At 68.7% G+C, this 110,926-nt stretch carries 103 protein-coding genes and 3 pseudogenes (2 of these 106 cut by a window edge); 40 read left to right on the top strand and 66 right to left on the bottom strand.

Translation table 11 applies throughout. The features are described from left to right. A protein-coding gene (locus ABIC66_RS23780) for a sialate O-acetylesterase (protein WP_354073760.1) crosses the window boundary here: on the top strand, nt 1–297 show its 3' portion. The gene continues 1,632 nt to the left of window position 1, outside the view; 297 of the gene's 1,929 nt are visible here — the last part of the coding sequence; its start codon lies beyond the left edge, outside the window; it ends in the stop codon at nt 295–297. A gap of 134 nt (nt 298–431) precedes the next feature. Then, a complete protein-coding gene (locus ABIC66_RS23775) occupies nt 432–587 on the top strand; it encodes a hypothetical protein (protein WP_354073758.1) in 156 nt (51 codons plus the stop codon). Here the strand turns inward: ABIC66_RS23775 and ABIC66_RS23770 are convergent. Both ABIC66_RS23770 and ABIC66_RS23765 read right to left on the bottom strand, forming a co-directional pair. Beyond that, nucleotides 568–2,178 (bottom strand): carboxylesterase/lipase family protein, encoded by a 1,611-nt coding sequence (locus ABIC66_RS23770; RefSeq protein WP_354073885.1) that lies wholly within the window; start codon nt 2,176–2,178, stop codon nt 568–570. The two genes, ABIC66_RS23775 and ABIC66_RS23770, sit on opposite strands and share 20 nt — an antisense overlap. Before the next feature lie 116 nt (nt 2,179–2,294). After that, on the bottom strand, nt 2,295–3,224 hold the full coding sequence (locus tag ABIC66_RS23765) for a LysR family transcriptional regulator (RefSeq protein ID WP_354073757.1): 930 nt from the start codon (nt 3,222–3,224) through the stop codon (nt 2,295–2,297). Between the two features lie 16 nt (nt 3,225–3,240). Here ABIC66_RS23765 and ABIC66_RS23760 point away from each other — a divergent pair, with 16 nt between their 5' ends. Continuing rightward, nucleotides 3,241–4,227 carry an NAD(P)H-dependent oxidoreductase gene (locus ABIC66_RS23760; RefSeq protein WP_354073755.1) on the top strand — a complete coding sequence of 329 codons (987 nt, stop codon included), beginning with the start codon at nt 3,241–3,243 and terminating at the stop codon, nt 4,225–4,227. Nucleotides 4,228–4,262: 35 nt separating this feature from the next. Here ABIC66_RS23760 and ABIC66_RS23755 read toward each other — a convergent pair whose 3' ends face one another. The 4 genes from ABIC66_RS23755 to putA all read right to left on the bottom strand — a co-directional run bounded on the left by ABIC66_RS23755 (nt 4,263) and on the right by putA (nt 9,367). Next, complete coding sequence (locus ABIC66_RS23755; protein ID WP_354073754.1) at nt 4,263–5,591, bottom strand: glycoside hydrolase 5 family protein; 1,329 nt, start codon at nt 5,589–5,591, stop codon at nt 4,263–4,265. A gap of 107 nt (nt 5,592–5,698) precedes the next feature. Continuing rightward, nucleotides 5,699–5,980 carry a type II toxin-antitoxin system RelE/ParE family toxin gene (locus tag ABIC66_RS23750; protein ID WP_354073753.1) on the bottom strand — a complete coding sequence of 94 codons (282 nt, stop codon included), beginning with the start codon at nt 5,978–5,980 and terminating at the stop codon, nt 5,699–5,701. Continuing rightward, a complete protein-coding gene (gene relB1, locus ABIC66_RS23745; RefSeq protein ID WP_354073751.1) occupies nt 5,977–6,240 on the bottom strand; it encodes a type II toxin-antitoxin system antitoxin RelB1 in 264 nt (87 codons plus the stop codon). The genes ABIC66_RS23750 and relB1 overlap by 4 nt, the downstream gene beginning before the upstream one ends. A 37-nt stretch (nt 6,241–6,277) precedes the next feature. Then, nucleotides 6,278–9,367 (bottom strand): bifunctional proline dehydrogenase/L-glutamate gamma-semialdehyde dehydrogenase PutA, encoded by a 3,090-nt coding sequence (gene putA / locus ABIC66_RS23740; protein WP_502910409.1) that lies wholly within the window; start codon nt 9,365–9,367, stop codon nt 6,278–6,280. Nucleotides 9,368–9,797: 430 nt separating this feature from the next. Here putA and ABIC66_RS23735 point away from each other — a divergent pair, with 430 nt between their 5' ends. Beyond that, complete coding sequence (locus ABIC66_RS23735) at nt 9,798–10,265, top strand: Lrp/AsnC ligand binding domain-containing protein (protein ID WP_354073747.1); 468 nt, start codon at nt 9,798–9,800, stop codon at nt 10,263–10,265. A gap of 142 nt (nt 10,266–10,407) precedes the next feature. On the opposite strand, the gene ABIC66_RS23730 is transcribed toward ABIC66_RS23735, so the two are convergent. Beyond that, nucleotides 10,408–10,977: a CGNR zinc finger domain-containing protein gene (locus tag ABIC66_RS23730; RefSeq protein ID WP_354073746.1), complete on the bottom strand. Its 570-nt coding sequence runs from the start codon at nt 10,975–10,977 to the stop codon at nt 10,408–10,410. A gap of 101 nt (nt 10,978–11,078) precedes the next feature. On the opposite strand from ABIC66_RS23730, the gene ABIC66_RS23725 reads away from it, so the two are divergent. Then, nucleotides 11,079–11,561, top strand: a complete 483-nt coding sequence (locus ABIC66_RS23725) for a lipocalin-like domain-containing protein (protein WP_354073744.1) — start codon at nt 11,079–11,081, stop codon at nt 11,559–11,561. Nucleotides 11,562–11,688: 127 nt separating this feature from the next. Here ABIC66_RS23725 and ABIC66_RS23720 read toward each other — a convergent pair whose 3' ends face one another. The 3 genes from ABIC66_RS23720 to ABIC66_RS23710 are packed head-to-tail and all read right to left on the bottom strand — an operon-like array spanning nt 11,689 to nt 17,429. Continuing rightward, nucleotides 11,689–13,092: an efflux transporter outer membrane subunit gene (locus ABIC66_RS23720; RefSeq protein ID WP_354073743.1), complete on the bottom strand. Its 1,404-nt coding sequence runs from the start codon at nt 13,090–13,092 to the stop codon at nt 11,689–11,691. 2 nt (nt 13,093–13,094) lie between these two features. Beyond that, complete coding sequence (locus tag ABIC66_RS23715; RefSeq protein WP_354073741.1) at nt 13,095–16,262, bottom strand: efflux RND transporter permease subunit; 3,168 nt, start codon at nt 16,260–16,262, stop codon at nt 13,095–13,097. Between the two features lie 12 nt (nt 16,263–16,274). Continuing rightward, nucleotides 16,275–17,429, bottom strand: coding sequence for an efflux RND transporter periplasmic adaptor subunit (locus ABIC66_RS23710; RefSeq protein WP_354073740.1), 1,155 nt, complete (start codon nt 17,427–17,429; stop codon nt 16,275–16,277). A 185-nt stretch (nt 17,430–17,614) separates the two neighbouring features. Between ABIC66_RS23710 and ABIC66_RS23705 the strand changes: the two genes are divergently transcribed. Continuing rightward, nucleotides 17,615–18,211, top strand: coding sequence for a TetR/AcrR family transcriptional regulator (locus tag ABIC66_RS23705; RefSeq protein ID WP_354073738.1), 597 nt, complete (start codon nt 17,615–17,617; stop codon nt 18,209–18,211). Between the two features lie 187 nt (nt 18,212–18,398). Further along, nucleotides 18,399–19,088: a M23 family metallopeptidase gene (locus ABIC66_RS23700; RefSeq protein WP_354073736.1), complete on the top strand. Its 690-nt coding sequence runs from the start codon at nt 18,399–18,401 to the stop codon at nt 19,086–19,088. Between the two features lie 19 nt (nt 19,089–19,107). On the opposite strand, the gene ABIC66_RS23695 is transcribed toward ABIC66_RS23700, so the two are convergent. Both ABIC66_RS23695 and ABIC66_RS23690 read right to left on the bottom strand, forming a co-directional pair. Continuing rightward, a complete protein-coding gene (locus ABIC66_RS23695) occupies nt 19,108–20,733 on the bottom strand; it encodes a family 43 glycosylhydrolase (protein WP_354073734.1) in 1,626 nt (541 codons plus the stop codon). Nucleotides 20,734–20,953: 220 nt separating this feature from the next. Next, nucleotides 20,954–22,390, bottom strand: a complete 1,437-nt coding sequence (locus ABIC66_RS23690; RefSeq protein ID WP_354073733.1) for a sugar porter family MFS transporter — start codon at nt 22,388–22,390, stop codon at nt 20,954–20,956. Between the two features lie 399 nt (nt 22,391–22,789). On the opposite strand from ABIC66_RS23690, the gene ABIC66_RS23685 reads away from it, so the two are divergent. Together ABIC66_RS23685 and ABIC66_RS23680 are read left to right on the top strand one after the other, a co-directional pair. After that, the gene (locus tag ABIC66_RS23685; protein ID WP_354073731.1) at nt 22,790–24,988 is read left to right on the top strand and encodes a TonB-dependent receptor domain-containing protein; all 2,199 of its coding nucleotides are present in this window, start codon (nt 22,790–22,792) and stop codon (nt 24,986–24,988) included. 45 nt (nt 24,989–25,033) lie between these two features. Beyond that, entirely contained in the window at nt 25,034–25,603 is a 570-nt protein-coding gene (locus ABIC66_RS23680; RefSeq protein ID WP_354073729.1) for a hypothetical protein, read from the top strand. Nucleotides 25,604–25,664: 61 nt separating this feature from the next. Here ABIC66_RS23680 and ABIC66_RS23675 read toward each other — a convergent pair whose 3' ends face one another. Together ABIC66_RS23675 and ABIC66_RS23670 are read right to left on the bottom strand one after the other, a co-directional pair. Further along, nucleotides 25,665–26,249, bottom strand: coding sequence for a GNAT family N-acetyltransferase (locus ABIC66_RS23675; RefSeq protein ID WP_354073727.1), 585 nt, complete (start codon nt 26,247–26,249; stop codon nt 25,665–25,667). Nucleotides 26,250–26,253: 4 nt separating this feature from the next. After that, the gene (locus ABIC66_RS23670; RefSeq protein ID WP_354073726.1) at nt 26,254–26,466 is read right to left on the bottom strand and encodes a hypothetical protein; all 213 of its coding nucleotides are present in this window, start codon (nt 26,464–26,466) and stop codon (nt 26,254–26,256) included. 266 nt (nt 26,467–26,732) lie between these two features. Between ABIC66_RS23670 and ABIC66_RS23665 the strand changes: the two genes are divergently transcribed. Beyond that, nucleotides 26,733–26,918 carry a hypothetical protein gene (locus ABIC66_RS23665; RefSeq protein WP_354073724.1) on the top strand — a complete coding sequence of 62 codons (186 nt, stop codon included), beginning with the start codon at nt 26,733–26,735 and terminating at the stop codon, nt 26,916–26,918. Here the strand turns inward: ABIC66_RS23665 and ABIC66_RS23660 are convergent. The 7 genes from ABIC66_RS23660 to xylR all read right to left on the bottom strand — a co-directional run bounded on the left by ABIC66_RS23660 (nt 26,915) and on the right by xylR (nt 34,802). Next, nucleotides 26,915–27,367, bottom strand: a complete 453-nt coding sequence (locus ABIC66_RS23660) for a hypothetical protein (RefSeq protein ID WP_354073722.1) — start codon at nt 27,365–27,367, stop codon at nt 26,915–26,917. The two genes, ABIC66_RS23665 and ABIC66_RS23660, sit on opposite strands and share 4 nt — an antisense overlap. Before the next feature lie 69 nt (nt 27,368–27,436). Then, nucleotides 27,437–29,212: a xylonate dehydratase XylD gene (gene xylD / locus ABIC66_RS23655; RefSeq protein ID WP_354073720.1), complete on the bottom strand. Its 1,776-nt coding sequence runs from the start codon at nt 29,210–29,212 to the stop codon at nt 27,437–27,439. Then, on the bottom strand, nt 29,205–30,074 hold the full coding sequence (xylC, locus tag ABIC66_RS23650; RefSeq protein ID WP_354073718.1) for a D-xylonolactone lactonase: 870 nt from the start codon (nt 30,072–30,074) through the stop codon (nt 29,205–29,207). The genes xylD and xylC overlap by 8 nt, the downstream gene beginning before the upstream one ends. A 126-nt stretch (nt 30,075–30,200) precedes the next feature. Continuing rightward, entirely contained in the window at nt 30,201–30,950 is a 750-nt protein-coding gene (xylB, locus tag ABIC66_RS23645) for a D-xylose 1-dehydrogenase (protein ID WP_354073716.1), read from the bottom strand. A 5-nt stretch (nt 30,951–30,955) separates the two neighbouring features. Further along, on the bottom strand, nt 30,956–32,392 hold the full coding sequence (locus tag ABIC66_RS23640) for an aldehyde dehydrogenase family protein (protein ID WP_354073714.1): 1,437 nt from the start codon (nt 32,390–32,392) through the stop codon (nt 30,956–30,958). A 17-nt stretch (nt 32,393–32,409) separates the two neighbouring features. After that, nucleotides 32,410–33,564: a fumarylacetoacetate hydrolase family protein gene (locus tag ABIC66_RS23635; protein ID WP_354073712.1), complete on the bottom strand. Its 1,155-nt coding sequence runs from the start codon at nt 33,562–33,564 to the stop codon at nt 32,410–32,412. Between the two features lie 182 nt (nt 33,565–33,746). Continuing rightward, nucleotides 33,747–34,802 (bottom strand): transcriptional regulatory XylR, encoded by a 1,056-nt coding sequence (xylR, locus tag ABIC66_RS23630; RefSeq protein WP_354073710.1) that lies wholly within the window; start codon nt 34,800–34,802, stop codon nt 33,747–33,749. An 87-nt stretch (nt 34,803–34,889) separates the two neighbouring features. Between xylR and mobA the strand changes: the two genes are divergently transcribed. Beyond that, nucleotides 34,890–35,411 carry a molybdenum cofactor guanylyltransferase gene (gene mobA, locus ABIC66_RS23625; RefSeq protein ID WP_354073708.1) on the top strand — a complete coding sequence of 174 codons (522 nt, stop codon included), beginning with the start codon at nt 34,890–34,892 and terminating at the stop codon, nt 35,409–35,411. A 95-nt stretch (nt 35,412–35,506) separates the two neighbouring features. On the opposite strand, the gene ABIC66_RS23620 is transcribed toward mobA, so the two are convergent. The 11 genes and pseudogenes from ABIC66_RS23620 to ABIC66_RS23570 all read right to left on the bottom strand — a co-directional run bounded on the left by ABIC66_RS23620 (nt 35,507) and on the right by ABIC66_RS23570 (nt 48,283). Next, nucleotides 35,507–37,003, bottom strand: a complete 1,497-nt coding sequence (locus ABIC66_RS23620) for a sulfite reductase subunit alpha (RefSeq protein ID WP_354073706.1) — start codon at nt 37,001–37,003, stop codon at nt 35,507–35,509. After that, nucleotides 37,000–38,022: an FAD:protein FMN transferase gene (locus ABIC66_RS23615; RefSeq protein ID WP_354073704.1), complete on the bottom strand. Its 1,023-nt coding sequence runs from the start codon at nt 38,020–38,022 to the stop codon at nt 37,000–37,002. Before ABIC66_RS23615 ends, ABIC66_RS23620 begins: the two co-directional genes overlap by 4 nt. A gap of 61 nt (nt 38,023–38,083) precedes the next feature. Continuing rightward, nucleotides 38,084–39,016, bottom strand: a complete 933-nt coding sequence (locus ABIC66_RS23610; protein ID WP_354073702.1) for a DUF4198 domain-containing protein — start codon at nt 39,014–39,016, stop codon at nt 38,084–38,086. An 11-nt stretch (nt 39,017–39,027) separates the two neighbouring features. Beyond that, nucleotides 39,028–39,534: a DUF2271 domain-containing protein gene (locus ABIC66_RS23605; protein ID WP_354073700.1), complete on the bottom strand. Its 507-nt coding sequence runs from the start codon at nt 39,532–39,534 to the stop codon at nt 39,028–39,030. Nucleotides 39,535–39,544: 10 nt separating this feature from the next. Beyond that, complete coding sequence (locus tag ABIC66_RS23600; RefSeq protein ID WP_354073698.1) at nt 39,545–40,174, bottom strand: PepSY-associated TM helix domain-containing protein; 630 nt, start codon at nt 40,172–40,174, stop codon at nt 39,545–39,547. A 104-nt stretch (nt 40,175–40,278) separates the two neighbouring features. After that, nucleotides 40,279–41,280: pseudogene (locus ABIC66_RS23595) on the bottom strand (HWE histidine kinase domain-containing protein); the annotation flags it as partial. A gap of 42 nt (nt 41,281–41,322) precedes the next feature. Continuing rightward, nucleotides 41,323–42,165: pseudogene (locus ABIC66_RS23590) on the bottom strand (PAS domain-containing protein); the annotation flags it as partial. Between the two features lie 183 nt (nt 42,166–42,348). Further along, the gene (locus ABIC66_RS23585) at nt 42,349–43,068 is read right to left on the bottom strand and encodes a 2OG-Fe dioxygenase family protein (RefSeq protein ID WP_354073696.1); all 720 of its coding nucleotides are present in this window, start codon (nt 43,066–43,068) and stop codon (nt 42,349–42,351) included. After that, nucleotides 43,065–43,454 (bottom strand): group III truncated hemoglobin, encoded by a 390-nt coding sequence (locus tag ABIC66_RS23580; protein WP_354073694.1) that lies wholly within the window; start codon nt 43,452–43,454, stop codon nt 43,065–43,067. Before ABIC66_RS23580 ends, ABIC66_RS23585 begins: the two co-directional genes overlap by 4 nt. A 66-nt stretch (nt 43,455–43,520) precedes the next feature. Then, the gene (locus ABIC66_RS23575; RefSeq protein WP_354073692.1) at nt 43,521–46,328 is read right to left on the bottom strand and encodes a glycosyl hydrolase 115 family protein; all 2,808 of its coding nucleotides are present in this window, start codon (nt 46,326–46,328) and stop codon (nt 43,521–43,523) included. A gap of 32 nt (nt 46,329–46,360) precedes the next feature. Beyond that, the gene (locus tag ABIC66_RS23570; protein WP_354073690.1) at nt 46,361–48,283 is read right to left on the bottom strand and encodes a sialate O-acetylesterase; all 1,923 of its coding nucleotides are present in this window, start codon (nt 48,281–48,283) and stop codon (nt 46,361–46,363) included. A gap of 41 nt (nt 48,284–48,324) precedes the next feature. Between ABIC66_RS23570 and ABIC66_RS23565 the strand changes: the two are divergent. Continuing rightward, a pseudogene (locus tag ABIC66_RS23565) lies at nt 48,325–48,452 on the top strand (hypothetical protein); the annotation flags it as partial. On the opposite strand, the gene ABIC66_RS23560 reads toward ABIC66_RS23565, so the two are convergent. Further along, nucleotides 48,449–50,881, bottom strand: a complete 2,433-nt coding sequence (locus tag ABIC66_RS23560; protein ID WP_354073688.1) for a glycoside hydrolase family 3 N-terminal domain-containing protein — start codon at nt 50,879–50,881, stop codon at nt 48,449–48,451. The pseudogene ABIC66_RS23565 and the gene ABIC66_RS23560 sit on opposite strands and share 4 nt — an antisense overlap. 113 nt (nt 50,882–50,994) lie before the next feature. After that, nucleotides 50,995–51,507, bottom strand: a complete 513-nt coding sequence (locus tag ABIC66_RS23555) for a winged helix-turn-helix transcriptional regulator (protein WP_354073686.1) — start codon at nt 51,505–51,507, stop codon at nt 50,995–50,997. 89 nt (nt 51,508–51,596) lie between these two features. Between ABIC66_RS23555 and ABIC66_RS23550 the strand changes: the two genes are divergently transcribed. Further along, entirely contained in the window at nt 51,597–52,208 is a 612-nt protein-coding gene (locus ABIC66_RS23550) for a dihydrofolate reductase family protein (RefSeq protein WP_354073685.1), read from the top strand. 3 nt (nt 52,209–52,211) lie between these two features. Further along, nucleotides 52,212–52,772: an alpha/beta fold hydrolase gene (locus tag ABIC66_RS23545; RefSeq protein ID WP_354073683.1), complete on the top strand. Its 561-nt coding sequence runs from the start codon at nt 52,212–52,214 to the stop codon at nt 52,770–52,772. Here the strand turns inward: ABIC66_RS23545 and ABIC66_RS23540 are convergent. The 3 genes from ABIC66_RS23540 to ABIC66_RS23530 form a co-directional block, all read right to left on the bottom strand. Further along, entirely contained in the window at nt 52,769–54,469 is a 1,701-nt protein-coding gene (locus ABIC66_RS23540) for a M56 family metallopeptidase (protein ID WP_354073681.1), read from the bottom strand. The genes ABIC66_RS23545 and ABIC66_RS23540 overlap by 4 nt on opposite strands. Then, a complete protein-coding gene (locus tag ABIC66_RS23535) occupies nt 54,466–54,840 on the bottom strand; it encodes a BlaI/MecI/CopY family transcriptional regulator (RefSeq protein WP_354073680.1) in 375 nt (124 codons plus the stop codon). The genes ABIC66_RS23540 and ABIC66_RS23535 overlap by 4 nt, the downstream gene beginning before the upstream one ends. Nucleotides 54,841–55,069: 229 nt before the next feature. Then, nucleotides 55,070–57,013 carry a M61 family metallopeptidase gene (locus ABIC66_RS23530; RefSeq protein WP_354073678.1) on the bottom strand — a complete coding sequence of 648 codons (1,944 nt, stop codon included), beginning with the start codon at nt 57,011–57,013 and terminating at the stop codon, nt 55,070–55,072. 229 nt (nt 57,014–57,242) lie between these two features. On the opposite strand from ABIC66_RS23530, the gene ABIC66_RS23525 reads away from it, so the two are divergent. Beyond that, complete coding sequence (locus tag ABIC66_RS23525; protein ID WP_354073676.1) at nt 57,243–57,836, top strand: LysE family translocator; 594 nt, start codon at nt 57,243–57,245, stop codon at nt 57,834–57,836. Between the two features lie 40 nt (nt 57,837–57,876). Here the strand turns inward: ABIC66_RS23525 and ABIC66_RS23520 are convergent, their stop codons facing one another. Continuing rightward, on the bottom strand, nt 57,877–58,779 hold the full coding sequence (locus tag ABIC66_RS23520) for a BON domain-containing protein (RefSeq protein WP_354073674.1): 903 nt from the start codon (nt 58,777–58,779) through the stop codon (nt 57,877–57,879). Nucleotides 58,780–58,987: 208 nt separating this feature from the next. Between ABIC66_RS23520 and dnaG the strand changes: the two genes are divergently transcribed. Together dnaG and rpoD are read left to right on the top strand one after the other, a co-directional pair. Continuing rightward, nucleotides 58,988–60,916, top strand: coding sequence for a DNA primase (gene dnaG / locus ABIC66_RS23515; RefSeq protein WP_354073672.1), 1,929 nt, complete (start codon nt 58,988–58,990; stop codon nt 60,914–60,916). 473 nt (nt 60,917–61,389) lie between these two features. Further along, a complete protein-coding gene (rpoD, locus tag ABIC66_RS23510) occupies nt 61,390–63,342 on the top strand; it encodes an RNA polymerase sigma factor RpoD (protein WP_354073671.1) in 1,953 nt (650 codons plus the stop codon). Nucleotides 63,343–63,466: 124 nt separating this feature from the next. Here rpoD and ABIC66_RS23505 read toward each other — a convergent pair whose 3' ends face one another. From ABIC66_RS23505 to ABIC66_RS23470, 8 genes are all read right to left on the bottom strand, one after another. Next, entirely contained in the window at nt 63,467–63,973 is a 507-nt protein-coding gene (locus ABIC66_RS23505; RefSeq protein WP_354073669.1) for a VOC family protein, read from the bottom strand. Nucleotides 63,974–64,161: 188 nt separating this feature from the next. Beyond that, nucleotides 64,162–64,548: a tautomerase family protein gene (locus tag ABIC66_RS23500; RefSeq protein ID WP_354073668.1), complete on the bottom strand. Its 387-nt coding sequence runs from the start codon at nt 64,546–64,548 to the stop codon at nt 64,162–64,164. A 276-nt stretch (nt 64,549–64,824) separates the two neighbouring features. Next, a complete protein-coding gene (locus tag ABIC66_RS23495) occupies nt 64,825–66,912 on the bottom strand; it encodes an ATP-binding protein (RefSeq protein WP_354073666.1) in 2,088 nt (695 codons plus the stop codon). Nucleotides 66,913–66,921: 9 nt separating this feature from the next. Beyond that, nucleotides 66,922–67,599, bottom strand: a complete 678-nt coding sequence (locus ABIC66_RS23490; protein ID WP_354073664.1) for a class I SAM-dependent methyltransferase — start codon at nt 67,597–67,599, stop codon at nt 66,922–66,924. A gap of 198 nt (nt 67,600–67,797) precedes the next feature. Then, complete coding sequence (locus ABIC66_RS23485; RefSeq protein WP_354073662.1) at nt 67,798–68,865, bottom strand: endo-1,4-beta-xylanase; 1,068 nt, start codon at nt 68,863–68,865, stop codon at nt 67,798–67,800. A 125-nt stretch (nt 68,866–68,990) separates the two neighbouring features. Next, a complete protein-coding gene (locus ABIC66_RS23480; RefSeq protein WP_354073660.1) occupies nt 68,991–69,410 on the bottom strand; it encodes a flagellar export protein FliJ in 420 nt (139 codons plus the stop codon). Further along, nucleotides 69,410–70,744 carry a flagellar protein export ATPase FliI gene (gene fliI, locus ABIC66_RS23475; RefSeq protein WP_354073658.1) on the bottom strand — a complete coding sequence of 445 codons (1,335 nt, stop codon included), beginning with the start codon at nt 70,742–70,744 and terminating at the stop codon, nt 69,410–69,412. The genes ABIC66_RS23480 and fliI overlap by 1 nt, the downstream gene beginning before the upstream one ends. A 57-nt stretch (nt 70,745–70,801) precedes the next feature. Next, complete coding sequence (locus tag ABIC66_RS23470; protein ID WP_354073657.1) at nt 70,802–71,827, bottom strand: alpha/beta hydrolase family protein; 1,026 nt, start codon at nt 71,825–71,827, stop codon at nt 70,802–70,804. A gap of 350 nt (nt 71,828–72,177) precedes the next feature. Here ABIC66_RS23470 and ABIC66_RS23465 point away from each other — a divergent pair, with 350 nt between their 5' ends. From ABIC66_RS23465 to ABIC66_RS23440, 6 genes are all read left to right on the top strand, one after another. Continuing rightward, nucleotides 72,178–72,396 carry a type II toxin-antitoxin system RelE/ParE family toxin gene (locus ABIC66_RS23465; protein ID WP_354073883.1) on the top strand — a complete coding sequence of 73 codons (219 nt, stop codon included), beginning with the start codon at nt 72,178–72,180 and terminating at the stop codon, nt 72,394–72,396. Beyond that, nucleotides 72,396–72,719 (top strand): addiction module antidote protein, encoded by a 324-nt coding sequence (locus ABIC66_RS23460; protein WP_354073655.1) that lies wholly within the window; start codon nt 72,396–72,398, stop codon nt 72,717–72,719. The genes ABIC66_RS23465 and ABIC66_RS23460 overlap by 1 nt, the downstream gene beginning before the upstream one ends. Nucleotides 72,720–72,765: 46 nt before the next feature. Further along, nucleotides 72,766–73,548 (top strand): LytTR family DNA-binding domain-containing protein, encoded by a 783-nt coding sequence (locus tag ABIC66_RS23455; RefSeq protein ID WP_354073653.1) that lies wholly within the window; start codon nt 72,766–72,768, stop codon nt 73,546–73,548. 442 nt (nt 73,549–73,990) lie between these two features. Then, entirely contained in the window at nt 73,991–74,686 is a 696-nt protein-coding gene (gene ctrA, locus ABIC66_RS23450; protein WP_354073651.1) for a response regulator transcription factor CtrA, read from the top strand. Between the two features lie 259 nt (nt 74,687–74,945). Further along, the gene (locus tag ABIC66_RS23445) at nt 74,946–76,316 is read left to right on the top strand and encodes a M23 family metallopeptidase (RefSeq protein ID WP_354073649.1); all 1,371 of its coding nucleotides are present in this window, start codon (nt 74,946–74,948) and stop codon (nt 76,314–76,316) included. Between the two features lie 213 nt (nt 76,317–76,529). Beyond that, the gene (locus ABIC66_RS23440; RefSeq protein ID WP_502910404.1) at nt 76,530–77,507 is read left to right on the top strand and encodes a DMT family transporter; all 978 of its coding nucleotides are present in this window, start codon (nt 76,530–76,532) and stop codon (nt 77,505–77,507) included. 84 nt (nt 77,508–77,591) lie between these two features. On the opposite strand, the gene ABIC66_RS23435 is transcribed toward ABIC66_RS23440, so the two are convergent. The 3 genes from ABIC66_RS23435 to ABIC66_RS23425 form a co-directional block, all read right to left on the bottom strand. Further along, complete coding sequence (locus tag ABIC66_RS23435) at nt 77,592–78,863, bottom strand: M20/M25/M40 family metallo-hydrolase (RefSeq protein WP_354073647.1); 1,272 nt, start codon at nt 78,861–78,863, stop codon at nt 77,592–77,594. A gap of 141 nt (nt 78,864–79,004) precedes the next feature. After that, nucleotides 79,005–81,056 (bottom strand): phosphocholine-specific phospholipase C, encoded by a 2,052-nt coding sequence (locus ABIC66_RS23430; RefSeq protein ID WP_354073645.1) that lies wholly within the window; start codon nt 81,054–81,056, stop codon nt 79,005–79,007. 199 nt (nt 81,057–81,255) lie between these two features. Continuing rightward, a complete protein-coding gene (locus ABIC66_RS23425) occupies nt 81,256–82,362 on the bottom strand; it encodes a Zn-dependent alcohol dehydrogenase (protein WP_354073643.1) in 1,107 nt (368 codons plus the stop codon). Nucleotides 82,363–82,551: 189 nt separating this feature from the next. Between ABIC66_RS23425 and ABIC66_RS23420 the strand changes: the two genes are divergently transcribed. Continuing rightward, entirely contained in the window at nt 82,552–82,800 is a 249-nt protein-coding gene (locus tag ABIC66_RS23420; RefSeq protein WP_354073641.1) for a hypothetical protein, read from the top strand. A gap of 6 nt (nt 82,801–82,806) precedes the next feature. On the opposite strand, the gene ABIC66_RS23415 is transcribed toward ABIC66_RS23420, so the two are convergent. Beyond that, the gene (locus ABIC66_RS23415) at nt 82,807–83,280 is read right to left on the bottom strand and encodes a chemotaxis protein CheW (RefSeq protein WP_354073639.1); all 474 of its coding nucleotides are present in this window, start codon (nt 83,278–83,280) and stop codon (nt 82,807–82,809) included. A 195-nt stretch (nt 83,281–83,475) separates the two neighbouring features. On the opposite strand from ABIC66_RS23415, the gene ABIC66_RS23410 reads away from it, so the two are divergent. Further along, nucleotides 83,476–83,862 (top strand): hypothetical protein, encoded by a 387-nt coding sequence (locus ABIC66_RS23410; RefSeq protein ID WP_354073637.1) that lies wholly within the window; start codon nt 83,476–83,478, stop codon nt 83,860–83,862. 185 nt (nt 83,863–84,047) lie between these two features. Further along, nucleotides 84,048–84,275 carry a hypothetical protein gene (locus tag ABIC66_RS23405; protein WP_354073636.1) on the top strand — a complete coding sequence of 76 codons (228 nt, stop codon included), beginning with the start codon at nt 84,048–84,050 and terminating at the stop codon, nt 84,273–84,275. Nucleotides 84,276–84,325: 50 nt separating this feature from the next. Here the strand turns inward: ABIC66_RS23405 and ABIC66_RS23400 are convergent, their stop codons facing one another. The 3 genes from ABIC66_RS23400 to ABIC66_RS23390 form a co-directional block, all read right to left on the bottom strand. Continuing rightward, nucleotides 84,326–84,631, bottom strand: a complete 306-nt coding sequence (locus tag ABIC66_RS23400) for a hypothetical protein (RefSeq protein ID WP_354073634.1) — start codon at nt 84,629–84,631, stop codon at nt 84,326–84,328. A gap of 145 nt (nt 84,632–84,776) precedes the next feature. After that, nucleotides 84,777–85,325 carry a bactofilin family protein gene (locus ABIC66_RS23395; RefSeq protein WP_354073633.1) on the bottom strand — a complete coding sequence of 183 codons (549 nt, stop codon included), beginning with the start codon at nt 85,323–85,325 and terminating at the stop codon, nt 84,777–84,779. A gap of 73 nt (nt 85,326–85,398) precedes the next feature. Then, nucleotides 85,399–85,644 carry a DUF2188 domain-containing protein gene (locus tag ABIC66_RS23390; RefSeq protein ID WP_354073631.1) on the bottom strand — a complete coding sequence of 82 codons (246 nt, stop codon included), beginning with the start codon at nt 85,642–85,644 and terminating at the stop codon, nt 85,399–85,401. A gap of 210 nt (nt 85,645–85,854) precedes the next feature. Here ABIC66_RS23390 and ABIC66_RS23385 point away from each other — a divergent pair, with 210 nt between their 5' ends. Continuing rightward, nucleotides 85,855–86,001 (top strand): hypothetical protein, encoded by a 147-nt coding sequence (locus ABIC66_RS23385; protein ID WP_354073629.1) that lies wholly within the window; start codon nt 85,855–85,857, stop codon nt 85,999–86,001. A gap of 100 nt (nt 86,002–86,101) precedes the next feature. On the opposite strand, the gene cobS is transcribed toward ABIC66_RS23385, so the two are convergent. Together cobS and ABIC66_RS23375 are read right to left on the bottom strand one after the other, a co-directional pair. Beyond that, on the bottom strand, nt 86,102–87,112 hold the full coding sequence (gene cobS, locus ABIC66_RS23380) for a cobaltochelatase subunit CobS (protein WP_354073627.1): 1,011 nt from the start codon (nt 87,110–87,112) through the stop codon (nt 86,102–86,104). Between the two features lie 158 nt (nt 87,113–87,270). Further along, nucleotides 87,271–87,678 carry an RcnB family protein gene (locus ABIC66_RS23375; RefSeq protein WP_354073625.1) on the bottom strand — a complete coding sequence of 136 codons (408 nt, stop codon included), beginning with the start codon at nt 87,676–87,678 and terminating at the stop codon, nt 87,271–87,273. Between the two features lie 128 nt (nt 87,679–87,806). On the opposite strand from ABIC66_RS23375, the gene ABIC66_RS23370 reads away from it, so the two are divergent. Further along, entirely contained in the window at nt 87,807–88,547 is a 741-nt protein-coding gene (locus ABIC66_RS23370) for a phosphatase PAP2 family protein (protein ID WP_354073623.1), read from the top strand. On the opposite strand, the gene ABIC66_RS23365 is transcribed toward ABIC66_RS23370, so the two are convergent. After that, complete coding sequence (locus ABIC66_RS23365) at nt 88,519–88,962, bottom strand: hypothetical protein (RefSeq protein WP_354073621.1); 444 nt, start codon at nt 88,960–88,962, stop codon at nt 88,519–88,521. The two genes, ABIC66_RS23370 and ABIC66_RS23365, sit on opposite strands and share 29 nt — an antisense overlap. A 184-nt stretch (nt 88,963–89,146) precedes the next feature. On the opposite strand from ABIC66_RS23365, the gene ABIC66_RS23360 reads away from it, so the two are divergent. Continuing rightward, nucleotides 89,147–90,007 (top strand): lipase family protein, encoded by an 861-nt coding sequence (locus ABIC66_RS23360; RefSeq protein WP_354073619.1) that lies wholly within the window; start codon nt 89,147–89,149, stop codon nt 90,005–90,007. Nucleotides 90,008–90,508: 501 nt separating this feature from the next. Next, nucleotides 90,509–91,087, top strand: a complete 579-nt coding sequence (locus ABIC66_RS23355; RefSeq protein ID WP_354073618.1) for a hypothetical protein — start codon at nt 90,509–90,511, stop codon at nt 91,085–91,087. A gap of 313 nt (nt 91,088–91,400) precedes the next feature. On the opposite strand, the gene ABIC66_RS23350 is transcribed toward ABIC66_RS23355, so the two are convergent. After that, entirely contained in the window at nt 91,401–92,051 is a 651-nt protein-coding gene (locus tag ABIC66_RS23350) for a J domain-containing protein (RefSeq protein WP_354073616.1), read from the bottom strand. Between the two features lie 56 nt (nt 92,052–92,107). Here ABIC66_RS23350 and ABIC66_RS23345 point away from each other — a divergent pair, with 56 nt between their 5' ends. Together ABIC66_RS23345 and cdd are read left to right on the top strand one after the other, a co-directional pair. Further along, the gene (locus tag ABIC66_RS23345) at nt 92,108–92,383 is read left to right on the top strand and encodes a BolA family protein (RefSeq protein ID WP_354073879.1); all 276 of its coding nucleotides are present in this window, start codon (nt 92,108–92,110) and stop codon (nt 92,381–92,383) included. A gap of 109 nt (nt 92,384–92,492) precedes the next feature. Beyond that, nucleotides 92,493–92,942 (top strand): cytidine deaminase, encoded by a 450-nt coding sequence (gene cdd, locus ABIC66_RS23340; RefSeq protein WP_354073614.1) that lies wholly within the window; start codon nt 92,493–92,495, stop codon nt 92,940–92,942. A gap of 130 nt (nt 92,943–93,072) precedes the next feature. Here the strand turns inward: cdd and ABIC66_RS23335 are convergent, their stop codons facing one another. From ABIC66_RS23335 to ABIC66_RS23315, 5 genes are all read right to left on the bottom strand, one after another. After that, complete coding sequence (locus ABIC66_RS23335; RefSeq protein ID WP_354073612.1) at nt 93,073–96,339, bottom strand: TonB-dependent receptor domain-containing protein; 3,267 nt, start codon at nt 96,337–96,339, stop codon at nt 93,073–93,075. 419 nt (nt 96,340–96,758) lie between these two features. Next, a complete protein-coding gene (locus tag ABIC66_RS23330) occupies nt 96,759–97,127 on the bottom strand; it encodes a response regulator (RefSeq protein WP_354073610.1) in 369 nt (122 codons plus the stop codon). Nucleotides 97,128–97,130: 3 nt separating this feature from the next. After that, nucleotides 97,131–98,726: an HWE histidine kinase domain-containing protein gene (locus ABIC66_RS23325; RefSeq protein ID WP_354073609.1), complete on the bottom strand. Its 1,596-nt coding sequence runs from the start codon at nt 98,724–98,726 to the stop codon at nt 97,131–97,133. 102 nt (nt 98,727–98,828) lie between these two features. Then, nucleotides 98,829–100,115 (bottom strand): HlyC/CorC family transporter, encoded by a 1,287-nt coding sequence (locus ABIC66_RS23320; protein ID WP_354073607.1) that lies wholly within the window; start codon nt 100,113–100,115, stop codon nt 98,829–98,831. A gap of 40 nt (nt 100,116–100,155) precedes the next feature. After that, nucleotides 100,156–100,551, bottom strand: coding sequence for a MarR family winged helix-turn-helix transcriptional regulator (locus ABIC66_RS23315; protein ID WP_502910408.1), 396 nt, complete (start codon nt 100,549–100,551; stop codon nt 100,156–100,158). Nucleotides 100,552–100,764: 213 nt separating this feature from the next. Between ABIC66_RS23315 and ABIC66_RS23310 the strand changes: the two genes are divergently transcribed. Further along, entirely contained in the window at nt 100,765–101,328 is a 564-nt protein-coding gene (locus ABIC66_RS23310) for a Rossmann-fold NAD(P)-binding domain-containing protein (RefSeq protein ID WP_354073604.1), read from the top strand. Here ABIC66_RS23310 and aroB read toward each other — a convergent pair. Continuing rightward, a complete protein-coding gene (gene aroB / locus ABIC66_RS23305) occupies nt 101,325–102,437 on the bottom strand; it encodes a 3-dehydroquinate synthase (RefSeq protein WP_354073602.1) in 1,113 nt (370 codons plus the stop codon). The genes ABIC66_RS23310 and aroB overlap by 4 nt on opposite strands. Nucleotides 102,438–102,447: 10 nt before the next feature. After that, nucleotides 102,448–103,044 (bottom strand): shikimate kinase, encoded by a 597-nt coding sequence (locus ABIC66_RS23300; RefSeq protein WP_354073600.1) that lies wholly within the window; start codon nt 103,042–103,044, stop codon nt 102,448–102,450. Nucleotides 103,045–103,104: 60 nt separating this feature from the next. On the opposite strand from ABIC66_RS23300, the gene ABIC66_RS23295 reads away from it, so the two are divergent. From ABIC66_RS23295 to ABIC66_RS23285, 3 genes are read left to right on the top strand one after another with little or no spacing between them, the layout of a single operon-like run. After that, a complete protein-coding gene (locus ABIC66_RS23295; RefSeq protein ID WP_354073598.1) occupies nt 103,105–104,598 on the top strand; it encodes a hypothetical protein in 1,494 nt (497 codons plus the stop codon). Further along, nucleotides 104,595–105,509 (top strand): site-specific tyrosine recombinase XerD, encoded by a 915-nt coding sequence (locus tag ABIC66_RS23290; RefSeq protein ID WP_354073596.1) that lies wholly within the window; start codon nt 104,595–104,597, stop codon nt 105,507–105,509. The genes ABIC66_RS23295 and ABIC66_RS23290 overlap by 4 nt, the downstream gene beginning before the upstream one ends. Nucleotides 105,510–105,515: 6 nt before the next feature. After that, nucleotides 105,516–105,737 carry an alkylphosphonate utilization protein gene (locus ABIC66_RS23285; RefSeq protein ID WP_291871567.1) on the top strand — a complete coding sequence of 74 codons (222 nt, stop codon included), beginning with the start codon at nt 105,516–105,518 and terminating at the stop codon, nt 105,735–105,737. 175 nt (nt 105,738–105,912) lie between these two features. Here the strand turns inward: ABIC66_RS23285 and ABIC66_RS23280 are convergent, their stop codons facing one another. Then, a complete protein-coding gene (locus ABIC66_RS23280; protein WP_354073594.1) occupies nt 105,913–106,092 on the bottom strand; it encodes a hypothetical protein in 180 nt (59 codons plus the stop codon). 316 nt (nt 106,093–106,408) lie between these two features. Between ABIC66_RS23280 and ABIC66_RS23275 the strand changes: the two genes are divergently transcribed. Both ABIC66_RS23275 and ABIC66_RS23270 read left to right on the top strand, forming a co-directional pair. Further along, complete coding sequence (locus tag ABIC66_RS23275; protein ID WP_354073592.1) at nt 106,409–107,107, top strand: response regulator; 699 nt, start codon at nt 106,409–106,411, stop codon at nt 107,105–107,107. Beyond that, entirely contained in the window at nt 107,094–109,004 is a 1,911-nt protein-coding gene (locus tag ABIC66_RS23270; RefSeq protein WP_354073590.1) for a sensor histidine kinase, read from the top strand. Before ABIC66_RS23275 ends, ABIC66_RS23270 begins: the two co-directional genes overlap by 14 nt. 3 nt (nt 109,005–109,007) lie before the next feature. Here ABIC66_RS23270 and ABIC66_RS23265 read toward each other — a convergent pair whose 3' ends face one another. Continuing rightward, nucleotides 109,008–109,490 carry a VOC family protein gene (locus ABIC66_RS23265; RefSeq protein ID WP_354073588.1) on the bottom strand — a complete coding sequence of 161 codons (483 nt, stop codon included), beginning with the start codon at nt 109,488–109,490 and terminating at the stop codon, nt 109,008–109,010. A gap of 213 nt (nt 109,491–109,703) precedes the next feature. Here ABIC66_RS23265 and ABIC66_RS23260 point away from each other — a divergent pair, with 213 nt between their 5' ends. Both ABIC66_RS23260 and ABIC66_RS23255 read left to right on the top strand, forming a co-directional pair. Next, nucleotides 109,704–110,705: an aldo/keto reductase gene (locus ABIC66_RS23260; RefSeq protein WP_354073586.1), complete on the top strand. Its 1,002-nt coding sequence runs from the start codon at nt 109,704–109,706 to the stop codon at nt 110,703–110,705. 190 nt (nt 110,706–110,895) lie between these two features. Further along, nucleotides 110,896–110,926: the 5' end (the start) of a sensor histidine kinase gene (locus tag ABIC66_RS23255; RefSeq protein ID WP_354073584.1), read on the top strand. Its footprint extends 1,202 nt past the window's final position; 31 of the gene's 1,233 nt are visible here — the first part of the coding sequence; the start codon lies at nt 110,896–110,898; its stop codon lies off the right edge, out of view.

The following is a 110,926-nucleotide window of genomic DNA, read 5'->3' as shown; positions in this document are numbered from 1 at the left end:
CTGGTGGCCTCGGGCCCAGCGCCCCTGGCCGCGCGGCGCGAAGGCGCAACGGTGGTCGTGACCCTCGACCAGCCGGCCGTGGTCTACGGCGCGGCGCGTCCGGCCGGCTTCGAGCTGTGCGACGCGACTGTCTGCCGCTTTGTCGACGCCACGGTCGAAGGGGCGAGCGTGCGGTTGACGGCGCCCGCCGGCATGACGGCGACGAAGGTCCGCTACGCCTGGGCCGACAGTCCGATCATGAACCTGTTCGGGACGACGGACCTGCCGGCGACGCCGTTCGAGCTCTTGCTAAAATAACCACGTCGTCCCGCGCTTGATGCGCGGGATGACGAGCGGTGGAGAGCTTCACGGCACTATTCGTGGTTACCCGGCCGTTAACCAGCAACCTATTGTTAGCACTCGTATTTTGCTCCTTGGTAAGGAGCGTGTCGGTGACCTACGAAGAGCGTCAGGCGTGGAGCGAGCTGTGGGAGGCTCTGTTCGGCGAGCCACCCTCGATCGAGGCCGACGCGGCGCTGACGGCCCGCATCCTGGTCGACTGCCTGCCACCGGCGCCGCCCTACGAATTTACGTCCCGAACTGAGTGAACGGCACGCGGTTGAAGAATTCCCGTTCGGCCCCGCGCGGGTCGTCTTCCAGGCGCGACGTGTTGTCGAAGACCATCGTCTGGCGGCGGGGCAGGGTGTAGGGCTCCCACCTCGGCAAGGAGCCGCCGTTCGGATCGCCGGCGCGGGCGAAGGCGACGAAGGCGTCGCTCATGGTGTCGGACATGGCGACCGACTCCGGCCCCGTCCCGACGATCGAGCCCTTGGCGTCCAGCGTGCCGAACACCAGGCCGATGTCGATCGTGTGCGGCGCGCCGAAGATCCCGCCGTCCTTGGGCGACTTCCAATTGACCTGGTAGGCGTAGGCCGGAGCCCCGGCCTTGGCCCGCTCCTCGTCCTGGATGACCGCCGCCTTCCACGAGCGGCCGGCCGTCGAGGCGGCGAAATAGACGTCCGACGGCGAATAGTACGGATAGGTCTGGCGATAGAAGGCCACGACCGTCTCGGGATCGATGTCGATCCGGGCGTTGAACTGGCCGGGCAGCTTGGCGACGACCTGGTCCCAGGTCATGTCGAAGGCCTTCGTGTCCCAGCCGATGAAGCCGCGCGTCTCGTCATGGGTGTTGCCGCACATCATCGGCACGGACAGGCCCACCGGCGAGGCGTCGGGGAAGAACGGGTGGCGGGTCAGGCTGCGCTCGTCCAGCACCGGGCCCATATAGACCCCGCCCGAGCCGGCGATCGGATCGACGGCCTTCAGCCCGTCCAGCATCTGTTCGGCGGGCAGGGCGCGCAGGGCGGCCAGGTCCTTCACGCCCAGCTTTTCCAGGAACTGCTTGGCGCGCTTGGTGGCGTTGAACGGGCCGCCGACGGTGACCTGCTGGCCGCTCATGGTGGCGGCGCGGTGGAAGAGGCCCTTGGCGGCCGGCATGGCCATCAGGGTGGCGATCTTGGCGCCGCCGCCCGACTGGCCGAACAGCATCACCCGCTCCGGATCGCCGCCGAACGCCGCGATATTGTCCCGCACCCATTGCAGGGCCAGCACCAGGTCCAGCTGGCCGGCGTTGCCGCTGTCGGCCGCGCTGGGGTCGTTGAACAGGCGGGCCAGATAGAGGTAGCCGAACGCGTTCAGGCGGTGGTTCACCGTCACCACCACCACGTCGCCGCGCTTGGCCAGCTTGGTCCCCTCGTACCAGGGATGGCCGCCCGAGCCGCCGTTGTAGGCGCCGCCGTGGATATAGAACATCACCGGCCGCTTGCCGCCGTCGGCGAGGCCGTCCTTCCGGCTGACCTTGGCCGGGGTCCAGACATTGAGGAACAGGCAGTCCTCGGAGAGGGTCTCGCCGTCCTCGCCCTTGCCCTGCTGCATCGAGGCCGGGCCATAGGCCAGGGCGTCCTTGACGTCGGTCCAGGGCTCGGGCCTGACCGGAGCCATGAAACGCCGCGCCCCGCCGGTGTCGGCCCCGTAGCGCAGGCCCTTGAAGACGCTGACCTCGCCGTCGACATAGCCGCGCACCTTGCCGTTGGTGGTCGTCACGACGGGCGAGCGCTTTTCGGCCGTGAAGCCGGCGGCGGGCAGGGCGGCGTAGGCCGTCAGGGCGGCGACGCCGGTGATCAGGGTGCGGCGGGCCAGCTTATGGGGGTTCTGGGCGGTGTCCACGGCGGTTCCTCCAGCGGTTTTTTGGCGACGGCTTCTGACGAGCTCGCGGGTAGCGGTAGCATGGATGACACCGGTGACAATCCATTTGTTCAGCGGACCGAGGCGGCGGCGATTCCCGGAATGCGCGCGACCTGTTCGGCCAGGAAGTCGGCCAGCAGCCGCACCCGCGCGACGCCCGCGCGCTCGGGCGCGATCAGCATGTTGAGGGGAATGGGCGGCGGCGAATAGTCGGCCAGGATCGGCTCGACCGTCCCGGCCGCGAGCAGGTCGTCGACCAGCCAATGATGTGCTGGCGCGATCCCACGTCCCGCCGCCAGCGCCTCGCGCACGGCCAGCCCGTGATCGACCGTGAAGCGGCCGCCGAACGTGATCGCATGCCGCTCACCGCCCCGCCCCTCCAGCACGAGCAGGTCGCTGCCGGCGATGTTGGACATCCGAAGCCCCTCCTGGCCGACCAGGTCCGCGGGCGTCTTCGGTCGCCCATGGGCGGCGAGATAGGCCGGGGCGGCGACCAGCAGCCGTCGCGACACGCCCAGCGCGCGCAGCTTCATGGCGCTGTCGGTCAGCGGGCCCAGGCGCAGCGCGATGTCGACCCCTTCACGCACCAGGTCGATGCGCTCGTCGTCCAGGCTGAGATCGACGGTGATGTCGGGATGGCGGTCCTGGAAGTCGAAGATCAGCTGGCACACGTGCAGCACGCCGAGGGCGGCGGTGCAGGAGACGCGAACCTTGCCGGACGCGGCGCCCTTCATCGAGCGGGCCTCGTCGCCGGCCTGCTCGACCAGCCACAGGATCCGCAAGCAGTGGGCGTAGTAGCCGCGCCCCTCCTCGGTCAGCGCGACGCGCCGGGTCGAGCGGCTGAGCAGCGGGACGCCGATCGCCGCCTCCAGTTCGTTCAGATGGCGCGTGACGGTCGACTGCCCGACGGCCAGCTCCCGCGCCACCGCCGACAGATTGCCGCGCTCGGCCACCCGGACGAACGTGCGCATGCGGTCGAGACTGACGTCGGAGCTATCCATAATTCGGAAGAATACTATGCCTTCCGTTGATCTTCCGGAAGAGCCGGCCGGCGGTCATCTGGGCGGAACACTCGACGCCCTGGAGGTCGCCATGAAAGTCCTGATCGTCTTCGCCCACCCCGAGCCGCGTTCGCTCAACGGCGCCCTGAAGGACGTCGCGGTCCAGGAACTGGAGGCCCAGGGGCACGAGGTCCGGATCACCGATCTCTACGCCGAGGGCTGGAAGTCGCAGGTCGACCGAGCCGACTTCCCGACCTGGCCGGCGGACGAGCCCCTGGCGGTGGGCGCGGCGTCGAAGGCCGATTTCGCGACCGGGACCCTGACCCCGGACGTCGCGGCCGAGATCGACAAGCTGCTCTGGGCCGACGCCCTAATCCTGCAGTTTCCGCTGTGGTGGTACGCGATGCCCGCGATCCTCAAGGGCTGGGTCGACCGCGTCTATGCCTACGGCTTCGCGTACGGGGTCGGCGAGCACAGCGACCGGCGCTGGGGCGATCGGTTCGGCGAGGGCGTGCTGGCCGGCAAGCGCGCCATGCTGAGCGTCACGATCGGAGGCTGGGCGGAGCACTATGCGCCGCGCGGCGTGAACGGGCCGATCGACGACCTGCTGTTCCCGATCAACCACGGAATCCTCTACTACCCCGGCTACGACGTGCTGCCGCCGTTCGTGACCTATCGCGTGGATCGCTTCGGCCCGGACGATTTCGCGCGCGTGGCGGATCAGCTGCGGGAGCGGATGCGGACGCTGTTCGAGATCGCGCCCATCGCCTATCGGCGGCAGAACGGCGGCGACTACGTCATTCCGGCGATGCAGTTGAAGCCAGGGCTCGAGACGCCGGGGGCGACGGGCTTCGCGCTGCACGTGGCGGGGAGTCAATCGACATTCAACCCCGAAACACCGCTCATCCCCGCGAAAGCGGGGACCCAAGCTGATTTTCAGCGCGTGGCGCCGCTCGAAACTCGTCCGCAGATTCGGCTTGGATCCCCGCTTTCGCGGGAATGAGCGGATGTGGGCGGCGACGTTGAACGCCGATCCCCCTAGAGCGCCCGCACAGCCGCCGCGTGTTCGGCGATCACCGCCAGGGTCGAGGCGTCGGTGTCGAACACGCCGTACAGGCCCTGCTCCTCCTGCGGCGGATCGCCGACGAAGCTCTTGTCGCCGGCCGCGAACCAGGCGTCGGGGTGCTGGGCGCGGCCTTCGCCGTTCCAGGCCCAGAAGTTGGTCCCGGCGATCGGGCCGCCGGCCTTCATGTCGTCCAGGGCCAGGCCGTAGATCGTCTTGTAGAAGCGGTCCTTGTCGGCCGTGGCCGAGGCGGGCGCGAAGGCGCGGGACTCCCGGATCAGGCCGAATTCCTCGATCACCAGCGGCTTGTTCAGCTGCTTGGCCAGGGCGATGTGGCGGCTGACATAGTCGCGGCAGCGGGCCTCGCCGGACGCGTAGGTGGCCGGCTGGTTCTTTGGGTCGATCCAGCCCCAATTGTTGGGCCAGACGTGCAGGGTCAGGTAGTCGATGGTCGCCGGCTTGTGGGCCTCGATCACGCAGGCCTCGCTGCGCAGGCAGCCCATCGAGCCCTCGCTGCCGGTGCAGACCAGGTGCTTGGTGTCGATGGTCTTGATGATGGCCGAGGTCTCGCTGATCCAGTGATAATAGACCGGCAGCAGCGTGTCGGCGTTGGCCTCCATCCCGCCGGGACGGGGCTCGTTGGCCAGCTGCCAGGCCATGATCGTCGGGTCTTCGCGATAGGCCTGGCCGGTGACGGTGTTGACCCGCCCCACCAGGCTCAGCAGGTAGCGACGGAACAGGGCGTTGGCCTTGGCGTCGCCATAGAAGCGGGCCGAATAGTCGGCGAACTCCGGCCACGGATGATTGGGATCGCCCTGCTGGAACCACGGGCCATTGCCGACCCAGTTCAGGTAGGCCGGCATGCCGCCCGACCAGTCCCAGAAATTGTTGACGTAGATCACCGCCTTCATGTCGCGCGCTGCCATCTCGGCCAGCAGCACGTCGAGGCCCTTCAGCAGATCCTGGCTGTAGGTCCCGGGCTCCTCCTGAAAGGTCGGCGAGACGGCCGCCTTGGCCGGCGATCGCTCGCCCGCGCCCAGCACCCGCAGATTGGTGACGCCCATGGCCTTGAGCCTGTCGAGCTCGCGCTTCAGCCGTTCGCGGTCGCCGCTGGGGCCGGGCGAGCCCAGCCAGGCCCCATACCAGAGGTTCGCGCCGGCGAAGCGGTAGGGCTTGCCGTCCAGGACCAGCCGGCCGTTCTTGACCCCCACGAAGCTCTTCTTCGGCGCCGGCGGCTTCTTCGCCGCGCCCAGGGCGGGCAGGGCGGCAAACACGGCCATCAGATGGCGGCGGGAAAGGGTCATGGCGCGTCCTCGGTCTGGAGCTCTACTGGCTCCTTGGAGCACCATGCCGCGCGGTGACAACGCTAACAACCGTCCGTGGCTGGCCAAGGCTAAGTCAAGGCGGTGCTCTACCTGTGCTCCAGGCTGTGCCAGATCCGGGTGACCTGTACGCGAGAGCCGAGGACGCGGTAACGGATCACATAAGCGCTCTGACCAAAGGGAATGCTGATTTCTCGGGCGGTTTGGCCGACCGAGCGGCCTCGCAAGGGCGCCTCGGCCAAACTATCCAAAGCGCTCTCCAGCAGCGGGCCCAGTCTTGCCGCCGCCCGAGTGTCGCGCACGGAAAGCCAGACGACGAGACGGTTGAAGTCCTTCTTGGCTCCAGCCGATACCGAAACCGTAAAGGTCAACCCAGGCCCGCGGTCACGCGGCGCATGTGGGCGCGGAACTCATCGAGTGAGATCGCCGGCTCGTCGCCCCGCTCGATGGCGTCGGCGATGGCTTCGTCGATAGCGGGGTCAGGATCGATCGTTTTGGGAAGCGCGCCGGTCAGGCCAGCGTCGATGAGCGCCACGGCGTACTCGGACACGGACATGCCCAGGCGGTCGGCAACGACCTTCAGCCGGGCAGCCTGCTCATGGTCGATATGAATGTCGAAGCCGTCGGCCATGGACGGAGAATCCCGCCCACGGCCTGGAACGTCAAGGTCACAGATTCAGCAGCGCCGGGTCGCCGCCCTGGGCGGTGATGTTGACGCTGATCGCCCGCTCGACCGCGAAGCGCAGCAGGGCGTGGGGGCCGCCAGCCTTGGGGCCGGTGCCCGACAGCCCTTCGCCGCCGAACGGCTGGACCCCGACCACGGCGCCGGTCATCGAGCGGTTGACGTAACAGTTGCCGGCCGGGACCAGACGCTGGACCTGGGCCGCGAAGCTTTCGATCCGCGAGTGAACGCCCAGGGTCAGGCCGTAGCGGCGCGCGGCCAGGGCGCCGGCGGTTTCGGCCAGGTGCTCGGGCTTGTAGCGGACCACGTGCAGCACGGGGCCGAACACCTCGCGCTCCAGGAAGTCGGCGGCGGGGATCTCGGCCAGGACGGGGGCGAAGAAGGTTCCGCCGGCCGGGGCCGCCAGGGCGTGCAGCACCTTGGCCTCCTTCTTCAGGCGGACATGGTGCTTGTCGAGCGCGTCCTTGGCCTCGGCGTCGATGACCGGGCCGACGTCGGTGACGGCCAGGGCCGGGTCGCCCAGCACCAGGGCGTCCATGGCGCCCTTCAGGCCGTCGATGATGTGGTCGGCGGTGTCTTCCGGCAGGAACAGCAGGCGTAGGGCCGAGCAGCGCTGGCCGGCCGAGCCGAAGGCGCTGACGATGACGTCGTCGATGACCTGCTCACGCTGGGCGGTGGTGTCGACGAACATGCCGTTCAGGCCGCCGGTCTCGGCGATGAACGGCACGATCGGGCCGTGCCGTTGGGCGAGCGTCTGGTTGATCCGCCAGGCGGTGTCGGTGCCGCCGGTGAAGGCGACGCCGTCCAGGCCCTCGTGGCTGGTCAGGGCCGCGCCGACCGTCTCGCCGCGGCCGGGCAGCAAGGCCAGCAGGCGGCTGTCGAGGCCGGCGGCGTGGTACAGCTTCACGGCCTCGAAGGCGATCAGCGGGGTCTGCTCGGCCGGCTTGGCCAGCACGGCGTTGCCGGCGGCCAGGGCCGCGGCGATCTGGCCGGTGAAGATGGCCAGCGGGAAGTTCCACGGGCTGATGCAGACGAACACGCCGCGCCCAGCCAGGCGCAGGGTGTTGGTCTCGCCGACCGGCCCCTTCAGCAGCTGGCCGTCGCCGAACTGATCCTCGGCCAGCACCGCGTAGTAGCGGCAGAAGTCGACGGCCTCGCGGACCTCGGCGATGCCGTCCGACAGGGTCTTGCCGGCTTCGCGGGCCAGGATGGCGATCAGGCGGTCGATGTTGGCCTCGAGCGCGTCGGCCATGGCGCGCAGCACCGTGGCGCGGGCCGGGCCGCCGGCCTGGTCCCAGGCGGGCTGGGCGGCGCGGGCCAGGCGGAAGGCCTCGTCGATCTGCGGGATCTGGGCTTCCGAGACCGCGCCGACCACCCTCGCGTCATCGGCCGGGGCGACCACCGGCAGCGGCGGGGCGCCGGCCGTGACCTTGCCGCCGATCAGCGGGCCGGCCGACAAGGTGACATTGTCCAGGGCCGCGACAGCCGCTTCCAGGCGTTCGCGGTCGGCCTTCACCGACAGGTCGAGACCGGCGCTGTTCTGGCGGCGCGGACCATAGACCGCGATCGGCGTCGGGATCTTGGCGTGGCGGTCGGGACGGGCCTCGACCGTGTCGATCGGGTCGGTGACCACCTTCTCGACCGGCACCCGCTCGTCCAGCAGGGCGTGAACGAAGCTGGTGTTGGCCCCGTTCTCCAGCAGGCGACGGACCAGATAGGGCAGCAGATCCTCGTGGCCGCCGACGGGCGCGTAGGCCCGCAGGGTGATGCCGTCATAGAGGTCGTCGGCGGCCTTGTAGAGCGCCTCGCCCATGCCATGCAGGCGCTGGTGCTCGATCTTGACGCCGGCGTTCTTGGCCATGCGGACCACGGCCGCCAGGGTGTGGGCGTTGTGGGTGGCGAACTGGGCGTAGAGGTGCGGGGCGGCGGCGATCAGCGCCTTGGCGTTGACCAGGTACGACAGGTCGGTGGCCGGCTTGGTCGTATAGACCGGATAGTCCGGCCGGCCGGCGACCTGGGCGCGCTTGATCTCGCTGTCCCAGTAGGCGCCCTTGACCAGGCGGACCATCAGGCGGCGGCCGGTTTCCTTCGACAGGGCCTCCAGGCGGGCGATGACCTCGCCGCAGCGCTTCTGATAGGCCTGGACGGCCAGGCCCAGGCCTCGCCAGTCGCCCAGCTCCGGCTCGCGGCACAGGCGGTCCAGCAGCTTCAGCGACAGGGCCAGGCGATCGGCTTCCTCGGCGTCGATCGTGAAGTTCAGGTTGTGGCGGGCGGCGATCTTCGCCAGCCGCAGGGTGCGGGGATAGAGCTCCGCCCAGACGCGGTCTTCGTGCGTGGCCTCGTAGCGTGGGCACAGGGCCGAGAGCTTGACCGACACGCCGTGGCCGGCTTCCGGGCCGGCGCCGTTCGATAGCTTGCCGACCGTCTCGATCGCGTCGGCATAGGACTTTTCGTAGCGCTCGGCGTCGGCGGCGGTGCGGGCGCCTTCGCCCAGCATGTCGAAGCTGCACATGTCGCCGTCGTTGGCGGCGCGCTTGATGGCCGCCTCGATCGTCCGTCCCAGGACGAACTGCTCGCCCATGATGCGGATAGCCTGGCCGACGGCGGCGCGGATCACCGGCTCGCCCAGGCGGCCGGCCAGTTTCTTGACGAAGCCGGGCAGGTCCTTCTTGGCCTCGTCGTCGGGCTCGACGATCTTGCCGGTCAGCATCAGGCCCCAGGTCGAGGCGTTGACGAACAGGCTGTCGCTGCCGCCCAGGTGGCTGGCCCAGTCGGCCGAGCCGATCTTCTCGGCGATCAGCTTGTCGCGGGTGTCGTCGTCGGGCGTGCGCAGCAGGGCCTCGGCCAGGCACATCAGCGCCAGGCCCTCGCGGGTGCCCAGGCTGAACTCCTGCAGGAAGCTCTCGACCACGCCCTGCTTGCGGACGGACCGACGCGCCCCGCGGACCAGGGCCTCGGCCTCGGCGCGGACGGCGGCGCGGTCCTCGCTGGACAGCGGCTTGGCGGCCAGCAGGTCGGCGATCACGGCGGCTTCGTCGCGATACTTGCCGTCGTCGAGGCTATCCCAGTGGGCCAAGTCGGTCATGGTCGGTCCTGTGGTTGGAATATCGTCGGTCTATCGCGGCTTCAGGCAAAAGTGCTTCGTTTGTTGCGCGGCGGCTCCGTAGCTTCTTCGGCCGAAGCGCTGAAAATGATCGTCCGCTCCAGCGTCGCCAGGCGCGCGCGGATGCGCGCGGGTGAGCATGCTCTGGAAGAGGGGAGGGAGGAAGGGACGCGCTCTTGGGGGGAGACGCGCGCGTCCCTTCCTCTCTTGCGCGACGCCAGGCTGGGGAGCGGGCGTCGCGTGGGTTCCAGCCTTCGACGGCTGGCCGGTTCCGCCGGGCGCCCTTTCGAGGAGGGGCAGGCGCCAAGCGGGGCTGGAACGATCGAGGGTGTAACGCTTGGCTTGCCGAATGTGCTACGTTTGTGAGCGCTACTTTTCGAAGCTTCTTCGGTGAAAACTCGGCATGGCCATTTCCGCTCTAGATGACACCGACCGCCGGTTGTTGCGGGTCCTGCAGGTCGACGGCCGCATCACCAACGCCGAGCTGGCCAAGCGCTGCAACCTGTCGCCGGCGGCGACCTTCGACCGCGTCCGGCGGCTGCGCGAGCGCGGCTACATCACCGGTTATGTCGCCCTGCTGGACCCGGCCAAGGTCGACCGGGCCCTGCTGATCTTCGTCGAGGTGGTGCTGGACCGCACGACCGGCGAAGTGTTCGAGGACTTCGCGGCCGCCGTGCGCCGCGCGCCCGAGATCCTGGAGTGCCACATGGTGGCCGGCGGCTTCGACTATCTGATCAAGGCCCGGGTGCGCGACATGGAGGCCTATCGCGGCTTCCTGGGCGACATCCTCGTGAAGATGCCCGGCGTGCGCGAGACCCGGACCTATGCGGTGCTGGAAGAGGTCAAGAGCACGGTGCAGCTGCCGCTTTGAGACTCAAATAGCCGCTCTCCCCGGCGAAAGCCGGGGTCCAGGTTCATCCGATGAGTTTGGGGATGACGCGTCTGTGGGCGGCGGGAATGCCCAGGCTCTCGGGGTTCGATCTGGGTCCCGGCTTTCGCCGGGAAGAGCGGATTTAGGATTTCTCCCGCCCTCGGAACGCCGCCACCTTGGCCCTATTCCCGCAGGCGCTCATCGAGCACCAGCGGCGGTCGCCCTTGCGCGAGGTGTCCAGGAACAGGATCGCGCAGGTCGGTCCCGCGCACTGGCGGATGCGGCCGGCGTCCGGTCCGCCCAGCAGTTCGATCGCCTCGCGCGCCACCCCGGTCAGCAGCGCCCGCGCGCCGCCGGTCCAGCGCCGCTGGCCCGAGGCGTCCAGCCAAGGCGCGGCGGCCGGCTGGGCGGCGAAGGCGTTGAGGGCCTCGCGCGGCGTCTCGGGCAGGGGACGGCCTTCGGCCCGGGCCATGGCCAGGACGAATAGCGTCTCGCGAAGCGCGCGCGCCGCCGAAAGATCTTCGGCCGTCGCGCCGGTCACGCCGTCGGCCAGCCCGGCCGCGACCAGCCAGCGGTCGAGGTCGCCGGGCGCGGCCAGGGCCTCGCGATGATGGCCGCTGACCCGCCCGGCCAGGGTGGCCGGCAGGTCCAGGGGCAGGCGGCCGCCCCGGAAGCGGAAGCCGTCTCGGGTCTCTTCGATCTTGGATGTCACGAAACGCTCATGGGAAGTCGGGCGGAAACCGCATTGACAGGTTAGCCGCGTTCGTCGAGGTTGCGCCAGTAACCGGTCAAATAAGTTACATAAGGTGCGAGATGCGAAAGACGATGACGGCCTTAGCGACGGCGATACTGAGCGCGGGCGCGGCCCAGGCGGCGGACTTCCCCCTGGCCGGGACCTGGACCCTGACGGCTGCGGACCGGATCACCCCGGCCGGCGTGCGCGAGCACGACTATGGCGCCGCGCCCAAGGGCCGGCTGATCGTCGATGCGACGGGCCGCTACAGCCTGCAGATCTTCAAGAGCGAGCGCGCCGGCTTCGCCTCGGGCGACAAGAAGCGCGGGACGCCGGAGGAATATGCCGACGCCGCACTGGGCTCCTCGACCCACTACGGGACGCTCGCCATCGACGCGGCGGCGCACCAGCTGCTGTTCAAGATCGACGGCGCGTCGTTCAAGAACTGGGAGGGGACCACGCAGAAGCGCGCCTACGAGCTGAAGGGCGACACGCTCAGCTACCGCGTGCCGACCGCGCCGGACGGCAATACGCCGATCTCGGAGTGGAAGCGGGAGCGGTAGCAAAGGGTGGAACGGGCGGCTCCAGGGGTGGGGGGAGGAGCGCGCCCGTTCCGTTCGCGACCATCGGGGGGGATGATGGACAGCGAACCGCCCCGGCTCGCGCCGGGGAGTTCTAGATGGCGAGCGATCAGACCGCCGGGGCGCCGCCGCCGAGCGCCTTGTAGAGCGTCACCAGATTGGTCGCCCGGGCCAGGCGCGCGGTGATCAGGCCTTGTTGGGCCGCGTACAGCGTGCGCTGGGAATCGAGCAAGGTCAGGGCGCTGTCGAGGCCGGCGTCGCGACGCTGCTGCGACAGGCGCTGGCTGTCCGTGGCGGCCGTGACCAGGCGTTCCTGGGCCGCGAGCCGGTCGGCGACCGTGGCGCGCACCGACAGGGCGTCGGAGACCTCGCGGAACGCCGTCTGCACGGTCTTCTCGTAGGTCGCCACGGCGATGTCGCGATTGGCCTTGGAGACCTTCAGGTTCGCCACATTGGCCCCGCCCGCGAAGATCGGCAGGCTGATCTGGGGCGCGAAGCTCCAGGTCCCCGTACCGCTCTTGAACAGGCCGTCCAGGTCGCCGCTGGCCGTTCCGGTCGCGCCGGTCAGGCTGATGCGCGGGAAGAAGGCCGCGCGGGCCGCGCCGATATTGGCGTTGGCGCCTTGCAGCTGGTGCTCGGCGGCCAGGACGTCGGGGCGACGGACCAGGACGTCTGACGGCAGGCCGGCCGGCAGGTCGGCCAGGATCCGGGCCGATTCCAGCTGGCCCGCCGGCAGCAACTCGGCGGGGACGCCGCCGCCGGCCAGCAGGGTCAGGGCGTTGAGGTCCTGGGCGACCTGGGCGGTGTAGACCGCCACGTCGCTGCGGGCCGTCTCGGCCTGGACCTGGGCGTTGCGCAAGGTCGCCACCGAGCCGACGCCACCGTCGACCTGCTGCTGCGTCAGGCGCAGGGTGTCCTCGCGGGTGGCCAGGGTGCTCTTGGCCAGGGCCAGGCGGTCCTGGTCGGCGGCCAGGGTCAGCCAGGCGTTGGCGGTCTCGGCGATCAGGCTGGTGCGGACCGAGCGGCTGGTCTCCTGCGTCGCCAGATAGCTCTGCAGGGCCGCGGCGTTCAGGCTGCGGACGCGGCCGAACAGGTCCAGCTCGTAGGCGGTGAAGCCGACGGTGGCGCTGTAGACCTCGGTATCGAAGGCCTGGCCGGTCTGCGAGGTCGAGGCCGGGGTGCGGCCGCGCTGCTCGGACAGCACGCCGTTGATGGCCGGGAACAGGGCCGAGCGCTGAACGCCGTACTGGGCGCGCGCCTTCTCGATGTTCAACACCGCCACGCGCAGGTCGCGGTTCTGCTTCAGGGCCAGGTCGACCACGCCTTGCAGGCGCGGGTCGATCAGCACCTGGCGCCAGTCGAGGTCGGCGGCCGTGACCGAGCCCGTGGGCTCGGGGCTCGGCGTGGACCAGGTCTGGGCCACCGGCAGGCTTGGACGCTTGTAGTCCGGGGCCAGGGTGCAGGCGCTGACCGCCGTGGAGGCCAGCAGGATCAGGGAGAGGTTACGGAACATGATCAGTGGGCCTCCGTCGACGGGACCTCGCCGCCGTGCTCGGCGACGGCCGCATCGTGGCCTTTGTGCTTGGGTTTGAAGATCCGCTCGACCAGCACGAAGAACAGCGGGACGAAGAAGATCGCCAGGAGGGTGGCCGACAACATGCCGCCGATCACGCCGGTGCCGATGGCGTGCTGGCTGCCCGAGCCCGCGCCGTTGGAGATGGCTAGGGGCAGCACGCCGAACACGAAGGCCAGCGAGGTCATGATGATCGGCCGCAGACGGATGCGGACCGCCTCGACGGTGGCTTCCACCAGGCCCATGCCCTTCTCGTACAGGTCCTTGGCGAACTCGACGATCAGGATGGCGTTCTTGGACGCCAGGCCCATGGTCGTCAGCAGGCCGACCTGGAAGTAGATGTCGTTGCTGAGCCCGCGCAGGGTGGTGGCCAGCAGGGCGCCGACGATGCCCAGCGGAATGACCATGATCACCGACAGCGGGATCGACCAGCTCTCGTACAGGGCCGCCAGCAGCAGGAACACCACCAGGATCGAGATGCCGTACAGGGCCGGAGCCTGGTTGCCGGACTCCCGCTCCTGAGCCGAGAGGCCGGTCCACTCGTAGCCGATGCCGGGCGGCAGCTGGGCGGCGATCTTCTCCATCGCGGCCATGGCCTGGCCCGAGCTCTTACCGGGGGCCGGCGAGCCCTGGATGTTCAGCGACGACAGGCCGTTGTAGCGCTCCAGGCGCGGCGAGCCGTAGATCCAGTGGGTGGTGGCGAACGACGAGAACGGCGCCATCGTGCCGCTGCTGGTGCGGACGTACCAGTTGTTCAGGTCCTCGGGGCGCATGCGATAGGGCGCGTCGGCCTGGACATAGACCTTCTTGACCCGGCCGCGGTCGATGAAGTCGTTGACATAGGTTCCGCCCCACGCGGCGCTGAGCGCGGCGTTGATGTCGGCGGTGGTCAGGCCCATCGCCCCGGCCTTGGCCTGGTCGATGTCGATCTTCAGCTGCGGGGTGTCGTCCTGGCCGTTGGGGCGGACGCCGACCAGGGTCGGGTCCTTGGAGGCCATGCCCAGCACCTGATTGCGCGCGGCGACCAGGGCGTCGTGGCCGACGCCGCCGATGTCCTGAAGCTGGAAGTCGAAGCCCGACGAAGTGCCCAGTTCCGGCACGGCCGGCGGCACGATCGCGAAGACCATGGCGTCACGGATCTGCATGAACTTGCCCATGGCGCGGCCGGCGACGGCCTGCGCCTTGCGGTCGGCGGCCTTGCGCTCGTCGAAGTCCTTCAGGCGAATGAAGGCCAGGCCGGCGTTCTGGCCGGCGCCGGCGAAGCTGAAGCCGGCGACGGTGAAGACGGCCTGCACCGACTCCTTCTCGTCGACCAGGAAGTGGTGACGCACCGTGTCGAGCACGGCCTGGGTGCGCGCTTCCGGCGCGCCCGGCGGCAGCTGGACGAGGGTGAACATCGTCCCCTGGTCTTCCTCGGGCAGGAAGGCGCTGGGCAGGCGGATGAACAGGAAGCCCATGACCAGAATGACCACGCCATAGGCCAGCATCCAGCGCCCGCCGCGGCCGAGCAGGCCGCGGACCGTGCCCTGGTAGCGGCCGCTGACGTCGTCGAAGCTGCGGTTGAACCAACCGAAGAAGCCGGTCTTGTGCTCCCTGTGGCCCTTCTCGACGGGGCGGAGCAGGGTGGCGCAGAGAGCCGGGGTCAGGATCAGGGCGACCAGCACCGACAGGGCCATGGCCGAGACGATGGTGATCGAGAACTGGCGATAGATCACGCCCTGCGAGCCGCCGAAGAAGGCCATCGGCACGAACACCGCGGCCAAGACCAGCGCGATGCCGATCAGGGCGCCGGTGATCTCGTTCATCGACTTGCGGGTGGCCTCGACGGGACTGAGCCCCTCTTCCTCCATCACCCGCTCGACGTTCTCGACCACGACGATGGCGTCGTCGACCAGCAGGCCGATGGCCAGCACCAGGCCGAACATGGTCAGGGTGTTGATCGAGTAGCCGAAGGCCGACAGCACCCCGAAGGTGCCCAGCAGCACCACCGGCACGGCGATGGTCGGGATCAGGGTGGCCCGCCAGTTCTGCAGGAACAGGAACATGACGATGAAGACCAGCACGATGGCTTCGAGCAGGGTCTTGACCACTTCCTCGATCGACAGCTTCACGAACGGCGTCGAGTCGTAGGGGATCACGTAGCGGAAGTTGGGCGGGAAGGTCTTTTCCAGCTGGGCCATCCGCGCCTTGATGGCGTCGGCGGTGTCGAGCGCGTTGGCGCCCGGCGCCAGCCGGATGGCCAGACCTGCGGCGGGCTTGCCGTTGTACTTGGCGGCGAAGCCGTAGCTTTCCGCGCCCAGCTCGACCCGCGCGACGTCGCGCAGGTGGACGATGGCGCCCCCAGGGCTGTTGCGGACGATGATGTCCTGGAACTGGGCCGGGGTGGTCAGGCGCGACTGGGCCGTGATCGTGGCGTTCAGGCCGATGCCGGGCAGGTTGGGCACGCCGCCCAGCTGGCCGGCCGAGACCTGGGCGTTCTGGGCCCGGATGGCGGCGATCACGTCGGCGGGGGTCAGGTTGAAGCTGGTCAGCTGGTTGGGGTTCAGCCAGATGCGCATGGCGTATTGCGCGCCGAACAGCTGCACCTCGCCCACGCCATCGACGCGGCTCAGCGGGTCTTGCAGATTGCTGGCGATGTAGTCGGCCAGGTCGGTGTTGGTGGTCTTCGGATCATCGGAATACATGCCGACGATCAGCAGGAAGTTCCGCGCCGACTTGGCGACGGTCAGGCCCTGCTGCTGCACTTCCTGCGGCAGGAGCGCGGTGGCCGTCTGCAGCTTGTTCTGCACCTGCACCTGGGCGATGTCGATGTTGGTGCCGGCCTTGAAGGTCAGGGTCGTGGTGGCCGCGCCCGAGCTGTCGCTGGTCGACGACATGTAGTCCAGGCCGTCCAGGCCCTTCATCTTCTGCTCGATGACCTGGGTGACGCTGTCCTCGACGGTCTTGGCCGAGGCGCCGGGATAGAAGGCGGTGACCGACACCTGGGGCAGGGCGATGTTGGGATACTGGGCGATCGGCAGCGTGCGGATGGCCAGGGCCCCCGCCAGCATGATCACGATCGCGACGACCCACGCGAAGATGGGCCTGTCGATGAAGAAACGGGAAAGCATGACGGGCCGGCCTTAGCGTTGGGCTTGAGCGGTGATGGCGACGGGCTTGACCGGCGCGCCGGGTCGGACCTTCTGCAGGCCTTCGACGACGACCTTGTCACCAGGGTTGAGGCCGGTGGTGATCAGCCACTTGTCGCCGACCGTCTGGGCGGTGGTGACCGGACGCGGCGCCAGCCCGCCCTTGGCGTCGACCACCTGCACGATGGCGTTGCCCTTGGGATCGCGGCTGACGGCGGCCTGCGGGATCAGGATCCCGCCGTTGGCCACGCCCTTGTCGAGCAAGGCGCGGACGTACATGCCGGGCAGCAGCACGCCATTGGGATTGTCGAAGATGGCGCGCAGCACCACCGAACCGGTGGTCGGATCGACGGTCACGTCCGAGAATTCCAGGCGGCCCGGGATCGGATAGGTCGAGCCGTCTTCCAGCTTCAAGGTCACCCGGGCCGAGCCCGAGCGACCCAGCTTGCCGCTGTTGAACGCCGCCTGCAGCTGCAGCAGCTCGGCCGAGGTCTGGGTCAGGTCGACATAGATCTTCGACAGGTCCTGCACGGTGGCCAGCGGCGTGGCCTGGCTGGCGGTGACCAGGGCGCCAGCCGTCACCGCGCTCTTGCCGATGCGGCCCGAGATCGGGGCGGCGACGCGGGTGTAGTTCAGGTTGATGCGAGCCGTGTCGAGCGCGGCCTTCTGAACGGCCACGGCGGCGGCCGTCTGGGCCGCCGCCGCCTGGGCGTCGTCATTGTCCTGCTTGGACACCGCGCCGCTTTCGACCAGCGTCCTGTAGCGGTCGGCCTTCAGCTTTGCGGCGGTCGCGGAGGCCTGGGCCTGGGCGAGGGCGGCGGCGGCGCTGTTGACGCTGGCCTGATAGGTCGCCGGATCGATCTGGTACAGCGACTGGCCGGCCCGGACCAGCGAGCCTTCCTGGAACAGGCGCGCCTTGATCACGCCGCCCACCTGCGGGCGCACTTCCGAGACCAGATAGGCCGAGGTGCGGCCGGACAGTTCGCTGGTCAGGCCGACGGGCTGGCTTTGGGCGACGATGTAGCCGACCTCGGTAGGCCCGCCCGCGCCCGTGCCGCCGGCCCCGCCTTTCTGGCCGCACGCGGCGAGGGTCAGGGCGATGGCGGCGAGCCCCACGGCCGTCGCCGTGGTGGAGCGTTGGAAGTGCATGTTTGACCCCAGATGCGGTGACTTCGCGGGCTATTGCCCTTGACGAAGCCGGCATGATGAACAATCTGAGAATGAACGTTCATTCTCAAGCGGGCTGGACATAGGAGCGGTACTGTCGCAAGTCAACCTCCACGCCCGCGGCTTTGGCTGACCTAACGGAAATGTAATGCCGATCAGGATTTTCAATGGCTGACGAGACTCATTCGGGCCGACCGTCGCCGGAATCGCGCCGTCAGCAGATTCTGGATGCAGCATGCGAGCGTGTGCGGCAGTCGGGCTTCCACGGGGCCAGCATGGCCGACATCGCCAAGGCCGCCGGCCTGAGCGTCGGCCAGATCTATCGCTACTTCGAGAACAAGGAGGCGATCATCGCCGCCATCGTCGCTCAGGACCTGGCCGAGATGCGCGACAAGTTCGCCGAGCTGGAAAGCCAGCCGGGCACCCTGCTGGACGCGATCGACGACCACCTGCCCGAGGGCGTCGACAAGTGCTTCGACCCGCGCCGGGCGGCCCTGGCCCTCGAGGTGGTGGCCGAGGCGGCCCGCAATCCCAAGGTCGCCGCCATCGTCCGCTCGGCCGACGAGCAGGAGCGGGCCCTGGCCAGGTCGATGATGGAACGCGACCGCAAGCCCGAATGGAGCGAGGCCGAGTTCCTGGCTCGCTGCGAAACCATCGGCCTGTTGTTCGACGGCCTGCTGATGCGCGGCGTCAATCACCCCGACCTGGACCGCGAAGCCCTGACGGCCGTGCTGCGCTCGACGGTGAAGCACCTGCTGACTTAAGAGGCGGCCAACCCTGTCATCCGGGCGTAGCGAAGCGGAGACCCGAGATGACAGATTAGGTTGTGTCAAAAATTCGCCAATGAATTCATAGCTTAAGCGTGGATTTGGCGCGGCGTCCGGTCGCATGGCGAGAGGGCGTTAACCCTTCCATATCTGCCGGCCATCCCGCCAAGGCAGAAAGCTTCCCATGACCCTATCGATCGCGAAGACCGTCAGCCCCGCCGCCGTGCGCTGTGTCCTGGGTCTGGCCGCCGTTTTCGCGCCGATGGTGGGGGCGGCCATGGAGCGTCCGGCCTCGGTGCGTCCGGGGCCCGCGCCGATCATCAAGCTGCTGGCCGACATCACCGCCAAGCCCGCGCCGCCGCGGGTGATGGCGCTGGTCTGGAAGGGCGCCGACATCGACGGCGACGGCGCCAGCGACTTCGCCAATCCGACCGGCGCGGCCCCGCGCGGCCACGACGACTTCGGCGACGGCTGGTTCGGCGCCCGCCGCGACGGCGGCTCGCGCGACCACGAAGGCGTCGACTATGTCGCCAAGGCCGGCCAGGCCGTCCACGCCCCGATGTCGGGCTATGTCACCAAGATCGGCTACGCCTATGCCGGCGACACCGAGCTGAAGTTCGTCGAGATCGCCAATCCGGCCCTGGGCTACGCCGCCCGCGCCTTCTACGTGACCCCCGGCGTCGAGGTCGGCCAGGCCGTCCGCCTGGGTGACACGATCGGCGAGGTCGAGAGCCTGCAGGGCCACTATCCCGGCATCACCAACCACGTGCACCTCGAGATCCTGGCCCCGGGCGGCGACCGCGTGAACGCCGCGCGCCTGATCACGCCGACGATGGTGGCGGTGAACCAGACGGCCGACACCGCCGCCGATTGAGGCCTTGTGTGGCGCTGACCTAGTCCAGCGCCCGGTACGTGAAATTCCGGAACCGCGCCGAGCCCTTGCCGGCCGCGTAGAGGCCTGGCTTCAGCATCAGGAAGCCGCCGCGGACATTGTGGTGGTAGCCCGAGACCTCCATGCCCCGGTCGAACCGCTTCCAGGTCTGGCCGCCGTCTCCGGACGTGTGGAAGCTGACGATGTGGCGGGTGTTGATCAGCTTCATCAGCATCCGCGACCCGTGCGGGTTCGGGGGACGGCCGCGCTCGATGCCGTACTGGTGGGTGACGAAGGTCTTGTCGTCGAAGCCCAGGCCGCAATAGAGCTGGCGGTCGTAGAACAGGATCAGGCCGGCGCGGGTCTCGGGATCGATCTCGATGTCGCACGTGATTTCATAGGCTTGGTCGCCGTTGACGAAGATCAGCGGCGCGCCCGTCGACGGGGCCTCGCCGGCGCCCTTCAGGGTCATGACGCCGCCGGCGCGGCTGATGCGCTCGGCCTCGCCCGGCTTGGGATCGAAGAAGGCCCACTGGACGCCCAGCTTGTCGGTGGTGAAGTCGTCCGACAGCGCCTTGCCGTGCGGGCCCGACTTGCCGCCCTTGGGTTTCGGGATGGGCTTCGACAGGTCGCCGCCGCCCACCTCGAACCAGCCGTCGGCGGTCCAGGTCACGGGGGCCAGCAGGGTCTGGCGGCCCAGGGTGTAAAAGCCGTTCTCGTAGCCGTGATAGACGGTCCACCAGTCGCCTTGTGTCGGGCCTTCGACCAGGGTGGCGTGGCCGCGCGACCACCACTTCTCGCTGTTGTCGACGGTGCGGACGACCGGATTGCGCGGATGGTCCTCCCATGGGCCAGCCAGGGACTTGGCGCGGGCCACGATGACCATGTGGCCGGTCGGCGGACCGGCCGTGCCGCCCACGGCGGTGACCAGGTAGAAATAGTCGCCCCTGCGCATGACCTTGGGACCTTCGGGCGAGAAGCCCTCGACGTCCCAGGTGTCGGGATAGCGCCACGGATTGTAGACGTGCTCGGGCTGGCCGACCGTCGACAGGCCGTCCGGGGCCAGCTGGATGCGGTCGCCGCCCGACAGGAACAGCCAGCGCACGCCGTGCTCGTCGACGACGTGGCCGGGGTCGATGTAGCGGGGCAGCTTCAGGTCGACCGGCTCGGACCACGGGCCCTCGATCCTGTCGGCCCAGATCACGTAGCTGGTATTGTTGTTCGGCTTCTTGGCCGGCAGGTAGATGTAGTAGCGGCCCTGGTGTTTGCAGAGCTCGGGAGCCCAGATCGAGCCGACATTGGTCTTCAGCGTGGTGGTGACCGGCGTCCAGTTCACCAGGTCCTTGCTGCGCCAGATCAGCAGCCCCGGATAGGCGTCGAACGACGAGTGGGTCATGTAGTAGTCGTCGCCGTCCTTCAGGATCGACGGATCGGGGTGGTCGCCGGCCAGGATCGGGTTCAGGAACGTCCCGTCGCCCAGGTCGGCCTTGCGCTGGCCCTCGACGCCCTTGGTCCAGGTCGGGCCCGAGATCGACTTGCCGGGCAGGGTCCCCATCTGGCCAGCCGCTTCGCCCGCGCCGGGCAGGGCGGCGAGGCCTGCGCCGGTCAGCAGCGAGCCCAAGGCGCCGCGGCGATTGATGTCGACCATGGGTGTTCCTCCCGACGATTACGCTTACGTCTGTTGGACCTCACTTAGCGGTAAGTCGGCGTCTATGTCCACCGGTGTCATTGGCGAGTTGGATTGATTTCCATGACGTTTTTCCGGCGCGAAAGCCAAGCCCGAAACAACGTCCCTGGCTTGGAAGATCGCACGAAAAACGCCCGGGAGAGGACCCCCGGGCGTTCTTGTCTTCAGCGGATGGAGAGCTTCAGCCCTGCATCGCCTCCAGCTCCTTGCCACGGGTCTCGTGGATCAGCTTCTGGACCAGGAAGAACGAGACCACCGCGCTCAGGGCGTAGAAGCCGTAGGTCATCGGCAGGCTGCGGGCCGCCATCGACGGGAAGCTGACCGAGATCGCGAAATTGGCGATCCACTGGGCGAAGCCGGCCACGGCCAGGGCCGAGCCGCGCATCTGGTTGGGGAACATCTCACCCAGCATGACCCACATGACGGGGCCCCAACTGAGGTTGAAGAACACCACATAGGCGTTGGCGGCGATCAGGGCGATCGGGCCGACGCTGGCGTCCAGGTGCAGGGCGCCGTTGACCGTGGTGGCGGTCGAGAAGCACCAGGTCATCACGCCCAGGGTCACGGCCATGCCGGCCGAGCCGATCAGCAGCAGCGGCTTGCGGCCGATCTTGTCGATCACGGCGATCGTGGCCAGGCAGGCCAGGATCGACAGCGAACCCGACAGGATGTTGATCTTCAGGCTGTCGTCCTCGGTGAAGCCCACCGACTGCCACAGCACCGAGCCGTAGTAGAAGACGATGTTGATGCCGACCAGCTGCTGGAAGACGGCCAGGACCAGGCCGGCCCACAGGATCGGGCGCAGCTTCTTGGTGACGGGGTCCAGCAGGTCCGAGAACTTCGGCTGGTGGTCGACGGCCAGCGAGGCGCGGATCTCGGCCACCTTGCCGGCGCCCTGGCCCGGGCCGAACAGGCGCGACAGGATGGCTTCGGCCTGGGCGTCCTTGCCCTTGGCGACCAGGAAGCGCGGGCTTTCGGGAATGACCAGCAGGGCGAAGAAGAAGATGGCGGCGGGAATGGTCTGCATCCAGAACATCCAGCGCCAGGCCGGCAGGTCCAGCCAGAAGGGGGCGGTCGAGCTGCCGGCGGTGTGGGCCAGCACGTAGTTGGCCACGAACGCGCCGGTCAGGCCGGTGATGATCATGATCTGCTGCACGGACGACAGGCGGCCGCGGATATTGGCCGGCGTGACTTCCGAGATGTAGACGGGGCACAGCACGCTGGCCGCGCCGACGCCCAGGCCGCCGATCAGGCGGAAGGCGATGAACACCAGCGAGGTGTGCGCCGCGCCGCTGCCCAGGGCGCTGACCAGGAACAGCAGGGCGGCGATGATCATCACCGTGCGGCGGCCCCAGACGTCGGCCAGGCGGCCGGCGGCGAAGGCGCCGAACGCGCAGCCCAGCAGGATGGCGCCGACGTTCAGGCCGGTGCCCAGCTTGCTGAGGCTGAAGGCCTTCTCCAGGCCTTCCTGCGTGCCGTTGATGACGCCGCTGTCGTAGCCGAACATGAAGCCGCCGATCGTGGCGACGGCGACGATCGCGGCGATGAAGGCCATGTTGACCTTCGCGCCGTCGGCGCTCATGCCGGCGCTAGGGCCAGCGTTGGATACTGAAGCCACAGGTTTCCTCCCCATGGGGCCTCTCCGGCCCGTTAATGCCCTATGGTCCTTGTCGGACCTCTGGTTACCGGCGACCTTAGTGTTACCGGTATCAGCGCGCAAGCTTCGGTTCTGGCGACCATCGTCCTCGCGCGCGGACTCACGCCTGCCGTCCTTGGATAGCAGAAGCGGGCACGTTTCCGCGACGTCCGCATCGTAGGACGCGCGATCGGTTCCGAGGCATACCGGCGGGATGCGGGCCGCTGGCGGGTGTGGCCCGAATGTGACCGTTCCCGCGCCATCGCCAACATTGCCGAAAAGAAATTTGTCCCTGTCGCCGGAAGGGTCTTTACGCCTGGAGGTCGAGATCGCGCGGACGTCCGCGGCGGCTTCCTCGACGCTCAAGTTGGGGATGCTTCCTTGCGACTGAAGTTCGCTCTTTTCGCCGCCGCCGCGGCGATCCTGCCGCCGACCGTCGGTCTGGCGCAGACCACCGCTCAAACCGCCCCGGCCGCCCAGACCGCGCCGGCGAAGCCCAAGGACGCGCCGAACGCGGTCGAGGGCGTGACCATCACGTCCGACTCCACCGCGATGCGGACCTCGATCGATCGCCGCAGCTACAGCGTCGCCAACGACCTGTCGGCCAAGACCGGCTCGATCTCGGATGCGCTGCGTAACATCCCGTCGGTCGAGGTCGACGTCCAGGGCAATATCAGCCTGCGCGGCGACCCGAACGTCACCATCATGATCGACGGCAAGCCCTCGGGCATGTTCAACGGCGACAACCGCGCCGACGCCCTGCAGCAGCTGCCGGCCGACAGCATCGACCGCGTCGAGGTGATGACCAATCCGTCGGCCGCCTACCGTCCCGACGGCTCGGCCGGCATCATCAACCTGATCACCAAGAAGACCCAGAAGCCGGGCACGACCGGCACGATCCGCGCCAATGTCGGCCCCGACGGCCGCTACAACGGCGGGATCAGCGCCACGCGCCGCCAGGGCAAGGCCACGCTGTCAGGTGACGCGTCGTATCGCTTCGACCACCAGGAAGCGCGCTCGGACACCGACCGCGCGGTGCTGGACAGCGCCAGCGGCAAGTTCCTGCCCAGCGTCCAGGACGCGTCGGTGATCAACGAGGGCGAGGCGATCAGCCTGCGCGGCGGTCTCGACTACGACCTCGACAAGAAGACCCGGCTGTCGGCCGAGGTGCGCTATCGCGGCATGAACTACGACAGCGACATCGACGAGTCGTACGTGGCTCAGAACGCGGCCGGGACGACCGGCCAATCGTACCTGCGCGACAGCGTCGCGCGGCTCAAGCGCGACAACTCGGCGATCAGCGGCGACTACCGCCGCCAGCTGGGCGGGGCCGAGCATGAGCTGACCTCGCACCTGGAATACGAGCTCACCCAGTTCAAGCGCGCCTCCACCGCCTTCCAAGATGGCGTCGTCGGCGTGGCCGACCAGTATGAGGCGTTCAGCTTCGGCGCGGGCCAGAAGCGCGCCAACTGGAAGATGGACTACAGCAAGCCGCTGCCCGGCCAGGCCAAGTTCAAGTCCGGCCTGGATTTCGAGGCCCAGGACAACGACTACGACAACTACGGCGCCCGGGGCGCGACCCTGAACGGCCAGGTCGTGGATCCGGCGCGGACCAACCGCTTCCTCTATGACCAGGACGTCTTCGCCGGCTACGTGACCTATGAGCGGCCGTTCGGCGACCTGACCGTCCAGGGCGGCCTGCGGGCCGAGCAGGTCAATATCCGCACCGACCAGATCACCTCGGCCCAGAAGGACAAGAACGACTATTTCCGGCTCTATCCGACCCTGCACGCCGGCTATCGGGTCAACGACAACAACACCTTCAACGCCAACTACAGCCGCCGCGTCCAGCGCCCGGGACCGCAGGACCTGAACCCCAACCGGATCTACCAGGACCCGCTGAACTACCGGGCCGGCAATCCCAACCTGAAGCCGCAGATCACCGACTCGTTCGAGCTGGGCTGGCAGTACCGCAAGGGGCCGGCCTACTACCTGGCGACCTTCTATTATCGCGACGCCAAGGACGGCGTCACCGACGTGGTCCGCAGCCTGGGCGGCGGCGTGCTGCTGACCACCCGCGAGAACCTGGCCAAGAGCCGCAACGGCGGTCTGGAGCTGGTGGCCAACGGCCGCCTGACGCCGAAGCTGACCTACAATGTCAGCGCCAACGCCTTCTGGAACGAGATCGACGCCTCCAGCCTGGGCTTTACCGGCAAACGCTCGGGCACGACCCTGTCGGGCCGCGCGAACCTGAACTACCAGGCCACGCCGAAGGACTTCTTCCAGATCAACGCCTTCACCTCGGGCGAGCGCCTAACCCCGCAGGGCCACCGCGAGCCGGTGCAGCTGATCAATGTCGGCTATCGCCGCAAGATCAACGACAAGCTGAACTTCGTCGTCACGGTCAATGACGTGACCAATTCGTTCGAGGACACCGTGGTCACCGAGACCCCGATCCTGCGCGACACCACGCGCCGGACGGCCAAGGTGCGGGCGGCCTTCTTCGGCTTCAGCTACGCCTTCGGCGGCGGCAAGCCGCGGCCGGAGCAGTTCGAATTCGGCACGGGCGGCCCGAACTAAAGATTACACTTGTAAAAGATTGGCTTTCTGACCAGGATCGCGGGCATGAGGTCCGCGATCCTGGAAACCCTGGCCGCCATGGCTGTCGCCGCCCCCCTGGCGCTTTTGGGGGCGGCGCCGGCCGTCGCCGCGTCGACGGCTCCGTCCCATAGGGCCGAGGCCTGCGCCCTGGGCGCCCAGGTCATGGCCGAGCAGGCTAAGGGCGGCGTGAACGCCTTCGATGACCAGGACAGCTTCGCGAGTGAGTTCATCAAGCGTGGCGTCCGCGATGCGCGTCCATACGGCTGGGGTTTGTCCGCCTGGCAAAAGGCGCTGCTGACGAAGCAGCCGCCGGTGAATCTGTTCGTCCGCTGCCCCGAACTGGCGCGTCGGCTGCCAGCGGGCGCGCGGATGGCGACGGCCGAGGATCGGGCGGCGGTCGAACGTCTGGGCCCGGCGCCTCGCATCTACATCGGCAGGGTCGCCGCGCCTTCGATCAGCGCCGACGGCAAGACGGCGCTGGTGATGGAATTTTCCAGGTGCCCGGGCCTCTGCGGCGGCGGCAGCCTCTACGTCTACAAGCGGGTCAACGGGCGCTGGGTGAAGGACGCGCCGGTCTTCACAATGATTTCTTAGAGCGCGTTTGCGGAGGTATGGGCCGTTTTGCCCGAGAACGCGCTCTGCCGAGACGTCGACGCTACATGATCGTCCGCGGCGCGGCGCCAATGTCCGCTCGGGGGGCTTCGGCCGTGCGCTCGGACGGCCTGAACAGTTCGGCTTCGGCGGCGGCGCCCCAGGCCGACGGCGCGGCGCTCAGCCGCTTTTCGTAGCGCCAGACCTTGAGCGGGAACCAGCCCCCCGGAATTTCGGTCGGCATCGTCTGGGTTCCGGCCAAGGCCCACCCCGCCTTCTTGTAGAAGCGGGCGGCGCGCACATTGCCGACGGCGCAGGCCAGCCAGGGCGTCATGATCCCCGCCTCCAGCAGGCGGTCCTCGGCGTCGGCCATCAGCAGGGCGGCGACCCCCGCGCCGCGCATCTCTTCCTCCACGTACAGCTGGTGCAGCTCGTCGCCCTTGAGCAGGTGGAAGCCGAGCGGCTCGCCGACCGGCCCCACCGTCCGGATGTGGGGCAGGGCGAGGGCCATGCGGACGATGAAGCTATCCAGCGTCCGGCGCGCCACGAGGGCCTTGGGGACGATCGGCAGATGCGCGTCTCGCCAGCCTTGCCACCAGAGGCGGGCCAGCGGGCCGATGTCGCGAGTTTGAGCGGTGCGGATGCCCATCGGTTCAGTCCGGATCGACGCGCGATGAAGAACGCGGACGCGCGCGCCAAGCAGCGCGGACGCCTTTTACTGTAACCACGGTTAAGGCGGCGAGGGCGGCGGGAATCAGCGCGATGAGCCACACCAGCACGACGAGGCCCAGCTGCAAGGCGGTCGTCAGGACCACCAAGGTAGGAGATTCTCGGCCTTGTTCCGGTGCTTTGGTCAAAGACAACATGCTGATTGCACAACAGAAAGATCGGCCCCGACTTCTGCACTATACTACCTGTTTTGGGTTCAACCTACGGGAGAATTTTACATTTGACTGCAGGTTTTTTAAGCATTTCTTAATCTTTTAGCGAATGGTCACGCTTATTTACCTAAATTAAGGGGTGAATAACGAATTGAAATACTTGTGGTGGATTCTTGACCTTTTCTAAGGTCAAGCTGCCTTGTTCTGGCCATCTTGGACCTGAAAACTCGTCGGGCGTTCGAGTATTCAACATGACTGATCAGAGTCAGACTTTCCGCATTCGCCCTTACGGGGATCGCTGGGCCATCGTGCTTGGCGAAGAGGTGGTGCTCGTCTCGAACAGTCAGGAGAACGCCAAGGCGGTCGTCGCCACGGCCGACGATGTGCTCCATCGCAGCGGCATCAAGGGCGAGCGGCGGTCATTCTCCGAGGACTAGGGCCGACCCGCGACGATCAGGCGGAAAATCCCGCCGCCCAGCGCCCCGAAAGCCGCGAGCTCGGCGGCTGATTTCAGGCTTTCGAACAGGCCGAACCAGGTCGGGTGCCCGTCGACCACCGTCCGCACGCCGTTGGACGACGCCTCGGTGGCGAGCGGAAAGATGGCGAGAAGGGCCCACGGCAAGGCCGCCGTGAAGGCTCCGGCCAGGATGCAGCCTAGCCAGGTCAGCCGCAATTTCCGACGCAGAACCGCGTAGGTAGGCAGTCCCACGAAGAGCGCCGGCGCATATCCGAAGACGATCAGGCCGATGATGAACGTCTCCCAGAAGCGTGGAAGGTCGCCCATCAACTCGAAGCCCAAGGCTCCCAGCAGTACGGGCGGGACCGGCGCGAGCAGGAAACCCGCCAGCAGTCGCCATCCAGAAGGGTTCTCGACACGGTCCGTCACGCCACGACCCTAGCGCGCGGCGACCCGGCTTCAATGAAAAAGGCCCCGGATCGCTCCGGGGCCCTCGGATCAGTGGTTATGCCGCGGCAGCTTGGCCGCCAGATCCTGGTACTTGACCGCGAACTCTAGCACCCCGCCGGTCTCCAGCTGACCGGTGTGGGCGCGGTAGATCTCCTGCCAGGGCGTCATGGTCTCGGGCGTGGCCGGGATCCCTTCCTTGCGGCGTTCGGCGATCGTCGCCTCGTCCACCAGGGCGTCGCAGCGGCCGGTGTTGATGTCGATGCGGATGGTGTCGCCGGTGCGCAGCCACGACAGGCCGCCGCCGATGGCGCTTTCCGGCGAGGCGTTGAGGATCGAAGGGCTGTCGGCGGTGCCCGACTGGCGGCCGTCGCCCAGCGTCGGCAGGCTCATGATCCCCTTCTTCAGCAGGTGATCCGGCGGCTGCATGTTGACCACCTCGGCCGAACCCGGCCAGCCGATCGGACCCGCGCCGCGGATCACCAGGATGCAGTGCTCGTCGATGTTCAAGGCCGGGTCGTTGATCCGGTGGTGATAGTCGTCCGAGCCGTCGAACACGATGGCGCGAGCCTCGAACACGCCCTCCTTGCCCGGCTCGCTCAGGTAGCGGGCCCGGAAGTCGGCGCCGATGACGCTGGCCTTCATGATCGCGAAGTCGAACAGATTGCCCTTCAGCACCAGGAAGCCGGCCTTCTCGGCCAGGGGCTGGGCGTAGGGGAAGATCACCTCGCGGTCGCTGGTTTCGCGCCCCTCCAGGTTCTCCGCCATCGTCTTGCCGGTCACGGTCAGCACGTCGCCATGCAGGCGGCCCTGCTGCAGCAGCTCCCACAACACGGCCGGCGCGCCGCCGGCCCGGTGGAAGCGCTCGCCCAGATACTTGCCGGCCGGCTGCATGTTGACGATCAGCGGAATGTCATAGGCCGCGCGCCAGTCGTCGGCGGTGACTTCGAGGCCCGCGTGGCGGGCCATGGCCGCGATGTGCGGCTGGGCGTTGGTCGAGCCTCCGGCCGCCGCCACCAGGGCGATGGCGTTCTCGAAGGCTTTCTTGGTCAGGATGTCCTTCGGCTTGATGTCTTCATAGGCCAGGTCGACGATCCGCTGGCCCGTGCGATAGGCCATCTGGCCGCGCTCGCGGTACGGGGCCGGGATGGCCGCGCAGCCGGTCAGGGACAGGCCCAGGGCCTCGGCCACGGCGTTCATGGTGGAGGCCGTGCCCATGGTGTTGCAGTGGCCCGCCGAGGGGGCCGACGAGGCCGCGCGGTCGATGAACTCTTCCTCGGTGATCTCGCCGGCCGCCAGCTTGCGGCGCGAGCGCCAGATCACGGTGCCCGAGCCGACCAGCTCGTTCTCGTGCCAGCCGTCCAGCATCGGCCCGCCCGACAGCACGATGGCCGGGATGTTGACCGTGGTGGCGGCCATGATTCCGGCCGGGGTGGTCTTGTCGCAGCCGGTGGTCAGGACCACGGCGTCGATCGGATAGCCGTGCAGGGTCTCGACGAGGCCCAGATACGAGAGGTTCCGGTCCAGCGCCGCCGTCGGACGACGGCAGTTCTCGAAGATCGGATGGACCGGGAACTCCATGGGGATGCCGCCGGCGTCGCGGATCCCGTCGCGCACGCGCGTCACCAGGTCGAGGTGGATGCGGTTGCACGGCGAGATGTCGCTGCCGGTCTGGGCGATGCCGATGATCGGCTTGCCGCTGCGCAGCTCCTCCGGCGTGATCCCGTAGTTCATGAAACGCTCCAGATAGAGCGCCGTCATGTCGATGTGGTCGGGATTATCGAACCAATCGCGGGACCGGAACCGGCGGGGCGTGCGATCAGGCAAGGCGAACCTCGTATTGCGGCTGGCCCGCGACATCGACCTGAACGGCGAACAGCCCGCCGGCCAGCGGATACTGGGCCAGGGTTTCGTCGCTCAGGCCCTTGCGGGCGGTGGTGAAGTAGAGGGTTTTCAGGTCGGGCCCGCCGAAGCAGGGCTTGGTGACGTTGGGCGCGGGCAGCTCGATGCGGGCCACCGCCTCGCCAGTGGGCGAGAAACGGACGGCGCCGAAACCGCCCCACAGGGCCGTCCAGAGATAGCCCTCGGAGTCGACGACCGAACCGTCCGGATAGACCTCGTCGCCAAGGGCGATCTGCACGAAGACGCGCTTGTTCGACAGCGTCCCGTCCTCGGCCAGGTCATAGGCCCAGATGATCTTTTCCAGGGTGTCGGTGTGGTAGAAGGTCTTGCCGTCGGGCGAGACGCACGGGCCGTTGGTGATGCAGACGCCCTTGTCCATCCGCGCCACGCCCGTGGCGTCCATGCGATAGAGCGACCCGCTCTTGGCCTCTTCGCCATCGTGCATGGTGCCGAACCACAGGCGGCCCTGAGCATCGACGGTCGCGTCGTTCGTGCGGTTGTCCAACGCCGGATCCTCGACGGTGATCAACGGCTGGAAGCCCGACAGCGGATGGAACTTGTAGAGGCCCGACTTGCGGCCGGCGACGAAGCCGCCGCCGATCGCCAGCGGCGCCAGGAAGGTCACTTGCTCGGGGGACTCGATGTTCAAGGCCTCGCCGGTGGCGGGTTCGTAGCGGTGGATCCTGTGACCCTTGATGTCAACGAACCACAGCGCGTTGCCGATCCAGATGGGGCCCTCGCCCAGAGTGGCCTTCAGATCCCAGACGCAGGTAGGAGTAACGGTCATCAGCTCATCTCAAATTGTCATCCCGGCCGCAGCGTAGCGGAGCGCCGGGACCGCAAGAAGCTCAGCGCTCGCGGCGGTCCCGGCTCGGCGCGCTACGCGCTGGGCCGGGATGACAGTTTCCGCGGGCTAGCGCCAGCCCGCGTCGATCCAGTACTCGTGGCCGGTGCACAGCGAGGCGTCGTCCGAGGCCAGGAACAGCACCAGCGAGGCGACGTTCTCGGGGACGATGCGGCCCTTCAGGCACTGGGCCTTGACGATCTCGGCCTCGCCTTCCGGCGTGTACCACTTCTCCTGGCGCTTGGTCTTGACGTTGCCCGGCACCACGCAGGTGACGCGGATGTCGTTGGGGCCCAGCTCGCGGGCCAAGGCCCGGGTCATGCCCTCGATGCCGGCCTTGGCGGTTTCGTAGAGGACGAGGTCCTCCAGGCCCAGGTGCCAGCTGATCGAGCCGAAATTGATGATCGCCCCGCCGCCGCGCTTCTTCATGCCCGGCGCCACGGCCTGGGCCGCGAACACCATGTGGCGCAGGTTCACGCCGATGCGGTTGTCCCAGTATTCCGGGGTCAGATCGGCCAGGGTGTGACGGTCGTCGTTGCCGGCGTTGTTGACCAGCACGTCGACGTCGCCGATCTCGGTCAAGGTCGCCTTCAGGCCGGCCAGGTCCATCAGGTCGCAGCGCTTGTAGACCGGCGCGATCGCCGCGTCCTTCGACAGCTCGGCGACCAGGGCGGTGGAATCCGCGTCGACGATGTCGAGGAAGATCACTTCCGCGCCCTGGCGCACGAAGCCGGCGACCAGGCCGGCCCCGATGCCCGAGCCGCCGCCGGTGATGACGACGCGCTTGCCCTTCAGGCTGGGATAGATGGCTGAGGACATGCTGCTTACGACCACGAGTAGGAGGTTTTGGTCTGGGTGAAGAACTCGACCGCCGCGAAGCCCTGTTCGCGCGCGCCGTACGAGCTGCTCTTCGTGCCGCCGAACGGCACGTGGTAGTCGACGCCGGCCGTGGCCAGGTTGACCATGGTCATGCCGGCCTTGGCGTAGCGCTGGAAGTGGCGCGCGTGCTTCAGCGAGGTGGTGGCGATGCCGGCCGACAGGCCGAACTCGACGCCGTTGGCGATCTCCAACGCCTCTTCGTAGCTCTTCACGCGGATCGTCGAGGCGACCGGCCCGAAGACCTCCTCGTTGTTGATCCGCATGCCGGCCTCGGTGTCGGCGATCAGGGTCGGTTGCACGTACCAGCCCGGATTGTCGAGCTTCAGGCGCCCGCCGCCGGTGACCACGCGGCCGCCTTCGCCGGTGGCGATGTCGATGTACTTGTAGCTCGTCTCCATCTGGTCCTCGGAGACGGCCGGGCCGATCTGGGTGTTCGGGTCGAGGGCGTCGCCGACGCGCAGGGCGGCGATCTTCTCGGCCAGCAGGGCCACGAACTTGTCGTGAATGCCGTCTTGCACGATCAGGCGCGAGCTGGCGGTGCAGCGCTGGCCGGTGGCGAAGAACGAGCCGTCCAGGGCGATGGCGACGGCGCGCTCCAGGTCGGCGTCGTCCAGGATGATCAGCGGGTTCTTGCCGCCCATCTCCAGCTGCACGCGGGCCTGACGGGCCATGGCGGCGGCGGCGACCTGCGCGCCCACGCCTTGCGAGCCGGTGAACGAGATCCCGTCCACGTCCTTGTGCTTGATCAGGGCGTCGCCCATCGAGCCGCGGCCGAACAGCATGTTGAACACGCCGGCCGGCGCTCCGCACTCCTGCATGATGTCGGCCAGCACGTTCGCCGTCGCGGGCGTCGGGCCGGCCGGCTTGATCACCACGGTGTTGCCGAAGGCCAGGGCCGGCGCGGCCTTCCAGGCCGGGATGGCGATCGGGAAGTTCCAGGGCGTGACCAGGGCGAACACGCCGACGGCCTGGCGATAGGTCTGGATCTCGACGCCGGGGCGGGTGCTTTCCAGGTTCTGGCCGTGGCGGCGCAGGGCCTCGCCGGCGAAGTACTTGAAGATGCGGCCGGCGCGGACCGTCTCGCCGATGCCCTCGGGGAGGGTCTTGCCCTCTTCGCGGGCCAGCAGCTTACCGATCTCGGCGCTGCGGGCGATGATCGTCGAGCCGACCTTGTCCAGCAGGTCCGAGCGGACTTCCGGCGAGGCGTCCGACCAGCTGGGGAAGGCCTTCTTGGCGGCGTCGACGGCGGCGTCGACCTCGGCCTGGCCGCCCATCGGCACCTTGGCGACGACGTCGTTGGTGTTCGACGGGTTCAGGCTCTCGGCCGGGGCGTCGGCGGCGACGCGTTCGCCGCCGATATAGTGGCGCAGGGTGTCGGTCATCGCCGATTTTCCTTGGATTAGAGGAGGCCGCGGCCGGCCAGGTTGCGGATCAGGGCCGAGATGCCGAACGTCCACGGCTTGGCCTGGTCGCAGGTGGTGACTTCGTTCTCGAGCACGCCCAGCTTCGGCGTCGAAACGCGGACGCGGTCGCCGACCTTGTGGGTGAAGCCCTGGCCGGGCGCGTCCCGGTCCTGGATCGGCGCGAACATGGTGCCCAGGAACAGGGCGAAGCCGTCCGGATACTGGTGCTGCTTGCCGAACGCCTGGCCAGCCAGCACGGCGGGGTCACGGCTGATCAGGCTCATATTGCTGTGGCCGTCGAGCACGAAGTTGTCGCGGCCCGTGATCTTCAGCTCGACCTCGGCCGAGCGGACGTCGTCCAGGGCGAAGGTCGCGTCGAACAGGCGGAAGAACGGGCCGATCGCGCACGAGGCGTTGTTGTCCTTGGCCTTGCTGAGCAGCAGGGCCGAGCGGCCCTCGAAGTCGCGCAGGTTGACATCGTTGCCCAGCGCCGCGCCGCGGATCTGGCCCGCGCCGTCGCACAGCAGCACGACTTCCGGCTCCGGATTGTTCCAGTGGCTGTCGTAGCGGACGCCGACATGGTCGCCCCAGCCCATCGAGGACAGGGTCGGGCCCTTGGTGAAGATCTCGGCGTCGGGGCCGATCGCCACTTCCAGATATTGCGACCACAGGCCGTCGGCGATCAGGGCGTCCTTCAGGCGCGCCGCGCCTTCCGAACCGGGATCGACGCTCTTGAGGTCGCCGCCCATGCGGTCGGCCAGCTGGGCGCGGATCTTCAGGGCTTCGGCGGCGTCGCCGCGCGCGCGCTCCTCGATCACCCGCTCCAGGGTCGAGACGGCGAAGGTCACGCCGGCCGCCTTCAGGCATTGCAGGTCGACGGGGGCCAGCAGCTTCACGGGCGCGGCGCCGTCGGCGTCTTCCCAGACCGGCCGGATGTCGAGGGCTTCGAGCGGACCCTTGTCCTCGCCGCGCGGGATCGCCGCATCGGGGCCAAAGGCGTTCATCAGGTCGGCGACGGTGGGGGCGATCCGGGACATGTCCTCGACGCGGCCGCCGCGCACCAGCACCGGTGTCGGGCCTTCGCCGAAGTCGATCCGACCCAGCAAGGTCGCGTCTTTCCAGTCTTCCGGAAGGAATTCACTCACGCCCACGGCGTCGTCTCCCCAATGCTCGAGCGTCTCAAGGCTGCCGATACCATCAGCGGCGCTCGTTCGTCAGGCCCTTGGTAGCGCTAACATGTTGAGACGGCAAGCGCGTTGTCTGACCAATCTTCTGGACACCCTCTCCCTAGGGAGAGGGCGGGGCCCGCCGCGAAGCGGTGGGAGAGGAGTTTCTATTCGCTCACCGGTCCGCTCGAATCCCGCACGATCAGGGTGTGCGGATGCATCAGCTGGCGGGGCTCGCCACCGCCGTCGCGGTGGCGGCGGATTTCTTCCAGCACCAGGTCGACGGCCGCGCGGGCCATGGCGGCGATCGGCTGGTGCACGGTGGTCAGGGCCGGCCAGATGTTGTCGGCGATCGAGGTGTCGTCGAAGCCGACGATCGACACGTCGCCCGGCACGTCCAGGCCCAGGCGATGGGCCAGGCCCTCGGCGGCGGCGGCCATGTCGTCATTGCCGGCGAAGATCGCGGTCGGGCGCGGCTCGGCGGCCAGCAGGCGCTCGGCGGCCTCCAGGCCCGAGCGATAGGTGAAATAGCCCTGCTCGACCCGGATGTCCTCCATGGGAATCCCGGCCGCCTTCAGGGCCGACATGAAGCCGTCCAGGCGCTGCTGGCTGACCGTCTGGTTCGGGTGGCCCTTGATGAAGCCGAAGCGCTTGTGGCCCAGGCCGAGCAGGTGCTGGGTCAGCTCGTAGGCGGCCGCTTCGTTGTCGATGCGGATGGTGGCCATGTCGGTGCTGGCCGCGCCCGGCGCGACGGCCACGGCGGCGGCGCCGGAAGCCTTCACCTCGGCCAGGACCTCGGGCGACTCGCACAGCGGCGGCGGCAGGATCAGGCCGTCGACGCCGGTCTTCAGCAGGCGGGCCAGTGTGGCGCGGGCCAGTTCGGGCTCGGCGCACTTCTCGATGACGATCTGGGCGCCGGTGCGGCTGCTCTCGTCCAGGGCCCCGACCAGGAACTCCGACAAATATCCGGTCGAGGGGTTGTCGTAGAGCAGGCCGATGCGGAACGGCGCCGAGCCGGCCAGGCTTCGCGCGGCGGGGTTGGGGGCGTAGTTGAGGTCGGAAATGGCCTGCTCGACCAGGGCCCGGGTCTCTTCCTTGACGGTGGTCTCGCGGTTGATGACCCGCGAGACGGTCATCGGCGAGACCCCCGCCCGGGCGGCGACGTCGCGGATCGTGGCGCTTTGGGTCGTACGACGACGCTGGCGCTCGGCAGGCTGGCTCATTCTTTTTCCGTCCCTTTGCGCGGCGGACACTAGACCGCTTCGGGTAGAGCTTGGAAGACGGTTGGAAAATCCTGCTAAGACGAGGGCATGAACGACCTCGGCGCGATCATTCTGTGCGGCGGCGGCTCCCGGCGGATGGGGCGCGACAAGGCCGTGCTCGACTGGGGCGGCGAGCGGGCGGTCGACCGCGTCGCGGCGCTGGCGAGAGCCGTGGGCGCCGAGGCCCTGGTCACCGCCGGCGCGGATCTCGGCCTGCCCTGGGTTCCGGACGGCGAGGCCGGCGCGGGCCCGGTCGGCGGCGTCCTGGCCGGGGCGGCGGCGCTGGGGACGGCGCGGCTGCTGGTGCTGGCCGTCGACGCGCCGACCATGACGGCGGAGGACCTCGCGCCGCTGCTGGCGGCCGGGGGCTACTACGAGGGATTGCCGGTGCCGATGGTCGTGGACGCCGCGGCGCTGCCAGCGGACGCCGAACCGGGCTGGCCGCTGCGGCGGCTGGTCGAGCGGGCCGGGCTCTTGGCTCTGCCGATTCCGGACGGGGCGATGGCCCGGCTGCGGGGGGCGAATACGCCGGAGGAGCGGGCTGCTCTCAATCTGTCATCCCGGCCGTAGCGAAGCGGAGAGCCGGGACCACCACGAGCGCCGCGCTTTCTGCGGTCCCGGATCGGCGCGCTACGCGCTTGTCCGGGATGACAGGGTTTAGGAGGTCAGTACACGTCCCGCCGATACCGCCCCTCGTCCGTCAGCCGCTCCAGCGCCTCGGCGCCCAGCACTTCGACCAGCGCCGCATGGACGTCGCGCGACATCCCTTCCAGCGAACCGCAGACATAGATCGCCGCGCCGTTGGTCACCCAGCGACGCAGGGTGTCGGCCGCCGCGCGCAGGCGGTGCTGGACATAGATGCGCTCGGCCTGATCGCGGGAGAAGGCCAGGTCCACGCGATCCAGCAGGCCCGAGGCGGTCCAGCCCTCGATCTCGTCGCGATGGAAATAGTCGTGGGCGGCCGTGCGCTCGCCGAAGATGAGCCAATTCCACCGGACGCCCAGGGCCGCCCGCGCCTTCAGGTGGGCGCGCAGGCCGGCCAGGCCCGTGCCCGAGCCGATCAGGATCAGCGGGCGGGAGGGATCCGGCGCGTGGAAGCTCCGATTGGTCCTCACCCGCGCCTCGACCACGCCGCCGACGGGTGCGTGGCGGCACAGCCAGCCCGAACCTAGGCCCGGCTGGCCATCGGCGCGGGACATCAGGCGGACGATCAGCTCGACCCCACCGTCGGCCGGCAGGGAGGCGATCGAATATTCGCGATGCGGCAGAGCCGTGAGGCGCTCGGCGATCGCCTCGGCCGACAGCCCGCGCAGGGCCTCGATCGCGGCCGGCTCGTGCGGCAGGCGCAAGCCCGACAGGGTCTCGGCCAACTCGGCCGGAAGACCCAGGGCGGCGACCTCGGCCGGCGCGTTGCGCGGACCGATCTCCAGGATGTCGCCGGCCTGCCAGGTCGTGTCGTCAGTGGGAACCAGGCGCACATGCCAGGCCTCGCCGCCCGGGCCGCCCGGGTTGAGCAGAGTGCGCTCGGCCAGGGTCCAGCGACCATAGGCGGGCCGGCTCCAGTCCGGCGCGTCGGTGACGCCGGTCAGCAGGGACAGCTGCCCCTGCCAGTGGCGCAGGGCGGCCGGATCGCCGTCGTCGACCTCCACGCGGTCGAACAGCGGCTGGCCGCCGTGACGCGCCAGCCAGGCGTCCAGGCTCCGCCCGAACGCGCAGTAGTGGGCGTAGGTGGAATCCCCCAGGGCCAGCACGCCATAGCGCAGGGCCGCCAGGTCGGGGCTCGCCTTCATCACGTCGCGGATGAAGGCGCGGGCCGGATCGGGGGCGTCGCCTTCGCCGGTGGTGCTGACCACGAACAGGGCGCGGCCGGTCAGGTCGGCGGCGGTGACGGCCGAGAGCTCGCGCAGGGTCACCGGCGCGCCGGCCTCGGCCAGCGTCCTGGCGGTGGCGGTCGCCAGTTCCTCGGCGAAGCCGGTCTGGCTGGCATAGGCGACCAGCACGGGCTCGCCCGCGCCTTGTGTCAGGGCCTCGGCCGCGCGGCGGGCGGCGCGGCGGCGCAGGGTCTCGCGGGCCGCGATGGCCGCGCAGAACAGGGCGTAGACCCCGGCCACGGCCCCGGCGGCGGCCAGGCGGCGAACCTCGGGCGGAAGGGCGTCGATCATGCGTCCAGCATCGCCCGTAGCGCCGGCGACAGGCGCTCTTCCAGCCCGCCCTCGTTCTGACCTTGGGCGGGCGAACGGCTGACGATCAAGGCGGCCAGGCCGCGCGCGGCGGCGAAGGCCAGGGCGGCGTCGGGGCCCATGACGGTCAGGGCCGTGGCCCAGGCGTCGGCGCTCATGCAATCTTCGGCCAGCACCGTGACGCTGACCGTCGAATTGATCGTCGGCGCGCCGGTGGCCGGATCCAGGGTGTGGGCGTAGCGGCGGCCGTCGTGGTCGAAGAACCGCCGGTAGTCGCCCGAGGTGGCGACGGCCAGGGCGTGCAGGGCGACGACGGTGCGCTCGGCGTCATTCGCCGCCAAACCATGCGGCGGCGGCCGTTCAAGCTCGACCCACCACGGCTGGCCGTCGGGCTTGGCGCCCACGCCGCGCAGCTCGCCGCCGACCTCGACCAGATAGCTTTTCACGCCGGCGCGATCGAGCGCGGCGGCGGCCTGGTCGACCCCGAAGCCCTTGGCGATACCGTTGAGGTCAAGCTTCAGGCCGCCCGGCTGGAACAGGGCGTCGCCGTCCAGCGTCAGGCGCTTCCAGCCGCCGGCCTCGCGCAGCGGGGCGATGTCGGTCGCCAGCGGCGGTCCGCCGGAAAAGGGACGCGGCCCGAAGCCCCACAGGTCGGTCAGGGCGCCCAGGGTCGGGTCGAACGCGCCGCCGCTGGCTTCGGCGACGGCGATCGCGCGGCGCAGGACGGTGGCGGTCGCCGGCGGCAGGGGCGTCCAGCTTCCGGCGGCCGCGCGATTGTAGCGCGACAGGTCCGACAGCGGCTCCCACGGGCTCATCTCGCGCACGATGGCGTCGAGGGCGCGCTGGACCATGGCCTCGAGGGCCGGCAGATCGGTGGTGGCCGGCAGCACCGCCTTCACCGACCAGGTCGTCCCCATGGTCGCGCCGCCGAACGCGCGCACACGCCCGCCGACGGGACGGGCGGGCGGCGTGGTCAGGGCGGGGACGAGGACGCGGGGCATGCTGTTAAAACTGTCATCCCGGCTCTCCGCTGCGCTGAGGCCGGGATGACAATCCTTGTTGCTACGGTTGTTGGGCTTCGATCACGGCGGTGTAGCTGGCGCTGTAGCCGTCGCCGGCCAGGGGCTGGGCGGGACCTTGCTGGCCGCGACCTTCACCGCCGCCCGGACCGCCGCCCGGACCGCCCATGCCGGGCATCGCGCCCATGCCGCCGGCGGGAGGCGGGCCGCCGCGGCCGGTCTCGCCGGTGCGGTAGCTGGCGCTGATCCACCAGAGGCCGGCCTGCGGCAGCGTGACCTTGAAGGCGCCGTCGGCGCCCGTCTTGACCTTGAGCTCGGCGGACGGCTTGCCCGTCCAATGCTCATAGCCGCGCATCAGGGTGACCTCGAGGTCGGCCGCCGGCTTGCCGTCCAGCAGCAGCTTGAAGGTCGCCGGCTCGGTGGCGACCACGTCCGACGGATGGGTCACCGGCGCCAGCTCCAGGCCCTGGCCCGTCGGCTTCAAGGCGCCGTCGGTGGGCTTGTCGCGCGTGACGAAGGTCTCGCTTCGGGCGAGCGCCCGGATGGTCTTGAGGTCGGCCGCGCCGGCCGGGACCTGCTTGGCGAAGTCCTCGCCGCTGCCGCGGAAGCGCTTGACCTCGCCGTTCTCGGTGTAGCTGGCCATCACCGAGGTCGAGACCGAGGCGATCTTGTAGGTGCCCGGCTTGGTCAGCTGGACGTCGAAGGTCGAGCGGAACTTGCCCATCGAAGGGTTCTGCGGCTGCACGGGCTGGCCGTCGGCGTCGAACACCTGGATCGACTCGATGCGCAGCGGACGCAGGTCGGGGAAGTAGAGTTCGTCGGAGCTGGCGGCGTCGACCGTCACCCAGGCGTTAGAGCCTGACAGGGTGGTGGTCGACGGCAGCACCCAGTTGCGCGCGGCCTGGGCGGCGGCCGGCGCGAGCACCGCCGCGCCGATGGCGACGGCGGCCAGCAGGCGCGTCTTGAGACCCTTCATGGTCGGCTCCCTCACTTCACGGAGACGGTGACGGCGCCCAGCTCGGCGACGCCCTTGGCGGTGGCCGGCTTGCCAGGCTTGCCCCAGGTGAAAGGCACGCGGACGGCTTCGTGACCGCCGGCCTCGCGGGCGGCCTCGACCACCAGCATGTACTGGCCCGGCTTGAGGTCCTTCAGCGGAGCCTTGGCGGCGCTGAACGTCAGCTTCTGCGGACCTGGCGCATGGGTGGCGCCGGTGACGCCGTCGGCCGGGATGGTCATTTCGCGGCCGGCCTTGCGCCACCACAGGCGCATGTCCTTCAGCCACTTCTCGTGGTTGGGCTTGAACCAGACCGACAGCGTGCCGGCGGCCGTGGAGTCGGCCGGGTTCTCGATCCAGACCGCCACGAACGGGGCGTGGTATTCCGCCACAGACAGCTTCGGGATGTCGAAGGTCACGTTGAGGTCGGCGGCCATGGCCGGCGCGGCGCTCGCGGCGCCGGCGGCGGCGAAGGTGAGGAAGGAGATCGAACGCTTCACGGTGTCTGCCTCAAAGGTGGACGAACAGGATGACGAGAATGACGGGCGCGGCCAGGCCCAGGCCTACCAGCGGCCAGGTCAGGGGCCGGGCGCGGGCGTGGAACTGCAGCAGGATCAGGCCGGTGACCGCGAAGATCACGCAGGCGCCGGCGAAGATGTCGATGAACCAGCCCCAGGCCTTGCCGGCGTTGCGGCCCTTGTGCAGGTCGTTGAGCAGCGAGATCGCGCCGCGCGTGGTCTTCTCGTGCTCGACGGCGCCGGTCGCGCGGTCGATCGAGACCCAGGCGTCGCCGCCTGGCCGGGCCAGGGCGACATAGACCTCGTCGGCCGACCACTCGCCCTCGCGGCCCGCGACATCGGCGCCGACCGCCTTGTCGAGGAACGGCTCCAGTTGGACGGGCAGGGGGCGCTTGCCCTCTTCCGGGCCCTTGGCCAGCAGGGCCTTGAGGTCCGGCGGCAAGGTCGCCTTGCGCGACACCACCACGGGCTTGGCCTCGATCTGGCTGGCGTGGTTCAGGGTGAAGCCGGTGATCGCGAACAGCAGCATGCCGATCAGGGACAGGGCCGCGCTGATCCAATGCCACTGGTGCAGCTGCTTCAGCCAGAACGAGCGGCGGTGCTGATCGGCGGCGGATTTCACGAGCGTCTAGCGAGACCTTGGCGACGGGACGCTCGTCCATACTTGAGAACGAATTGCAATTTCAAGGGGCGAAGGCTCGGACCCGGTCGTTCGGTCCCCAAAATCTACTGCGCGATCACCGGAACCCCCCGCGCCAGGGCGCCCAGCAGGATGCTCGCGGCCACCGGCTTGCGCAGAATCGGGCCGTCGTCGACGTCGGGCTCCTGGTAGCCGGTCAGGTAGACGAACGGGATGCGACGGTGGGTCAGGGCCTGGGCCACCGGGGTGATCAGCCGTCCGCCCAGATTGACGTCCAGCAGCGCGCGGTCGATCGGCTGGGCGTCGAGCAGGTCCAGGGCCTCCTCGATCGTGCCGGCCGGACCGACGACCTTGGCGCCGGCCTCGGTCAGGACGCGGGTCAGCTCCATGGCCACCACGGCTTCGTCCTCGACGATCAGCACGCGCTGATCGCGGAGAGCCGGGCTCTCCTCGGTCGTCAGGCCGGGGCGGTAGGCGGGGGTGCTCTCGGTCGGGCGGGCCTGGGCGCCCTTGAGGATGTCGAGCTTGACCTTCAGGCCTTGCGGTCGCCAGACCAGTTCGACCCGGGCCCCCGCTTGCTTGACGGCGCTTTCGATCAGGGTCGAGCCGAACCCGCGCCGGGCCGGGGGCTCGACGTGAGCGCCGGCGTCCTCGCGCCAGACCAGGTTCAATATGTCGTCGGGGCCCCAGGCCCAGCTGACGACCAGGCGCCCCAGCGGCCGCGAGAGCGCGCCGTACTTGCTGGCGTTGGTAGCCAGTTCGTGGATCACCAAGGCCAGGGACTGGGCCGCCTGGGCGTCGATCAGCGCCGGCGGGCCGTCGATCGTCACCCGATCCACGCCCTCGCCACCGTAGGGATCCAGCTCCAGCCGCAGCAGGTCGTGCAGGTCGACGCCGCTCCAGCGGGCGGAGGACAACAGGCTGTGGGCGCGGGCCAGCGAGCCGATGCGGCCCGACAGGGCCTGGACGTACTGATCCTTGTCCTCGAACGGGGTCAGCTGGGCCAGGGACTGGACGACGGCCAGAACGTTCTTGGCCCGGTGATCGACCTCGCGGATCAGCAGGCGTTCGGTCTCCTCCGCCCGCTTCAAGGCGATGTCCGAGCGGGCCCGCTCGCTGGCGGTCCAGATCAGCTCCGCGACGTCGGCGACGAACGCGGTTTCGTCGGGCGTGAAGGCGCGCGGCGCGTCGTGCGCGACGAACAGATACGAGGCCAACACGCCGGCCTTGACCAGCGAGACGGTCATGAAAGCCCGCACGCCGATGGCGGCGTAGGCTTCCAGCGCTTCCGGCGCGTTGGTGCGATCGTCCAGCGCCACGTCGCCGATGACGATGGTGACGCCCGCCCGCTGGTCGGCGCTCATCGAGGGCCCGAAGTCCTCGAGACGGAACCGTTGGCCCTTGAGCGACGCGACCCCGGTCTGCGGGCGGCCGTCATCGGCGACGATATTGGCGATGTCGCTGTCGCCGTCCATCTCGCCATAGCCGGCGCGGGCGACGTTCAGCTGTTCGGCGAGCATGCGCGCGGCGGTCTGGGCGATGGTGTCGGGATCGGCCTCGTCGCGCAGCTTCTGGGCCAGGTCGAGAAGCGCCGTCCGCCGCCGCTCGCCGGCCAGCATCCGCTCCAGCTCGGCCGCGGCCTTCTTGCGGTCGGAGATATCGGTGACCAGAACGTAGTAGCCCGGGATCTCGCCGTCGCGCGTGAGGTCCGGAACGTACTGGGCCTCGATGTGGCGGCGCCCGGCGTCCCGATAGTTGATCTGGCCCTCGAAGGTCACGGTCTCGCCGGCCAGGGCGCGCGTCACGTGGTGATGCAGGCGGTCGTAGGCTTCCTCGCCGAGCACTTCGCGCAGAGTCTTGCCCTCGATCTCCGAGCGGTCGACGCCGAACCAGAGCTCGTAGGCGCGATTGACGAAGCGATAGCGTTCGTCGCGATCGACATAGCTGATCAGGATCGGCACCGCGTCCGCCATCGCGCTGGAAAACACCGCGCGGCGTTCCAGGGGCGGATAGGACGGCAGGGCTTGATCGTCTCGAGACATGCGTGACGGACGCTGAAGTCCTACGGTGAGGTCGAACCTCACCGTCGCACGTCGTGATCACGGTCAAAATGGTTAAGGCGTGAGGCAAACGGTCGCAGCAACCGGCGCGTGCGCTCAGCCTACGGGCGCGTGTTCCTCACGCCGGTAGGTCACCACCAGCACGTCGCGCAAGGCGGGCTGGGCCGGATCCAGCGGCCGGATCGGCGTCACGCCGTGCAGCACGCGATGGTCGTCCAGGAACACCGCGTCGCCCGGCGCGGTCAGGGTGAACGAGCCCAGGCTGGTCCCGTCCGGGGCGAAGATGTCGGTGACCCCGCTGTCGACGTTGCGGCGGTCCACCAGCATGACAATCACCCAGTCGACGCCGTCGCGGTGCGCGCCCTCGGGCGTGGGCTGGCCCTCTTCGCCCACGCGCGCCTCGATGCGGAACTGGTGCAGCTCCACGTGCCAGGCGGCCGGCGGCAGCGAAGTGATGGCGTGAAAGAGATCCAAGCCGGCGCGGATGATCCCTTGCGTCACCGGATGGTCGGCGATCGTGTCGGTGACGGGCTCGAACCAGCGCTGCACGCCGCCGTTCAGCGGGTTGTAGTCGCGGCTCTGCCAGTGCGGCTGGTGCGGCTTGCGGTCGATGCGTCCGGGCGAGGCGGCGAACGCGGCGAACCGCCGCCGGCGATAGCGGCCGCCATCGGCCATGAAGGTGTCCAGCCCCAGGTCGTTCCAGCTGTCGGCGAAGCTGGCCCAGTCGGCGGCGGCCGGGCCCAGCAGGCCGCGGGTCTCGACGGCGTCGAAGCGGACGAAGCCCTGGTCGGCCAGGGCGTCCCTCGGCGCGCTCAAGCCACCGCTCCGGGCTTGAAGAACAGGCCCAGCTTCAGGCTGGCGGCGATGCGTTCGGCCTTCTGGCCGACGAGGGCGGCGCGCGGGGCGTCGAACAGCTCGACGCAGGTCTGGTGGAACAGGTTCAGCCAGGGGGTGAACAGACCCTCGGTCAGGCCCTCGACGCCCTGGTGGACGACCATCGGCTGGCCCTTGTAGCGGCCGGTGGTGTTCAGCACCGACGACCAGAAGTCCTTCAAGGTCGCCAGATGATGCGGCCAGCCGTCGGGGCCGACGGCCGTCTCGAAGATCGGGCCTAGGCGGTGGTGCCGGCGGACGCGGGCGTAGAAGGTCTCGACCAGCAGGTCGATCTCCGCGTCGGTGAACAGGGGTGGTGGGACGGCCATGGCCGGAACATGGGTCCTTCAGGCCCGCGACTGAACCCCACGCGGATCAAACTTCACTTCGAATTCTTACTTAAGTGGCGCCCGCACGCTCTCCGGCGGGCCGAGATAGCTGGCAGGGACGGGGCCCCGCGACAGCACCAGGCGCTCGAAGACCACGCCCGGATCCACCCGCCACAGCCGCACGCGGTGCGGGCCGGCCGAGGGGATCTCCAGACGGGTCGTGGTCGCGCGGACATTGTCGGCGACCGCCTTTTCCCAAGCCTTGTTCGAGACGTCCGGCTGGCTGTTGACCACCACCGGCGCGCCGTCGTCGATCGAGACGGCGTAGGCCAGGCCCTGGCCGCCCCGGAAGTCCAGGGTCGGGGCGACGAGGACGGTCAGGTCGATGGGACCGGCCCTCTCGAAATCCACCAGGTAGTCCAACGACGGCGCGCCCCCAAGGCGTGTGTTGGGACCTGGTTTCGAGCTTGGCGCGGTCGAGGGATAGCTGGTCACGCCCGACAGCGCGCGGCCCAGGTTCGGGATGGTCTTCCAGACCACGCCCTGGCCGCCCGTCGCGGCCGCATGATGCTCGGCCTCGATCGCGGTCAGGCCGCCAGCCTCGACGAACGCGCCCTTGGCGGGCTTGCGAGCGGGGTTCGAGATCGGGACGGAGACCGTCTTCGTCTCGCCGCCGGCGGCGATCGTCAGCTTGCCGACGTGATCGCCCTTCGGCGCCTTGGCCCAGTCGACGGCGACCTCGAGGCGCGCATCGCCGGAGGCGTCGGCCGGGCCCTTCGTCACGGTCAGCCACGGGACATCCGCCGAGGCCTTGACGTCGATCGGCGCCCCCTTGGCGAAGGCGTCGATCCAGCGGCGATCCGCGCCCCAGCGGACCAGCGGCGACAAGGTCTCGCCGCCGCCTTCCAGCGCGAGGCCCCAGCCCGCCGTCGGGGTCACGGTCTGGGTCTTCGGCATGATGTCGCGGTCCGGCTGCTGCCAGATCGTGTAGCCGATATGGGTCTGGTCCATCATGTGCAGCCACTTGCCGCCGTTGATAGCGTCGTGCTGCCGGGTCAGCTCGGCGTCGCGGTCGAACAGGGTCTGGACGAGCGCCGCCTGGGCGTTGGCCGCGATCCGACCCTGGCTGGCGTAGAGCCGGTTGCGGGCGGCGGCGATGTAGAGGCGGTTGAGGTTGGCGCTGGCCTTCACCGGGAACCAGACCAGCTGGAAGAAGGCGCTGTCCTGGTCCTTGGGGATCGCGGCGCGGACGGCGTCGGCGCGGGTCTCCAGGTCGGCCCACGCGGCCTCGACCCGCTCGGCCTCGCGGAAATTGGCCAGGCTGAAGGTGTCGGGCGACAGCAGCTCGGGTTTACGCCGGCTGTTGAGCTTGGTGTAGCCGTCCAGCAGCGCCGCGATCTCGCCCGCCCGCTCGGGCCCGAACTGCTGGGCCGCCCAGCCGGTGGTGTAGGCCGGCAGCTTCTCGACCGGCAGGGCGGCCGGATTCCAGGCGTAGTCCAGGAAGAACTCGATCGGCAGCTCCATGGGCTTCAGGTCGCCGACATTGACGATCCACAGCCGGTCGGCGCCGTAGTCGGCGGCCAGCTTCATCTGCTCCCAGGTGCGCTCGATCTGGTTGGTGTTCAGCCACTTGTAGTTCCGGGGCCCGCCCACATAGTCGAAGTGGTAGTAGACGCCGTAACCACCGGCCCGGGTCTTGCCCGGCTCCGGAAGCCGCCGGATGTCGCCCCAGTTGTCGTCCGCGAACAGCAGGGTGACGTCGTCCGGAACCCGCATGCCGGCGTCGTAATAGTCCTGGACCTCCTTGTAGAGCGCCCAGACCTGCGGCGTCCGCGACGCCGGCTTGCCGGTGACGTCGGCGATGATCGCGCGCTGGTCGGCCACGATGGTCTCCAGCAGCTTGGTGGCCGTGCCCTGGGTCATGGGCTCGTCGCCGTCGCCGCGCATGCCGACCGTGACCAGGCTCTCCTTCGACCCCATCCGCGTGACGCCCTCGCGCCAGAAGTCGCGGAGCTTTTCCGGGTTCTTGCTGTAGTCCCACGGCCCCTGGCCGTAGCGTTCCCACTCGACGTGAGCGCGGCTCATCGGCTCGTGGTGCGAGGTCCCCAGCACCACGCCCATCTCGTCGGCCAGCGGCGCGCTCAGGGGATCGTCGTCATAGATCGACTTGCCCCACATGGCCGGCCACAGGAAGTCGCCCTTTAGCCGCAGGATCAGCTCGAACACCCGCTCGTAGAAGGCGTGGTTCAGCCCGCCGAACTTGGCGCGCGCCCAGCCGCCCAGGGCCGGGTCCTCGTCGTTCAGGAAGATGCCGCGATACTTGACCGCCGGCTTCTGGACGTTCGTACCGGGGGCGACGAAGACCTCGGCGCGCTTGGGGACGGGGACGTCGGCCCACCAGGTCCAGGGCGAGACGCCCGCCCGTTCGGACAGGTCGTAGGCTCCGAAGATCGTGCCGCGCTTGTCGGCCCCGGCGATGACCAGGGCGCGGGCGACGCCGGGCCGCGGATTGTCGACCACCTGCTGGACGAAACCCTCCCACTGACCCCGGACCTTGGAGACGTCCAGCTTGCCCGAGGCGACTAGGGCGTCGATGGCGGCGCTTTTGCCGAGGGTGCCGATGATCACGACCGGCGCGTCCTTGGCCGGCGCACCGCCCGAGAGCGTGGCGAGGTCGCCCCGCAGGCCCTGGATGGCGCGGATCGCGCCGGGGAAGTCCATCGGATCGTACTCGACCCGCGCGGGCCTGCCGCCGGCGATCAGCGGAAAGGCGTCGGCGGCGGGGGCCAGGGTGACCGCGGCGGGCTCGGCGGCATGGGTCGGGGTGGTGGTGACGAGCGCGGCGGCGAGGGCCAGGACGGTGAGAACGCCCATTCCCCAACCCCGCTCTCCGGAATGGAAAGGCATCACCGCACCTCGATCTCGAACGGCCCCGCCGGCAGGCCCGTCGCGTCGAACAGGTTGAAGGTCGGGCTGTCGGCCCAGGCGAAGCGGACCTTGGCGGCCATGGAGGTCCCCACGCCGCTCAGCACCACCGTGTTCCCCTCGATCCGGCCATCGGCCCAGCGGCAGCTCGCATCGCACAGCTGGAAGCCGATCACCCGATCCGAGCCGCGCGCGACCAAGCCGCCGCCGCCGACCTGGGCGAAGCTCACCACGACCGTGTCGCCGACCCGCTTGGCCGAGGTGACCTCGGGCCCGGTAGTCACGGCCTCGCCGGCCAGACGGCGGGCGGCCAGGGCCAGGCGGCGGCCGACCTCCTGCTTGTTGGCCGGGTGGATGTCGGACGGATCGCCGATGTCGTGGGTGACCGCGAGACCCGCGTGGCCGTCGGCGGCCACGGCCCGCCGCTGGGCGTCGCGCAGGGCGGCGGTGGCGGCCTTGGCGCCGGGCGTGGTGTCGAAGTCGCCGTAGTTGGCGAGCTGCACGACCAGGGCCGGCATGTCGGCCGCCTGGCCTTCGCGGCGTTCGGCCATGAACGCCCGCAGCAGCGGGGCGTAGGTCTGGTCGCGGCCGACATTGGTCTCGCCCTGGTACCAGGCCAGTCCGGCGAAGGCGTAGGGGCCCATCGGCGCCAGCATGCCGTTGTAGAGGGTCGAGACCCCGGCCAGGGTGTCCCACGGGGCGCGGGGCGGCTCGGCGCCGGTCTTTGGCTCGATGCGATAGGACCAGGCGGTCAGCGGCAGCCGCGTCCCGTCGGCCAGGATCAGGACGCGCTTGGCCGGATCGCCGTACATCCCGCCATTGGCCCAGGTGTCGTAGGCGGCCACGACGATGGTGTTCTTGCCCGGCTTCAGCGTTCCGGCGGCCAGCGGATAGGTCCGGTCGACCCACGCGCCCGAGGTCGCCCCGACGCCGACGCCGTCGACATAGGTGGTGTCCATCTCGTCGACCTGGCCGACGCCCAGCGTCGCGGTCTGCCTGGCCTGCGCCTTGGTCAGGGAGACCTCGGTCTTGAACCAGACGACGCCGTTGAACGCGGCCAGGGCCGGAACGCCCCAGCGCTCCCAGACGCCCAGGCCCTCGGGAGCGGGAGTCCAGTCGCCGGCGCCGGTCCAGGGCGCCGTCGGGCTCTCGCCCGCGTGGCGACCGCCCCACCAGCTCTTCAGCGTTTCGCCCCACAGGCGGTTGGCGGCGACGGGATCCTTCAGGGAAAGGTTCACGGTCTCGATGGCGACGTCGTAACCGCCGACCTCGCGCAGGGCCTTGGGCGTCATCCAGGCCTCGACACCCGACCCGCCCCACGAGGCGTGGACCAGGCCCATCGGGACCTGCCGCGTCTTCTGCAGCTCGCGGGCGAAGTAGAAGCAGGCGGCCGAGAACGACCCGACCGTGTCCTTGTTGGTCGGTTTCCAGACCGGCGGCTTCTTGAAGTCGGCGGCGGGCGAGCGGGCGTCGGCCTTCTCGATCGTCGCCATGCGGATCGTGTCGTTGGCCGCGCCGTTGTTGATCTGGTTCCAGGCGTCGCCGGCGGCGGCGACCTGCATCTCCATGTTCGACTGGCCCGAACACAGCCAGACGTCGCCGACCAGCACGTCGCTGGCGGTTTTCGTCTCCGAGGCGGTGGTCGCGGTGATCGCGTAGGGGCCGCCGGCCGGCGTGGCCGGGAAGTCGACCCGCCACGCGCCGTCCGGGCCGGCCTGGGCGGCCAGGGTCTTGCCGGCGAAGCTGGCGGTGACGGTCTCGCCGGGCTTGGCGGTGCCGAACACCGGCAGGGGCCGATCGCGCTGAACCACGGCGTGGTCGGCGAACAGGCCATTCAGCAGGGGCTGGGCGGCGGCCGGACCGGCCAGGGCGGCGGCCAGCAGGACGGGTAAGGCGCGGCGCATGGGGTGTGCTCCCTTCGGCCGCCTACGCGGCTCTATCTTGAAAATTATCGTGTCATCCCGGCCGAAGCGAAGCGGAGAGCCGGGACCCAGGGCAACCGCACTGCGCCGGCCCCTGGGTCCCGGATCGGCCCCATGGGCCGTCCGGGATGACACGATATTTTTGATCTAAGCCACCGTCAGCGTCGCCTTCTTCAGGTCCACTGAGTTCGGGCCGACCAGGATCGAGAAGTCGCCCGGCTCGACCACGCGCTTCATCTCCAGGTTCCACATCCACAGGTCCGACGGCTTGATCTCGAACGTCACCGTCGTCTTGGCGCCGGGCGCCAGGGTCACCCGCTTGAAATGCTTCAGCTCCAGCACCGGACGGGTGACCGAGGCGGCCTCGTCGTGGATGTAGAGCTGGACGACCTCGTCGCCGGCGACCTTGCCGGTGTTGGTGACGTCGATCTCGACCTTGGTGCTCTCGCCCTGGCCGATCTTGGCCTTGGCCAGGCGCGGGGCCGAGATGTCGAAGCTCGTGTACGACAGGCCAAAGCCGAACGGGTAGAGCGGGCTGGTGTCGCCCAGCAGATAGCCTCGGCGAGCCGTGGGCTTGCGGTTGTAGAAGATCGGCAGCTGGCCGACGTCGCGGGCGATGCTGACCGGCAGCTTGCCGCCCGGATTGGCGCGGCCGAACAGGATGTCGGCGGCGGCGTTGCCGGTCTCCTGGCCCAGGTACCAGCCCTCGATCAGGGCGTCGGCGCGCTGGGCCAGCAGGTTCACCGACAGCGGGCGACCGTTCAGCAGGAAGACGACCGTGGGCTTGCCCAGGTCGAAGATCGCTTTCGCCAGATCGTTCTGCTGGCCGATCAGGTCGAGGCTTTCGCGGTCGCCCAGGTGATTGTCGGCCCAGGCCTCGCGGCTGGTCTGCTCGTTGTCACCTAGCACCATGACCACCACGTCGGCCTGCTTGGCGACCTCGACGGCTTCGGCGATCAGCTTGGCGTTGACGGCCGGGTCGACCAGCTTGACCTCGTCGGCGGCCCAGATGCGCTTTTCGGTGATCCGCACGGCCTCGGCGTAGTCCAGCTGGAAGCCCTGGGCCCTGGCCTCGGCGGAGAGACCCTCGTGCAGCGACACGACGTGGCGCGGGGTGTCGGAATAGCCGCCGATCGGGGTGTCCTTGGCGTGGGTCCCTAGCAGGGCCAGGCGCTTGATCTTCCTGCCGTCCAGCGGCAGCAGGCCCTTGTCGTTCTTCAGCAGCACCACGGCCTTGCGGGCGGCCTCGCGGGCCAGGGCGACGGCGTCCGGGGTCGAGGTCTTGGCGTCGGCCGTCTTCTCGTCGCAGTAGGGGTTCTCGAACAGGCCGCCCTGGAACTTCATCTCCAGCACCCGGGCGACGGCGGCGTCGACCTCGAATTGCGGGATGCGCCCGGCCTTCACCAGCTCGGGGATCAGGGCGTAGGCCTCGCCGTCGGGCAGCTCCACATCGACGCCGGCGTGCAGGGCCATCACGGCCGTGTCGCCCAGGTCGCTGGTCAGCTTGTGGCGGGCGATCAGCTCCTTGATCGCGAAATAGTCGCTCTGGACCGAGCCCTTGTAGCCCCACTCCTCGCGCAGGATCTTGGTCAGCAGCCAGCGGTTGGCGTGCGAGGGCACGCCGTCGATCTCGTTGTACGACGGCATGACCGCCCGCACCGGCAGCTCCTTCACCGCGCGCTCGAACGGCGGGAAGAAGTTCTCGCGCAGGGTGCGTTCGGCGATCTGGGCCGGGCCGACATTGGTGCCGTTCTCGGGCTGGCCGTGGCCGGTCATGTGCTTGAGGGTGGCGAACACCTTGTCCTTGGCCAGCGGCAGGGTCGCGCCCTGGAAGCCGCGGATGGCGGCCAGGCCCATCTCGGCGCAGAGGTGCGGGTCCTCGCCGTAGGTCTCCTCGATGCGGCCCCAGCGCGGGTCGCGGGCCACGTCGACCACCGGGGCCAGGGCCATGTTCGAGCCGCGGGCGCGCATTTCGCGGGCGGCCACGCTGAAGATCTTCTCGGCCAGTTCCGGATCGAAGGTCGAGGCCAGGGCGATGGCCTGCGGGAAGCTGGTGGCGTCGCGGGCGACATAGCCGTGCAGGGCCTCGTCGTGCATCAAGAGCGGGATGCCCAGGCGGGTCTTCTCGACGGCCCACTTCTGGGCGGCGTTGGTGTAGCGCGCCGTCTCCTTGGCGTTGCGGCCGATCGCGCCGTCGTCGGCGCCGGCGGCGGCGTCGACCACGGCGGCGGGCTTCAGGCCCTTGCGGTCGGTCGGACGCGAGATCTGGCCCAGGCCGTTGGGGAAGTTCTTGCTGGCTTCCTCGGCCGAGAACTCGCCGTCCGGGCCGTGGATCTTGGCCTTGGTCAGCCAGATGCCGATCAGCTGGGCGGCCTTTTCCTCCAGCGTCATGCGGCCCAGCAGGTCCTGGACGCGGGCGTCGATCGGCTGGGTCGGATCCTTGTAGAGCGGCTTGTCGCCCGAGCTCTTGGGCTTCTTGTCGGCGGCCATGGAAACGCCGGGCAAGGCGGACGCCGCCACGCTCGTGGAGAGGGCGGCGAGGCTCGCGCCGAACAGGCGGCGGGTGAGGGTGGTGGTCATCCTGGTGTCTTCCCCGAGGCGGCGCGATGGCGTGGGGCGGCTCTCAGGGGCCGCCATTGCCAGGCACTATGAGGGCAGTTGTCAGACCACTCAAGATCGAAATGGTACCGGTCTCATTTCTCTTGCGCGCAGGCGGCCTCGTAGGCCTCGCGCAACTGGCGGAAGACGGTCAGGCCTTCGGGCGGCGGCGGCGCGCCCAGGTGCTGGACCCGCAGCTCGTCCATCAGCCGCGACCAGAGTTCCGGGCCGCCGTCTTCCAGCAACTCGGCGCGAACGGCCAGTTCGCGGGTGACCGGCATGTAGCGGCGGCCCCAGGCCCCCATCACCGCCAGCATCGGCACCAGCTGGATGGCCTTTTCGGTGAGACTATAGGTGAGCTTCTGCTTGTGGCTGGGATCCTCGGCCTTGGACAGCAGGCCGTTCTCCACCAGCGCCTTCAGGCGGCTGGCCAGGATGTTCGAGGCGATGCCTTCCTGCGACCCGGCCATCAGTTCGCGGAAGTGGCGCCGGTTCCCGAACATGATGTCGCGGATGACGATCAGGCTCCACCGATCGCCCAACGCCTCCAGGGTCAGATTGATCGGACAACCCGATCTTTGGTCGTCAGCCTTCTGGTGGGGGGGCAAACCACGTCCTCGCAAAAACCGGTTGCAGAATACAATCAGATGTGCAGGATGCAACCACTTTCAATATGCAACCGGTTTTGGAGGCTATCATGGGCAAGGTTCGCGTTCGTAACTTCAGCATCTCCCTGGACGGCTTCGCGGCCGGCCCTGATCAGTCCTTGGACGATCCGCTGGGCGTCGGCGGGGAGGACCTGCATCGATGGGCGTTCGCGCCGGACATGGATCCCGTCGACAAGCGCTTCGCCGACGCGATCATGGACGGGATCGGGGCCTGGGTGATGGGCCGCAACATGTTCGGCCCGGTGCGGGGCGACTGGCCCGACTTCGACTGGAAGGGCTGGTGGGGTCCGAACCCGCCGTACCACACGCCGGTCTTCGTCCTGACCCATCACGCGCGGCCGTCGTTCGAGATGGAAGGCGGCAACAGCTTCCACTTCGTCACCGAGGGCGCCGTGGCGGCGCTGGCGCGGGCCAAGGCGGCGGCGGGCGACCAGGACGTCGGGATCGGCGGCGGCGCTTCGACCGTGCGCCAGTACCTGACGGCGGGCCTGATCGACGAGATGCACCTGGTGGTCGCGCCGATCCTGCTGGGCTCGGGCGAGCCGCTGCTGGCGGGCCTGGACTTGCCGGCGCTGGGCTATGCGATGACCGACTACGCCCCCTCGTCGCGCGCCGCCCACATGACGCTGCGAAAGGTCTAGTCCATGGCCACGCAGGTTCTCTTCCTCCAAGGCGCTGGCGAAGGGACGTATGACGACTGGGACAGCAAGCTGGTCGACAGCCTCAGGCGCGAACTGGGGCCGGGCTACGAGGTCCGCTATCCGCGCCTGCCTGACGAGGGCGACCCCGACTTCGGGCGCTGGGTCGCGTCGTTCCATCAGGCGCTGGCCAAACTGGATGACGGCGCCGTCCTGGTCGGCCACTCGTTCGGCGCGACGGTGATCGCGCTGGGCCTGGCCATGACCCCGCCCGCGCGGCGGCTGGCCGGCGTGTTCCTGATCGCGCCGCCGTTCTTCGGCGAGGGCGGCTGGGACAGCGAGGAAATGGCGACCGGATCGGACCTCGGGGCGCGGCTGCCTCCGGAAACGCCCGTCCGGCTCTATCAGGGCGACCAGGACACGGATGTCCCGCCCGCGCACCTTGGCCTCTACGCGAAAGCGATCCCGCGGGCGGTGGCGCGAACCCTGCCGGGCCGCGACCACCAGCTCAATGACGACCTGTCCGAGGTGGCGGCCGACATCCGCGGGCTGGCGGCGCGGCCTTAGCTCGGATCCCGGGCTCGCTCGGCCAGGCGGTCGGCTTGACGCTCGAGGCGGTCCGCCTGGTCGGGAAGACGGCCGGCGACCTCCAGCAGTTCGGCGTCGGTGACGGTCCCGCCGCGCGCGCGGCTCTCGGCGATCTGCTTGGCGCGATAGGCCGGGTCGCGCAGGCGGGCGGCCTCGGCGCGCATCTCGCGGGCGCCCAGGCGCATCTGCTCGGCGCCGTCGGCCATCTGGGCCCGGGCCTGGACCATCTGGCGCTGGGCGTCGCGACGGGCCTGCTCGCCGATCTGGCGGGCGCGTTCGCCGTCGATCCGGGCCCGTTCGCCGTCGCGGCGGGCGCGCTCGGCATCGATCATGGCCCTGGCGCGAGCCCGGTCGCCTTCGGCCCTGGCCCGCTCGCCTTCGATCCTGGCCCGTTCGGCGTCCCTGCGGGCTTCGTCGCCGGCCCGGCGCGCGGCCTCGGCCTGGATGCGCGCTTCGTCGCCGCGATGACGCGCGTCCTCGGCCTGAGCGCGGGCCCGCTCGATGTCGCGAAGCTCGGCCTCGGTGGGCGTATGGAAGCTGTTGTGAATGTGGACGTGGCCTTGGGCGCGCGGCGGCGCGGGCGGAGCCGGAGGGGCGGGCGGCGCCGGCGGGGCGCGGAAAGTGGGCGGAGCGGGCGGCGCCGGAGGCTCGGGCGGCGGAGCCGGAGGCGTCGGCGGCAGTGGCGGCGTCGGCGGGACGGGCGGAGCGACCCAGTCCTGGCGGGTCACGGCCAGGGCGGCCAGAGGCGTGGCGACGGCGGCCAGGGCGATGACGGTGAGCGCCACCGTCAGGGGGCGGCGGCGCGCGGACGTGTTCGTCATGATGCAGGCGATCCTTGTCTTCAGCGTCTTGCTGTCGGCGGCCATGGCGATGGCGACGCCCCCAGCGGCATGGGCGGTGGGATGGGCGGCCAGGCGGACCAGGGCGCGGGCGTAAAGGGTGCGGTCGACGCTCTCGAGCGCGGCCGCGTCGGCGGCCTCTTCCGAGCGTTCGGTCAGGGCGGCTTGCAGGCGCCAGACCAGCGGGTTGAACCAGAACAGCGCCAGGGCCAGCCGCGACAGGACCAGGAACACCCAGTCGTGGCGGCGCAGGTGGGCCAGCTCGTGGGCCAGGATCGCGGGCGCGGTGCGGCCGTCGGCCAGGCTGGTCGGATCGACGATGATGTGGCCGGGCGAGACGCCCCAGCTCAGCGGGCCGGCCAGGCGGTCGCTGGAAACCAGGTTGGGCCGGTCGACGGGCGCCAGGCGGTCCAGGGTCGAGAGCCAGTCGGTCTGGGTGACCGCGTCGCCCTCGCGGGTCCAGCGGTCCAGGGTGCGCAGGCCCAGGGCCAGGCGTCCGGCGATCAGGATGACGCCCAGCAGCCACAGGGCGCCGACGATGCGGGCCGGCGTCCGCCAGAGCGAGATGTCCGGCGCGTCCGGGGCGGCGATCGCCGCGGAGGCCTCCGGAGCTATCGCCGGAAGCGCCGGATCGGGCGCGATGGCCGGCAGCAGGGCCAGGTCCAGCGTCGGCAGCAGGGTGGTGACGACCGGCAGGGCCAGCAGCAGGCAGACGGTGGCGCGCAGGATGTCCACGCGGTCGGCGGGGCGCTGGGCCAGGTGGCGGGCGCAGAGCAGGCCCGCGCCCGCGATCAGGCTGGACTTGGCCAGCAGCGAGACGAGGACGATCCAGCTCATGGCTTGCGCTCCACGGCCTTGTCGATGACCTGTTCGAGGGCGGCGGCCTCCTCGGGTGTCAAGCGCTGGCCCAGGCCCAGCAGGGCGGTGGCCGCGCTGGCGGCCGAGCCGGCGAAGAAGGTGTCGATCATCCGCCGCAGGGCGCTGGCGGCCACGGTCTCGGTCCGCGGGGCGGGGCTGTAGACGAAGCCGTCCGGGCCCGCCGCGCGCTCGACCAGGCCCTTGGCCTCGAGGCGCGCCAGCATGGTGCGGACGGCGGAGTCGCTGAGCGGGTCGGACAGGGCGGCGCGGACGCCGGCGGTGGTGCTGGCCTCCAGGCGACACAGCGCCTCGAAGACCTCGCGTTCGCGTCTGGGCAGGGATTCGATCACGACGGTCTCCGCGGCTGTCGACGCTACAGGTGTAGCGCTACAGGCGTAGCGGATCTAGTGAACTCGCCGTAATGCGAGGGCCGGGAGTCCAGACGTAAAAAAGGGCCCGCCTGGGAGAGGGAGCGGGCCCTTTTTCGGTACGCGTTCAGAGGGATTGAACAGACGGGAAGATGACAGATGTGTCGGCTTCCCGCCCTTTCCCAAATCGTCGCAGGTCGAGAACGTGTCGCTACTTGCGCGGCGTGAGGATGTCGCCGAGACGGTCGGCGGCGCCGGCCACCTTTTCCAGGCGCGGGTAGCGCAGGCCGCCGCGATAGTCGATCTTGACCATCCTGTAGCGCGAACCGTCCTTGATCAGCAGCTCGACCAGCTGGCCGTCGGGCTTGGCGGCGGCGGTGACGGCCGACTTCAGCTTGTCGCCGTCGAAGGCCTCGCCATTGACGGCCACGACGGTCAGGCCCTGGGTCAGGCCGGCCTTGAACGCCGGGCCGCCCCACTGCACGTCGGTCAGCGCGCCGTCCGAGCCCACCGTCAGGCCCAGCGAGTAGCTGAGCGGGGTGCTCTTGGCCTTGGTCTCGGCCGACTTCATGAACTCGGTCGGGGTGTCGGTATAGACCAGCTTGTAGCCGCCGCGCGTCAGGCCATCCAGCGGGCCCTTCTCCTGGACCTCCTGGATGCGGGTCTTCAGGAAGCTGGCCCAGTCATAGGCGTAGACCCCGTTCAGCGTGCTGACCACGTCGTCGAAGGTGTAGGTGCGCGGCAAGTACGAGCCGTTGTCGACGCCGAAGAAGGCCTTGGCGAAGTCGTCCAGCGACTTCTTGCCGCCGGTCTTCTCGCGGATCAGCGTGTCGGCGTCGAGCCAGACCAGCAGGCCTTCGGAATAGTAGTCCTCGCTGCGCTGCCACGACAGCCACGACAGCGGCTTGCGGTTGGCGATGATCGGGTCGTTGGTGGTGTCCTGCACCGGGCGCCAGTCGCGGCCGCGACGGTTGTCGTAGGTGGCGGCCGTGGCGGCGATCGAGTCCAGGGCCTGCTGCTTGGTCAGGAGGCCCGAGCGGGCGGCCAGGACATTGCCCCAGTACTGGGTCTGGCCCTCATAGACCCACATCATGCTGTCGCGCATCGGCACGTTCAGATTGGGCGTCCACAGGTCGGCGGCGCGGCGGAACTTGCCGTTCCACGAGTGGGTGTATTCGTGGCTGAGCAGGTCGCGGCCGACGAAGTTCTTGTCCCATTCGGTGAAGTACTTCGGCGCGACGCGGTTTTCGCTCGAACGATGGTGCTCTAGGCCGATGCCGCCGAGGTTGTCCGACATCGCGACCAGGAAGTCGTAGTGGTCGTAGTGGTGCGCGCCGTACAGCTTGTAGGCCTGCTGGACCAGATCCTTGTGGATCTGGATGTATTCGGGCTTGGCCTCGAGGTTCTCGGGGCGGTCGGCGACCAGGTTCAGGCGCACCGGGGCCGGGCCGGTGGGATCCAGGTCGATCGACTTGAAGTACTTGCCGGCGAAGATCGGGCTATCGACCAGGGTCTCGACCGTGGTCGGCTTGAAGGTCGTGACCTGGCCGTCGGTCTTGGCGGTCTCCAGCGCGGTGGCCAGCTTCCAGCCGTCCGGCAGCTTGACGCTGGCCTCGATCGGGATCTGGCGGGTGTAGTAGCCGGCCGGATACATCGTCACCTGCAGCCACTGCAGGTTCAGCATCTCGGGCGTGACCTCGATGCGGCCGACCTTGCCCTCGACGGCGGTCAGGAACTGGTAGCTGATCTGGATCTCATTGACGCCGGCCGGGACGTCGACGTGGAAGGCGTTGACGTTGACCACGTCGCGCACCCACGGGATGCGCTTGCCATTGGCCGTGACCACCAGGCCGGCCAGCTTGTCCAGGTCGTTGCGCGGCGAGTGACCGCCAGGGACCCATTGCGGATACAGGAACACGAAGTCGCCGGCCTTGCCCACCGGCATGGTCGTGGTGACGTTCCAGATCTTGCGGTCCAGGTCGGTGGCGTCGACGGCCAGCTTCAGCGCGCCGACATAGGGGACATCGCGCGGGGCCTCGATCGGCGGGGTGGCGGGGGCCGACTCCGGCAGAGGTTGCGTTTGCGCCAAAACCGCCGTGGCGGCCAGGGACAGGACGGAGACGGAGAAGAACAGCGCTTTCACGAAACACCCCAATGCGGCGCGCGGGCGTGCTCCCCGCGGCGAGAAGTCGGGATGTTTGTGGCGTTAACCCTTGCTTGTCGAGGGCAAGTTGGCCCGCGCGTGCAGAACGTGGGTACGCGGACCGTCTTTCGTTTCCCGGCCGAAACAAAGCGTCGCCTTGGCAACCGGAATGCCCGGTTTACAGAGGTTTCGCACATAACATAAAGATATGCGCATATCTTTATGTTGACCGGAGCGAATGATGGGCGCGATCCTGTTCGTGCTGGCGGCGACGGCGCTGCTGGGCTCGCCCGGTCCCGGGATCGCGGCCCTGATCGTGGCGGGGCGCACGCTGGGTTTCGCGAGCGGCTTGCGGCTCTATGCCGGGATGCAGGTCGGCCTGGCCCTGGCGGCGGCGCTGAGCGCGGCGGGCCTGGCCTCGCTGCTGGGCGCGGCGCCGATGCTGCGGCTGGCGCTGACCGTCGTCTCGGTCGCCTATCTGGCTTGGCTGGCCTGGAGCGTGGCGAGCGCGCCGGTGGGCGACGGGACGATCGGCGAGGGCAGTTCGGCCAGCCTGACCTTCGTCGGCGGCTTCGTGCTCGGCGCGGCCAATCCCAAGGCCTACCTGGCCTTCGTCTCGCTGTTCGGGTCGTTCGCTGTGGCCGAGGCGGGCTCGCGCGCCGACGCGCTGATCAAGTGGGGCCTGTGCGTGTTGGTGATGGTCGCGGTCGACCTGGCCTGGCTGGCCCTGGGCGTCCTGCTGGGCCGCGTGCGGCTGGGCGCGAAGGGCCAGCGGGCCATGAACCTAGCCATGGGCGGCGCGATCCTCGCGGCGGCGGGATTGGCGCTCATTTAGATGCTCCCCCGCGCCGCGAGGGAGCATCGCCGTTGGCCTCTTACAGCGGATCCGACATCGGCACGATGGGCGACGCGGCGGCGGCCTCGGTCCCACGGTCGACCCGCAGGTTGTTCTGCACATTGTCGACACCCGAGACGCTCTCGGCCAGCGCTTCGGCGCGCTTCTTGTCCTCGCGCGAGCGGACCGTGCCGGTCAGGGTGACGTCGGCGTTCGAGACCGAGACCTCGATGCCGGCGGCGTCCAGCCAGGAGTCGTCGGTCAGACGGTCGCTGACGTCTTCGCGGATGCGCTCGTCAGAGCGGCGGTAGCCCTTGGGGCCGCGCCCCTTATGCTCGCCGCGCACGACGGCGTCGTGCTCGCGGCGGTGCTGGGCGTCGTGGTCGCCCATCCAGGAGGCGACCTCGTCGCGCGTGCGGGCGAACCAGGTGCGCTCCTCGTGGTCCACGTCGGGACGGGGACGGCGCGGGCCGAACGCGCGGTAGCCGCGGTCGCGGCTGGGGTCGCCATAGGCGTAGTCGTACGGGTCGCGGCCCTGGCGGTCGCGGTGGTCGAAATAGCGCTCGTCGCCATAGTCCGCGGTCGGGCTGGAATAGCCGCTGGCGCCGTAGTCGCCGGTCGCGCCGCCGAAGCTGTGACCGCCCACGCGGCCCCAGTCGCCCGGCTGGCGATAGCCGGTCGCGCCGGCGCCGTAGTCCGCGCCCGAACGCACCCGGCCATAGCCGATGTCGCCGCCCTGCTGGGCCGCGCGCAGGAATTCGCCGCCATGGCGCCGTCCGCGCGGCGGCGCCGCCTCGGGACCGCCTTCGCCGCGATAGGCGTTGTCGTAGGCCGGGTCGCGACGGCGCGAGGCGTCGTAGCCATAGCCGCGGTCACGGTCGAAATCGCGTTCCGCATCGGTCTCGAAGCGGCCTTTGCGATCGTTCCATCTGCTCTCGGGCATGGGTCTTCTCCGTGCGTTCTGTGGCGTGGGCGCGTCGAGGCGCCCCGGCTTTCAAAACGGGCGGGCCGGAGTCGATGTTCCTAGTGCCGAGCTTGCTTTCGAGGTTCCAAACCTGTGAACAAAGCTGTGGAACGTGGTCGGCGACCGATACGGACGCAGGGCGTCCCCATATGGTGAGCCGTTAACTTCCGGCGCCCGCCCAAGCTAGATGCGTTTCGACGACCGCTTCCTCGAAGAACTGAAGTCCCGCCTTCGCCCTTCCGACGTCGTCGGCAAGACGGTGAAGCTGCGGCGGCAGGGGCGCGAATATGCCGGGCTATCGCCGTTCACCAAGGAGAAGAGCCCGTCGTTCTTCGTCAACGACGAGAAGGGCTTCTATCACTGCTTCTCGAGCGGCAAGCACGGCGACATCATCAGCTTCCTGCAGGAGACCGAGCGGCTGACCTTCGCCGAGGCGGTCGAGCGACTGGCGGCCGAGGCGGGCATGAGCTTGCCCGAGGTCGACCCCCGCGCCGCCCGCGAGGAGCAGAAGCGCTCGTCGCTCGGCGACTGGATGGAGCTGGCCGCCGCCTGGTTCGAGAGCGAGCTGCGCCGGCCCGTCGGCCAGGCCGCCCGCGCCTATCTGGAAAAGCGCGGCCTGCCCGAGAGCGAGTGGGGCCGCTTCCACATCGGCTTCGCGCCGAACAACCGCACCGGGCTGAAGGACTATCTGATCGCCAAGGGCGCCAAGCCGGGCGACTTGGTCGACGCCGGCGTGCTGATCGCCCCCGAGGACGGCGGCGCGCCCTATGACCGGTTCCGCGACCGGATCATCTTCCCGATCACCGACAGCCGGGGCAAGGTCGTCTCGTTCGGCGGCCGGGCCATGGATCCGCAGGCGCGCGCCAAGTACCTGAACGGCCCCGAGACCAGCCTCTTCCACAAGAGCCGGGTGCTGTACGGCCTGTTCGAGGCCCGTAAGATCCTGCACGCCGGCCAGAGCGGCGGCGACAAACCGCCGATGGTGGTGGTCGAGGGCTATATGGACGTCATCGCCTGCCAGCGCGCCGGCGTGCCGGCCGTGGCGGCCATGGGCACGGCCCTGACCGAAGAGCAGATGGAGGCCCTGTGGCGCCTGCATCCCGAGCCGACCCTGTGCTTCGACGGCGACAAGGCCGGCCAACGCGCCGCTCACCGCTCGATCGACCGCGCCCTGCCGCTCTTGAAGCCCGGCCGCTCGTTCCGGTTCGCGATGCCGGTCGGCGGCAAGGATCCTGACGACGTGCTGCGCGAGCACGGGCCGGCGGCGCTGAAGGCCCAGCTGAACGACACCAAGCCGTTCGTCCAGGTCCTGTTCGAGCGCGAGAAGGAGATCGAGCCCTTCGACACGCCCGAGCAGCGCACCAATCTGAAGGTCCGCCTGCGCACGCTGGCCGCGACCATCGCCGACAAGGACCTGGCCCACGCCTACAAGGAAGAGCTGCTGGATCGCCTCGACGAAATGCGGGCGGCGCGGCGGGTCAAGGCCGACGCCAGCGACGCGGGCCGGGCGCTCTCCAGGCAGCGGTGGGACAACACGCCCCGGCGCTGGGGCAAGCCCCGCATCGAGGGTTCGACAGCCGAGGGGCGCGCGGCGGCCCAGGCGCTGCAGCAGGCCCCGCGCCCGTTCTCGGCCGCCCTGCTGATCGCCGCCATCCGCGATCCCAAGGTGGTCGACGACCGGATCGAGGTGCTGATGGCCCAGGGCTTCGGCGACCAGCGCCTGGATGGCATCGCCCACGAGCTGGTCAATCTGCGCATGGACGCCGACCACGTCGAAACCGCGATGCTGCGCGGGCGGCTGGCCTCGGCCGGCTATGACGACGCGACCCTGGCGGCGCTGGAGCGCTCGGCCGCCCACGTGAAGGCGCTCGACGCGGGCCAGAGCGCGGCTCAGACCCCGGACGAGGCGATCCGCTCGCTGTGGTCCCAGGCCTTCGACCTGCTGATCCGCCTGACGGCTCTGGAACGCGCGGTCGACGAGGCCAAGGCCGACCTGGCCCACGAAGGCGACTCGCACACGCTGATGCGCCTGAAGACCGAACGCGACGCGGTCAAACGCCTGATCGACGGCGGCGGCTGGACGGATCCCAACCTGGTTTCCCAGGTCCTGCACTGAAGCAGTTTTTAAATCCGATTTCCCCGGCGTTCGCTGGGGAAATCGGTTGGGGAGCGGATATATCAGACTGCCAAACCGCCAAAACCCGCGCATCTGATCTTGACACAGGCGTCACCCAAAGCCACATGCCGACTCAAGGATTTGCCAAGCAGCTGATTGACATCGCTCGGGCCGCCGTTGCGCGCGCCCTCATCGAAACAGGATGTCACCCTCGCCGCGGCCCCAGGTCCCCAGTGGTTGTCGACCCGAACCGGGACGGCGTCAGGCCGCGCTCACGCCTTACGGCCTCCGCCGGGTTTCCCGCGGAGCGCTCCTACGTGGCGATTGGAGTGCGATCGGACGGGTTCTGACGGGAACGTGATCCCTGGGCGTGCGCTGAGTCACAGCGCGGACCGGGCTGGTAAGGCCTTTTCGAAACGGATTTTTTCGGCGCCGCTCTTGCAAAGACGGTGGCGTCGATTTCGGAGAGCTTGATGAGCAACAATTCCTCGGCCGAGACGGAAGCGCCCGAAACCACCGGTGGTGACGGCCCGCTGCTCGACCTGACCGACGCCGGCGTAAAGAAGTTCATCAAGCAGGCGAAAGCCCGCGGCTACGTCACGATGGACGAGCTGAACAAGGTGCTGCCGTCCGAGGAAGTCAGCCCGGACGCCATCGAAGACACGCTGGCCATGCTCAGCGAAATGGGCGTCAACGTCGTCGAGGCCGAAGAGGACGCCGAAGGCGGCGAGGGCGGCGAAGTCGCCACCCGCGACGAGAACACCACGGTCATCGCCAGCGACAAGCCGGCCGCCTATGACCGCACCGACGACCCGGTGCGCATGTATCTGCGTGAAATGGGTTCGGTCGAGCTGCTGTCGCGCGAGGGCGAAATCGCCATCGCCAAGCGCATCGAGGCCGGCCGCGACACGATGATCCGCGGCCTCTGCGAGTCGGCCCTGACCTTCGAAGCCATCATGGTGTGGCGCGAGGAACTGGGCACCGGCCGCATCCTGCTGCGGGAAGTGATCGACCTGGAAGGCACCTACGCCGCCATCAACGGCGTGGCCGCCCAGCCGGCCGCCGAGGACGCCGAACCGGCCGAGCCGGTCGACGAGGAAGCCGGCGAAGCCAAGCCCGAGGGCGAAGGCGAGGACGAGGACGATTTCGACGACGGCGCCGGTCCGACCGTCAGCGCCATGGAAGGCGAGCTGCGCGAAGGCGTGATGGCCATCCTGGACGCCATCGCCAGCGAGTTCGAGAGCTTCCGCAAGCTGCAGGACAAGCTGGTCGGCAGCCGCCTGAAGGGCGAGGATCTCAGCGACGCCGACCGCAAGGCCTATGAAAGCCTGTCGCAGACGATCATTCAGCACCTGAAGACGCTGAAGCTGAACAACAACCGCATCGAGGCTCTGGTCGAGCAGCTCTATGCGATCAACAAGCGTCTGATCGGCCTGGAAGGCCGCCTGCTGCGCCTGGCCGACAGCTACGGCATCAGCCGCGGCGAGTTCCTGAAGGCCTATTTCGGCTCGGAGCTGAACCCGACCTGGGCCGATCAGGTCAAGAGCATGGGCGTGCGCTGGACCAAGTTCGTCGAGAACGACCAGACCTCGGTTCTGGACATCCGCGGCGAGATCGCCGCCTTGGCCACCGAGACCGGCGTGCCGATCGACGATTATCGCCGCATCGTCCAGACCGTGCAGAAGGGCGAGCGCGAGGCCCGTCAGGCCAAGAAGGAAATGGTCGAGGCCAACCTGCGCCTCGTGATCTCGATCGCCAAGAAGTACACCAACCGCGGCCTGCAGTTCCTGGACCTGATCCAGGAAGGCAATATCGGCCTGATGAAGGCCGTCGATAAGTTCGAATATCGCCGCGGCTACAAGTTCTCGACCTACGCCACCTGGTGGATCCGCCAGGCGATCACCCGCTCGATCGCCGACCAGGCGCGGACCATCCGCATCCCGGTGCACATGATCGAGACGATCAACAAGATCGTCCGCACCAGCCGCCAGATGCTGCACGAAATCGGCCGCGAGCCGACCCCGGAAGAGCTGGCCGAAAAGCTGGCCATGCCGCTGGAAAAGGTCCGCAAGGTTCTGAAGATCGCCAAGGAGCCGATCAGCCTCGAAACGCCGATCGGCGACGAGGAAGACAGCCACCTGGGCGACTTCATCGAGGACAAGAACGCCGTCCTGCCGATCGACGCGGCCATCCAGTCCAACCTGCGGGAAACCACCACCCGCGTGCTGGCCTCGCTGACGCCGCGCGAGGAGCGCGTGCTGCGCATGCGTTTCGGCATCGGCATGAACACCGACCACACCCTGGAAGAGGTCGGCCAGCAGTTCTCGGTCACCCGCGAACGCATCCGCCAGATCGAGGCCAAGGCCCTGCGCAAGCTGAAGCACCCCAGCCGGTCGCGGAAGCTGCGGAGCTTCCTGGACTCGTAAGAGTCGGGACCTCGGTCAGAAAACAAGACGCCCCGGTCGCGAGATCGGGGCGTTTTTCGTTTGGGCGCTTCCCTTGCGGGAGAGGGCGAAGGGGCGCGCACGCAGATCAGCGCGCCCCGCTTCCTCAAGCGTGTTCCAGCGTCTTGGCCTGGGGCTTGTGGTCCTCCAGGGCCATGTTCGGGTCGGCCAGGTCCGAGACCGCGTTGGCGAAGCCCAGATATTCGGCGGCGAACGCCGGCGGCAGCACCTCGACCAGCCAAGTGTTGTCGATCCACACCTCGATGACGTGGAAGTGGCCGCCGCGGTCGCAGACATAGGCTTCCCAGCCCTTGGCGGCGGCGCGGGCCAGCACGTCGGCCTGGCTCATCTCGACGCTGAGGGCGAAGTGGGTCGGAGTGCGGCGATCGGCGCCCTCGGGCTGGCGGACCCAGACCGCGCCCGGATCGCCGTTCGGGATCATGACGCTGCCGGCCGGATAGATCTCGATGCCGGTGCCGTGGCCGTCGGCCTTGAACACCATGTAGCTGCCGGGGTTGGGCGGAAAGTCGACGACGACGCCGTTCATGATGTCGGCGAAGAACTCGGCGGCGCCCTTGGGATCGGCGGCGCTGACGGACAGGTGATGAATCATGGGTCTTGCTCTGCTGTTCTGACGCGGCCGGTCGCGTGGCGCGCGGCGAGGCCGCGCGTCAGGTCCGGTACGCTCATGTTGGAAAAAGAACGGCGTTACTTCGCCGAGGCCGCGCGATGTACGAGCGGACGAAGTAAGGAACAACTTACAAGATTGTCATGACCCCGATTTAACGGTGAAAGCGGTCGCTAGGCCTTCACGTACGACGCCAGGCCGTGGCCGAACGACCAGTCCTCGCGCTGGTTGGGGATGATGGCGATCATCACATCCTCGGGGCGCAGGCCCGGATCGCGGGTCAGGCGCTCGACGATCGCCTTGTACAGCGCCTGCTTGGCCGCCGTATCCCGCGTCGCGCTGGCGGCGATCTGGACCATCACCAGGTCGTCGGTGCGGTGAACGCCCAGATAGTCGGGATCATAGATGAAGGTCCCCGGCTCGTGCTGGTCGATCAGCTGGAAGCGATCGTCCGGCGGCACGGCGAAGGTTTCGACGAGGGCCGCATGAACCCCGTCGGCGATGGCGCGCAGGTATTCGGGCGGCTTGCCCTTGAGCAGCGAAATGCGGACGAGCGGCATGAGGAGGACTCCGTTCGGTCGGGGACAGAGGCCCTAGGTGGGAACGATGACCTCGAAAATCACCGGGCCGACGAACACGGGCCAGGCGCGGCCCAATAAGGGTTTCGAGATCTTCCATGGATTTCAAAGCTATAAATCCGTGTCATCCCGGAAGCCTCAACGAGGCTGTCCGGGACCCAGGGGCTAAGTCCGGTGCGACGGCCCCTGGGTCCCGGCTCTCCGCTTCGCTGCGGTCGGGATGACACTGAAGAGTTTGCTGCCTATTGAGTCCGGACCCTAGCCGCTGGCCGCCTTGGCCGCCTCGCCACGCCCCTCCAGCGCCCGCGCGACGGCGGCGAACAGCTCGTCGCGGCGGATCGGCTTGCCGACGTGGTCGTCCATGCCGGCGGCGCGGCAGCGGGCGATCTGTTCAGGCAAGACGTCGGCGCTGAGCGCGATGATCGGGATGGCGGCGAGCGGACCGGGCAGGGCGCGGATGGCGCGGGACGCGGCCAGGCCGTCCATGCCGGGCATGTGGACGTCCATCAGGACCAGATCGAAGTCCCCGATCTGGATGGCCTTCAGGGCCTGGGCGCCGTCGTCGGCGGTGGTCACCTCGCAGCCGGCCAGGGTCAGCAGCGCCTTGCCCAGTTCGCGATTCATCGGATGGTCGTCGACCAGCAGCACGCGGGCGGCCCGTTCGGCCGCCGCGCCGGTGACGGGACCGCTGCTGGCGACCGGGGCGAGGGCGTCGCAAGGCTCGGCGGTCAGGTCGATCCAGAAGCGCGCGCCCTGGCCCAGCTGGCTCTCGACGCCGATCGCGCCGCCCATGCGGGTGACCAGGGCCCGACTGATCGCCAGCCCCAGGCCCGTGCCGCCATAGCTGCGGCTGATCGAGCTATCGGCCTGGGAGAAGCGCTGGAACAGGCGGGTCTGCACCTCGGGCGCGATGCCGATGCCGGTGTCGATCACCTCGAACCGCAGGGCCCCGGCGACCGGGCCGGCGGTGAGCTTGACCGTGACGCCGCCCTCGGCGGTGAATTTCAAAGCGTTGGCCAGCAGGTTCAGCAGCACCTGGCGCAGGCGGGTTTCGTCCAGGGCCAGGGGCGCATCGACGTCGCCCTCGCCGCAAGCTTCGAATTCCGTGCGCACCGTCAGGCCCCTGGCCGCGGCCTCCGGAGCGATGATCGCCACGGCGTCGCGCAGCAGGGCGGCGGGCGAGGTCGGAGCCAGGGCCAGGTCCAGCCGGCCGGCCTCGACCTTGGCGAAGTCCAGCAGGTCGCCGACGATCTCGGCCAGCGAGTGGCCGGCGCGGCCAACCAGGTCGAGGCGGCGGCGGTTCTCGGGCGACAGGGCCGGGTCGTCGGCGACCAGGGAGGCGAAGCCCAGGATGCTGTTCAGCGGCGTGCGGATCTCGTGGCTGATCGTGGCCAGGAAGTCGGACTTGGCCTGGCTGGCGGCCAAGGCGCGGGCCTGGGCGGCGCGGGCGGCCGACTGGCGGCGGACCAGCAGGGCCTGCAGGCGCGCCTGGCGGCTCAGGGCCAGGGCGGCGACGAAGCTGACGGCGTACAGCACGACGTGGAAGAGCAGGGCGTGGCGCAGCGGCGACAGGGCCACGCGGATGTCCAGGCCCGTGCGCTGCAGCACGGCGGGAATGGCCACGGCCAGCGAGGTGGTGACGACGACGGCCACGGCGCGCGGGCCGCCCCGGAACGCCGCCAGCAGGGCGGGGGCGAACAGCAGCACCTGGAACGCGGCGTCGTTGACGAACACCCAGGACGAGGCGCCGATCACCAGCAGCAGAGTGCCGGCGGCCTCGAGCGGACGGACATGGAAGCCCTCGCGATGCCGCTTATCCGTCAGGATCAGGATCACGGGCAGGATGACCGCGACGCCCAGGACGTTGGAAAGGGTCCAGTCGTTCCAGCCCCGGAAGAACGGCCGGCCGCCGCAGAGGGCCAGCGCGCCATTGACTCCGATGGCGCCGGCCGCTGTCAGCGCCGAGGCGACGGCGATGACCAGGAACAGGCCGCGCGGATCGCGCACACGGGTCGGAACGCGCATCCAGCGCAGCAGGACGGCCGTGCCGACCGTCTGCACGGCGTCGAGCGCGGTGGCGATCAGGACGAAGCGGATCGGCAGGCCGACAACCAGTTCCAGCGCGATGTGCAAGGCCGCGCTGGCGACCATGAAGGTCACGGCCTGGCGTCGGTTCAGAACCATGACGGCGGCGGTCGCCACCGCGTTGGCGGTCCAGATGGTCGGGATGTTGTGCGTCGCGCCAGCCAGGAACAGACTGTAGGCCAGGCCCGCGACATAGGCGCAGACCAGGGCCGCGGCCTTGGCGCTGGCCTTCATGCTCTCGGTCTGCGCGAACCCCCACATGCCGGCCCCCTAGTCGCGGATCGCGATCAGGGACTTGGTCAGGAAGAGGACCTTTTCATCCACGTGCCGGGCGTCGGGGTAGAGGAAGGTGAACTGGGCCTTGTCCAGCAGCCGGGCGTGCTGGACGTCGCGCATGGCCGCGCCGATGTCCGGGGCCTTTTCCGAAAAGCCGTGCGGGCGCTTCATCAGCAGCTTGGCCCGTGTCTGCTCCGAGCGCCAATGGAAGAACGGCGAGGAGAAGTGCGGCTCGACCGGGAACCAGAAATACGGCGTCTGGACGTAGTAGCGCGGCGCCAGGCGGCGGCACTCCTTGGCGAAGGCCTCCATCCGGACCCAGTCGCCCACGTGCTCGATCACCGAGTTGGAGTGGACCAGATCGAAGCTGGCGTCGGCGTGCTCGTGCAGGTCGCAGGCGTCGCCGACCGCGGCGGTGAACAGCGGGTCGTCCACGGTGAACGGCTGCGGGTTGAACAGGCTGACATGGACCTTGTTCGCCTCGAGGAATTTCCGGTCGAACAGGATGTTCCAATAGGTCGGCTCGCCTCCGAGGTCGGCGATGCGGCATTGGCCGCGCTCGGCGAAGGTCTTCTCGATCAAGGCGACCACGCGCGCGGCCCGCGCCCGACGGAAACGCGCCGACAGCGAGTTCTCGCTGTCCATGTCCTGGAGGGCGTGGATCAGTTTCATAGCGCCACCTTGTCGCAGGCCGCTTGAGATTTCGTGAAGCGAACAACGGTTACCCAGCCCGCTCTTCCCGGCGAAAGCCGGGACCCAGGTTCATCCGGAGAATCTTGGGTGTTCGCGCCTGTTGTCCGCGGAATGTCGGGAGGAACCCTGGGCTCGATCTGGGCCCCGGCTTTCGCCGGGGAGAGCGGAAGAGGGAGGTCAGCCCGAAAGCACGTCCGCCAGCGCCTGGAACATCGGCTTGGGCCGTCCGGCGTCGTCGAGCGGCAGGCCCTGGTCGGTCGGACGCTGGCCCGACTGGCCGCGCAGCCAGCTGTCGCGATCGCGCAGGCCCCAGACGGTGAAGGCGAAACGCTGCTCGCGCGGCAGCGCCATATAGACCTCGGCCAGCTCGCGGGTCAGGTCGGCCTGGCGCTGGAGCAGGTCGGGCAGGCGCGAGAAATCCGGCTTCTCACCCAGCGAGATGTCCAATTCCGAGACGTGAATCGGCAGGCCGAAACTGGCCAGGTCGCGCATCGCCGCGCGCGCCATGCCGGGACGGGTGAAGTCCAGGTCCAGATGGCTCTGGGTGCCGATGCCGCCGATCGGCGCGCCGGCCTCCAGCAGCCGCTCGACCATGCGCATGAAGGTCGCGCGCTTCGTCGGATTGTTCTCGAGGTGGTACTCGTTGACGAACAGCACCGCGTTCGGATCGGCCTCCTTGGCGTGGTGGAAGGCCAGGACCATGTGCTCGTCGACGCCCAGGTTGCGGGTCCAGATCGACTGGCGCAGCTCGACGCCGTTGTCGGCCACCGCCTCGTTGACCACGTCCCAGCCCACGGCCTGTCCGCGATAGCGGCCGGCGACGGCCAGGATGTAGTTGCGATAGGCGTCGGCGAAGCGCTTGCCTTGGCCGTCCAGCTTCAGGAAGGCCGGCATGGCCTGGTCGTACCAGACCAGGGTGGTGCCATAGAGCCGGATCCCGTTACGCCGCGCGAACTCGGCGATGGCGTCGGGCCGGTCGAAGCGGAAGCTTCCATCGTCCTGGAGGATGTACTCCATCTTCATCTCCCACTCGGGCGTGAGCTGGGAGTAGTGGCGCGCGAACAGCTCGGCGAAGGCCGGGTCCTGCAGGAAGGCGTGCTGCACGCAGGCCCCGACGGGTGTCGAGGCGATCGACTTCAGGGGCGTCGTGTCCGGGGTCTGTCCGGCGGCTTCACGGCCGCAGGCGCTCAGCGCCAGGGCCGAGGCGATGGCCGATCGTCTCGTAAGAGCAAATTTCCGTGTCATCTCGGACCCTTCCTTGTCATCCCGGCCAAGCGCGAAGCGCGCCGAGCCGGGACCGCCGGAAGCGCCGGCGTTTGTCGCGGTCCCGGTCTACGCTACGCTTCGCCCGGGATGACAGTTTTCAAGGCCTATCGCCCGCCGACGGCCATGCGGCGCAGGCCCAGTTCGTCCAGCTGGGCGGCTTCGTAGGCGCCCAGCTTCTTGGCCGCCAGCACCTTGGCCTGTTCGGCGACGTGCTCGTACTTCTTGAGGTTCTCGAACGCCTCGGAGAGGGCGTCGCGGGCCCCGATCTCTTCCTGCTGGCACTGCTCGATCTGGAGCAGCATGTCGGCCCTGCGGCGCTTGTGGCCTTCACGATAGCCGATCATGTACCAGCCGGCGCTGGCGTCGCTCTCGGCGTTCTTGGCCTCGGCCTCGGCCTCGGCGTCCAGCATGGCGATGCGCAGTTCAGCCGCGACGCGGCGCTCGGTGATCTCGGCGAGGCGTTTTTGCAGCGTCTCGACCTCGTGGTTCGAGATGCGGATCAGCGAGGCGGCCCACTTGGTCATCAGTACTCACTCGCCAGGATCTGCCCCAGATATCCGAAAGAGTCGTCCAGAGAGGTTGCTTCTTCCTTATCTTGACTAAGGAAAGCCTCGATCGCCGGGTTCAGGCGGATGGCGCGGTCGACGACCTCGTCGGCCCCGGCGCGGTAGGCGCCGATGCGGATCAGTTCTTCCATGTTGGCGTAGGCGGCCATGACCTGGCGCGCGCCCTTGACGATGTCGCGCTCGTGCGGGTGCTGGCAGCCCGGCATGGTCCGGCTGATCGACTTCAGCACGTTGATGGCGGGGAAGCGGCCGCGCTCGGCGATCGCGCGCTCCATGACGATGTGGCCGTCCAGGATGCCGCGCGTGGCGTCGGCGATCGGCTCGTTATGGTCGTCGCCGTCGACCAGGACGGTGAACAGGGCGGTGATCGGGGCGGCCGTGGTGCCGTCCGGACGGATCGGACCCGGCCCGGCGCGTTCCAGCAGCTTGGGCAACTCGGTGAAGACGGTGGGCGTATAGCCCTTGGTGGTCGGCGGCTCGCCGGCGGCCAGGCCGATCTCGCGCTGGGCCATGGCGAAGCGGGTCACAGAATCCATCAGGCACAGGACTTCCTGGTCCTGGTCGCGCATGTACTCGCTGATCGCCAGGGTCATGTAGGCGGCCTGGCGGCGGGTCAGGGCCGGCTCGTCCGAGGTGGCGACCACGACGACGGCGCGGCGCAGGCCTTCCTCGCCCAGGGTCTCCTCGACGAACTCGCGAACCTCGCGGCCCCGCTCGCCGATCAGGCCGACGACGACGGCGTCGCAGGTGGCCTCCTTGGCCAGCATCGACAGCAGCACCGACTTGCCGACGCCCGAGCCGGCGAAGATGCCCAGGCGCTGGCCTCGGCAGGTGGTGGTGAAGACGTTCATCGAGCGCACGCCCAGATCCAGGCGCTCGCCCACCCGGCCGCGGGCGTGGGCCGGCGGCGGCGAGGTCTTCAGCGGATAGGGAACCTCGCCCTGCGGCAGCGGACCCAGGCCGTCGATCGGCTCGCCGAAGGCGTTGATGATGCGGCCCAGCCACGCCTTGGTCGGGCGGACGACCGCGCCTTCCGGCATGAAGCGGATCTCCGCGCCCGGGCCGACGCCCTCGACGGGGCCGAAGGGCATGAGCAGGGCGCGGGTCTCGCGAAAGCCGACGACCTCGGCCGGCAGCGGCTTTTGGCCGGGGCGCTGGATCTCAACCCGGGCGCCGACCGACAGCCGAGTCAGGCCGCCACGGACCTCGATCAGCAGACCATTCACGGCGGCGACGCGGCCATAGATGGTCAGCGGATCGATACGTTCGACGGCGGCGATGAGGCTACGCAAGACGGCTCCCACAACTGAGCCGCCAGACTCGGCGATCGTGGTTAACCGGGTGTGAAGTCAGCTCTTCGGAAGCGGCTTCCCTGGTGCGACCAATTGGTCGGTGAAGAAGCGGGTCACCTGGGCGTCGAAGTCGCGGTGGAAGGCCCGGCGGTCGAAGCCCGGCGCGCTGGCGCAGAGATATTGGAGGTCGGCCGGCGGCGCGGAGTCGCAGGGCGTGAGGAAGTCGAAATGCTTCGCGCCCTGGACGACATGATAGTCGTGCGGTCGGTTCAGGTTCTGGTGCACGGACTCGGCGTATTCGTCGCCGGGCAGGATCTCGTCATCGCTGGCCTTCCACAGCTGCAGCGGGACGGTGATCCCCTTCAGCCCTTCGGCCCCGAACGAGAAGCCCATGGCCGGGGCGGCCGAGACCACGGCCTTGATGCGCGGATCGTGGACCCACTTGGCCGTCAGGATGTCGGCGGGCGGCGGATTGCTGGCGGTCAGCTTGCAGTCGAAATTGGCGGGATGGGCCTTGCAGTGCGCCGCGACCTTGCGCAGGTCCGGCTCGCCGCCGGCCGCGGCCAGTACGGTGAAGCCGCCGGACGAGAAGCCGAACGCGCCGACCCGCTCGGGATCGATCTTCGCCTTCAGCGGCGAGGCGTCCAGCATCCAGCCGATCAGGGCCGACAAGGCCGCCGGGCGATCGGCCATCGCGGTGGCGCGGCTCTGGTCCTTGTAGTTGTCGCCGGGGTGGGTAAGGGCGGCGACCACGAAGCCGGCCTCCGCCAGCGCCTGGGCGGTGTCGGCATGGCCGCCGAAGAAGCCGCCGTTGCCGTGCGACATGACGATCAGCGGCAGCTGTTCGCCGACGATCGGGGCGCCGGCCGCCACGGTATGGCCCCAGCTGCCCAGGGCCATGGGCTTGGGCGCGGCGTCGGTCGGATACCAGACGCCGACCTGGACCGGCGGGCCATCGGGGCGCGGCTCCTGCAGCACCATGAAGCCGGCGTTGGCGGCGTGGGCTTGCGACGGCGCGAGGGCGGGAGCGCCAAAGGCGGCGGCCGTGACGGCGGCGATGGAGAAGAAAGCGCGGAACGACATGGGTCTGGGTGCCCTTGGGTGGTGAACGATGGCTCCGCTGTGACGGCCCGGCCGGGGGTTCGCCACCGCTCTTGCGCGAATGGGCGAATGGGTTCGCGAGCCGGCGAGTGGGCTGAGGGTTTTCGGGCTTTACAGATTTGTTCCTGTATTGTTCCATTCTGAGCGTAACTGATATGCCCTGCTCATTGTATCCAATCGGATACAGTGATCTTGTCATTGTGTATCTGATCGGATACGGTCTTGATTGAGGTCCTGGAAGCCGACGCTTTTGCTCGCTGGTTCGCCGAGCTCGGGGATGAGATCGGCCGAGCCACGATCACCGCACGCCTGTTGCGGCTGAGGCGGGGCGTATTGGGCGACATCAAATCGGTCGGTGGAGGGTCAGTGAAATCCGCGTCCACGTCGGGCCGGGTTACCGCGTCTATTTCACGCGGCGCGGCCAGGCGTTGGTCGTTCTGCTTTGCGGAGGCGACAAGGCCTCCCAGGCAGGGGATATCCTCAGGGCCAAGACGATGGCGGGTGGGCTGACGGCGGACGCGATCCAGTCGCTCCGCGAGCGTGGGAGGTGATGAGCGTGGATCTGCAGCTGAGACCGTTCGATCCAGCGAACTACATAGAGACCGATACGGAGATCACTGTCTTCCTCACCGACGCCCTGGAGAGCGGCCATGCCGGTGTGATCCTCGACGCCCTCAGTGTCGTCGCTCGCGTCAAGGGTATGACCGAGGTCGCCGAGAAGGCCGGGCTGGGGCGGGAAAGTCTCTACAAGGCCCTGAAGGACGGCGCTTCGCCACGGTTCGACACCGTCCTGCGGGTGATCCAGGCGCTGGGCTTGAAGCTGGCCGTCGCCAAGGTCTCCGAAACGGACGAAGACTCCGAAGCCGCCGCCTGAGGCGGGCGTAGCGACTCTATGTGACGTCGCTCTATACTTTTGAGGCATGAGCGCCGTCGCCGCCAATCCGCCGCTGCTGGGAACCGCCCGTGAATGGGCGATCGACCTGACCGTGGGCGTGGGGATCGGCGTGCTGCTGGGGCTGATGGGGCCGTTCGGCAGCTTCTTCAACGCCAACCCGCCGTTGAGGCTCGCCTACTGGATCGGGACCATCGCCAGCGGGATGGTGTTCTTCGGGATCGTGACGCGGCTGGCGGCCGCCGCCGCGCGACGGCTCGGCGTCCCCGACTGGGCGACGACGCCACCGGTCGTCCTGATCGGCAGCGCTATCCAGGGGATGCCCTGGCGCCCCGTCGCCATCAGCCTTTGGCCGCAGATCGACCATGCCGTGCCGCCGTTGGCTTGGTACGGCCAGTGTCTGGCCATCACGACGCCGATCGTCCTGGCCTACTACTTCATCCGCGTGCGCCCACAGGCGCACGCCCCCGCGCGTGAAGGCCTGGTTCCCGTCGAGGCTCCCGCGCCGGCCGCCGACCCCGGCGCCGTCCTCTATCTGCGGATGGAGGATCACTATGTTCGGATTCGCACCGAGCACGGCTCGCGGTTGGAGATGGGTCCCCTGGCGCGGGTCACGGCGGGGCTGGGCGGCGTCGAAGGGCTGCAGACCCATCGCTCGTGGTGGGTGGCGCGGCGGGCGATCACCGGCGTCGAGCGCGACGGCCGCAATCTGCGCCTGCGGCTGATCGACGGCGAAACGGCGCCCGTCAGCCGCGCCTCCGTGGCCAAGCTTCGGGCCGCCGGCTGGCTGGCCGAGGAAAACATCGCCTGACGCCCTGCGGCGGGGCGTCGCGCCTCTCGACGTCGCCAGGGACGCCCCCGCGAATATCGGCTGAGACGACGCAGGTCAGGCGCGAGCATGGTGTTCAAATTCTCGCGACAGAACGCCGCAATTTCGCCCCAGGAGCGAACGGCGGGCCAACTTGGCCTTAACCGCGTAACAGCGTTCGGATCGTTGCAAGCGCACGGATTTTAGGGATTTCGGACGGCGAATTAGGGTCTTGGAAAGGCCTTCCGCGGCGCCTGCGACCAATGTGACCAAGGGCGTTCAGGCCGCTTGCGCCCGATTCGCAAATCATATTAACCATTCGGCCAACGGAAACATTCACCATTAACCAGTCTTAAATTAACTCTCGGGCACAGTGGCCGAAGGGTTTATCGGCGGACTTCCGCCTAAGACGTTCGAATACGCCAGATTTGGCGTGGAGGGGCTCATGCGCGTACTGTTGATCGAGGATGACAGCGCGACGGCGCAGACCATCGAACTGATGCTGAAGTCTGAAGGCTTCAACGTCTATACGACGGATCTGGGTGAGGAAGGCGTGGATCTGGGCAAGATCTACGACTACGACCTCATCCTGCTCGACCTCAATCTTCCGGACATGAGCGGCATCGATGTTCTGCGCACCCTGCGGGTCGCGAAGATCAACACGCCGATCATGATCCTGTCGGGTTCGTCGGAAATCGATACGAAGGTGAAGACCTTCTCGGGCGGCGCCGACGACTACATGACCAAGCCCTTCCACAAGGACGAGATGATCGCCCGCATCCACGCGGTGGTCCGTCGTTCGAAGGGGCACGCCCAATCGGTCATCAAGACCGGCGACATCGTGGTCAATCTGGACGCCAAGACGGTGGAAGTGAACGGCAACCGCGTTCACCTGACCGGCAAGGAATACCAGATGCTGGAGCTGCTCTCCTTGCGCAAGGGCACGACCCTGACCAAGGAAATGTTCCTGAACCACCTGTACGGCGGCATGGACGAGCCGGAACTGAAGATCATCGACGTCTTCATCTGCAAGCTGCGCAAGAAGCTGGCGGCCTCGGCCCACGGCAAGCACCACATCGAGACGGTCTGGGGCCGCGGCTACGTGCTGCGCGACCCGAACGAGCAGGTCAACGCTGCTTAAGTCGGACGAATTTCAGTAAGCGTAACAGTACCGCGTACCCAAGACGCCCACCGGAGACGGTGGGCGTTTTCTTTTTATCGATCATACGGTTACGCTTCGGGTCCTAACCGGCGTTAACCATGCCGTGACAAAACGACCGAAGCGCCGAATAGTCCTTGCCGTCGAGAGCGCGGCTAAGCATGTTCCGGCCCGACGATTGCTGGGGGGCGACCCGGCCGTGTCATTTTGACTTGCGCGGCATCGAACCGACGGGGGCACGATGCAGGAATTTGATCCGCGACGCAGCGCGACGCGCTGGGCGCCGAGAGTCTTCACCGCCGTGGCCGGCTTGGCCGCCCTGGGTCTGGGCTGGAAGCTGACCGCCGACGACGTCACGGCGCCGATCGAGAAGGCCGCCCTGGATCCCGCCGCCCTCGTGGCCCTGCAGCATGTCGCCTTCGCCAGCGCCGAGGCCCAGCCCGGCTTCCAGCGTCCCGAGAACATCGCCGTCAAGGTTCGCCCCGGCGAGACCCTGCAAGGCGCCGTGCAGCGCGCCGGCGTGGCGCCCGAGGAGGCCCAGCAGGTGGTCGCCGCCCTCCAGGGCGCGATCGACACCGTCAACATCAAGGCCGGCATGGCCTTCGAGGCCGCGGTCGCCCAGCGCCGCAGCCAGCGTGGCCCGGCTCGCCTGATCGGCCTCTCCATGCGCACCAGCCCGTCCTCGACCCTGACCGTCTCGCGCACCTTCGACGGCGCCCTGCGCCTGCGCGAGCTGGAGGAGAAGGTTCGCGACGAGAAGAAGGTCGCCTGCGGCGAGATGAACGGCTCGTTCTACGAGAGCGTGGCCAGCGTCGGCGGCACCCCGGCGGTGATCAGCGAGGCGGCCAAGCTGTTCTCGCACAAGATCGACTTCTCGCGCGACATCCACGAGGGCGACCGCTTCTGCCTGGTGTTCGACCGCAAGGTCACCGAAAGCGGCCGCACCATCGAGGCCGGCGACCTGGAATACGCCGAGGTCAAGGGCCAGAAGTTCTACGCCTTCGACCGGAAGGACGACGACGGCAAGCCGCAGTTCTTCGACGAGCTGGGCAAGAACATCAAAGGGTTCCTGCTGCGCACCCCGGTCGACGGCGCGCGGATCACCTCGGTGTTCGGCATGCGCAAGCACCCGGTGCTGGGCTATACCCGCGCCCACCAGGGCGTCGACTTCGGGGCCGGCACGGGCACGCCGATCCTGGCCGCCGGCGACGGCGTGGTGCTGGAGGCCAAGCGCTGGGGCGGCTACGGCAACTGGCTGCGCATCCGCCATTCGGGCCAGTGGGACACCGGCTACGGCCACATCTCGCGCTACGCGCCGGGCATCCGTCCGGGCGTCCACGTGCGCCAGGGCCAGCTGGTGGCCTATGTCGGCTCGACCGGCCTCGCCTCCGGTCCGCACCTGCACTACGAGGTCTGGCTGAAGGGCCAGCGGATCAATCCCATCGGCGCCAAGGTCCCGCAGGGCACCATCCTGGGCGGCTCGGAGCTGGCCTCGTTCAAGTCGCAGAAGGCCCGCATCGACCGCCTGCTGGCCGAGGGCGGTGAAACCGTCGGCGGCGAGGACACCCCCAAGCTGGCGGTGGCGGATCTCGAAAAGGTCAAGCTGCGGTAGGTAAATCCAGATCGTGTCATCCCGGGCGAAGCGTAGCGCAGACCCGGGACCGCGACATGCGCGGAGCTTGCGGCGGTCCCGGCTCGGCGCGCTGCGCGCTTGGCCGGGATGACAGCTATCAGTTGGATCGGCTCTGGGCCGTTGAAGCTTCCAGAGCGCGCGCCTAGAAGAGCACTCGACAACCAATCGCCGTCCCGCCCACGCGGGACGGCGATGTCTTTTCCGGGTTCAGCCTTGACCACCTCGCGCCCCGACCTCTACCGCGACCGCCGCTTCGTCGTCGGCATGGCCGTGCTGTGCTGTCTGCTGTGGGGCAGCGCCTTTCCGGCGGTGAAGGCCGGCTACGCCCTGCTGCACGTGGCCAAGACCGATACGGCCGCCCAGATGCTGTTCGCCGGCTGGCGGTTCCTGGCGGCGGGCGCGATCCTGCTGATCCTGGCGCTCCTGAACCGCAAGTCGATCGCCGTACCGCGCACGCTGGTCGGGCCGGTGATCGGCCTGGGCCTGTTCCAGACCACCCTGCAGTACGTGTTCTTCTATGTCGGCCTGGCCCACGCCACGGGCGTGAAGTCGTCGATCATGAACGCCACCGGCGCGTTCTTCGGCGTGATCCTGGCCCACGTCCTGTATCGCGACGACCGCATCACGCCTCGCAAGGCCGCCGGCTGCCTGTTGGGCTTCGCCGGGGTGCTGGCGGTGAACCTGGGCGGCCCAAGGGGTGTTGGGGGCCTGGACTTCGAGTTCAGCCTGCTGGGCGAAGGCGCCGTGGTCGCCGCCGCCTTCGTGCTGGCGGCCGGCTCGATCTGGGGCAAGGGCGTCTCGCGGACGCTCGACCCGATGGTGATGACCGGCTGGCAGCTGGCGATCGGCGGGACGGCCCTGCTGGCCATCGGCGTCGCGGCCGGCGGTCACCTTTCCGGCTTCGACGCCCGCTCGCTGGCGCTGCTCGCCTATATGGCCGGCCTGTCGGCCGCCGCCTTCGCCCTGTGGAGCCTGCTGATCAAGCACAACCCGGTCGGCATGCTGGCGGTGTTCAACTTCCTGATCCCGGTGTTCGGCGTCCTGCTGTCGGCGCTGTTCCTGCACGAGCCGGTGCTGGCCTGGAAAAACGCCGTGGCGCTGGCCCTGGTGTGCGGCGGGATCTGGCTGGTGACGCGGCGGGCTTCTTCCAGACTGTCATCCCGGCCGTAGCGTAGCGAAGAGCCGGGACCGCGGCGGGCTCGGCGCTTCCGGTGGTCCCGGATCGGCCTTCGGCCGTCCGGGATGACAGGTTTATTAGTCCACCCCCGCCACCGCCAGCAGCGCCGCCAGGCCGACCTGCATGCCCTTCAGGCTCTCGCCCTTCTCGACGTCGATCCATTCGTCCAGGGCGTGGGCGCGGCCGCCCCTGCCGCCGGCGCCGATGGTCACGGCGGGAATCCCCAGGCTCATCGGCACGTTGGAGTCGGTGGAGCTGTCCTCGTGCTCGGGCTTGAAGCCCACGGCCGTGATCGCCGCCGCCGTCAGCACCACGATGTCGGCGCTGGCGGGCGTGTTCCCGGCCGGACGCTCGCCGATCACCTTGGCCTCGTAGCTGACCTTGCCGTCCTTGGTGGAGCGGGCGGCGTTCTCGCCGGTGACGGCCTTGTCGAGGATGCCGATCAGGGTCTGGTCCAGCTTGGCCAGTTCGGCCGCGCTTTCGGAGCGCATGTCGAACTCCATGAAGACCGAGTTCGGGATCGAGTTGACCGAGGTGCCGCCGCCGGTGACGCTGGCCGAATAGGTGGTCTTGGGGTCCTTGGGCGTCTGGACGGCGTAGAGATCGGTCACCGCCCGGCCCATCGCGGCCATCGGATTGACGATGCCGAACGCGCCGTAGCTGTGGCCGCCCGGGCCCTTGAAGGTGACGCGATAGCGCTTGGAGCCGACGCCCTTGTCGACGATCCGCGACGGGTCCGAGCCGTCCATCGAGAAGAAGGCGCTGATCCGGCCCTTGTACGAGCCCTTGTTGAACAGGAACCGCGTTCCACGCAGGTCGCCCGGACCTTCCTCGCCGACATTGCCGACGAACAGGATGTCGGCCTTGGTCTTGATCCCTGCCGCGTCGAGGGCGCGGACATAGGCCAGCAGGGTGGCCAGGGACCGGGTGTCGTCGCCGATGCCGGGGGCCATCAGCTTCGTTCCCTCGCGCTTGACCTTCACGTCCGTGCCTTCGGGAAAGACGGTGTCCAGGTGGGCGGCGATGACCACGAACGGACCCTTGCCCTGGGTCGCCGTCCCGGGCCGCACGCCCATCACATTGCCCTCGGCGTCCATCTCGACGTCGGTCAGGCCGTGGGCCCTCAGCATCGCCAGATAGGCCTTGGCGCGGGCCTCTTCCTTGAACGGCGGGGCGGGGATCTCGGTCAGGGTGACGATGTCGCCGACCGTGCGCGCGTAGTCGGCGTCCAGCTTGGCCACGGCCTTCTTGAAGGCGGGAGAGGCGACCAGCTTCGCCGGATCGGTCGCGGCCGAAGCGGGCAGGGCGACGAGCGCGGCGGCCAGGACGAGCAGGGAAGGGCGGAGCATGTGGCGAATCCTTGAGGTTCGCCGACGACCCTAGACTGTCATCCCGGGCGTAGCGAAGCGAAGACCCGGGACCGCCGGAAACGCGTGGCGCTTGCCGCGGTCCCGGCTCGGCGCGCTTCGCGCTTGGCCGGGATGACAGGTCTACAGCGCCAACCTCGCAACGCCGCCCATCAGCGGATCGCTGATCGAGTCCTTGCCGGTCTCCACCCGCCCGGCGAGCCGCCGCAGCCAGGTCGGATGGCCTTCCACATGGGCGGTCAGATCGTACCAGCCCTGGTGCGTGGCGAAGACGTGCTCGCGCGTCTCCTGCGCCGCCAGGGTGACGCGCCAGGGCTTGCCGGCCTCGATGACGACGGCGCGCGGCTCGGCGCCGGTATTGGTCAGGGTCAGGACGAGCGCGCCGTCCTTGGCCCGCGCGGCCAGTTCGACCGCAGCATCGTCGCCCGCGACCCGGCGGTGGAAGCCGTTCGGGCCCAGCACCCACAGGTCATGGGCGCCGGCCGGCCAGGCGTCCTCCAGCGTCGCGCCGGGCCCGACGGTGTAGCGGCGCGGGACCGCGTCCAGCCGCAGACGATCATAGACTTGCAGCACCGCCGTCGCCTCGCCGGCGTTGATGAAGGCTAGGGTCACGGCTCCGTCGCGCATCCGGGCGTCGACCGCCAGGGCGTAGGGCAGGGCGCGGGAGGGCCGGGTTCCCTTGGCCTGCTCCGGCGCGACGATGGCGTCCGGGGTCGGCGGCTTGGTGCGTCCCAGGGCGTTGGCCCGCTTGGCGTCGGGCGCGGTCGGCGGCAGCGTGGGGAAGGGCCGGTCGTTGGGGGTCTTGAAGTCGAAGCACGAGGTCAGGTCGCCGCAGACCGCCCGCCGCCAGGGCGAGATGTTGGGCTCCCGCACCCCGAACCGGGCCTCCAGGAAGCGGATCACCGAGGTGTGGTCGAAGACCTGGCTGTCGACCCAGCCGCCCCGGCTCCAGGGCGAGATCACATACAGCGGCACGCGGGGGCCCAGGCCATAGGGCCGGCCCATCAGGTCGTCGCGCTCGGCCTTCTTTTCCGTCGGATTGCGCACCAGGTGATGCTCGCCGGTCAGGTCGATGGTGGAGCCGCCCAACAGCTTGCCGGCCGCGTCGCGCGACGGCGGGGCCGGCGGGGGGACGTGGTCGTAGAAGCCGTCGTTCTCGTCGAACATCACCAGGAACACCGTCCGCGCCCAGACCTTGGGATCGGCGGTCAGGGCGTCGATGACCCGGGCGGTATAGTCCGCGCCCTGGGCCGGGCTGGACGGCATCGGATGCTCGGAATCGGCGGCCGGGGCGATGATCCACGACACCTGCGGCAGGCGTCCGGCGACGACGTCCTCGCGCAGCTTGTCCAGATGCCAGGTGGTCAGACCCAACTGCTTCAGGCGCGGATCCGACCCCGGCAGGCCCTTGAAGCTGTCGCGGAAGGTCTTGAAGCCGGCCAGCGGGTTGTCGGTGAAGTTGTCGGCCATGTCCTGGTAGATGCGCCAGGTCACGCCCGCCCGCAGCAGCCGTTCGGGATAGGTCGTCCAGCCATAGGACTCGGCCGCGCCGCCCTGCTCGGCGAAGCGGTCGTGCGAGTTCGAGATCGACGGGCCGCCGGCCTTGCCCAGCGGGTCGTTGGTCCCGGTCCACAGGAACAGGCGGTTGGTGTTGGTGCCGGTCTGGGTGGCGCAGTGATAGGCGTCGCAGAGGGTGAAGGCGTCGGCCAGGGCGAACTGGAACGGGATGTCGGCCCGCTGGAAATAGCCCATCGACCAGGGCCGCTTGGCCTCGGGCCAGCGGTCCATGCGGCCCTGATCCCAGGCGTCCTGGGCGTCGGTCCAGTTGTGCGGCGTGCCCTCGACCCGCATGTGGGCGAAGGTCTTGGCGCTGTTCAGGGCGAACGGGGCCAGCAGCTTGTCCTTGTGGGCCTGGACGAAGACCGAGGCGTCCTTGCGGCCCGGCGCGTCGCGGACCGGGATCGGGAAGCGGTCGCCGAAGCCCCGCACGCCGGCCATCGTCCCGAAATAGTGGTCGAAGCCTCGGTTCTCCTGCATCAGGATCACCACGTGCTCGACATCCTGGATCGTGCCGGACCGTACGTCGGCGTCGATCGCGGCGGCGCGGGCCAGGGCCGGCGGCAAGGCCATCGCCCCGATGGCGGCGAGCAGGCTACGGCGATCGAGCTGGGTCATGGAAAACTCCGGTAAGCTGGGCCGGAGTTAGCATGGCGTGCTTGGCGGGGATGTGACAGGGGGCGACGTTCCCTAGCCTGTCATCCCGGCCGAACCCCGGCGAAAGCCGGGGGAAGAGCCGGGACCGCGAAAAACGCCGCGCTTCCGGCGGTCCCGGCTCGGCGCGCTGCGCGCTTGGCCGGGATGACAGTTTCAACGGTCAATCAAACACGATCACCGACCGCGCCAGCTCCCCGCGCTTCAGTTCGTCGAAAGCAGAATTGACCTCTTCCAGCTTGATCCGGCGCGAGATCAGGGCGTCCAGGTTCAGCTTGCCGGCCATGTAGAAGTCGACCAGGCGCGGCATGTCGACCGGGAAGCGGTTGGAGCCCATATAGCTGCCCTGGATGCGGCGTTCGCCCAGGAAGTCGACGCCGTGCAGTTCGATCTTGGTCCCGACCGGGATCATGCCGATCACATTGGCCGTGCCGCCCCGGCGCAGCATCTTGAACGAGGCCTCCGCCGTGGCCTTCAGGCCGATGGCCTCGAAGCTGTGATGGACGCCGCCGCCGGTCAGTTCGATCACCGCCTTGGCGATGTCGTCGACCGCCGCGCCGTCGATCACGTCGGTGGCCCCGAACTGCCTGGCCAGGTCCAGCTTCGAGGCGACGCGGTCGATGGCGATGATCCGGCCGGCGCCCGCGATCGCCGCGCCGTTGATCGTGGCCAGGCCCACGCCGCCGCAGCCGATCACCGCCACGGTCTCGCCCGGGCGGACGTTCGACGTATGCATCACCGAGCCGACCCCGGTCATCACCGAGCAGCCGATCAGGGCGGCGCGGTCGAACGGCATGTCCTTGCGGATCGCCACGCAGGCGTGCTCGTGCACCAGCATCATCTCGGCGAACGACGACAGGTTCAGGAACTGGGCCATCGGGCCCCGGCCCGTGTCCGAGCCGAGATCCTCCTTGAACAGCCGCGGCTCGTCACCCTTCGCGCGCTTGGTCTCGGGGCTGACGCACAGGTTCATGTGGCCGGTCAGGCAGACCTCGCAGTGGCCGCAATAGGGGTTGAGGCAGGTGATCACGTGGTCGCCGACCTTGACGGTGCGCACCTCGCTGCCGACCGCCTCGACGATCCCGGCGCTCTCGTGGCCCAGCACGGCGGGCAGGGGATGGCTGTACGAGCCTTCGATGAAGTGCAGGTCCGAGTGGCAGACGCCGGCGGCCTTGGTGCGGATCAGCACCTCGCGCGGGCCGGGCTTGCCGATGGCCACGGTCTCGATCTCGAGGGGCTTGCCCACCTCGCGCAGAACAGCGGCCTTCATGCGTCTCTCCCTGGTTTGGAGGGAGACTAGCGTTCCGGCCCGGCGGAGCGGAAGGGGTGTTTCGAACAAATGTTTGGAGATTATCGGTGGCGGGATCTAGAGCCAGCCCGAAGCCTCACCATGTTTTCTTTCGGAGAACGGCGTCATCAAAGCTAAGCGCGCTCGGCGCGGAACGTCAGGGAGATCGGAATGGGCAAGCCCTGGTTCGGCGCCAAGGCCTACGGGATCGGCATCGCGCCGAAGAGCGTCGAAGGCTGGATCGCGACGCTGGTCTATGTCGTCGCCGTGCTCGGCGCGACCGCGATCGGCAGACGGCTGAACGCGGAGCCGTGGATGATCGGCTTGGCCGGCCTGATCCTGACGATCGCCCTGCTGGCGCTCTCGGTGATCAAGGGCGACCACCAGTCTTGGCGCTGGCGGTGGGGTGGCAAGGACTGAGGCGGCTTAAGCCGCCAGCGCCTGGGCGCGTTCCGGCAGGATGCGGCTGACGGCCAGCAGGACCGTCATCGAGCCTTCGCCGGCGGTGATCACGGCCGCGACCAGCGGCGAGTCCTCGCCGTCGCCCAGGGCCGGGGGCGGATTGATCTGGTCGGCCTCGACAGTGAAGCTGTCGCAGACGGCGTCGACCAGCAGGCCGGCGACGTCGGTCTGGTTCTCGACCACGATGATCACCTGGCGCGGGCCGTCCTCGGCCACGCCCTTGCCCAGGCGCCACGACAGGTCGATGACCGGCATGACCTGGCCGCGCAGGTTGATGACGCCGCGCACATAGGGCGGGGCGTCGGGCAGCGGGGTCGGCGGGGTGACGCCGCGGATCTCGCGGACGGCGCTGACGGGAACGCAATAGGTCTGGGCGCCGACCTCGAACGACAGGACCTGCAGGGCCTGACCTTGGGCGTACGACACGGGGTTGGACATGGCGATCTCCGCGGGCGCGAGAGCCTTTCTGGGACCCCCGTTCCCGACCACCTTCGCGCAGAAAGGTGAACAAACCGGTTCCGTCCGCCGTTGAATAATTCGTTCAGGCGCCGTTCAGGCGAGAAGTCCGATCGTCTCCGTGACGCTTGAGACGACGCGCCGGGCGCCGGGAAGCGAAGACCCAAGGAGGCTGTCATGGCCCACAAGATCATCACCACGGTCGGCCGGGTCGCCGCCGGCCTCGCTGCGCTGTCGCTGGTCGCCGCCGCGACCACGGCCTCGGCCGACTCGCGCTACTACTACCGCCACCACCACAATGGCCGGGATGGCGACGTCGCCGCGGCGGCCATCGCCGCCGGCGTGCTGGGCTTGGCCGTCGGCGCGGCCATCTCGTCGGACAACGATCACCGCCGCTACTACGACGACCGCTATGAGCGCCGCTACTACGCCCCGCCGCCCCCGCGTTACGGCTATGGCTACGGCTACGCCCCGCGTCCGTACTACGGCGATCGTGAATGCTGGACGACCCGCGACTACGACCGCTGGAACGGCGTGTATCGCGAGCGGACCGTCTGCCGCTAGGTTTTCAGAGATTGGGCCGCCGTTGTGAGCCGGCGGCCCGATACGCCGAACGCCCCTTCGGCGTTCCAAACCCCGAGGTCGTCCCTGACCTCGGGGTTTATTTTTGGCCCCTCAAAGCGGGGACTCGACTCTCTTGCGGAATGGGAACAAAAAAGGAACATTACTGTCGACCGCAGGAGGCCGCCATGTCGCTCGTCGCCCAATCCACCGTCAGCCAGAGCCCGTTCGGCGCCGGGCTGCGCCTGACCGATGATCGGCTGGACATCGCCGAGGCGGTGCTGGCCGGCGCTTGGCGCACCTTGCGCGCGGCGGGATTCGGCGAGGCCGAGGTCCAGGCTCTGTTCGACCAGATCGCAGACCGTCCGGAGGACCTGGCCCGGCGTCTGCGCAAGATGGCCAACGCGGCGGGCTAGAACCCTTCCGCCCCGTCTAACAGGGGCGAGAATCCCGTTGCTGCTTTGAGCTAGTGAAGCCGTTCCAGGAGCGCGCGCAGGATCTCCGCGCGCTGGGCCGTGTCGACCGAGATGCGACCGGCCAGTTCGCGGATGCCGGCCGGATAGGCGTCGCCGCCGTCGGCTATGGCCTTGGCCTGCTCGGCCATGCGGCGAAGGTCGCGATCGAGGCATTCGACTTCTTCGCGCGCCAGCATGCGGGCCTCGGCCTGCAAGCGCTTGACGCGCTGGCTGGTGCTTTCGGGACCGCGCCCGAGATCGTAGAGTTCCGCCACGCCCGAGACGGGCGGCACGATTTGCAACGGCTTGCCGGCCATGGATTTGGGCTCCTTGATCCGGGCTGGTTCTCGCCAACCCACACCATAACAAAGCCCGGCTTGGCGGCCCCGTTCCGTCGGTTTTTCAAAAGCGGAGCCGCGTGGCCGCCGCGCCACAGAACAGTGCGCGGCGCCTGAAAATCCGTCAGTGCGCGACGTGGCTGTAGGGCGTTTGCGAGGCCGACGGCGGCGCGGTCGGAGCGGTTTGAGGCGGCTGCGGCTGCGCGTGGGCCTGCGGCTGCGGTTGGCTCGGGGCGGGGCGGCGGAACTTCAGGCTGCGGCCCTGGAACTCGGCGCCCGTCTCCATGGCCAGCTGCTCGTGGGTGATGTCGCCGTCGACGCGGGCGGTGCCATACAGGCGCACGCTCTGGGCGGTGACCGAGCCGATGACCTGGCCGTGAATCTCCATGGCCTGCGAGATCACCGAGCCCTCGACGCGCGCATTGGGGCCGATGATCAGCTTGCCGACCTTCACGTCGCCCAGCACCGCGCAGTCCAGATGCACCTCGACATCGCCGACGATGTCGCCGCGGACGGTCAGGCCCTGGGCGAACATCGAGACCGGCTTCGGACGGGCCGGCGGCGCAACGGGCTGGTGGATCTGCGGCGCGGCGACGCGCGCCTGGTCGTGCGGAGTCCTATCCAGCGGAGTCAGGGCCAGCGGCGCGGGGGCTTCTTTCTTCTTGGCGAACATGGCGGCGACCTTGTCTCAAAATGGGCTTCAGGACGCTCAGTGCAGCAAGATCGGGGCCGATTTCGGAACGGCGCTATTTGGTGTCCTCGACATGGGTGGTCGGGCGATCGTCGCCGGAGGACAGTTCCTGGCGCCAGACGGCGTTCTTGTCCTCGTAGACGATGCCCTCGGTCTCGCCGGGCTGCTCCTGCTCGTCGGCCGCGCGCCGGGCGGCCGCCAGCGCCGCGTCGTGCGACGGGAAGGTCTCGGAGAACGTGTCGCCCACCTTGTAGGCCCAGCCGCCGTCGTGCTCGACGATGGAGTAGGTGATGTCGGTCATGAGGCGTCTCCGAAAAGGTGTGCGGATCGAACGGACCGCCAGTTAAGGCGGTTCCGATGACGCTGTCTTGTCGGAAACGCGCTGGCGAACTGTATGGACTTTGGCGAGACGTCTTGGAACCGCGCCCCTGCGGCATCTTCGCCGCCCGCTTGTCGGCGGTCGAGGTCGAGTCGCACACTCCGAGCCAGTTCGGGGCTCAGAGTTCAACCCATGGCCAAGACCGTTCCTGCTTCGACCGTGGAAGTCCACTGGTGGCAGCGCAACCCGCTCACCGCCGCCGTCATCGGCTGGACGGTGATCATCGGCGGCGTCGCGGTGAGCCTGGACCTGTTCCGGTTCGCGCTGCGAAACCTCTAGAGCGTGGCCGCCGGAAGTGTGAGCGGTTTCGGCGCCCGCCACGCTCTAAGGGTTCGAGATAGAGCTTGTTTCTGATGGTTCCATCAGAAATGGACAGGCTCTAGGCCACCTTTACCCGCGCCGCGCTTTCCGGCAGGTCCGCGCCGAACGCGCGCTGGAAGAACTCGGCCACCGTGGGGCGCTCGAGCTCGTCGCACTTGTTCAGGAACGTCAGGCGGAAGGCCAGGGCGATGTCGTGGTCGAAGATCTCGGCGTTCTGGGCCCAGGTGATCACGGTCCGCGGGCTCATGACGGTCGAGATGTCGCCGTTCATGAAGGCGTTGCGGGTCATGTCGGCGACCCGGACCATGGCGGCCAGGGTGCGCTTGCCCTCGGTGGTGTCGTACGACGGGTTCTTGGCCAGCACGATCGAGGCCTCGACGTCGTGGTCGAGGTAGTTCAGCGTCGTGACGATCGACCAGCGGTCCATCTGGCCTTGGTTGATCTGCTGGGTGCCGTGATAGAGGCCGGTGGTGTCGCCCAGACCGATGGTGTTGGTCGTCGAGAACAGCCGGAAATACGGGTTGGCGCGGATGACGCGGTTCTGGTCCAGCAGGGTCAGCTTGCCGCCGGCCTCCAACACGCGCTGGATCACGAACATCACGTCCGGGCGGCCGGCGTCGTATTCGTCGAACACCAGGGCGACGGGGCGCTGCAGCGTCCAGGGCAGGATGCCTTCGCGGAACTCGGTGACCTGCTTGCCGTCCTTCAGGACGATGGCGTCCTTGCCGACCAGGTCGATCCGCGAGACGTGGCTGTCCAGGTTCACCCGGACCAGCGGCCAGTTCAGCCGCGCGGCGACCTGCTCGATGTGGGTCGACTTGCCGGTGCCGTGATAGCCCTGGACCATCACGCGGCGGTCGTGGGCGAAGCCCGCGCAGATCGCCTTGGTGGTCTGCGGGTCGAACTTGTAGGCCGGATCGATGTCCGGCACGTGGCTGTCGCGATGGCTGAAGGCCGGGACCTTCATGTCGCTGTCGACGCCGAACGCGTCGCGGAGCGTCACCCACTTGTCGGGGACCAGGGTGATCAGAGGATCTTTGGCGGAGCTGTTTTCGGCGAACTCGGGCATGTCACCCGATTAGCCCCTTGGGCCTGCCCGTTTCAAATGGAAATCCATTTGAAACGGATAAGCAGGCTCAAATTCTCGAAACGAGCGCGACATGTCGCGCTCTCTTAGGGCGAGGGGAAGAGGGCGCCGCACCGCGGCGCCCCTCCGACGTCGTCTTTTTAGTGGTTGGCCAGGATCACCGAGGCGATCAGGCCGGTGGCGACGGCGGCCAGGACGTACTGGTTGTCGACCCGGTGCCAGCGATAGCCGCGCGGCGGAGCGCGCAGGCCATGCCGACGATAGTCGCTGACATAGTAGCCGTTGCCGCGATAGCGCGCGTCGAGGCGCTGGCCCTTGACCCAGCGGCGGTATTCGCGACGGTCCTCACGCGCCTCGCGCCGGTCGTCGCGGCGGTCGTAACGCGCCTCGCGCCGGTCGGCCAAGCGGTCTTGGTCGCGACGGACCTGGTCGTAGGCGCTGCCGCGGCCATCGTTACGGTGGTCGTTGCGCCAGTCCTGGGCGGAGGCGCCGGCGGCGGCGCCGCTGAGCATCAGCACGGCGACCGAAGCGGTCAGAAAGCGTTTCATATCGGATCTCCTTACGAGCACTCGAACCTAGCGGGCTCTACATGGTCGGGGCATGAACGGGCCTGTTCCGCTTAAGTTCATGTTTCATAAGAGAAATGTTGTTGCGGGGCGCTTGGCCGAATGGAGCTATGCCTTTGATCCGGATCGGCTTTCGAGGCCTTTTCTCCGCCGCGCGACGCGAGCTGGGCGCGACCTGCGCCCTGCTGATCGTCACCCTGGGCGGCTGGGGCTTTCTATCGATCGCCGACGAAGTGGCCGAGGGCGAGACGCGGGCCTTGGACCTGGCGGTGCTGCGGGCCCTGCGCGTCGACGGCCTGCCGCACGAGCTGGTCGGTCCCAAGTGGCTGCACATCGCCGCGACCGACATCACCGCCCTGGGGTCGGTGGCGGTGCTGTCCCTGCTGATCCTGCTGGCCTTCGCCCTGCTGGCGTCGTTGCGCCGCTGGGCCGAGGGGCTGCTGCTGGTCGCCGGGGCGGGCGGCGGGCTGCTGATCAGCCAGGCGCTGAAGCGAGTCTTCGAGCGTGAACGGCCGGACCTGGCCTATCGGGCGGTCGAGGCGGTCAACGCCAGCTTCCCGTCGGGTCACGCCATGCTGTCGGCCGTGGTGTTCCTGACCCTGGGCGTACTGGCCGCGCGCTTCGCCGACAAGCGGCGGGTCAAGGCGCTGGCGCTGGCCGCGGCGGTGCTGATCAGCCTGCTGGTGGGGCTGAGCCGCGTCTATCTGGGCGTCCACTGGGCCAGCGACGTGCTGGCCGGCTGGTGTGTCGGGGCGGCCTGGGCCATGGCCTGCTGGCTGGCGGCGGTCTTCGTCCAGCGACGCTTCAACCGGCCTTCCGCCGTCAGGTCTTCGGCTTCGGACGCCACCTGAGCTCCAGCGTCGTCCACACCGCGCCGACGAAGTCGACCAGGCCGACGGCCAGCCAAGCCTTGGGCAGCCAGTCCAGCAGGACGAACGCCCCCAGCACGACCAGCGAGAACACCCGCAGCACCACCGAGGCCCGCATATAGGTGCGCTGCCCCGTCCAGCCCGCGACGTGATAACCCATGGCGTAGGCCAGCAGCAGCAGGCCCGCGAACCGCACCCAGGGCAGGGCGGCGGTCTCGACGGGCGAGCTCAGCAGATGCAGCACCGCGCGCGGCGCGACGGCCAGGGCCAGGCCCGCGGTCGAGATCAGGCCGCCCCAGAACCAGATGCTCCAGGGCTTGCCGAACGGGACCGGCGTCACCGGCGTCGGCGGGTCGACCGGCGCGCGCCACTCTCCGCCGGATTGGCTGTCGGTCATGAGAATCCTGTCCCTCGCCCCTGCTGGGGCGCGCGGCGGAGCATGGCCAAGCCCCGGCCGGTTCGCAAGCCGCGCTTGACCGTGCATCCGATCCGTTCGCAATCTGGACGGGAAGATCGATCGCGGAGGGGAGGGCGCGATGGAGCCGAGAGAGTTTCTGGCCTCCAGAGCCGGGGCGACGGCCTTGGATGATTCCGACGCCGCGGCCCTGGCGGCGGCCGCCTACAAGGATCGCAAGACCGGGCTGACCGACCTGGCGGGCCTGGCGGGCTGGACGATCCTGGACCAGGCCAACGAGAAGGGCGGCTACGACGCAGTGGTGGTCCATCATCCGGCCAGCAACGTCCTGGTGATCGCCAACCGAGGCACCGAGGGTTTCCGCTCGTTCGACGACTGGCGGGCCAATGTCGAGGCCGCGCTGGAGAAGGATCCGCGCCGGCAGGTGATCCCCGCCCTGACCTTCGTCGATCGGGTCGCCAAGGCCAGCCAGGCGGCCGGCCTGGCGCCGCGCGAGCTGCTGATCGTCGGCCACTCGCTGGGCGGGGCGTTGGCGGACATTCAGGGCGCGTTCGCCAAGGCGATCTGGCCGACCGCGCCGCCGGTGCGGGTGGTCGGGATCGCCTCGGCCGGCTTCGCCAATTCGGTCGCCGCCTACGCCGCCTTACAGGGCTGGACCCCCGCCGCGACCGCCCCGGCCTTCATCACCCACTATGCGCGAGGTAAGGACGCCGTGCCGCATCATCCCAAGCGCAAGGTGTTCGGGACCGACCGGCCGATCGCCTCGATCTGGCAGTGCTACGAGGAGCTGCCGTCGAAGGGCGGGGCGCCGACCTACTGGGCCGACACCGATTTCCTGCGCAATCACGACGTCACGCTCTACTGGCGCCACCTGGCGATCCCGAACAGCACCTCTGGTACAGCCGCTTCGCCAAGGCCATCACCGCCAAGGCGGGGGCCGATCCGGGCTGGACGCACCAGGCGGGCCGGCCGAAGGATTTCTAGGGCGTGTTCGGCCCGCGCGGACGATCGCGGCTTCTGCCCGTAGGCCGAGAGGGCTCAGGGTCCGCAACGCGCCCGCCAAGTCGATGCCAGCTTGCGTGAGCCCTCAGGTCACCTCGCCAGCCGCGGCCAGAATGTTCTCACCGCCGTTGTGAACGACGAAGTCCGAGATGAGCGCATAGTCTTTTGCGATCGAAGTCCCCGCGAGCAGTTGGGAGACTGCCGAGATCGACGCACCAGCCAGCTCAAGCGCCGTGCGCGCGATATCTACGCAGTTGCCGCCGATGGGACCGTAGGTCTCCTGACCTGCGCTCGTCTGCGAGATTTCGCTGGTCGCCCAGCCGTAGACCGCGTCAAAGCCGGCTTGCGAGATTTATGGTGACATTGACGTGCCCCGTCGGGGCTCGTTGCGCCATCCGGCGTGTTGACGTAGCGAGTAATCGTAATGGTAGGCATGCCTCACCTAAACAGCCAAAGGCTGTACGCGGCTGGCAGCTTTGCCTTAGCATGCAATCCAGATTTCTTAATCCTTGGTTGAGGGGAGCGAATGCCAGTTTCGATCCAGCCGCCGCTTCCCCCTTCGTTGCCCGCGACCCGTCAGCACACCTTCGCTTGCGAGGCGCAGGCTCCAGTACAAGACGGCGTCCTGTCGGGGCGCATCGTCGTTGCCCCCTCCAATTCGCTTAAGCAACAAACCTTCACCTGGACGCCCGGGGAACAGCAGGGGCAGGCGAAGTTCGCAGTCGTCACGTCACAAAGCGCCGGGCGCGCGGCCTCAAAATCCCTGGTCGTCACGTTTTCGGTGCCGGCGAGCGAAAACGGCCGGTTAGCGAAAGGGCAGCCGAGCGCGAAACTCTGGCTTGCCACGGGTGAGCACAATACGAAGATCGCGCCGCTCCCGGCCGCACCGGGCGTGACTCACACCGTGGCAGCGACGTTCAAGATCTCGAACGGTGAACTCGCGGGCCAAGTCCGGGCGGAACTTCGCGACGGAACGGGCGCACCCGTCGTGACCGGCACGATTGATGGGGCCGCGCTTAACTTGCCAGCGCAAGCTGAGCAGGCGAACCCGCTCTCCGCGTTTCCAGCCGCGACCTGGCAATGTGCTCCAGCCAGCCTCAAGTAGCAGACTGTTGACAGGCTAGCCGAACAGAGCGGGCGCTTCCGAAAGTTCAAACGGCGCAGATGCGCCATCATCCACGACCGTCAGGCTGGGGCTTCTTCGTGCCCATCATCCTGCTCCATGCGCAGAGCTATGGCGAAGGCTGGTGGCGGGATGGCGGCCAGACGCGATGGTCCCCGCGCCCACCCCATGCGCCTATCGTCAGCGAGAGGGGCCAGACGGAAAGCGGACGCCTTCAATTCCGTTCGGGGTCGAAAGCCGGCATCCAGGTCATGTCGATTGGCGACCGAGAGCGGCAGGCCGCCCAGCCCGCTCGCTAAACCATCCCCGACTTCTGCAGGGTCTTGTACGCCTTGATGACCCGCTGGAGCTTGTGCTCGGCGCTGCGGTCGCCGCCATTGGCGTCGGGGTGGCAGCGTTTCAGCAGCTCCTTGTAGCGCGTCTTGATCGCGGCCTTGTCGACGCCGGCTTCCAGGTCGAGGTCGGCCAGGGCCTGGCGCTCCAGCTTGCCCAGGCTGCGCTCGGCCGCCGCGCGCTGCGATTCGGCCTTGCGTTGCTGGGCCCGGAAGATGCCGAACGGGTCGGCGAAGGCGCGGGCGTCGCGGGCGGCCGCCGCGGCGGCCTCGCGGGAATTGGCGTCGGCCTTGAAGCTCCAGGTCGGCCGGCCGCCGGTCTGGCGCTCCAGCTCCTGGGCCGTGCGGATCTGCGCCTCGTTCATGCCGGCGTAGAAGTTCCAGTTCTTGTTGTACTCGGCCGCGTGCTGCTGACAGAACCAGTAGTGCTGGTTCGGCAGGTCGCGCGACTTCGGCGCCTTGGCGGATCCCGGCAGACGACAGTCGGGATGGTCGCAGCGCTTCTCTCCGGGCTTCAGGCCCAGAACGTCGTTGACCGGGTCGTCCTCGCCCTTCTTGGGGGGGCGGACCCGGATGTCCGTGAATTTGGGGCGATACTCGAACGGCCGGCTCATGGCGTCTAGAGTAAGCCCGCGCTATTTCCGTTCAAGGATTGACAAGCAAGAGACGCATCATGGGCGCCGTCGCCGACACCATTCGCCGCAAGCTCAAGGACGCATTCGCGCCCTCGCGGCTCGACCTCGTGGACGACAGCGACCGCCACCACGGCCACGCTGGCCACACGGGGGCGGGCGAGAGCCACTTCAACCTCGCGATCGAGGCGCAAGCCTTTGCGGGCAAGGCCCGGGTGATGCGCCAGCGCATGGTGATGAAGGTGCTGGCCGACGAGTTGGCGGGCCCCGTCCACGCCTTGTCGATCGTCGCCATGGCGCCCGGCGAGACGTAAGGCGACGCTTACTTTTTCGCTTGCTCTTCTCTTTTTCCGGCTTGCGCGGGGCCGCTGCGGCTGATTGCCTCTCTTCCCGGCGCGATCCCGCCGGAAGGCAGGGACCCGCATGAGCGCCGACGTCACCATTCCATCCCTTGATTCCTTCGCGCGGGATGTTTCCCTCGAGCAGGATGTCGCGCGGGCGCTGCCGGCGCTGCTGTCGCGATCGTACGCGCGCTATTCGAACTTCACGGTGGCCGCGGCGGTGATCGACGACGAGGGCCGGGTTCACTACGGCGTCAATGTCGAGAATGCAGCCTATCCGGTCGGCACCTGCGCCGAACAGACCGCGATCGGGGCGATGATCACCGCCGGCGGCGCGCGCCGGATCGACAAGGTCCTGATCGCCGCCGGCTCGGACGCGGTGGTCCAGCCCTGCGGCGCCTGCCGCCAGCGCATCGCCGAGTTCGCCGGCGAGACCTGCGAGATCGTCTCGGTGCAAGGCGGAGCGACCACCGAGCGGATCCCGTTCTGGAGCCTGCTGCCCCACTCGTTCGGGCCGCGCGACCTGGCTTGAGGGCCTTACCCGCCTGGACACGAAGACGCCGCCGCTGGGCCCAGCGGCGGCGTTTTTCGTTGCACCCGGCCAAAGAAAAAGGGGCGGTCCGAAGACCGCCCCTTCCCAGCATCGACCCGAAGGTCTCTGCTTACATCTTGTAGTTGAAGCCCACGAAGAAGCGACGACCGAACAGGTCGAAGTTGTCGCTCGTCGTGTTGCCCAGCCAACGGTTCGGCTCTTCGTCGAACGCATTGACCACGCCGCCGCGGACAACCAGGTCCGGACGGACAGCATACTTCACGGTGAAGTCGTGCTGCGTGAACGGCGTCGTCTTGTAGTAGCGCGGGTCGCGGTTGTCCGGGTCGACCTTGGCGTCGTCGACGTCGTACGGGCGGGTGCTGTTGATCAGCCACTGCGACGACTGCCAGTCGACGTCCCAGGCGATGCTGAACTTGTCGTTCACTTCCCAGGTCAGCTTCGACGAGAAGCGGACGCGCGGCAGGCCAAGGCCCGTCTCGTTGTCCGTGTGCTCGTTCGGATTGCTGATGTTGGTGAAGTCGTGCTGCTCGAACAGGTAGTTGCCCGACAGGCGGTAGTTCAGGCGACCCCAGTCCTTGCCGATGATGGTCTCGACATCGGTGTGGTACAGGAACTGGTAGTCGATGCCGCGGTTGGTCGTGCGGGCGTAGTTCACCGACCCTTGGATGAAGTCGTTGATGCCGTACGACGGCGTGATGCCCGACGGCGAGGCGCCGATACGGCTCACGGTCGCGCAGATCGCCGCGTTCAGGACTTCGCCGCTGACGCACTGGTTGGCCGCCACTTGCGCGGTGACCGACGCGATCACGTCCTTGATGTCGATATCATAGTAGTCGACGACGAAGGTCGCGTTCGGCCAGAAGCGCGGCGTGACGACCATCGAGGCCGTCACCGAGAACGACTTTTCCGGCTTCAGGAACGGGTTGCCCGCGTTCTTGCCCTGGATGCCGCTGGTGTAGATGATGTTCGTGCCCGTGGGGATGCCCAGGGCGACGCAGTTCTTCTCGCGGTTCGCCTTGATCTTCGCGTCCGTGAGATTGGTGATCACGCGGGCGTCGCAAGGATCGACGAAGTTGTTGGCGAAGGTCTGGGTGGCCGGACGGTAGTTCTCGCCCAGGGTCGGCGCGCGCACCGACTTACCCGAGGTCGCCCGGAACATGATGTCCTGGATCGGGCGCCACAGCACGTTGAAGTTGTAGGTCTCGGTCACGCCGATGTTGGTGTAGTCGGAGTGGCGATAGGCCGCGCCGATTTCCAGGCTCTTGGCGAACGGCAGGTCACGCAGCAGCGGCAGACGGAATTCGCCGAAATATTCCTTGGTCTCGTAGGACGAGGCCGGGAAGTCCGGGCCGGTGTTGAGGAACAGCAGGCGGTCGCCGGTCGAGGCCGAGCGGCCGATGGCCTGAGTTTCCTCCCGGCGCCATTCCGCGCCGACGGCCAGGCCGATACGACCCGCGCCCCAGAAGTCCCACAGCTCGCCCGAGACGTAACCCAGGGCGTCCTGCTGCTTGTTCTGCTCCTGAACATTGATCTCGGCGCCATAGTACTTCTGCGCGGCCGGCGAAGCGCCGCCCGGACCGAAGACGCGCGAGGCGACGCAGTTGCTGACTTCTTCGTAGGCCTTGGTGCCCTTGGCGTAGTTCCCGCCGCGGTTCTGGTCGGGAATGGCGACGCCTTGCGCGTCCAGCAGCTTGACGCGGCAGACCACTTCGCCCGGCTTGCCGTTGACGACACCGGCGGTGTCCACAACCGCGTCCACCGAGTTCTTGAAGCGGACGACGTCGACGCCGCGCTCGTAGTTGGTGTTCTCGAGCTTGCCGTAGGTGTAGCCCAGTTCATACGACAGGTTGTGGACGAAACCGAAGTCGTCCTTGCTGCCGCGGATGCCGGCGACATAGCGCTGCAGCTCTTTTTCGTTGAGCTGGCTACGGGCCGGACCGAACAGGCTGTGGCGGGCGCGCACGTCGTTGATCGGAGCGGTCGTGGTGATCGCGCCGGTCGAGGCGGTGTACGACGTGATCGGCGTGCGGGTGTTCGCCAGGATGGCGCTGCGCACGTTCGACGGCAGGTAGGCGTTGTCCAGGCCGATGTTGAACGAGCTGGTGCTGAACAGGCCGCCGACCGTGCCGGCCGCGAGCGGCAGGATGCCGATGTCGAAGAAGGTCTGCTGGCCTTCGTCGAAGGTCTTTTCCTTGACGTACTTGGCTTCGCCGAACAGCTGGACGTCTTCGGTGAGGTTGAAGTTCGCCCCGCCTTGGAAGCGATAGTTGATCGAGCGCGGCAGGCGGCTGCCTTGGCTGAACTCGGTGTTCGGGTTCAGGCCGTCGCCGCCGACGTTGGTGACGCGGGTGAAGCCGTTTTCGTCACGGAACGTGCCGAACGACGGCGCGCGGCCCGTGCCGGCGTTGTCATAGATGAACGAGTTGTACGGCTCCTGCGAGAAGCAGTTCGCGCTCATCGGCGCGATCGCCGTCGTACATTGCTGGAAGGGGATGTCCGGATCGTTCGGGTTGGCCGACGGACGGGTCGAGGTGGCCAGCACGGTGATGCCGCCGGCCGGACCGATCGAGAGGCTGCGCGCGTCGTGGATCAGGATGTTGTCGAACTGACCGTCGGGCTGGCTGTTCGACACGTCGGTGTCGTTGTTCAGCAGCACCCAGGCCTTCTTGCGCCAGTCGACCTGGCTGTCGCGGACTTCGTCGTTCTTTTCGTATTCGGCCGAGCCATAGACGTTCAGGCGGCCGTCGAAGAAATTGTGACCAGCCAGGGCCGAGATGCGCTTGTTCAGCTGGCCGTCCTGGTTGATCTGGGCGGCGGTGCCGTCGATTTCCAGGCCTTCGAAGTCCTTGCGCAGGACGAAGTTGACCACGCCCGAGACGGCGTCGGCGCCGTACAGGGCCGAGTTCGAGCCGGTGATCACTTCAACGTTCTGGATCAGCAGGCGCGGAATGGTGTCGATGTCGACCTGCAGGCCGGCGCCGTTCGAGCCCACGTGGCGACGACCGTCGACCAGGGTCAGCGTGCGGGTGGCGCCCAGGTCGCGCAGGTTCAGCACCGACAGGCCGCCGTCGTTCAGGCCCGAGCCCGTGGTGTCTTCCGGCACCGTCGAGCCCGACAGGGCCGGGATGTCGGCCAGCACGTCGATGACGCTGGCTTGACCGGTCGACACGACGTCGTCGCGGCTGACTTGGATCAGCGGGGTCGGAGAGTTGGTCGGGTCGCGACGAATGCGCGAGCCGGTGACCACGACTTCCTCGACGGAGGTCGCATCCGAGGCCGCGGCCGGCGCGGTCTGCGCCAACGTTAGGGTCGGGGCGAAAGCCGCGAGGCTTCCCAGCATTGTCGTCGCCAGGAGAACCTTGGTTTTCAACGCCATGTTTTAGTTGTCCTCAAAAGTACTAGCGCCCGACACGCCAGCCGCGCGCGGGAGCAAAGAGGGCCATTCCTCAAGGGAGAACGTTAAAGGCTTTCGGCCGCGCTAGAAGCGATCATGGCCAAATTGGGTCGCGTTGAGGGCTGGTCGTTACCAAAAAGTCACAATTTCGGCGACAGAACGTCAAAATTGGAAAATTCTTGCCGAGTTTGCCGGGGCGCGCCCTGTCAACCGAGGGTGTTTACGGGTCGTTTCATGCCCTACGCCGATCGGTGTTCGGCGGGCTTTTGCCGTTCCGAACCTATGAAGCGGCCAAAACTCTCCCATCGCGGGAATGCGGGGCCTCGCAATTCCGGCGAGGGCCGCATCGGCGTGGTCAAATCTTGGGCGCGCGCGCCGACGAATTGGGCGACTTCGCGGGATCAGGCCGTCTGGCCGACCAGGGCTTCCAGCACGCGGCGCAGGTCGGCCTCGCGGAACGGCTTCTGCAGCACGCTCGCGCCTTTGTGATCCTCGGTGAGGCCAGCCTCGCCATAGCCGCTGGCGAAGGCGAAGGGCACGCCGCGGGCCTTCAGGGCGTCGGCGACCGGGAAGATCGGGCGACCGCCCAGATTGACGTCCAGCAGGGCCGCGTCGATGTCGGCCGAACCGGCGAGGCGAAGCGCCTCTTCGATTTCCGCCGCCGGTCCGACGATGGCGCAGCCCAGATCGGTCAGCATGTCCTCGACCAGCATCGAAACCAGCGCCTCGTCTTCGACGACCAGGACCTTCAGGGACGAGAGAGTCTTCATGTTTCAGGGCTCCAGCGCGCGCAGGGGCAGCGCCATGTGGCAGACGAGTCCGGAAGCATCATAGGTCAGCTCGACCCCGCCGGATAGCTCGGCCGCGAGGCCGCGCTCCAAAAGGCGAGCGCCGAAGCCGCGGCGGGCGGGCGGCGTGACGGGCGGGCCGCCGCTTTCGGTCCAGGTCAGGCGCAGCAGACCGTCTTCGGCGGTCCAGCCGACGGCCACCCGGCCGCCGGGCGCCGACAGCGCGCCGTACTTGGACGCATTGGTGGTCAGCTCGTGGATGCCCATGCCCAGGGCCACGGCGGCCTTGGGATTGAGACGCACGTCGGCGTCGTAGGCGAAGGCGACCCGATCCTCGCCGGCCATGGCGTGCAGCTCGACGTCGAACACCTCGCGCAGGCTGGCGCCGGCCCAGCTTTCGCGGGTCAGCAGGTCATGGGTCTGGGAGAGGGCGATCAGTCGGGTCTCGAAGGCCTCGCGGAAGAATTCGGGCGAGGCGCTGGAGCGCAGGGTCTGGGCGGCGATCGACTGCACCGTGGCCAGGCTGTTCTTGACGCGATGGTTCAGCTCGTTGACCAGCAGCTTCTGGCGTTCCTCGGCGCGCTTACGCTCGGTGATGTCCAGCGAGACGCCGGCCAGCCGGCGGACGCCGCCATCGTCGGCCGTCTGGGCCGCGCGGCCGCGCGCGTGCAGCCAGCGCAGCTCGCCGCTCGGCAGCACCACGCGATATTCGACGTCGTAGTCGGTCCCGTCGCGAATGGCGCTCTCGATCGCGGCCAGGACGCGGGGACGGTCCTCGGCATGGATCGTCTCGATCAGGTCGGCGAAGGTGAAGGCCTCCTCGGGACGGCGACCGTAGTTGGCCTTGCAGAGGTCGGACGCCTCGTAGGCCCGGGTGGCGACATCCAGGTCCCACGAGCCCATGCGGGCCGAATCGAGCGCGAACTTCAGACGCTCCTCGGCGCGGCGCCGCTGGTCCAGCTCCTCCAGAGCGGCGACGGCGCCGCGGATCGACCCGATGGTCACCGCCACCTGGGCGCCCAGGCCCACCAGCAGGGTCTCGTCCCGGGCCGAGAAGCGGCCGGGTTCGGGATGGCCGAAGAACAGGCCGCCCAGCACCTCGCCTTCGCGGGTGACGACGGGGATGGCCAGGTAGCTGCGCACCGGCAGGTGGCCTTCGGGCATGCCATGATAGGGCGCGTTGTGGCCGTAACGCGGATCCTGGGTGATGTCGTCCGAGCGCACGGTCCCCACCCCGTCGAAGGTGGGGGCGAAGATCTCGGTCTTGCGCGGCGTGGGATAGCTGGCGAACGCTTCGGGCGGCGCGCCGGACAGCCGGTATAGGGTGTAGGAGTCTCCGCCGGGATTGGCGACGCTGTAGAAGAAGGCCCCGAACGCCGCGCCGGTGATTTCGCGCGCCCCGTCGATCACCACCTGGACGACCTCGTCCAGATCGACGCTGGAGGCCACCGCCTCGGTCACCCGCGCCAGCGCCTCGGACTTGCGGATCTCCTCGGTCAGCGCGGCCTGGAGCCGCGCCAGGCGCGTGGCGTCGTCGGCCGCCATATCGCCGTGAACCTCGGACTCAGCCAACCTGGCCAATACGCCCCCTCCGACCGGACCGCCCCCAAACAGCCTTGGGTCCGTAAAGGCGCAAAACGCGTCCTTGGCGATCCGGTTCCCCCGAAGCTTCGCCTTAAACGTTTAGAGTTCGTTGTCGTCGGCCAGGGGCGCGCTGATCCGCAGAGCGGTGATCTGGTTCCTCTGCCGGCGGAAGACCTGGAACCGGTGGCCGTGGAAGATGAAGGTCTGCCCGGGCTCGGGGATCATCTGGGCCTCGTGGATCACCAGGCCGGCGATGGTCACCGCCTCGCCTTCCGGCAGGCGCCACTCCATGGCGCGGTTGAGGTCGCGCACGGTGACGTGGCCGTCGACATTGACCGAGCCGTCGGCCTGGCGGCGCACGCCCTCGACGCTGGTGTCGTGCTCGTCATCGATCTCGCCGACGATCTCCTCGAGGATGTCCTCCAGCGTCACCAGGCCCTGCAGCGCGCCGTATTCGTCGACCACCAGGGCGAAGTGATTCTTGCGCTTCAGGAAGGCGTTCAGCTGGTCCTTGAGATTGGTGGTGTCGGGGATGAACCACGGCTCGCGGACGATGGCGGCGATGTCCAGGCCCTCGACCCCGTCCTTGGCCTGGGCGAGGGCCTTCAGCAGGTCGCGGGCGTGCAGCACGCCGACGATGTTGTCCGGCTCGTCGCGATACAGCGGCACGCGGGTGTGCTGGGCCTCCAGCACCGCGTCGACCAGCGCCCGCGGCGGCAGGTCGGCGTCCAGCAGCACCATCGACTTGCGATGGACCATGATCTCCGAGACGTCCATGTCCGACAGGTCCAGCACCCCGCCCAGCATCCGCCGGTCGCCGCTTTCGACCAGGCCTTCGGAATGGTGGTAGTCGACCGCGCCGCGGATCTCCTCGTGGGCGGCCAGCACGTCGACGGCCATGTCCAGCTTGACGCCGAAGATCCGCAGGGCGCGGCGGACGACCCACTGGATCACGTAGATGACCGGGCCGAACAGGCTGACGATGAACAGGGTGGGGGCCGACAGGGCGCGGGCCACGTCGTCGGAGCGGACGATGGCCACGGTCTTGGGCAGCACCTCGGCGAAGACCAGGACCAGCACGGTCATGGCGGCGGTGGCGACGGCCACGCCCCACGGGCCGGGGATCAGGGTGGTCAGCACCTGGGTCGCCAGGGCCGAGGCCAGGATGTTGATCAGGTTGTTGCCCAGCAGCACCGCGCCGATCATCGTCTCCTGGTCGGCCAGCAGCTTGTTGACCCGCCGCGCGGGCCGGTCGCCTTCGCGCTCCAGCTGGTGCATGCGCGAGCGGCTGGCCCCGGTCAGCGACGTCTCGGCGGCCGAGAAGATCGCCGACAGGGCCAGCAGCGCGATGACGATGGGCGCGAGGCCCAGCAGGGCGGCGAGCATGGAGGTCTACCTCGTGGGCGGGATCGCCTTGGGGGCGGTCTTACTGCTTGGGGTGCTCGCTGACAAAGCGCGAGACCGAGTCCCTGAACGCCTGGACGTCCTTGTTGAGCTGGATCAGCCGCTCGACGCTGAAGCCGGCGGCGGCGAACAGGGTCTGGCCCAGGCACGCGCTGCGGGCCTGCATGTCGCGACCGGCGTCGGTCAGGCTGACGACCACTTGGCGCTCGTCGGCGGGGTTACGAACCCGGGAGACCAGGCCGCCGGCCTCCATGCGCTTGACCAGCGGCGTGACGTTGCTGGAGTCCAGGCCCAGTCGCTCGCCGATCGCGCCGACGCTCAGGCCGTCGGCCTCCCACAGCGCGCTCAGCACCAGGTACTGGGGATAGGTGATCTCCAGCGCGTCCAGCAGCGGCTTGTAGGCGCGGTTGATGGCCATGCTGGCGCCGTAGAGCGAGAAGCACAGCTGTTCGTCGAGCGTGGGAAGGTAGGCGGACACGGGGAGCTCCTGATCGGATGTTTCCTACCGCAGAAATATATGTCGTGACAAATATCCGCTGGACTCGCCGGCCGACGCCGCGCTATGAGCCATAATGTGTCGCGACATATAATGTCTCGACATGAGAATGCTCAACCTTCCAAGGAGGCCGTGATGGCCGATATCGACGACGCCACGCGTCAGGGGCTCAAGCGCTACTATCTTCTGCGGGCTGGCGTATCGGCGGCCTGGATCGTCGCCGCCGTCACGCTCGGCGCGGCCAATCCGCTGGCGGGCGGGCTGCTGCTGGTCGCCTATCCGGCCTGGGACGCCCTGGCCAACGCCCTGGACGCCCGAGCCAATGGCGGCTTCGCGGCCAATCCGCCGCAGACCCTCAACCTGGTGATCAGCCTGGCGGTCGCGGCGGCCGTGGTGTTCGCGCTGCAGACCGATCCGCGCCGGGTCCTCACCGTGTTCGGCGTCTGGGCCGGTTTCGCGGGCCTGCTGCAGCTGGCGGCTGGCGTGCGCCGCTGGCGCGGGTTGGGCGCGCAATGGCCGATGGTGCTGAGCGGCGCTCAGTCCGCCTTGGCGGGCGGCGTGTTCGTGACCCAGTCGCTGGGCGCGGGCCCGCACCAGCCGACGATCCTGATCATCGCCCCCTATGCCGGCTTCGGGGCCGTCTACTTCCTGGCGGCGGGCGTGGCTCTCGCGCTGAAGGCGCGGAAGCGGGCGGCCTAAACCGCGCCTTCCTCGATCAGGAACGCCTTCAGCGCCGCGCGATCGACGTCCTTGGCCACGAACGCGTCGCCGATGCCGCGCGCCAAGACGAAGGTCAGGGCCCCGCCTTCGGCCTTCTTGTCCTGGCCGCAGTGGGCGACCAGGGCGTCGGCGCTGAACGGCTCGGGGCGCACGTCGCCGAGGTTGGTCGGCAGGCCTGCGGCCTTGATCGCGGCGACGGCGCGGACGGCGTCCTGGCTGGAGCACAGGCCCAGCTTGGCCGAGAAGCGGAACGCCTGGGCCATGCCCACGCCCACCGCCTCGCCATGTTTGAGCGCGTCGCCGAAGCCCATCTCGGCCTCGATGGCGTGGCCGAAGGTGTGGCCCAGGTTCAGGAGCGCGCGGCGGCCGGCTTCCTTTTCGTCCTCGGCGACGATCTCGGCCTTCATCTCGACCGAGCGGCCGACGGCGTGGGCCAGGGCGTCGACGTCGCGCTCCAGCACCGCGTGGACGTTGTTCTCCAGCCATTCGAAGAAGGCGAAGTCGCCCAGCAGGCCGTACTTGATGATCTCGGCATAGCCGCAGGCCAGTTCTCGGGCGGGCAGGGTGCACAGCACATCCAGATCGGCCAGCACCAGGCGCGGCTGATGGAAGGCGCCGATCAGGTTCTTGCCGCGCGGCGTGTCGATGGCGGTCTTGCCGCCGACCGAGCTGTCGACCTGGGCCAAGAGGGTGGTCGGCACCTGCACGAAGTCGATGCCGCGCTTGTATACCGAGGCCGCGAAGCCGGCCAGGTCGCCGACCACGCCGCCGCCGAACGCCACGATCTGGTCGCCGCGCTCCAGGCCCAGGGCCAGCAGGCGGTCGGACAGGTCGGCCAGGCCCTCGAAGCTCTTGCTCTCCTCGCCGGGCGGGATGGTGATGATGTCGACCGCGATCCCGGCCCGCTCCAGCGACACCGACAGGCGCTCGCCGTGGTGCTCGCCGACATTGGCGTCGGTGACGATGGCCACTCGCTTGCGCTTGCCGAGCACCGGAGCGATCCGCTCGCCGGCCCTGTCGATCAGGCCCGGGCCGATGACCACGTCATAGGCGCGATCGCCCAAGCCCACGCGGACGGTGCGGATCATGGCGATACTCCTAGGACGAAAGATGGGCGGACGAATAATGGGCGCGCAGGGCGGCCAGGATGGCCTCGACCGCCACGCCGTGCGGCGTGTCGCCGGTCTGGACGTGCACCTGGGCCTCGGCGTAGGCCGGGTTGCGCACCCGGGCCAGCTCGGTCAGGACCGCCACCGGGTCCTTGCCCCGCACCAGCGGCCGGTTGTCCTTGCGCGACACCCGGCGGGCCAGGAGCTCGATGTCGGCCTTCAGCCAGACCGAGACGGCCTTCTCGTTGATCAGGGCCCGGGTCTCGGGATTGACGAAGGCCCCGCCGCCGGTGGCCAGCACGTGCGGCGGCTCGTCCAGCAGGCGGCCGATCACCCGACGCTCGCCATCGCGGAAGGCCGACTCGCCCAGCTCGGCGAAGATCTCGGAGATCGAGCGGCCGGCGGCGGCCTCGACCTCATTGTCGGCGTCGCGGAACGGCAGGTCCAGGACCCCGGCCAGCCGCCGCCCAACGCTGGACTTGCCCACGCCCATCAGCCCGACCAGCACGATGGTCTTCCCGCGCAGCGGCGCGAGATCGTCCGTCATGGGCGGGAGAGCGTCAGGGGTTTGATCGGGCTCGGTCATGATGCGGTCGCGGGTTTACACGAGGCTTGGGGCAACCGCCAAGTTTGCGAGAGCCCCTCGATGCGTCATAACCAGATCATGCTTCGTCCGACGCGATCCCCGCACGCTCTTGCCCTGCTTGTCGCCCTGGGCCTCACGGTTCCTCTCCTGGCGCGACCCGCCGCCGCCCAGGAGGAGGTCAAGGTCAAGAGCCTGGCCGCCCCCGACTACTTCTCCGGACCCGTCGCCGACACCGGCCTGGGCGCGGATCTGTGGAAAGACACCGCGCCGGACATCATGCGCGACGTGCTGCCGAAGCTGGCCAGCCCCAAGCCGCTGTCGCCGGCCTTCGCCAGCCTGGCGCGGCGCCTGCTGTCGACCGGCGCCAATGGTCCGGCCGGCGTAGGCGACAATGTCGAGATGGGCGCGCAGCGCGGCCTGGCCCTGATCGCCCTGGGCGAGGCCAAGGGCGCCGACGCGATCCTCGATCGCGCGACCGGCGCCGCCAGCAGCGCGGCCTTGTCCATGGCCTCGGCCGAGGCGGCGCTGATCACCGGCGACGACGACCAGGCCTGCCGCGTCCAGGACGCCCTGACCGTCGATCGCGGCGCCGCCTATTGGCTGCGGCTGCGCGCCTTCTGCCAGCTGAAGGCCGGCCAGGCCGACGCGGCCCAACTGACCTTCCAGCTGGCCCAGCAGCAGACCAAGGACGCCGACTACGCCCGGCTGATGGGCGCTGCCCTGGCCGGGACGGCGCCCGGCGCGGCTAGCCTGAAGAACGGCGTCAACTACGCCCTGTCGCGCCGGCTGAACCTGGACATCCAGTCGGCCGCCGCCATCGCCTCGGCCTCGCCAGCCCTGAAGCCGCTGATCGCGCCGCGCGGCGGCGACCTGGCCGGCGTGGCGCCCGGCGCGGACCTGACCGCCGCGGAGGCCGCGGACGTGGCCTTCCTGCGCCAGGCCAAGACTCTGCCCGCCTTCGTCGAGGCCGCCCAGGCCTCGGCCGCCTCGATCGCCACCCTGGCCCACGCCGGCGGGCCGCTGCAGGATCCGGTGCTGCTGGCCCGCGCGGCCCTGGCCTCCGGCGACGTGGCCAGCGCCCAGGCCATCCGCGGCCGGCTGACCGGAGACACCGTCCCCGGCGCGACGCCCGCCGACCTCGCCATCCTCGACGCCCTGATCGCCGCCGGCTCCGGCAAGGTCGACAACCAGGTGCTGGGCAATCTGGTGGCGCGCGGCGTCTCGAGCGGGGCCAAGACCCAGGCCGCCGCCGTGCTGCTGGCCAGCCTGGGCGGAACCCTGGACGCCGACGCCCGCGCCCAGTTCGCCAGTTTCGACCTCGGCAAGCCGGCCGCCTCGGCGGCGCGGATCCTCGTTCTGGAGGACGCCGGCGCGGCCAAGCGCAAGGGCGAGGCGGGCCTGCTGGCCCTGTCGATCGCCGTCGACGCCGGCGCCACCGGCCCGCAGCCCGTCGACCGCGCCCGCATCGCTCAAGCCCTGAACCGCGCCGGCCTCTCCGCCGACGCCCGCGCCATCGTCGTCGAGGGGCTGCTCGGGCTGGCCTTCGTGAAATGAGCAAGGGTCCCGGTTGGGTCGAAGCCTTCCTGGAGATGATGGCCGTCGAGCGCGCCGCGGCCCGCAACACCCTGACCGCCTATGGCAAGGACCTGGAGGACGCCCGGGGCTTTCTGGGCCGTTCGGGCCACGACCTGGACGACGCTGACGCCGAGACCGTCGAGGCCTATTTCCAGGACCTGGGCGCGCGCGGCCTGTCGCCCGCCACCGCCGCCCGCCGTCGCTCGGCCGTGCGCCAGTTCTACCGTTTCGTGCTGGGCGAGGGCTGGCGGGCCGACGACCCCTCGCGCCGTGTCGCCGCGCCCAAGGCCGGGCGACCGCTGCCCAAGGTGCTGGAGCGCGAGGATATCGAACGCCTGCTGGCCGCCGCGACGGCGAAGGACAGCGCCCAGGGCCTGCGCCTCTTCTGCATCATCGAGCTGATCTACGCCTCGGGCCTGCGGATCTCCGAGCTGCTGGCCCTGCCGCTCACGGCCCTGGCCCGCGATCCGGCCTTCCTGATCGTCAAGGGCAAGGGCGGCAAGGAACGGCTGGCCCCGCTGAACGACGCCGCCCGGACCGCGGTGAAGGCCTATCTGGTCGCGCGGCCGGCCTTCTTCCCCAAGGGGGCCAAGGACAGCCCCTGGCTGTTTCCATCGCGGGGCGCCTCCGGCCGCCTGACGGCCCGCCGCGTCGGCCAGCTGCTGGAGGACGCGGCCATCGCCGCCGGGATCGACCGCGACAAGGTCAGCCCGCACGTGCTGCGCCACGCCTTCGCCACCCACCTGCTGGAAGGCGGCGCCGACTTAAGGGTGATCCAGACCTTGCTGGGTCACGCCGATATCGCCACCACTCAGATCTACACCCACGTGGCCAGCGACCATCTGGCTCACGTCGTCCAGACCAAGCACCCGCTTGGTAGAAAGCGCTAGAGACCCATGAGCGAAGAAACCCGCGACTCCAACGGAACCCTGCTGGCCGACGGTGACACCGTCACCCTGATCAAGGACCTCAAGGTAAAGGGCTCGGGCGGCGTCACGCTCAAGCGCGGCACGGTGGTCAAGAAGATCCGCCTGACCGGCGATCCCGACGAGATCGAGGCCAATGTCGACAAGGTGAAGGGCCTGGTCCTGCGGACGGAGTTCGTGAAGAAGGCTTGAGGGGCAATCGACGTTCAGAGCTAGGCTGTCAAAAGTTCGCTCATCCCCGCGAAAGCGGAGATCCAAACGGCTTCTCGATTTCTGCGAAGCTTCGAGTTGATCGTCTAATTCAGCTTGGGTCCCCGCCTTCGCGGGGATGAGCGAGTTTGGGAAACGAGAAATCTCGCTCCGCGCTTCACCGAGCCTCGCCCTTCAAGCCCGTCCTGATCGCCTTCCGAGCCAGCACCGCCAAGGCCAGCAGGCCGGCGGGGACGATGGCCAGCATCCAGACCGCGACGACGACCGCCAGCTGCAGGGCGGTGAGGATCACCACCAGCGCCTTGTTTTCCGGCCTCAGGTCGTTCGACAGCGCCACGACACGGGCCCCCACCCGGTGTTGGCGGCATGTCACCGGATCGGGACGACATGCCGCCCGCCTCGCCTCGACGGGAACGAGCCGGGGAGGGCGTCGCCTTGGCCGCGACGCCCCCGCCCTTTTGCGCCCCACCGCGCGAGCTCCGCGCCGACCGTTGCTCAGACGGCCGACGACACAGCCTAGTTGCCGCGCGAGCGGCGGCGGAGCAATGTCGGGCCTGTCGCAAGATGTGATGACGTCGTGTGACGAGAGCTCCGCGACGCCTTTTGCTACAACGGTTTGCGCCCATCGCGGGAAGTGGGACGAGGAAAGCGGAATGAGCATCGAGGCCGCGCCGTCGCCCTCTCTCAACGGGGCCCCGCTCAAGGTCGCGCTGGTCGAGGACGACGCCGCGTTCCAGGAGGCGTTCCGCGCCGCCCTGGCGGCCGCGCCGGACCTGGCCATGGTCGGCGTGGCCGCCACGGCGGCGGAGGCGCGGGCCATGCTGGCCGAGCCGCCCGTCGACGTGCTGGTCGTGGACCTTGGCCTGCCGGACGGTTCGGGCGTCGACGTCATCCGCGAGGCCCACGGGCGCTGGCCCGCCTGCGCGATCATGGTCGCGACCACCTTCGCCGACGAACGCCACGTGATCGCCTCGATCGAGGCCGGGGCCAGCGGCTATCTGCTCAAGGACAGTCCTCTGCCGACCATCGTCCAGGACATCCGCGTCCTGCACGCCGGCGGCAGCCCGATCAGCCCTCGCATCGCCCGCCAGGTGCTGATGCGCTTTCGCCCGGACGAGAAGCCGGCGGGCGAGGTCGAGGCGGCCGACAAGTCCGGAATCCCCAGCCTTTCCGAGCGGGAACAGGAGACGCTGCAGCTGATCACCCGCGGCTTCTCGTTCGAGGAGATCGCCGAGCTGATGGGCGTGTCGCGCAACACGGTGCTGACCTTCGTGCGGCGCATCTACGCCAAGCTGGAGGTTCGCTCGAAGACCGAGGCCGTGTTCGAGGCCCGCGCCTATGGCCTCCTCTAGGCTGACCGAGCGTCGCTGGTTTCCCTGGGCGGCGTGGGTTCTGGCGGGGCTGGCGGCCCTGGCCGTGGCGTTCTTCATCGAGGCCCGGGCCGGCGGCGTGCGTCTGACCGCCGCGCGGATGACCACCGTCGACACGGTCGGCTACCAGCCGCCGCCGGCGACCAGTCCGAAGGGCGGACCGACGGCGGGGAAGATCGTGACCCTGCCGCACGCCCCGGCGCCGCTGTTCGCGCCCGCGGTCGAGGCCTCGCCCCAGCGCATCGCCACCCGCGTCACCTGGTATTCGCTGAGCGTCCCGCCGCTGCCCGACGACGGCCGCCAGCTCTATCTCTACGTCCCGCGCTGGAAATCGGACGGCTCGCTGGCGATCTACGCGGACGGGCGGCTGGTCCACCAGTCGCACGCCAATCTGCAATGGAACGGCTCCAACGAGCCGCTGATGATCAGCCTGCCGCGCACGGACGTCTCGCATCCGCCGCGCGTGGTCGACATCCGCCTGCAGCATGTGCGCGGGATCGGCGGCGCGTTCTCTTCGGTCTGGATCGGGACCTATCGCCAGCTGGCGCCCCGTTACACGATGCGCGAGATCCTGCAGGTCCAGCTGTCGTCGTTCGCCTCCTTCGCGTTCCTGGCCACGGGTGTTTTCGCCTTCTTCGTCTGGCTCAGCCGGCGCGGCGAGCCGATCTACCTGCTGTATTTCCTGACCTCGGTCGTCGTGTTCGTGCGGATGCTGCACACCTTCGTCGGCGTGCATCCGCTGATCGTCTCGGACGCCTGGTTCGGCTGGCTCACCGTGATCTCGCCGTACTGGATGATCATCGTGCTGCATCTGTTCGTGGCCGAGCTGCACGGGGTGCGCCAGCGCTGGCTGACGGGCGCGGCCCTGCTCAATGGCGGCGTCTGGACGGTCGCCACCCTGCCGGGCCTGGTGGATCCCACGCTGTTCTCGGCGCCGGTCTATATCAACCTGCTGATCCTGGGGCTGGTCGTGGCCTTCAACGGCGTGCGCCAGTCGATCCGGTCGAGGTCGCGCGACGCCATGCTGCTGTCGCTCTGGTGTCTGATCACCGTCATGGTCGGCGTCTACGACCTGGGCCTGCAGCAGAACCTGGTGAACATCGAGAGCGTCTTCCTGAGCAACTTCACCGGCGTCGGGTTCACGCTGCTGTTCTGGTACATCATGTTCAGCCGCTACATCGAGGCGCTGGAGACGGCGACCCAGGCCAAGGCCGACCTGGCTCGACGCCTGGCCCAGCGCGAGGCCGAGCTGGCCGTCAGCTACGACCGGCTGCGCGAGGTCGAACGTCGCGAGCTGTTGCACCAGGAACGCCAGCGGCTGATGCAGGACATGCACGACGGCCTGGGTTCGACCCTGGTCGGCGCCTTGCGGGCTTTCGAGGGCGATCGCGGCGCCGAGCTGGACACCGTCGGCATCCTGCGCGGCTGTATCGACGACCTGAAGCTGACGATCGACTCGATGGAGCCGGTCGAGACCGATCTCCTGCTGCTGCTGGCCACCCTGCGCTTTCGCCTGCAGCCGCGCCTGGAGGCCGCCGGCGTCAAGCTGATCTGGGACGCCGGCGAGGTCCCGCCGCTGGAATGGCTGGACCAGCGCCACGCCCTGCACATCCTGCGCATCCTGCAGGAGGCCATCGCCAACGTCCTCAAGCACAGCGGGGCGCGAGCGCTGACGGTCTCGGTCCGCGCCGAGGACGATACGGTGCTGGTCCGGGTGCAGGACAACGGCCGGGGCTTCGATCCGACGACCTTGCCGTCCGGCGGGCGCGGCCTGGCCAACCAGCTCAGCCGCGCCGAGGCGATCGGCGCGGTCCTGCGCTGGGAGCCGTCCGATCGCGGCAGCAGCCTGGCTCTCGCCCTGCCGGTCAGGAAGGGCTAGCCATTACTTCCCCTCGAACGCCGCCTGGATCTTGGCGATGTCGATCTTCTGCATGCCCATCATCGCTTGGAACGCCCGGCCGGCGGCCTCGCGATCCGGGCTGGTGGTCGCCTCGATCAGCTGGCGCGGCGTGACCTGCCACGACAGGCCGAACTTGTCCTTGAGCCAGCCGCACTGCGACTCCTGCCCGCCGTCGGCGGTCAGGGCGTTCCAGTAGTGGTCGACCTCGTCCTGGCCGTCGCAGTCGATGACGAACGAGAACGCCTCGTCCAGCTTGAACGTCGGGCCGGCGTTCAGGGCGATGACCTTCTGGCCATCGATCTCGAAGGTCACGGTCATGACCTTGCCGGGCTTGCCGCCGCCGGGCGCTTCGCCGGGATAGTAGTCGACGCTGGTGATCTTCGAATTCGGGAACAGCGAGACGTAGAGCTTGGCGGCCTCCTCGGCCTCCTTGTCGAACCACAGGAAGGGGGTGATCTTGGGCATGGTCGTCTCCATCGGACCGTTGATGTTCGACCCAAGGACGGTTGACCGAACCGCGTTCCGACAACCAGCTCTAAATTGCCCGAACAAAATGATTGCTGAGCTAGACTCAACAGAGCAGTGAGCCAAACGCTCTTATCCGGTGAAGCTGTCACCCTATCTTCGGACGGCTGGCGGCGGCGCCGCCACGCCTGATCCCTACAGAAGGAGCTCCCCATGAAGACGCGCGTACTCGGCGACGGCCTTACGGTTTCGGCCATCGGTCTCGGTTGCATGGGGATGAACCAGGTCTACGGCACGGCCCTGGAGAAGGCCGACGCCTTCAAGGTGCTGGCCAAGGCCGTCGAGCTGGGCGTGACCTTCTTCGACACCGCCGAGATCTATGGCCCGTTTCTGAACGAGGAGCTGGTCGGCGAGGGCCTGAAGCCCTTCCGCGACAAGGTGGTGATCGCCACCAAGTTCGGCTTCGACATCGGCCCCGCCAGCGATGGCCAGGGTTATAGCCGGATGCGCGGCGTGAACAGCCGGCCCGAGCACATCCGCGAGGTCGCCGAGGCCTCGCTGAAACGCCTGGGCGTCGAGGTCATCGACCTGTTCTACCAGCACCGCGTCGATCCGAACGTGCCGATCGAGGACGTGGCCGGGACGGTCAAGGACCTGATCGCCGAGGGCAAGGTCAAGCATTTCGGCCTGTCGGAGGCCGGCGCGGCCACCATCCGCAAGGCTCACGCCGTCCAGCCCGTGGCGGCCCTGCAGAGCGAATATTCGCTGTGGTTCCGCGAGCTGGAAGCCGAGATCCTGCCGACCCTGCGCGAACTGAAGATCGGTCTGGTGCCCTACAGCCCGCTGGGCCGGGGCTTCCTGACCGGCGCGGTTCGTCCCGAGACCCTGGCCGAGAACGACTTCCGCCGCGGCCTGCCGCGCTTCCAGGGCGAGGCCCTGACCCGGAACCTGTCGCTGGTCGACGCCCTGGTCGAGATCGCCGGCGAGAAGGGGATCACTCCCGCCCAGCTGGCGCTCGCCTGGATCCTGCATCAGGGCCAGGACATCGCGCCGATCCCGGGCACCACCAAGATCGCGCGCCTGGAAGAGAACATCGGCGCCGTCGACGTCTCGCTGTCGGCCGAGGACCTAGCTCGCATCGCCGCCGCCGTGCCGGAAACCGCCGTCGAGGGCGAACGCTACAGCCAGGCCGGCCTGGCGATGGTCGGCCGCTAGAGCCTGTCAAGATTCCGGCGCCGCTTCGGCGCCGGAGTCGTCTTCTCGACCCTTTTTCTCCTGATCGCGTGATAAGGTGATCGACGGGCCGCCATCCTTGTTTCTGCTCGCCCGAGAAACTTCACCATGAAGCCGAGCCAAAACCGCGTTCGCGCGTTTGCCCGCTGGGAAGGTTAGGACGAGGACGGACATGATCGGGGGGCAGAGCCGACCACGCGACA

It is taken from the genome of Caulobacter sp. 1776 (assembly GCF_040545685.1).
Lineage (GTDB): Bacteria > Pseudomonadota > Alphaproteobacteria > Caulobacterales > Caulobacteraceae > Caulobacter.
The sequence above is the reverse complement of the archived record's forward strand: the minus strand, read 5'-3'. Positions and strand labels throughout refer to the sequence as shown.

What these genes read in the sequence shown, in the direction of transcription:
- ABIC66_RS23520 (WP_354073674.1), bottom strand. Translation starts at nt 58,779, where the DNA reads ATGCCCGAGAGCAGATGGAACGATCGCAAAGGCCGCTTCGAGACCGAT.
- ABIC66_RS23425 (WP_354073643.1), bottom strand. Translation starts at nt 82,362, where the DNA reads ATGAAGGCCGCTGTTCTGCGCGAGGTGGGCAAGCCCCTCGAGATCGAG.
- ABIC66_RS23415 (WP_354073639.1), bottom strand. Translation starts at nt 83,280, where the DNA reads ATGTCCAACCCCGTGTCGTACGCCCAAGGTCAGGCCCTGCAGGTCCTG.
- ABIC66_RS23335 (WP_354073612.1), bottom strand. Translation starts at nt 96,339, where the DNA reads ATGGCGTTGAAAACCAAGGTTCTCCTGGCGACGACAATGCTGGGAAGC.
- ABIC66_RS23570 (WP_354073690.1), bottom strand. Translation starts at nt 48,283, where the DNA reads ATGCGCCGCGCCTTACCCGTCCTGCTGGCCGCCGCCCTGGCCGGTCCG.
- ABIC66_RS23275 (WP_354073592.1), top strand. Translation starts at nt 106,409, where the DNA reads ATGAGCATCGAGGCCGCGCCGTCGCCCTCTCTCAACGGGGCCCCGCTC.
- ABIC66_RS23440 (WP_502910404.1), top strand. Translation starts at nt 76,530, where the DNA reads ATGTCTTTTCCGGGTTCAGCCTTGACCACCTCGCGCCCCGACCTCTAC.
- cdd (WP_354073614.1), top strand. Translation starts at nt 92,493, where the DNA reads ATGAGCGCCGACGTCACCATTCCATCCCTTGATTCCTTCGCGCGGGAT.
- ABIC66_RS23675 (WP_354073727.1), bottom strand. Translation starts at nt 26,249, where the DNA reads ATGGGCATCCGCACCGCTCAAACTCGCGACATCGGCCCGCTGGCCCGC.
- ABIC66_RS23470 (WP_354073657.1), bottom strand. Translation starts at nt 71,827, where the DNA reads ATGTCGTTCCGCGCTTTCTTCTCCATCGCCGCCGTCACGGCCGCCGCC.
- ABIC66_RS23620 (WP_354073706.1), bottom strand. Translation starts at nt 37,003, where the DNA reads ATGATCGACGCCCTTCCGCCCGAGGTTCGCCGCCTGGCCGCCGCCGGG.
- ABIC66_RS23490 (WP_354073664.1), bottom strand. Translation starts at nt 67,599, where the DNA reads ATGAAACTGATCCACGCCCTCCAGGACATGGACAGCGAGAACTCGCTG.
- ABIC66_RS23700 (WP_354073736.1), top strand. Translation starts at nt 18,399, where the DNA reads ATGACCCTATCGATCGCGAAGACCGTCAGCCCCGCCGCCGTGCGCTGT.
- ABIC66_RS23365 (WP_354073621.1), bottom strand. Translation starts at nt 88,962, where the DNA reads ATGACCGACAGCCAATCCGGCGGAGAGTGGCGCGCGCCGGTCGACCCG.
- ABIC66_RS23720 (WP_354073743.1), bottom strand. Translation starts at nt 13,092, where the DNA reads ATGTTCCGTAACCTCTCCCTGATCCTGCTGGCCTCCACGGCGGTCAGC.
- aroB (WP_354073602.1), bottom strand. Translation starts at nt 102,437, where the DNA reads ATGATCCGCACCGTCCGCGTGGGCTTGGGCGATCGCGCCTATGACGTG.
- ABIC66_RS23480 (WP_354073660.1), bottom strand. Translation starts at nt 69,410, where the DNA reads ATGACCAAGTGGGCCGCCTCGCTGATCCGCATCTCGAACCACGAGGTC.
- ABIC66_RS23670 (WP_354073726.1), bottom strand. Translation starts at nt 26,466, where the DNA reads ATGTTGTCTTTGACCAAAGCACCGGAACAAGGCCGAGAATCTCCTACC.
- ABIC66_RS23680 (WP_354073729.1), top strand. Translation starts at nt 25,034, where the DNA reads ATGAGGTCCGCGATCCTGGAAACCCTGGCCGCCATGGCTGTCGCCGCC.
- ABIC66_RS23725 (WP_354073744.1), top strand. Translation starts at nt 11,079, where the DNA reads ATGCGAAAGACGATGACGGCCTTAGCGACGGCGATACTGAGCGCGGGC.
- ABIC66_RS23640 (WP_354073714.1), bottom strand. Translation starts at nt 32,392, where the DNA reads ATGACCGACACCCTGCGCCACTATATCGGCGGCGAACGCGTCGCCGCC.
- ABIC66_RS23330 (WP_354073610.1), bottom strand. Translation starts at nt 97,127, where the DNA reads ATGAAGACTCTCTCGTCCCTGAAGGTCCTGGTCGTCGAAGACGAGGCG.
- ABIC66_RS23710 (WP_354073740.1), bottom strand. Translation starts at nt 17,429, where the DNA reads ATGCACTTCCAACGCTCCACCACGGCGACGGCCGTGGGGCTCGCCGCC.
- ABIC66_RS23420 (WP_354073641.1), top strand. Translation starts at nt 82,552, where the DNA reads ATGGGCAAGCCCTGGTTCGGCGCCAAGGCCTACGGGATCGGCATCGCG.
- ABIC66_RS23495 (WP_354073666.1), bottom strand. Translation starts at nt 66,912, where the DNA reads ATGTGGGGGTTCGCGCAGACCGAGAGCATGAAGGCCAGCGCCAAGGCC.
- ABIC66_RS23615 (WP_354073704.1), bottom strand. Translation starts at nt 38,022, where the DNA reads ATGCCCCGCGTCCTCGTCCCCGCCCTGACCACGCCGCCCGCCCGTCCC.
- ABIC66_RS23290 (WP_354073596.1), top strand. Translation starts at nt 104,595, where the DNA reads ATGAGCAAGGGTCCCGGTTGGGTCGAAGCCTTCCTGGAGATGATGGCC.
- ABIC66_RS23575 (WP_354073692.1), bottom strand. Translation starts at nt 46,328, where the DNA reads ATGGGCGTTCTCACCGTCCTGGCCCTCGCCGCCGCGCTCGTCACCACC.
- ABIC66_RS23315 (WP_502910408.1), bottom strand. Translation starts at nt 100,551, where the DNA reads ATGGCCATCAACCGCGCCTACAAGCCGCTGCTGGACGCGCTGGAGATC.
- ABIC66_RS23560 (WP_354073688.1), bottom strand. Translation starts at nt 50,881, where the DNA reads ATGACCACCACCCTCACCCGCCGCCTGTTCGGCGCGAGCCTCGCCGCC.
- ABIC66_RS23485 (WP_354073662.1), bottom strand. Translation starts at nt 68,865, where the DNA reads ATGACACGGAAATTTGCTCTTACGAGACGATCGGCCATCGCCTCGGCC.
- ABIC66_RS23300 (WP_354073600.1), bottom strand. Translation starts at nt 103,044, where the DNA reads ATGACCGAGCCCGATCAAACCCCTGACGCTCTCCCGCCCATGACGGAC.
- ABIC66_RS23580 (WP_354073694.1), bottom strand. Translation starts at nt 43,454, where the DNA reads ATGGCCGTCCCACCACCCCTGTTCACCGACGCGGAGATCGACCTGCTG.
- ABIC66_RS23430 (WP_354073645.1), bottom strand. Translation starts at nt 81,056, where the DNA reads ATGACCCAGCTCGATCGCCGTAGCCTGCTCGCCGCCATCGGGGCGATG.
- rpoD (WP_354073671.1), top strand. Translation starts at nt 61,390, where the DNA reads ATGAGCAACAATTCCTCGGCCGAGACGGAAGCGCCCGAAACCACCGGT.
- ABIC66_RS23390 (WP_354073631.1), bottom strand. Translation starts at nt 85,644, where the DNA reads ATGACCGACATCACCTACTCCATCGTCGAGCACGACGGCGGCTGGGCC.
- dnaG (WP_354073672.1), top strand. Translation starts at nt 58,988, where the DNA reads ATGCGTTTCGACGACCGCTTCCTCGAAGAACTGAAGTCCCGCCTTCGC.
- ABIC66_RS23760 (WP_354073755.1), top strand. Translation starts at nt 3,241, where the DNA reads ATGCCTTCCGTTGATCTTCCGGAAGAGCCGGCCGGCGGTCATCTGGGC.
- relB1 (WP_354073751.1), bottom strand. Translation starts at nt 6,240, where the DNA reads ATGGCCGACGGCTTCGACATTCATATCGACCATGAGCAGGCTGCCCGG.
- xylB (WP_354073716.1), bottom strand. Translation starts at nt 30,950, where the DNA reads ATGTCCTCAGCCATCTATCCCAGCCTGAAGGGCAAGCGCGTCGTCATC.
- ABIC66_RS23545 (WP_354073683.1), top strand. Translation starts at nt 52,212, where the DNA reads ATGGCCACGCAGGTTCTCTTCCTCCAAGGCGCTGGCGAAGGGACGTAT.
- ABIC66_RS23755 (WP_354073754.1), bottom strand. Translation starts at nt 5,591, where the DNA reads ATGACCCTTTCCCGCCGCCATCTGATGGCCGTGTTTGCCGCCCTGCCC.
- ABIC66_RS23265 (WP_354073588.1), bottom strand. Translation starts at nt 109,490, where the DNA reads ATGCCCAAGATCACCCCCTTCCTGTGGTTCGACAAGGAGGCCGAGGAG.
- ABIC66_RS23395 (WP_354073633.1), bottom strand. Translation starts at nt 85,325, where the DNA reads ATGTTCGCCAAGAAGAAAGAAGCCCCCGCGCCGCTGGCCCTGACTCCG.
- ABIC66_RS23355 (WP_354073618.1), top strand. Translation starts at nt 90,509, where the DNA reads ATGCCAGTTTCGATCCAGCCGCCGCTTCCCCCTTCGTTGCCCGCGACC.
- ABIC66_RS23375 (WP_354073625.1), bottom strand. Translation starts at nt 87,678, where the DNA reads ATGAAACGCTTTCTGACCGCTTCGGTCGCCGTGCTGATGCTCAGCGGC.
- xylR (WP_354073710.1), bottom strand. Translation starts at nt 34,802, where the DNA reads ATGAGCCAGCCTGCCGAGCGCCAGCGTCGTCGTACGACCCAAAGCGCC.
- ABIC66_RS23695 (WP_354073734.1), bottom strand. Translation starts at nt 20,733, where the DNA reads ATGGTCGACATCAATCGCCGCGGCGCCTTGGGCTCGCTGCTGACCGGC.
- ABIC66_RS23270 (WP_354073590.1), top strand. Translation starts at nt 107,094, where the DNA reads ATGGCCTCCTCTAGGCTGACCGAGCGTCGCTGGTTTCCCTGGGCGGCG.
- ABIC66_RS23525 (WP_354073676.1), top strand. Translation starts at nt 57,243, where the DNA reads ATGGGCGCGATCCTGTTCGTGCTGGCGGCGACGGCGCTGCTGGGCTCG.
- ABIC66_RS23285 (WP_291871567.1), top strand. Translation starts at nt 105,516, where the DNA reads ATGAGCGAAGAAACCCGCGACTCCAACGGAACCCTGCTGGCCGACGGT.
- ABIC66_RS23370 (WP_354073623.1), top strand. Translation starts at nt 87,807, where the DNA reads ATGCCTTTGATCCGGATCGGCTTTCGAGGCCTTTTCTCCGCCGCGCGA.
- ABIC66_RS23295 (WP_354073598.1), top strand. Translation starts at nt 103,105, where the DNA reads ATGCGTCATAACCAGATCATGCTTCGTCCGACGCGATCCCCGCACGCT.
- ABIC66_RS23765 (WP_354073757.1), bottom strand. Translation starts at nt 3,224, where the DNA reads ATGGATAGCTCCGACGTCAGTCTCGACCGCATGCGCACGTTCGTCCGG.
- ABIC66_RS23400 (WP_354073634.1), bottom strand. Translation starts at nt 84,631, where the DNA reads ATGGCCGGCAAGCCGTTGCAAATCGTGCCGCCCGTCTCGGGCGTGGCG.
- ABIC66_RS23350 (WP_354073616.1), bottom strand. Translation starts at nt 92,051, where the DNA reads ATGAGCCGGCCGTTCGAGTATCGCCCCAAATTCACGGACATCCGGGTC.
- ABIC66_RS23505 (WP_354073669.1), bottom strand. Translation starts at nt 63,973, where the DNA reads ATGATTCATCACCTGTCCGTCAGCGCCGCCGATCCCAAGGGCGCCGCC.
- ABIC66_RS23550 (WP_354073685.1), top strand. Translation starts at nt 51,597, where the DNA reads ATGGGCAAGGTTCGCGTTCGTAACTTCAGCATCTCCCTGGACGGCTTC.
- mobA (WP_354073708.1), top strand. Translation starts at nt 34,890, where the DNA reads ATGAACGACCTCGGCGCGATCATTCTGTGCGGCGGCGGCTCCCGGCGG.
- ABIC66_RS23445 (WP_354073649.1), top strand. Translation starts at nt 74,946, where the DNA reads ATGCAGGAATTTGATCCGCGACGCAGCGCGACGCGCTGGGCGCCGAGA.
- ABIC66_RS23705 (WP_354073738.1), top strand. Translation starts at nt 17,615, where the DNA reads ATGGCTGACGAGACTCATTCGGGCCGACCGTCGCCGGAATCGCGCCGT.
- ABIC66_RS23665 (WP_354073724.1), top strand. Translation starts at nt 26,733, where the DNA reads ATGACTGATCAGAGTCAGACTTTCCGCATTCGCCCTTACGGGGATCGC.
- ABIC66_RS23310 (WP_354073604.1), top strand. Translation starts at nt 100,765, where the DNA reads ATGGCCGATATCGACGACGCCACGCGTCAGGGGCTCAAGCGCTACTAT.
- ABIC66_RS23455 (WP_354073653.1), top strand. Translation starts at nt 72,766, where the DNA reads ATGAGCGCCGTCGCCGCCAATCCGCCGCTGCTGGGAACCGCCCGTGAA.
- ABIC66_RS23610 (WP_354073702.1), bottom strand. Translation starts at nt 39,016, where the DNA reads ATGAAGGGTCTCAAGACGCGCCTGCTGGCCGCCGTCGCCATCGGCGCG.
- ABIC66_RS23460 (WP_354073655.1), top strand. Translation starts at nt 72,396, where the DNA reads ATGAGCGTGGATCTGCAGCTGAGACCGTTCGATCCAGCGAACTACATA.
- ABIC66_RS23715 (WP_354073741.1), bottom strand. Translation starts at nt 16,262, where the DNA reads ATGCTTTCCCGTTTCTTCATCGACAGGCCCATCTTCGCGTGGGTCGTC.
- ctrA (WP_354073651.1), top strand. Translation starts at nt 73,991, where the DNA reads ATGCGCGTACTGTTGATCGAGGATGACAGCGCGACGGCGCAGACCATC.
- xylC (WP_354073718.1), bottom strand. Translation starts at nt 30,074, where the DNA reads ATGACCGTTACTCCTACCTGCGTCTGGGATCTGAAGGCCACTCTGGGC.
- ABIC66_RS23320 (WP_354073607.1), bottom strand. Translation starts at nt 100,115, where the DNA reads ATGCTCGCCGCCCTGCTGGGCCTCGCGCCCATCGTCATCGCGCTGCTG.
- ABIC66_RS23500 (WP_354073668.1), bottom strand. Translation starts at nt 64,548, where the DNA reads ATGCCGCTCGTCCGCATTTCGCTGCTCAAGGGCAAGCCGCCCGAATAC.
- ABIC66_RS23435 (WP_354073647.1), bottom strand. Translation starts at nt 78,863, where the DNA reads ATGCTCCGCCCTTCCCTGCTCGTCCTGGCCGCCGCGCTCGTCGCCCTG.
- ABIC66_RS23540 (WP_354073681.1), bottom strand. Translation starts at nt 54,469, where the DNA reads ATGAGCTGGATCGTCCTCGTCTCGCTGCTGGCCAAGTCCAGCCTGATC.
- ABIC66_RS23260 (WP_354073586.1), top strand. Translation starts at nt 109,704, where the DNA reads ATGAAGACGCGCGTACTCGGCGACGGCCTTACGGTTTCGGCCATCGGT.
- cobS (WP_354073627.1), bottom strand. Translation starts at nt 87,112, where the DNA reads ATGCCCGAGTTCGCCGAAAACAGCTCCGCCAAAGATCCTCTGATCACC.
- ABIC66_RS23385 (WP_354073629.1), top strand. Translation starts at nt 85,855, where the DNA reads ATGGCCAAGACCGTTCCTGCTTCGACCGTGGAAGTCCACTGGTGGCAG.
- ABIC66_RS23735 (WP_354073747.1), top strand. Translation starts at nt 9,798, where the DNA reads ATGGCCATTTCCGCTCTAGATGACACCGACCGCCGGTTGTTGCGGGTC.
- ABIC66_RS23405 (WP_354073636.1), top strand. Translation starts at nt 84,048, where the DNA reads ATGTCGCTCGTCGCCCAATCCACCGTCAGCCAGAGCCCGTTCGGCGCC.
- ABIC66_RS23410 (WP_354073637.1), top strand. Translation starts at nt 83,476, where the DNA reads ATGGCCCACAAGATCATCACCACGGTCGGCCGGGTCGCCGCCGGCCTC.